This is a genomic window from Streptomyces sp. NPDC001709 (assembly GCF_053596375.1).
This window is the reverse complement of the sequence record NZ_JBSFGB010000011.1, coordinates 1-113,733: the sequence shown is the minus strand read 5'-3', so window position 1 is coordinate 113,733 and position 113,733 is coordinate 1. Positions and strand designations below refer to the sequence as shown.

Annotated in this window: 101 protein-coding genes, 11 tRNA genes, 1 other RNA gene, 2 pseudogenes and 1 riboswitch; of the genes and pseudogenes, 54 read left to right on the top strand and 61 right to left on the bottom strand. The window is 71.5% G+C overall.

Annotated features, from left to right (window positions below; genetic code table 11):
* Position 1: 1 nt before the first annotated feature.
* Positions 2–199, top strand: a complete 198-nt coding sequence (locus tag ACWC0C_RS18500) for a hypothetical protein (protein ID WP_449200065.1) — start codon at positions 2–4, stop codon at positions 197–199.
* A 215-nt stretch (positions 200–414) separates the two neighbouring features.
* Here the strand turns inward: ACWC0C_RS18500 and ACWC0C_RS18495 are convergent, their stop codons facing one another.
* The 9 genes from ACWC0C_RS18495 to ACWC0C_RS18455 all read right to left on the bottom strand — a co-directional run bounded on the left by ACWC0C_RS18495 (position 415) and on the right by ACWC0C_RS18455 (position 6,041).
* Positions 415–1,188, bottom strand: coding sequence for a hypothetical protein (locus ACWC0C_RS18495; RefSeq protein WP_450864867.1), 774 nt, complete (start codon positions 1,186–1,188; stop codon positions 415–417).
* A gap of 38 nt (positions 1,189–1,226) precedes the next feature.
* Positions 1,227–2,165, bottom strand: a complete 939-nt coding sequence (locus ACWC0C_RS18490) for an RNA polymerase sigma factor SigF (protein WP_449200067.1) — start codon at positions 2,163–2,165, stop codon at positions 1,227–1,229.
* A 348-nt stretch (positions 2,166–2,513) separates the two neighbouring features.
* The gene (locus ACWC0C_RS18485; protein WP_449200138.1) at positions 2,514–3,362 is read right to left on the bottom strand and encodes an RNA polymerase sigma factor SigF; all 849 of its coding nucleotides are present in this window, start codon (positions 3,360–3,362) and stop codon (positions 2,514–2,516) included.
* A gap of 217 nt (positions 3,363–3,579) precedes the next feature.
* Positions 3,580–3,873: a Dabb family protein gene (locus ACWC0C_RS18480; protein ID WP_450864866.1), complete on the bottom strand. Its 294-nt coding sequence runs from the start codon at positions 3,871–3,873 to the stop codon at positions 3,580–3,582.
* 10 nt (positions 3,874–3,883) lie between these two features.
* Positions 3,884–4,063 (bottom strand): hypothetical protein, encoded by a 180-nt coding sequence (locus ACWC0C_RS18475; RefSeq protein WP_055708362.1) that lies wholly within the window; start codon positions 4,061–4,063, stop codon positions 3,884–3,886.
* 270 nt (positions 4,064–4,333) lie between these two features.
* A tRNA-Ser gene (locus ACWC0C_RS18470) sits at positions 4,334–4,418 on the bottom strand.
* 44 nt (positions 4,419–4,462) lie between these two features.
* Complete coding sequence (gene tadA, locus ACWC0C_RS18465; protein WP_450864865.1) at positions 4,463–4,948, bottom strand: tRNA adenosine(34) deaminase TadA; 486 nt, start codon at positions 4,946–4,948, stop codon at positions 4,463–4,465.
* Positions 4,949–4,950: 2 nt separating this feature from the next.
* Complete coding sequence (locus tag ACWC0C_RS18460) at positions 4,951–5,484, bottom strand: tRNA adenosine deaminase-associated protein (RefSeq protein WP_450864864.1); 534 nt, start codon at positions 5,482–5,484, stop codon at positions 4,951–4,953.
* A 314-nt stretch (positions 5,485–5,798) separates the two neighbouring features.
* The gene (locus ACWC0C_RS18455; RefSeq protein WP_449200070.1) at positions 5,799–6,041 is read right to left on the bottom strand and encodes a hypothetical protein; all 243 of its coding nucleotides are present in this window, start codon (positions 6,039–6,041) and stop codon (positions 5,799–5,801) included.
* Between the two features lie 106 nt (positions 6,042–6,147).
* On the opposite strand from ACWC0C_RS18455, the gene upp reads away from it, so the two are divergent.
* A complete protein-coding gene (gene upp, locus ACWC0C_RS18450) occupies positions 6,148–6,783 on the top strand; it encodes a uracil phosphoribosyltransferase (protein WP_449200071.1) in 636 nt (211 codons plus the stop codon).
* Positions 6,784–6,808: 25 nt separating this feature from the next.
* On the opposite strand, the gene ACWC0C_RS18445 is transcribed toward upp, so the two are convergent.
* The 6 genes from ACWC0C_RS18445 to ACWC0C_RS18420 form a co-directional block, all read right to left on the bottom strand.
* Complete coding sequence (locus tag ACWC0C_RS18445) at positions 6,809–7,441, bottom strand: LytR C-terminal domain-containing protein (RefSeq protein ID WP_450864863.1); 633 nt, start codon at positions 7,439–7,441, stop codon at positions 6,809–6,811.
* Positions 7,442–7,545: 104 nt separating this feature from the next.
* Positions 7,546–7,842: a type II toxin-antitoxin system VapB family antitoxin gene (locus ACWC0C_RS18440; protein WP_004943146.1), complete on the bottom strand. Its 297-nt coding sequence runs from the start codon at positions 7,840–7,842 to the stop codon at positions 7,546–7,548.
* 304 nt (positions 7,843–8,146) lie between these two features.
* Complete coding sequence (locus tag ACWC0C_RS18435) at positions 8,147–8,275, bottom strand: hypothetical protein (RefSeq protein ID WP_450864862.1); 129 nt, start codon at positions 8,273–8,275, stop codon at positions 8,147–8,149.
* A gap of 62 nt (positions 8,276–8,337) precedes the next feature.
* Positions 8,338–8,667: a hypothetical protein gene (locus ACWC0C_RS18430; RefSeq protein WP_450864861.1), complete on the bottom strand. Its 330-nt coding sequence runs from the start codon at positions 8,665–8,667 to the stop codon at positions 8,338–8,340.
* Positions 8,668–8,764: 97 nt separating this feature from the next.
* Positions 8,765–9,433 (bottom strand): HdeD family acid-resistance protein, encoded by a 669-nt coding sequence (locus ACWC0C_RS18425; RefSeq protein WP_450864860.1) that lies wholly within the window; start codon positions 9,431–9,433, stop codon positions 8,765–8,767.
* A gap of 149 nt (positions 9,434–9,582) precedes the next feature.
* Positions 9,583–10,182 carry an HhH-GPD-type base excision DNA repair protein gene (locus ACWC0C_RS18420; RefSeq protein ID WP_449200076.1) on the bottom strand — a complete coding sequence of 200 codons (600 nt, stop codon included), beginning with the start codon at positions 10,180–10,182 and terminating at the stop codon, positions 9,583–9,585.
* A 126-nt stretch (positions 10,183–10,308) separates the two neighbouring features.
* On the opposite strand from ACWC0C_RS18420, the gene ACWC0C_RS18415 reads away from it, so the two are divergent.
* From ACWC0C_RS18415 to ACWC0C_RS18400, 4 genes are read left to right on the top strand one after another with little or no spacing between them, the layout of a single operon-like run.
* On the top strand, positions 10,309–13,068 hold the full coding sequence (locus ACWC0C_RS18415) for a GNAT family N-acetyltransferase (protein ID WP_450864859.1): 2,760 nt from the start codon (positions 10,309–10,311) through the stop codon (positions 13,066–13,068).
* Positions 13,065–13,580 carry a cupin domain-containing protein gene (locus ACWC0C_RS18410; RefSeq protein WP_449200079.1) on the top strand — a complete coding sequence of 172 codons (516 nt, stop codon included), beginning with the start codon at positions 13,065–13,067 and terminating at the stop codon, positions 13,578–13,580. The genes ACWC0C_RS18415 and ACWC0C_RS18410 overlap by 4 nt, the downstream gene beginning before the upstream one ends.
* On the top strand, positions 13,577–14,353 hold the full coding sequence (locus ACWC0C_RS18405) for an SDR family NAD(P)-dependent oxidoreductase (protein WP_450864858.1): 777 nt from the start codon (positions 13,577–13,579) through the stop codon (positions 14,351–14,353). Before ACWC0C_RS18410 ends, ACWC0C_RS18405 begins: the two co-directional genes overlap by 4 nt.
* 55 nt (positions 14,354–14,408) lie before the next feature.
* The gene (locus tag ACWC0C_RS18400) at positions 14,409–16,316 is read left to right on the top strand and encodes a copper resistance CopC/CopD family protein (RefSeq protein ID WP_450864857.1); all 1,908 of its coding nucleotides are present in this window, start codon (positions 14,409–14,411) and stop codon (positions 16,314–16,316) included.
* 363 nt (positions 16,317–16,679) lie between these two features.
* On the opposite strand, the gene ACWC0C_RS18395 is transcribed toward ACWC0C_RS18400, so the two are convergent.
* Positions 16,680–16,767: transfer RNA gene (locus ACWC0C_RS18395), tRNA-Ser, on the bottom strand.
* 120 nt (positions 16,768–16,887) lie between these two features.
* Here ACWC0C_RS18395 and ffs point away from each other — a divergent pair.
* The 6 genes from ffs (at position 16,888) to ACWC0C_RS18365 (ending at position 26,272) form a co-directional block, all read left to right on the top strand.
* Positions 16,888–16,986: signal recognition particle sRNA small type (gene ffs, locus ACWC0C_RS18390), an RNA gene on the top strand.
* Between the two features lie 103 nt (positions 16,987–17,089).
* Positions 17,090–19,438 carry a DNA polymerase III subunit gamma and tau gene (locus ACWC0C_RS18385; RefSeq protein ID WP_450864856.1) on the top strand — a complete coding sequence of 783 codons (2,349 nt, stop codon included), beginning with the start codon at positions 17,090–17,092 and terminating at the stop codon, positions 19,436–19,438.
* Between the two features lie 738 nt (positions 19,439–20,176).
* On the top strand, positions 20,177–21,445 hold the full coding sequence (gene purD / locus ACWC0C_RS18380; RefSeq protein ID WP_449200086.1) for a phosphoribosylamine--glycine ligase: 1,269 nt from the start codon (positions 20,177–20,179) through the stop codon (positions 21,443–21,445).
* A 263-nt stretch (positions 21,446–21,708) separates the two neighbouring features.
* Entirely contained in the window at positions 21,709–23,532 is a 1,824-nt protein-coding gene (locus ACWC0C_RS18375) for a hypothetical protein (protein WP_450864855.1), read from the top strand.
* Between the two features lie 220 nt (positions 23,533–23,752).
* Positions 23,753–25,252 carry a N,N-dimethylformamidase beta subunit family domain-containing protein gene (locus tag ACWC0C_RS18370; protein ID WP_449200088.1) on the top strand — a complete coding sequence of 500 codons (1,500 nt, stop codon included), beginning with the start codon at positions 23,753–23,755 and terminating at the stop codon, positions 25,250–25,252.
* A gap of 120 nt (positions 25,253–25,372) precedes the next feature.
* Entirely contained in the window at positions 25,373–26,272 is a 900-nt protein-coding gene (locus ACWC0C_RS18365) for a phosphoribosylaminoimidazolesuccinocarboxamide synthase (RefSeq protein ID WP_450864854.1), read from the top strand.
* 33 nt (positions 26,273–26,305) lie between these two features.
* On the opposite strand, the gene ACWC0C_RS18360 is transcribed toward ACWC0C_RS18365, so the two are convergent.
* The 8 genes from ACWC0C_RS18360 to ACWC0C_RS18325 form a co-directional block, all read right to left on the bottom strand.
* Positions 26,306–26,381 (bottom strand) — tRNA-Gly (locus ACWC0C_RS18360).
* Positions 26,382–26,404: 23 nt separating this feature from the next.
* Positions 26,405–27,019 carry a response regulator gene (locus tag ACWC0C_RS18355; RefSeq protein ID WP_449200090.1) on the bottom strand — a complete coding sequence of 205 codons (615 nt, stop codon included), beginning with the start codon at positions 27,017–27,019 and terminating at the stop codon, positions 26,405–26,407.
* Complete coding sequence (locus ACWC0C_RS18350) at positions 27,016–28,272, bottom strand: sensor histidine kinase (protein WP_450864853.1); 1,257 nt, start codon at positions 28,270–28,272, stop codon at positions 27,016–27,018. The genes ACWC0C_RS18355 and ACWC0C_RS18350 overlap by 4 nt, the downstream gene beginning before the upstream one ends.
* A gap of 15 nt (positions 28,273–28,287) precedes the next feature.
* Complete coding sequence (locus ACWC0C_RS18345; protein ID WP_450864852.1) at positions 28,288–29,112, bottom strand: ABC transporter permease; 825 nt, start codon at positions 29,110–29,112, stop codon at positions 28,288–28,290.
* Positions 29,109–30,047 carry an ABC transporter ATP-binding protein gene (locus ACWC0C_RS18340; RefSeq protein ID WP_449200093.1) on the bottom strand — a complete coding sequence of 313 codons (939 nt, stop codon included), beginning with the start codon at positions 30,045–30,047 and terminating at the stop codon, positions 29,109–29,111. Before ACWC0C_RS18340 ends, ACWC0C_RS18345 begins: the two co-directional genes overlap by 4 nt.
* A gap of 130 nt (positions 30,048–30,177) precedes the next feature.
* Positions 30,178–30,250: transfer RNA gene (locus tag ACWC0C_RS18335), tRNA-Gly, on the bottom strand.
* Positions 30,251–30,332: 82 nt separating this feature from the next.
* Positions 30,333–30,404: transfer RNA gene (locus tag ACWC0C_RS18330), tRNA-Gly, on the bottom strand.
* A gap of 166 nt (positions 30,405–30,570) precedes the next feature.
* Complete coding sequence (locus tag ACWC0C_RS18325; RefSeq protein WP_031164632.1) at positions 30,571–30,888, bottom strand: histone-like nucleoid-structuring protein Lsr2; 318 nt, start codon at positions 30,886–30,888, stop codon at positions 30,571–30,573.
* 310 nt (positions 30,889–31,198) lie between these two features.
* On the opposite strand from ACWC0C_RS18325, the gene purS reads away from it, so the two are divergent.
* The 3 genes from purS to purL are packed head-to-tail and all read left to right on the top strand — an operon-like array spanning position 31,199 to position 34,394.
* On the top strand, positions 31,199–31,462 hold the full coding sequence (purS, locus tag ACWC0C_RS18320) for a phosphoribosylformylglycinamidine synthase subunit PurS (protein ID WP_449200094.1): 264 nt from the start codon (positions 31,199–31,201) through the stop codon (positions 31,460–31,462).
* Positions 31,459–32,139, top strand: a complete 681-nt coding sequence (purQ, locus tag ACWC0C_RS18315) for a phosphoribosylformylglycinamidine synthase subunit PurQ (protein WP_450864851.1) — start codon at positions 31,459–31,461, stop codon at positions 32,137–32,139. The genes purS and purQ overlap by 4 nt, the downstream gene beginning before the upstream one ends.
* Positions 32,136–34,394, top strand: coding sequence for a phosphoribosylformylglycinamidine synthase subunit PurL (purL, locus tag ACWC0C_RS18310; RefSeq protein ID WP_450864850.1), 2,259 nt, complete (start codon positions 32,136–32,138; stop codon positions 34,392–34,394). Before purQ ends, purL begins: the two co-directional genes overlap by 4 nt.
* On the opposite strand, the gene ACWC0C_RS18305 is transcribed toward purL, so the two are convergent.
* Positions 34,336–35,991 (bottom strand): MFS transporter, encoded by a 1,656-nt coding sequence (locus ACWC0C_RS18305; RefSeq protein ID WP_449200097.1) that lies wholly within the window; start codon positions 35,989–35,991, stop codon positions 34,336–34,338. The genes purL and ACWC0C_RS18305 overlap by 59 nt on opposite strands.
* Before the next feature lie 96 nt (positions 35,992–36,087).
* Here ACWC0C_RS18305 and ACWC0C_RS18300 point away from each other — a divergent pair, with 96 nt between their 5' ends.
* The 6 genes from ACWC0C_RS18300 (at position 36,088) to purM (ending at position 40,875) form a co-directional block, all read left to right on the top strand.
* Positions 36,088–36,726, top strand: a complete 639-nt coding sequence (locus ACWC0C_RS18300) for a TetR/AcrR family transcriptional regulator (RefSeq protein WP_450864849.1) — start codon at positions 36,088–36,090, stop codon at positions 36,724–36,726.
* Positions 36,727–36,736: 10 nt separating this feature from the next.
* The gene (locus ACWC0C_RS18295; protein WP_450864848.1) at positions 36,737–37,534 is read left to right on the top strand and encodes a sterol carrier family protein; all 798 of its coding nucleotides are present in this window, start codon (positions 36,737–36,739) and stop codon (positions 37,532–37,534) included.
* A gap of 52 nt (positions 37,535–37,586) precedes the next feature.
* Entirely contained in the window at positions 37,587–38,042 is a 456-nt protein-coding gene (locus ACWC0C_RS18290) for an META domain-containing protein (protein ID WP_450864847.1), read from the top strand.
* Positions 38,039–38,182 carry a hypothetical protein gene (locus tag ACWC0C_RS18285; RefSeq protein ID WP_449200101.1) on the top strand — a complete coding sequence of 48 codons (144 nt, stop codon included), beginning with the start codon at positions 38,039–38,041 and terminating at the stop codon, positions 38,180–38,182. The genes ACWC0C_RS18290 and ACWC0C_RS18285 overlap by 4 nt, the downstream gene beginning before the upstream one ends.
* Positions 38,183–38,243: 61 nt before the next feature.
* Positions 38,244–39,773 carry an amidophosphoribosyltransferase gene (gene purF / locus ACWC0C_RS18280; RefSeq protein WP_449200102.1) on the top strand — a complete coding sequence of 510 codons (1,530 nt, stop codon included), beginning with the start codon at positions 38,244–38,246 and terminating at the stop codon, positions 39,771–39,773.
* Positions 39,774–39,807: 34 nt separating this feature from the next.
* Positions 39,808–40,875 (top strand): phosphoribosylformylglycinamidine cyclo-ligase, encoded by a 1,068-nt coding sequence (gene purM / locus ACWC0C_RS18275; protein ID WP_449200103.1) that lies wholly within the window; start codon positions 39,808–39,810, stop codon positions 40,873–40,875.
* A 66-nt stretch (positions 40,876–40,941) separates the two neighbouring features.
* Here the strand turns inward: purM and ACWC0C_RS18270 are convergent, their stop codons facing one another.
* A complete protein-coding gene (locus tag ACWC0C_RS18270) occupies positions 40,942–41,193 on the bottom strand; it encodes a DUF3073 domain-containing protein (protein WP_069780012.1) in 252 nt (83 codons plus the stop codon).
* A 290-nt stretch (positions 41,194–41,483) separates the two neighbouring features.
* Positions 41,484–42,590, bottom strand: coding sequence for a Leu/Phe/Val dehydrogenase (locus ACWC0C_RS18265; protein WP_450864846.1), 1,107 nt, complete (start codon positions 42,588–42,590; stop codon positions 41,484–41,486).
* Positions 42,591–42,787: 197 nt separating this feature from the next.
* On the opposite strand from ACWC0C_RS18265, the gene ACWC0C_RS18260 reads away from it, so the two are divergent.
* Entirely contained in the window at positions 42,788–43,630 is an 843-nt protein-coding gene (locus ACWC0C_RS18260; protein ID WP_450864845.1) for a hypothetical protein, read from the top strand.
* Between the two features lie 539 nt (positions 43,631–44,169).
* On the top strand, positions 44,170–44,376 hold the full coding sequence (bldC, locus tag ACWC0C_RS18255) for a developmental transcriptional regulator BldC (RefSeq protein WP_003949541.1): 207 nt from the start codon (positions 44,170–44,172) through the stop codon (positions 44,374–44,376).
* A 460-nt stretch (positions 44,377–44,836) separates the two neighbouring features.
* Here the strand turns inward: bldC and ACWC0C_RS18250 are convergent, their stop codons facing one another.
* The 9 genes from ACWC0C_RS18250 to ACWC0C_RS18210 form a co-directional block, all read right to left on the bottom strand.
* Positions 44,837–45,028: a DUF6274 family protein gene (locus ACWC0C_RS18250; protein ID WP_449200106.1), complete on the bottom strand. Its 192-nt coding sequence runs from the start codon at positions 45,026–45,028 to the stop codon at positions 44,837–44,839.
* A 503-nt stretch (positions 45,029–45,531) separates the two neighbouring features.
* Positions 45,532–45,606 (bottom strand) — tRNA-Asp (locus ACWC0C_RS18245).
* A gap of 97 nt (positions 45,607–45,703) precedes the next feature.
* On the bottom strand, positions 45,704–49,657 hold the full coding sequence (hrpA, locus tag ACWC0C_RS18240; protein ID WP_450864844.1) for an ATP-dependent RNA helicase HrpA: 3,954 nt from the start codon (positions 49,655–49,657) through the stop codon (positions 45,704–45,706).
* Between the two features lie 56 nt (positions 49,658–49,713).
* Positions 49,714–50,058 (bottom strand): hypothetical protein, encoded by a 345-nt coding sequence (locus ACWC0C_RS18235; protein ID WP_450864843.1) that lies wholly within the window; start codon positions 50,056–50,058, stop codon positions 49,714–49,716.
* Entirely contained in the window at positions 50,055–50,246 is a 192-nt protein-coding gene (locus ACWC0C_RS18230; protein WP_450864842.1) for a DivIVA domain-containing protein, read from the bottom strand. The genes ACWC0C_RS18235 and ACWC0C_RS18230 overlap by 4 nt, the downstream gene beginning before the upstream one ends.
* A 77-nt stretch (positions 50,247–50,323) precedes the next feature.
* Positions 50,324–50,397 (bottom strand) — tRNA-Phe (locus ACWC0C_RS18225).
* A 24-nt stretch (positions 50,398–50,421) separates the two neighbouring features.
* Positions 50,422–50,496: transfer RNA gene (locus ACWC0C_RS18220), tRNA-Asp, on the bottom strand.
* A 36-nt stretch (positions 50,497–50,532) separates the two neighbouring features.
* Positions 50,533–50,605 (bottom strand) — tRNA-Glu (locus tag ACWC0C_RS18215).
* An 80-nt stretch (positions 50,606–50,685) separates the two neighbouring features.
* On the bottom strand, positions 50,686–52,221 hold the full coding sequence (locus ACWC0C_RS18210; RefSeq protein WP_450864930.1) for a metallophosphoesterase family protein: 1,536 nt from the start codon (positions 52,219–52,221) through the stop codon (positions 50,686–50,688).
* Positions 52,222–52,379: 158 nt separating this feature from the next.
* Between ACWC0C_RS18210 and ACWC0C_RS18205 the strand changes: the two genes are divergently transcribed.
* From ACWC0C_RS18205 to ACWC0C_RS18170, 8 genes are all read left to right on the top strand, one after another.
* A complete protein-coding gene (locus ACWC0C_RS18205; RefSeq protein ID WP_449200110.1) occupies positions 52,380–52,730 on the top strand; it encodes a metallopeptidase family protein in 351 nt (116 codons plus the stop codon).
* Positions 52,731–53,165: 435 nt separating this feature from the next.
* Positions 53,166–53,690 (top strand): hypothetical protein, encoded by a 525-nt coding sequence (locus tag ACWC0C_RS18200; protein ID WP_449200111.1) that lies wholly within the window; start codon positions 53,166–53,168, stop codon positions 53,688–53,690.
* A 249-nt stretch (positions 53,691–53,939) separates the two neighbouring features.
* The gene (locus ACWC0C_RS18195; protein WP_450864841.1) at positions 53,940–56,159 is read left to right on the top strand and encodes a DEAD/DEAH box helicase; all 2,220 of its coding nucleotides are present in this window, start codon (positions 53,940–53,942) and stop codon (positions 56,157–56,159) included.
* A gap of 112 nt (positions 56,160–56,271) precedes the next feature.
* Positions 56,272–57,777 carry an amino acid permease gene (locus ACWC0C_RS18190; RefSeq protein ID WP_450864840.1) on the top strand — a complete coding sequence of 502 codons (1,506 nt, stop codon included), beginning with the start codon at positions 56,272–56,274 and terminating at the stop codon, positions 57,775–57,777.
* Between the two features lie 100 nt (positions 57,778–57,877).
* Positions 57,878–57,950, top strand: a tRNA-Lys gene (locus tag ACWC0C_RS18185).
* Between the two features lie 491 nt (positions 57,951–58,441).
* Entirely contained in the window at positions 58,442–59,383 is a 942-nt protein-coding gene (locus ACWC0C_RS18180) for an STAS domain-containing protein (protein WP_450864839.1), read from the top strand.
* A 163-nt stretch (positions 59,384–59,546) separates the two neighbouring features.
* Complete coding sequence (locus ACWC0C_RS18175) at positions 59,547–59,987, top strand: DUF5994 family protein (protein ID WP_450864838.1); 441 nt, start codon at positions 59,547–59,549, stop codon at positions 59,985–59,987.
* A gap of 77 nt (positions 59,988–60,064) precedes the next feature.
* A complete protein-coding gene (locus tag ACWC0C_RS18170; protein ID WP_450864929.1) occupies positions 60,065–61,258 on the top strand; it encodes a PP2C family protein-serine/threonine phosphatase in 1,194 nt (397 codons plus the stop codon).
* 24 nt (positions 61,259–61,282) lie between these two features.
* Here the strand turns inward: ACWC0C_RS18170 and ACWC0C_RS18165 are convergent, their stop codons facing one another.
* The gene (locus ACWC0C_RS18165) at positions 61,283–61,765 is read right to left on the bottom strand and encodes a DUF5994 family protein (RefSeq protein ID WP_150944920.1); all 483 of its coding nucleotides are present in this window, start codon (positions 61,763–61,765) and stop codon (positions 61,283–61,285) included.
* A 244-nt stretch (positions 61,766–62,009) separates the two neighbouring features.
* On the opposite strand from ACWC0C_RS18165, the gene ACWC0C_RS18160 reads away from it, so the two are divergent.
* Positions 62,010–62,294 carry a hypothetical protein gene (locus ACWC0C_RS18160; protein ID WP_450864837.1) on the top strand — a complete coding sequence of 95 codons (285 nt, stop codon included), beginning with the start codon at positions 62,010–62,012 and terminating at the stop codon, positions 62,292–62,294.
* Between the two features lie 40 nt (positions 62,295–62,334).
* Here the strand turns inward: ACWC0C_RS18160 and ACWC0C_RS18155 are convergent.
* Together ACWC0C_RS18155 and ACWC0C_RS18150 are read right to left on the bottom strand one after the other, a co-directional pair.
* Positions 62,335–63,919, bottom strand: a pseudogene (locus tag ACWC0C_RS18155) (site-specific integrase).
* Positions 63,916–64,602 (bottom strand): helix-turn-helix domain-containing protein, encoded by a 687-nt coding sequence (locus tag ACWC0C_RS18150; RefSeq protein ID WP_450864836.1) that lies wholly within the window; start codon positions 64,600–64,602, stop codon positions 63,916–63,918. The pseudogene ACWC0C_RS18155 and the gene ACWC0C_RS18150 overlap by 4 nt, the downstream one beginning before the upstream one ends.
* 96 nt (positions 64,603–64,698) lie before the next feature.
* Here ACWC0C_RS18150 and ACWC0C_RS18145 point away from each other — a divergent pair, with 96 nt between their 5' ends.
* The 5 genes from ACWC0C_RS18145 to ACWC0C_RS18125 all read left to right on the top strand — a co-directional run bounded on the left by ACWC0C_RS18145 (position 64,699) and on the right by ACWC0C_RS18125 (position 70,367).
* Entirely contained in the window at positions 64,699–64,938 is a 240-nt protein-coding gene (locus ACWC0C_RS18145) for a hypothetical protein (RefSeq protein ID WP_450864835.1), read from the top strand.
* Between the two features lie 263 nt (positions 64,939–65,201).
* Entirely contained in the window at positions 65,202–66,464 is a 1,263-nt protein-coding gene (locus ACWC0C_RS18140) for a DUF3631 domain-containing protein (RefSeq protein WP_450864834.1), read from the top strand.
* A 487-nt stretch (positions 66,465–66,951) separates the two neighbouring features.
* Positions 66,952–67,749: a DUF2637 domain-containing protein gene (locus ACWC0C_RS18135; RefSeq protein ID WP_450864833.1), complete on the top strand. Its 798-nt coding sequence runs from the start codon at positions 66,952–66,954 to the stop codon at positions 67,747–67,749.
* Positions 67,750–68,094: 345 nt separating this feature from the next.
* Positions 68,095–68,655, top strand: coding sequence for a MobC family plasmid mobilization relaxosome protein (locus ACWC0C_RS18130; protein WP_450864832.1), 561 nt, complete (start codon positions 68,095–68,097; stop codon positions 68,653–68,655).
* Positions 68,652–70,367 carry a relaxase/mobilization nuclease domain-containing protein gene (locus ACWC0C_RS18125; protein ID WP_450864831.1) on the top strand — a complete coding sequence of 572 codons (1,716 nt, stop codon included), beginning with the start codon at positions 68,652–68,654 and terminating at the stop codon, positions 70,365–70,367. The genes ACWC0C_RS18130 and ACWC0C_RS18125 overlap by 4 nt, the downstream gene beginning before the upstream one ends.
* Positions 70,368–70,467: 100 nt before the next feature.
* On the opposite strand, the gene ACWC0C_RS18120 is transcribed toward ACWC0C_RS18125, so the two are convergent.
* From ACWC0C_RS18120 to ACWC0C_RS18105, 4 genes are all read right to left on the bottom strand, one after another.
* A complete protein-coding gene (locus ACWC0C_RS18120; protein WP_450864830.1) occupies positions 70,468–71,049 on the bottom strand; it encodes an HAD domain-containing protein in 582 nt (193 codons plus the stop codon).
* A gap of 30 nt (positions 71,050–71,079) precedes the next feature.
* Entirely contained in the window at positions 71,080–71,772 is a 693-nt protein-coding gene (locus ACWC0C_RS18115; RefSeq protein ID WP_450864928.1) for a class I SAM-dependent methyltransferase, read from the bottom strand.
* Between the two features lies 1 nt (position 71,773).
* On the bottom strand, positions 71,774–72,685 hold the full coding sequence (locus ACWC0C_RS18110; protein WP_450864829.1) for a phosphotransferase family protein: 912 nt from the start codon (positions 72,683–72,685) through the stop codon (positions 71,774–71,776).
* An 82-nt stretch (positions 72,686–72,767) separates the two neighbouring features.
* A complete protein-coding gene (locus ACWC0C_RS18105) occupies positions 72,768–73,517 on the bottom strand; it encodes a hypothetical protein (protein ID WP_450864828.1) in 750 nt (249 codons plus the stop codon).
* Positions 73,518–73,741: 224 nt separating this feature from the next.
* Between ACWC0C_RS18105 and ACWC0C_RS18100 the strand changes: the two genes are divergently transcribed.
* Positions 73,742–75,094: a tetratricopeptide repeat protein gene (locus ACWC0C_RS18100; RefSeq protein WP_450864827.1), complete on the top strand. Its 1,353-nt coding sequence runs from the start codon at positions 73,742–73,744 to the stop codon at positions 75,092–75,094.
* 36 nt (positions 75,095–75,130) lie between these two features.
* Positions 75,131–75,631, top strand: coding sequence for an NUDIX domain-containing protein (locus ACWC0C_RS18095; protein ID WP_450864826.1), 501 nt, complete (start codon positions 75,131–75,133; stop codon positions 75,629–75,631).
* 227 nt (positions 75,632–75,858) lie between these two features.
* Here ACWC0C_RS18095 and ACWC0C_RS18090 read toward each other — a convergent pair whose 3' ends face one another.
* Positions 75,859–76,695, bottom strand: coding sequence for a COG4705 family protein (locus ACWC0C_RS18090; RefSeq protein ID WP_450864825.1), 837 nt, complete (start codon positions 76,693–76,695; stop codon positions 75,859–75,861).
* 168 nt (positions 76,696–76,863) lie between these two features.
* Between ACWC0C_RS18090 and ACWC0C_RS18085 the strand changes: the two genes are divergently transcribed.
* The 5 genes from ACWC0C_RS18085 to ACWC0C_RS18065 all read left to right on the top strand — a co-directional run bounded on the left by ACWC0C_RS18085 (position 76,864) and on the right by ACWC0C_RS18065 (position 81,885).
* Positions 76,864–77,940, top strand: coding sequence for a sodium-dependent transporter (locus ACWC0C_RS18085; RefSeq protein ID WP_450864824.1), 1,077 nt, complete (start codon positions 76,864–76,866; stop codon positions 77,938–77,940).
* 159 nt (positions 77,941–78,099) lie between these two features.
* Entirely contained in the window at positions 78,100–78,318 is a 219-nt protein-coding gene (locus ACWC0C_RS18080; protein WP_361114704.1) for a DUF5133 domain-containing protein, read from the top strand.
* Positions 78,319–78,662: 344 nt separating this feature from the next.
* A complete protein-coding gene (locus ACWC0C_RS18075; RefSeq protein ID WP_450864823.1) occupies positions 78,663–79,316 on the top strand; it encodes a response regulator transcription factor in 654 nt (217 codons plus the stop codon).
* A complete protein-coding gene (locus ACWC0C_RS18070; RefSeq protein WP_450864822.1) occupies positions 79,307–80,575 on the top strand; it encodes a sensor histidine kinase in 1,269 nt (422 codons plus the stop codon). The genes ACWC0C_RS18075 and ACWC0C_RS18070 overlap by 10 nt, the downstream gene beginning before the upstream one ends.
* Before the next feature lie 38 nt (positions 80,576–80,613).
* Positions 80,614–81,885: a COG4705 family protein gene (locus ACWC0C_RS18065; protein ID WP_450864821.1), complete on the top strand. Its 1,272-nt coding sequence runs from the start codon at positions 80,614–80,616 to the stop codon at positions 81,883–81,885.
* A gap of 115 nt (positions 81,886–82,000) precedes the next feature.
* On the opposite strand, the gene ACWC0C_RS18060 is transcribed toward ACWC0C_RS18065, so the two are convergent.
* Genes ACWC0C_RS18060 through ACWC0C_RS18040 form a run of 5 tightly spaced genes read right to left on the bottom strand, consistent with a single transcriptional unit; the run spans position 82,001 to position 87,452 of the window.
* On the bottom strand, positions 82,001–82,735 hold the full coding sequence (locus ACWC0C_RS18060) for a response regulator transcription factor (RefSeq protein ID WP_450864820.1): 735 nt from the start codon (positions 82,733–82,735) through the stop codon (positions 82,001–82,003).
* A 38-nt stretch (positions 82,736–82,773) separates the two neighbouring features.
* Positions 82,774–85,422: an FtsX-like permease family protein gene (locus tag ACWC0C_RS18055; RefSeq protein WP_450864819.1), complete on the bottom strand. Its 2,649-nt coding sequence runs from the start codon at positions 85,420–85,422 to the stop codon at positions 82,774–82,776.
* Entirely contained in the window at positions 85,419–86,081 is a 663-nt protein-coding gene (locus ACWC0C_RS18050) for an ABC transporter ATP-binding protein (RefSeq protein WP_450864818.1), read from the bottom strand. Before ACWC0C_RS18050 ends, ACWC0C_RS18055 begins: the two co-directional genes overlap by 4 nt.
* Positions 86,068–86,790: an ABC transporter ATP-binding protein gene (locus tag ACWC0C_RS18045; protein ID WP_450864817.1), complete on the bottom strand. Its 723-nt coding sequence runs from the start codon at positions 86,788–86,790 to the stop codon at positions 86,068–86,070. The genes ACWC0C_RS18050 and ACWC0C_RS18045 overlap by 14 nt, the downstream gene beginning before the upstream one ends.
* Positions 86,791–86,795: 5 nt before the next feature.
* Positions 86,796–87,452 (bottom strand): hypothetical protein, encoded by a 657-nt coding sequence (locus ACWC0C_RS18040; RefSeq protein ID WP_450864816.1) that lies wholly within the window; start codon positions 87,450–87,452, stop codon positions 86,796–86,798.
* Positions 87,453–87,605: 153 nt separating this feature from the next.
* Between ACWC0C_RS18040 and ACWC0C_RS18035 the strand changes: the two genes are divergently transcribed.
* Positions 87,606–88,931, top strand: a complete 1,326-nt coding sequence (locus ACWC0C_RS18035; protein WP_450864815.1) for a sensor histidine kinase — start codon at positions 87,606–87,608, stop codon at positions 88,929–88,931.
* Positions 88,932–89,637: 706 nt separating this feature from the next.
* On the opposite strand, the gene ACWC0C_RS18030 is transcribed toward ACWC0C_RS18035, so the two are convergent.
* The 3 genes from ACWC0C_RS18030 to ACWC0C_RS18020 all read right to left on the bottom strand — a co-directional run bounded on the left by ACWC0C_RS18030 (position 89,638) and on the right by ACWC0C_RS18020 (position 91,680).
* Complete coding sequence (locus tag ACWC0C_RS18030; protein ID WP_450864814.1) at positions 89,638–89,874, bottom strand: hypothetical protein; 237 nt, start codon at positions 89,872–89,874, stop codon at positions 89,638–89,640.
* Between the two features lie 92 nt (positions 89,875–89,966).
* Positions 89,967–91,241: a glycosyltransferase 87 family protein gene (locus tag ACWC0C_RS18025; RefSeq protein ID WP_450864813.1), complete on the bottom strand. Its 1,275-nt coding sequence runs from the start codon at positions 91,239–91,241 to the stop codon at positions 89,967–89,969.
* 313 nt (positions 91,242–91,554) lie between these two features.
* On the bottom strand, positions 91,555–91,680 hold the full coding sequence (locus tag ACWC0C_RS18020; protein WP_449200116.1) for a hypothetical protein: 126 nt from the start codon (positions 91,678–91,680) through the stop codon (positions 91,555–91,557).
* Between the two features lie 407 nt (positions 91,681–92,087).
* On the opposite strand from ACWC0C_RS18020, the gene ACWC0C_RS18015 reads away from it, so the two are divergent.
* Both ACWC0C_RS18015 and ACWC0C_RS18010 read left to right on the top strand, forming a co-directional pair.
* Positions 92,088–92,753 carry a TetR/AcrR family transcriptional regulator gene (locus ACWC0C_RS18015; RefSeq protein WP_450864812.1) on the top strand — a complete coding sequence of 222 codons (666 nt, stop codon included), beginning with the start codon at positions 92,088–92,090 and terminating at the stop codon, positions 92,751–92,753.
* Positions 92,750–93,124 carry a hypothetical protein gene (locus tag ACWC0C_RS18010; protein WP_450864811.1) on the top strand — a complete coding sequence of 125 codons (375 nt, stop codon included), beginning with the start codon at positions 92,750–92,752 and terminating at the stop codon, positions 93,122–93,124. Before ACWC0C_RS18015 ends, ACWC0C_RS18010 begins: the two co-directional genes overlap by 4 nt.
* Here ACWC0C_RS18010 and ACWC0C_RS18005 read toward each other — a convergent pair.
* Positions 93,108–93,815 carry a TetR/AcrR family transcriptional regulator gene (locus ACWC0C_RS18005; RefSeq protein WP_450864810.1) on the bottom strand — a complete coding sequence of 236 codons (708 nt, stop codon included), beginning with the start codon at positions 93,813–93,815 and terminating at the stop codon, positions 93,108–93,110. The two genes, ACWC0C_RS18010 and ACWC0C_RS18005, sit on opposite strands and share 17 nt — an antisense overlap.
* 218 nt (positions 93,816–94,033) lie before the next feature.
* Here ACWC0C_RS18005 and ACWC0C_RS18000 point away from each other — a divergent pair, with 218 nt between their 5' ends.
* Positions 94,034–94,612: an NADPH-dependent FMN reductase gene (locus ACWC0C_RS18000; protein ID WP_450864927.1), complete on the top strand. Its 579-nt coding sequence runs from the start codon at positions 94,034–94,036 to the stop codon at positions 94,610–94,612.
* A 16-nt stretch (positions 94,613–94,628) separates the two neighbouring features.
* Complete coding sequence (locus ACWC0C_RS17995; protein WP_450864809.1) at positions 94,629–96,113, top strand: DHA2 family efflux MFS transporter permease subunit; 1,485 nt, start codon at positions 94,629–94,631, stop codon at positions 96,111–96,113.
* A gap of 48 nt (positions 96,114–96,161) precedes the next feature.
* On the opposite strand, the gene ACWC0C_RS17990 is transcribed toward ACWC0C_RS17995, so the two are convergent.
* Both ACWC0C_RS17990 and ACWC0C_RS17985 read right to left on the bottom strand, forming a co-directional pair.
* Complete coding sequence (locus tag ACWC0C_RS17990) at positions 96,162–96,794, bottom strand: GTP cyclohydrolase II (RefSeq protein WP_450864808.1); 633 nt, start codon at positions 96,792–96,794, stop codon at positions 96,162–96,164.
* Positions 96,795–96,878: 84 nt separating this feature from the next.
* Complete coding sequence (locus ACWC0C_RS17985; RefSeq protein WP_449200123.1) at positions 96,879–97,424, bottom strand: MarR family winged helix-turn-helix transcriptional regulator; 546 nt, start codon at positions 97,422–97,424, stop codon at positions 96,879–96,881.
* 57 nt (positions 97,425–97,481) lie between these two features.
* On the opposite strand from ACWC0C_RS17985, the gene ACWC0C_RS17980 reads away from it, so the two are divergent.
* Positions 97,482–98,615 carry a dihydrofolate reductase family protein gene (locus ACWC0C_RS17980; RefSeq protein WP_450864807.1) on the top strand — a complete coding sequence of 378 codons (1,134 nt, stop codon included), beginning with the start codon at positions 97,482–97,484 and terminating at the stop codon, positions 98,613–98,615.
* An 82-nt stretch (positions 98,616–98,697) separates the two neighbouring features.
* Here ACWC0C_RS17980 and ACWC0C_RS17975 read toward each other — a convergent pair.
* A tRNA-Met gene (locus ACWC0C_RS17975) sits at positions 98,698–98,771 on the bottom strand.
* Between the two features lie 288 nt (positions 98,772–99,059).
* Positions 99,060–99,217: riboswitch (cyclic di-AMP (ydaO/yuaA leader) on the top strand.
* 9 nt (positions 99,218–99,226) lie between these two features.
* Between ACWC0C_RS17975 and ACWC0C_RS17970 the strand changes: the two genes are divergently transcribed.
* Complete coding sequence (locus ACWC0C_RS17970; protein WP_449200125.1) at positions 99,227–100,252, top strand: M23 family metallopeptidase; 1,026 nt, start codon at positions 99,227–99,229, stop codon at positions 100,250–100,252.
* Between the two features lie 70 nt (positions 100,253–100,322).
* Positions 100,323–101,267, top strand: coding sequence for an aldo/keto reductase (locus ACWC0C_RS17965; RefSeq protein ID WP_450864806.1), 945 nt, complete (start codon positions 100,323–100,325; stop codon positions 101,265–101,267).
* A 76-nt stretch (positions 101,268–101,343) separates the two neighbouring features.
* Here the strand turns inward: ACWC0C_RS17965 and ACWC0C_RS17960 are convergent, their stop codons facing one another.
* The 4 genes from ACWC0C_RS17960 to ACWC0C_RS17945 all read right to left on the bottom strand — a co-directional run bounded on the left by ACWC0C_RS17960 (position 101,344) and on the right by ACWC0C_RS17945 (position 106,303).
* Entirely contained in the window at positions 101,344–102,660 is a 1,317-nt protein-coding gene (locus ACWC0C_RS17960) for a PrsW family intramembrane metalloprotease (RefSeq protein ID WP_450864805.1), read from the bottom strand.
* 42 nt (positions 102,661–102,702) lie between these two features.
* Positions 102,703–103,551: a tRNA (guanosine(46)-N7)-methyltransferase TrmB gene (gene trmB / locus ACWC0C_RS17955; RefSeq protein ID WP_450864804.1), complete on the bottom strand. Its 849-nt coding sequence runs from the start codon at positions 103,549–103,551 to the stop codon at positions 102,703–102,705.
* 46 nt (positions 103,552–103,597) lie between these two features.
* A complete protein-coding gene (lhgO, locus tag ACWC0C_RS17950) occupies positions 103,598–104,815 on the bottom strand; it encodes an L-2-hydroxyglutarate oxidase (RefSeq protein ID WP_449200129.1) in 1,218 nt (405 codons plus the stop codon).
* Between the two features lie 63 nt (positions 104,816–104,878).
* Positions 104,879–106,303 (bottom strand): MFS transporter, encoded by a 1,425-nt coding sequence (locus tag ACWC0C_RS17945; RefSeq protein ID WP_388622368.1) that lies wholly within the window; start codon positions 106,301–106,303, stop codon positions 104,879–104,881.
* A gap of 722 nt (positions 106,304–107,025) precedes the next feature.
* Between ACWC0C_RS17945 and ACWC0C_RS17940 the strand changes: the two genes are divergently transcribed.
* Together ACWC0C_RS17940 and ACWC0C_RS17935 are read left to right on the top strand one after the other, a co-directional pair.
* On the top strand, positions 107,026–109,101 hold the full coding sequence (locus ACWC0C_RS17940) for an asparagine synthase-related protein (RefSeq protein WP_449200131.1): 2,076 nt from the start codon (positions 107,026–107,028) through the stop codon (positions 109,099–109,101).
* A gap of 309 nt (positions 109,102–109,410) precedes the next feature.
* Entirely contained in the window at positions 109,411–112,767 is a 3,357-nt protein-coding gene (locus tag ACWC0C_RS17935) for a BTAD domain-containing putative transcriptional regulator (protein WP_450864803.1), read from the top strand.
* Positions 112,768–112,818: 51 nt separating this feature from the next.
* Here ACWC0C_RS17935 and ACWC0C_RS17930 read toward each other — a convergent pair.
* A pseudogene (locus ACWC0C_RS17930) lies at positions 112,819–113,661 on the bottom strand (NPCBM/NEW2 domain-containing protein); the annotation flags it as partial.
* Positions 113,662–113,733: the final 72 nt, after the last annotated feature.

The window sequence follows — 113,733 nt, the reverse complement described above, 5'->3', positions numbered from 1 at the left end:
CATGGCTAACACCCAGGGCCCCCAGGGCAATTACGACCCCGCCGGCAGCACCCAGATGTTCCGCGCGTTCGTCGACGAGGCCCCGCAGGGGCGCCAGCAGCAGCCGGCCGCCTCCTCCGGCCCCCGCATCGGCCTGATCATCGGCGTCGTCGTGGCCATCGCCGTGGTGGCCGGCGTCGCCTGGCTGGCGATGAAGTAACCACACACCGGGCAAGCGCGAGCCCCGACCGGAGACCGGCCGGGGCGATGTCGCGCTGAGCGCGTCCAGGTGCGAGGTGCCTACCGGCGGTGCGGCGGGAGGGCTCGTGACGCCCGGTGTGCCGGGTGCGCCCCGTGCACCTTCGGTGGGTCGAGGGCTTCCAGCCGCTGGGCATGGGGCGGAGACCCCGCCCAAATCGGCTGAGGACGGCCAGGTCACCCCCACCGCACGGACACGTCCCGCGTCTCGATGTGCATGCCGAGCGGTACGCGCCAGGCGTCGACGCACACCGTCCAGGTGGGGTCCTCGTGCGCGCCGGGTGCGATCGGCACCGGGAGGTCCGCCGTCGACGTGACCGTCCCCCAGTCGATGCCGAGCGCGCCGATGATGTGCGTCCCGAACGTCACCGAGCCCGAGCGCACCGCCGTACCACCGGAGTTGAGGAAGCCGACGGTCACCTTCTGGCACCAGCGCCGGTCCGTCGCCTCGGTCGACGGCCTTCCCCAGGAGAGGTCGGCGGGCGCGGGTGCCGTGCTGCGGCTGGGAGCCGGGGTGGGTGAGGCGGGCGAGGGTGTCGTGCGACCGGGTGTGCTGCCGGGGTCGCCGCCCGTGCTGCCGGAAGGGCTCGGGGTGCCCGGCGATGGCGTGGGCCGCTCCGGGCTGCCGGGGGCGGTTGATCCGCTGCTCGGTCGGGGTGAACCGGGCGCTCCCGTCGGCGAGTTGCCGGCCGTCGTGTCCCCGCTGCCGTCCAGCGGGACCAGCGACACCGCGCCCGTCGGGGTGGCCGCCGCCGTGCTCCCCCTGTCCGGGCCGCCCGCCGAGCCGACCGCGACGTACCCGCCGCCCGGCCCGTGGCCCCCGCACGCGGCCACCACCGCGCCCAGGACGACGACGGCCGCCGACGCTGCCGTAACGGCGCCTCGGCGGCCATGCGTCCATGTCGCACGTGTCGTTCGCGCGGTGTCGTCCGGCCCTGTCGCTCGCAGCATCGGGCCAGTGTCACTGACGAACCGTCAGAACTGAACCCTCAGTCCGAGATCAGCCCCTCCCGCAGCTGAGCCAGGGTCCGGGTGAGGAGGCGGGAGACGTGCATCTGGGAGATGCCGACCTCGTCGCCGATCTGGGACTGGGTCATGTTGGCGAAGAAGCGCAGCATGATGATCCGGCGCTCCCGGGGCGGGAGTTTCGCCAGCAGGGGCTTGAGCGACTCGCGGTACTCCACGCCCTCCAGGGCCGTGTCCTCGTAGCCGAGCCGGTCGGCGAGCGAGCCCTCGCCGCCGTCGTCCTCGGGGGCCGGGGAGTCGAGGGAGGAGGCGGTGTAGGCGTTGCCGACGGCGAGCCCGTCGACCACGTCCTCCTCGGAGACGCCGAGCACCGCGGCCAGCTCCGTGACCGTCGGGGAGCGGTCCAGCTTCTGGGAGAGCTCGTCGCTGGCCTTGGTGAGGGCCAGGCGGAGTTCCTGGAGGCGGCGCGGGACGCGCACCGACCAGGACGTGTCCCGGAAGAAGCGCTTGATCTCGCCGACCACCGTCGGCATCGCGAACGTGGGGAATTCCACGCCCCGTTCGCAGTCGAAGCGGTCGATCGCCTTGATCAGGCCGATCGTGCCGACCTGGACGATGTCCTCCATCGGCTCGTTGCGGGAGCGGAAGCGCGCGGCCGCGTAGCGGACCAGCGGCAGGTTGAGCTCGATCAGGGTGTCCCGGACGTAGGCCCGCTCGGGGCTGTCCTCGTCGAGTGCGGCGAGCCGCAGGAAGAGGGAGCGGGACAGGGTGCGGGTGTCGATGTCCCCCGAGGCCGGCGGAGCCGGGATGTCGGCGGCCGCCGGGGCGGGCGGGGCCGGCACGGCGTCGAGGGCCGTGACGCCCTCGATGCCGTCGAGGACGTCGAGAGCGTCGAGCTCCTTGGGCGCTGCCTCGCTCTTCGCGGGCGTCAGCACCTTCGAGCTGCCCTGGTCTGCGGACATGCCACCCCCTTTGGGTCGCGGGACGGTCGTGGCGGCGTCGCCTTTCGAGCAACGCAGCCTTCACCTGAATACCGGAGCCGAAGGCCCGGCAAACGCGTCTCCGGCAGAATGTCACATGTCGGCAACACGCTGTAGTGACATGTCGACATGCGAGATGCGAATCCGCCCTGGAAACAACGGGTCTGACGCTATTTCGGAACCCGACTGTCGGCATCTGCCCTGGTGAGCGAATCGCTCGCGGTGGTGAGGGATCGATCGGGTTTGCGATGCAGGGTGTGTTCGCGGTTGTGCTCCCGTGCGCCCGCTATGCACCGGGCGAACGCCCGCTGTGCACCGGGTCGGGAGTCGCTATGCGTCGATGCGATTCGCCGAACGCAGCCGCTGGAAGCTGCGGGCGAGGAGCCGGGAGACGTGCATCTGGGAGACGCCGAGTTCCGCGCTGATCTGTGACTGGGTGAGATTGCTGTAGTAGCGCAGGAGAAGGATTCTCTGTTCGCGCTCGGGGAGTTGGACGAGCAGGTGCCGGATCAGGTCGCGGTGTTCCACGCCGTCCAGGGCCGGGTCCTCGTAGCCGATGCGGTCCAGCAGGCCGGGCAGCCCGTCGCCCTCCTGCGCGGCCTCCAGTGAGGTGGCGTGGTACGACCGGCCCGCCTCGATGCAGCTCAGCACCTCTTCCTCGCTGATCCGCAGCCGCTCGGCGATCTCGGTGGTGGACGGGGAGCGGCCGTAGAGCGTGGTGAGGTCCTCGGTCGCGCTGTTGACCTGCACCCACAGCTCGTGCAGCCGGCGCGGTACGTGGACCGTGCGGACGTTGTCCCGGAAGTACCGCTTGATCTCGCCGACCACGGTGGGCATCGCGAAGGTCGGGAACTGCACGCCCCGGTCCGGGTCGAACCGGTCGATGGCGTTGATCAGGCCGATGGTGCCGACCTGGACCACGTCCTCCATCGGCTCGTTGCGGGAGCGGAAGCGGGCGGCCGCGTAGCGCACGAGCGGGAGGTTCGCCTCGATCAGCGCTCCCCGCACCCGGTTGTGCTCCGGCGTGCCCGGCGTCAGCTGCTGCAGTTCGCCGAAGAGCACCTGGGTGAGGGCTCGGGTGTCGGCGCCGCGCCGCTTCTCGGGGGGCGCGGGAGCGGGGGCGGGAGCGGGGGCGGCCGCCTCGTCCTGGGGCGGCGCAGTACTGGCCGACACGGTCAACGCCACCTCTTCATCGGTCAATCATCCGTCAAAAGCGGTCATAGCATCACAAGAGATGTGCACTATGTGCAAGCACCCCATAACGCCGTGTTGTGTTCAAATTCTGACAAGTTGGGGCGACGAGTTGGGGTATAAGACGCACGAAAGCCCTCCGCCGTTCCAGCGGAGGGCTGTATCCCGAAAACCGGGAAAAGGGTGAAAAGGGTGAAGCGGGGGCTCAGAACTCGTAGTCGGCGATCACCCATGTGGCGAACTCGCGCCACAGCGTGACACCCGCCTGATGCGCCGGGTGCTCCAGATAGCGCTTGAGCGCGTCGGTGTCCTCGACGGCCGAGTTGATCGCGAAGTCGTAGGCGATCGGCCGGTCGCTGATGTTCCAGGCGCACTCCCAGAAGCGCAGCTCCTCGATCTGGCCGCCGAGGGCCCTGAAGGCCTCCACGCCCGCCACGACCCGCGGATCGTCGCGCTCGACGCCCTCGTTGAGCTTGAAGAGGACCAGGTGGCGGATCATGGGATGTACCTCAGCTCTTTCCTCCGTTGGCGACCCACGTCATGAAGTCGCCCACGGCCTTGGCCGCGTCCGATATGCCCTCGAAGACTATCTGGACGTAGTGGGCGGCCTTGGGCGGGTCCGTGATGATCACGTACAGCGCGAAGACCACGAGCACGTATACGGCGATCTTCTTGGCATTCACCGCCACCGCGGCCTCCCCTGTCCGTATGCCCTCGTGCGGAATGCCTTCGGGCGCCCCTGTTGCCGGCGGCGAGTGTAACCTTCACGCCCCTTTTGGGGACCAACGGCCCGCCGCCCGAGGACTTTTGCCGGGCCGGACCCCGACTGCGGGGTGCGGGCCACGGCATCCCGCCGAAGGCGGCGCGCACTTGAGGGCCCGGTCGAGGGTCCGGTCCGTATGCGTCCCATTCTCAGGACGCACGAAGGGCCCTGTCTTTCGACGGGGCCCTTCTCAGAGCGGTAGCGGAGGGATTTGAACCCTCGGTGACTTGCGCCACACTCGCTTTCGAGGCGAGCTCCTTCGGCCGCTCGGACACGCTACCGAGGGAGACCTTACAGCAAGGTGGGGCAAGGTTTGAAATCGGATTCACCGGTGCCGGAAAAACTCGGTGAGAAGCGCCGCGCACTCCGCCGCGAGAACGCCCTCGACGACCTCCGGACGGTGATTGAGCCGGCGGTCCCTGATCACGTCCCACAGCGAGCCCGCCGCGCCCGCCTTGTCGTCCCGGGCGCCGTAGACGACCCGGTCGAGGCGGGACTGGACGATCGCACCCGCGCACATCGTGCAGGGCTCCAGGGTGACCACGAGCGTGCAGCCGGTCAGCCGCCACTCCCCGAGCAGGGCGGCGGCCCGCCGGATCGCGAGGACCTCCGCGTGGGCCGTGGGATCACCGGTGGCCTCCCGCTCGTTGTGGCCGGTGGCGAGCACCGTCGTACCGTCCGGGGACAGCACGACGGCTCCGACGGGGACGTCCCCGCCGGGGACGGCCCGTTCGGCCTCGGCCAGGGCGAGCCGTATCGCGGCCCGCCAGCGGTCGCGTACCGGGTCCGGTGCGGCTGCCGGGTTCTCCACGGTCAGCGGACGGTCTCCAGCACCTCCGAGGCACCCAGGGCCTCGGCGATCGAGCTCAGCGCCTCGTCGGCGTCCAGGGCGCGCAGCTCCTTCTCGCTGATGCCCAGGTCGTCGAGGATCTGGCTGTCACCGACCGGGCTGTGCGGAACCGAGTCGGCGGAGCCCTCCTCGTCGTCCTCGTCGGACCCGGACTCGCCGTCCTCGGTGCCGTCGAGGTCCAGGGAGTCCAGGTCGTCGACATCGTCGGCGCCCGGCTCCCGGCCGAGCAGCTCGTCGGTGAGCAGCAGCTCGCCGTAGGCGCTGCGCTGGGCGGCGGCCGCGTCCGAGACGTAGATGCGAGGGTCCTCCTCGCCGTCCACGCGGACGACACCGAACCAGGATTCCTCCTGTTCGATCAGCACGAGCACCGTGTCATCGTCGGGAGAGGCTTCCCGGGCCAGGTCGGCCAGATCCGACAGGGTCTCCACATCGTCGAGCTCTGTGTCGCTCGCTTCCCACCCGTCTTCGGTGCGCGCGAGCAGTGCGGCGAAGTACACCGTGACTCTCCCACTGGTCAGAGGCGTGCCGGTTGGGGGTCCCCCCGGCGGAGGTACGTGGGCGGGAAGAGCTTGGGCTCCGAGCCCCACCCACTCGGAATCGTGGCAGAAACATGGCTGTCAGGGGACGTCTTCGGCTCCCTGTGTCTTACGCGTTCGTTGCCGCCACCTGCGGATCGTACGCGGCTTTGCCAGGCACTCACGCACGCCCACCTCGCAAACGCCGGTGCGGGCGTGGATCTTCCTAGCCCAGAGCCTTCTCGCAGAACTTTCTTACCGGGCCTTGCTCAAGAGGGTTTCCCCCTTCGGACGGCCTACCAGCGGAACGTCCGCATGCGCATCTCGTGGCGCAATCGGGCGGCCTTGGCGCGCCGCGGCTGGACCCGGGCGCGCAGCTCCCGGGCCTCGGCGAGGTCACGCAGGAACTGGGCGCGGCGCCGCCTGCGCTCCGCGGCCGTCTCGGGTGCGCCGGCACCGCGTATCGCGGGCTCGCCGGTGTCCGCGCGGTCCTCGGCGTCCCCGGGCGCGTTCTCAGGAGGGTCAGGCAGGTCAGGCACGTCACACCACCCCAGTCCGTCCCTCCCACTTTCCCTCGGACGGCCGCTTCGACGCCAGCACCCGCGGGGTCTCGGCCGCGGTGACGCCGCAGGTACCGTTATGGGCATGCGTCTCCACGTCGTCGACCACCCCCTGGTCGCCCACAAGCTCACCACGCTGCGCGACCAGCGCACCGACTCCGCGACCTTCCGCCGGCTCGCCGACGAACTGGTCACCCTGCTCGCCTACGAGGCCACGCGGGACGTGCGCACCGAGGCCGTCGACATCCAGACCCCGGTCGAGCGGACCACCGGCGTCAAGCTCGCCCGGCCGCGCCCGCTGGTCGTGCCGATCCTGCGCGCGGGCCTCGGCATGCTGGACGGCATGGTCCGGCTGCTGCCGACCGCCGAGGTGGGCTTCCTGGGCATGATCCGCAACGAGGAGACGCTGCAGGCGTCCACGTACGCCTCGCGCATGCCGGAGGATCTCTCCGGGCGCCAGGTGTACGTCCTGGACCCGATGCTGGCGACGGGCGGGACGCTGGTCGCGGCCATCCAGGAACTGATCAAGCGGGGCGCGGACGACGTCACCGCCGTGGTCCTTCTCGCCGCTCCCGAGGGTGTCGCGGTGATGGAGCGGGAGCTGGCGGGGACGCCGGTGACCGTGGTGACGGCGGCCGTGGACGACCACCTCAATGAGCACGGGTACATCGTGCCGGGGCTGGGGGACGCGGGCGATCGCCTCTACGGGGCGGCCGAGTAGTCCTTCGGGGCGCTTGTCAGCAGCTTCAGCAGCTCTTTTTCGTAGGTGCCGGCGGTGCGGGCGCGGTCAGTTCGGACAGCGCCTGATCCGCTGCCGCCTGGTTGGCCAGGCCCTTGAAGGCGTCCCCGATGATCAGGTCGAGGTCGGTGCCCTTGCGGGTGTCCGTGCGGCGTTCGGCGGCGGCCAGTTGGGTGGCCAGCACCGGCAGCGAGGAGTTCTGTGCCGAGGCGGGCCCGAGGAGTATCCCCGCGCTCTTGACCTTCTTGTCGAACTGCCCGCTCGCGTTGCCGACGTTGCCGATCTTGAAGCCGCGCTTCTTGAGCGCGTCCGCGGTGTCCTTGGCGAGCCCGGTGCGCGCGGTGGCGTTGTAGACGTTGACGGTGATCTCGCCGGGCTTGGGCAGCGTGCTGACCTGGGCCGCGGGCGAGGCCTTGGTGCGGCACCCGGCCTTGGTGCCGGTCGCCGTGGTCTTCTTTGCGCCGCCGGTGAAGACGTCGATGAGCTGCAGGGTGCCCCAGCCGATGAGGCCGAGCGCGCAGACGGAAGCCACCACGGCGGCCGCGAGCCTGGCGCGTCGGCGCGGCGGACGCATCCGAGGGTACTTGTCCCCCGTGATCCGGTACTGGCCGCCCATGCCCGGGGGAGTCAGCATGCTCATGGGCGCAGCGTAGTGCGCCCGAGCGGCGCTGCCTATTAGATGATCAGTCGATGCCGCTCAGCGAAACCCGAAAGGGTCAAGGGCCAAAAGCCGTGTCGCGCCGGTCAGTCGAGTTCGAGCACGCGCGCGTGCAGCACCTGGCGCTGCTGGAGGGCGGCGCGGACCGCGCGGTGCAGCCCGTCCTCGAGATAGAGGTCGCCCTGCCACTTCACGACGTGTGCGAAGAGGTCGCCGTAGAACGTCGAGTCCTCCGCCAGCAGGGTCTCGAGGTCGAGCTGCTGCTTGGTGGTCACGAGCTGATCGAGGCGGACCGGGCGCGGCGCGACGTCCGCCCACTGCCGGGTGCTTTCCCGGCCGTGGTCGGGGTACGGCCGGCCGTTTCCGATGCGCTTGAAGATCACACGGAAAGCCTACCGGTCAAGACGTTCCGGGCGCAGCCATGGCGGCGGAGTGCGGCGCTGGAAAAGATGCCGCAAAGGGTGCATTTATACCGCTAACGGGAGTAGAGGGCCGAGACGAGGGACGGCGAGACCGCGCCGGAGTGATCCGCGTTCCCTGACGGCCTTCGAGGCACGGGGCACCGGCGGGCTCCTTCGGCGAGCCGGAGTCCGACACGCCGGATTTCCTCCGTTCGGCGGAGGGCCGCCCGGTGGAGGACGGCCCGGCGGAGGCGGTGGCCCGCCCCCGCCGGTACCGGTTCAGCGGTCAGCGTTGCTCGGGCCGCCGCTGCGGTTCTCCCTTCTGGTCCGGCTTCTGCTCCGGCCTGGGTGCCGTCGCACGTCTGGCCTCCGCGCGCACCAGGGCGCGCAGGACGGCATAGTGATCCATGGGCATGACGGTGCTGCTCCTTGCGTCTGACTGACCTGTGACCGACCGTTCGCGGGAACGCGGGTCTGTCAGCAGCGCAGGACCACCGTGCGCAGCAGGGACGGGGCGTACGGCGCCCACGGCGGGGCGTGGCACGGGCGGGCCGCCGGTGGGGCGGGCGCCGGGCCGGGGAGGGGTGCGGGACGCTCGGGTACGTCGGCCCGGTGGATGGTGCGGGAGGACGGTCGTACGAGGGTGTCGAGGACGTCCAGGACGTCGTGCTCGAAGGTCTCGGCGGACGCGCCCAGTGCGGGGGCCGCCTGGGCCTGCAGATGGGCGCCGGGCACCCACAGGGCGAGGAGCAGCACGAGCACCCGCAGCCGGATACGGCTGCGGGGGAGGCTCGCGGTCCTGCTCACGGCTGGTGTATCCCCAGGGCGGGCCGGGTGTGCAGCACGCCGGGGGCGAGATCCGCTCGCGCGGCGTACGAGCGGGGCGTGCGGTTGACGCCGGTATTCACAGCGACCTCGGGACCGCCTTGGCCCGGCTCCTGATGCTGAACGCGGTGACGATCTCGGTGATCCCCACGACGACCAGCCAGATGCCTGCGACGAGGGTCAGCACCGCGACCGAGTCGAACGGCGAGTCGATGAGCACGATCCCGGCGATGAAGGTGAGGACCCCGAGGAAGATCTGCCAGCCCCGGCCGGGCATCCGGGAGTCGTGCAGGGCGGCCAGGGACTGGGTGATCCCGCGGATCAGCCAGCCGATGCCGATCCACAGGGCGAGCAGCAGGATCGACTGCATGGGCCCGCGGAAGCAGAACAGGCCGAGCAGGATCGACAGGGCGCCGCTGATGAAGGCCAGCACACGCAGCGAGGTCGTCATGTGCGTGCCGAAGGCGGAGGCCAGCTGGAAGATGCCGCTGATCACGAGGTAGAGGCCGAAGAGGACGCCGGCGGCGAGCAGGGAGGCGCCGGGCCACACCAGCACCAGCACCCCGAGGATCAGCGAGGCGATCCCGGTGACCAGGACCACCTGCCAGGCGGCTCTGGACAGCGCGTGCAGGGGACCCTCGAACGGCGGCTCGGGCTCGTGCCGGCCGCCCGGCGGAGGTGTCGCATGAACGTTCCGGTCGTCGTACTCACGGTCCCGGCCGGGACCACCGCTCGTTGCCTCGGTCATGGTTCATGCTGAGATCGGCGCGGCGGGGTCTGCCATTCGGGCGGGGCCGGTCGGGTGAAGCGCCCCAAGGGGCGCGGGGCCGCCTCTACTTGCTGCGGCCCCTGCTTGCTGCGGCCCTTGCTTGCTGCGGCCCTTGCTTGCTGCCGCCCCTACTTGCCGGAGGCCTTCGCCTTGGCCGCCGCCTTCATCTCCTGCTTGTGGGCGCGGACCTTCGCCAGCGACTCCGGCCCCGTGATGTCGGCCACCGACCGGAAGGACTCCCGCTCGCCGTACGCCCCCGCGGCCTCCCGCCACCCCGTGGGCGCGACCCCGAGCTGCTTGCCGAGCAGCGCGAGGAAGATCTGTGCCTTCTGCTTGCCGAAACCGGGCAGGTCCTCGAGCCGTTTCAGCAGCTCGGCACCGGTCTGCACACCCCGCCAGACCGCCTCCGCGTCCCCGTCGTAGTGCTCGACGAGGTACTGGCACAGCTGCTGGATGCGCTTGGCCATCGAGCCCGGGTAGCGGTGCACGGCCGGCTTCTCGGCGAGCAGCGCGGCGAAGGCCTCCGGGTCCATCGCGGCGATGTCGTGCGCGTCGAGGTCTCCGGCGGCCCCGACGCCGAGCCGGTCGGCGATGGTCCGGGGCCCCTTGAACGCCCACTCCATCGGGACCTGCTGGTCGAGCAGCATCCCGGTGAGGGCGGCGAGCGGGGACCGCCCGAGCAGCGCGTCGGCGTCGCGGTCCTGGGCGAGGTGCAGGGTGACGTCCATGCGTCGATGATCGCCCGCCGGTGCGCCCGCCGCAGCCGGGGGAATGCCGGTCGCCGTAGGTCGCGTACGATTCCCTCACCAGCAAGCAATTTAGGCAAGGCTAACCTAAGGTAAAGGGGCTGCCGGGTGACCATCGAGACGTACCGCGACGCCTGGGGCATCCCCCACCTACGGGCCTCCAGCGCCCTCGAACTGGCCCGCGCCCAGGGCCGGGTGACCGCCCTGGACCGCGCCTGGCAGCTGGAGGTCGAACGCCACCGCTCCCAGGGCACCTCGGCCTCCTTCCTCGGCGCCGGCGCCCTCTCCTGGGACGTCCTCGCCCGCCGGGCCCGCCTCGACGACACGGCCCGCCGCTGCTTCGCCGAGCTGGAACGCCGGGACGCCGAAACGGCCGACTGGGTCCGCGCGTACGTCGACGGCGTCAACGAGGGCCTGCCGGCCGGTGCCCGCCGGGCGCCCGAGTTCGCCCGCACCGCTCTCACCCCCGCCCCCTGGCAGCCCTGGACCCCGCTCGGCATCTGGCTCGCCGCGCACATCCTGTTCGCCGGCTTCCCGGCCAAGCTCTGGCGCGAGCAGGCGATACGGCACCTGGGCGCCGAGGCGGTCGGCCTGTTCGCCGCCGACGGTCCCGGCACGGCGGGCAGCAACGGCTGGCTGGTCTCCGGCGCCCGTACGGCCACCGGCCAGGCCCTGATCGCCGGTGACCCGCACCGCTTCATCGAGGACCCCGGCGTCTACCAGCAGGTCCGCCTCTTCTGCCCCGAGTTCGACGTCGTCGGCCTCGCCGTGCCCGGCGTCCCCGGCATCGCCCACTTCGGGCACACCGGCACGGTCGCCTGGGCCATCACCAACGCCATGGCCGACTACCAGGACCTCTACCGCGAACGCCTGCGGCGCACCGGAGCGGGCGTCGAGGCCCTCGGCCCGGACGGGGTCTGGCACCGCGCGACACGGCACACGGAGACGGTGGAGATCGCGGGTGAGCCCCCGGCCGGGATCGAGGTGATCGAGACGGCGAGGGGGCCGGTGATCGCGGGCGGGCCGGAGGGGCTGGAAGCGGGGGTCTTCGGACGGGAAAGGGGCCCGGCGCCGGAAGCCGAGTCCGCCCACGACCCGCAAACCGCCGAAGGCGAAGCCGAGGCGCTTGCCCTGCGCTACCCACCCCGCGTCACAGCGGACCTCGGCTTCAGCGCCCTCCTCCCCCTCCTGAGGGCCCGCACGGTCCAGGACGTCGACCGTGCCCTGGACGCCTGGGCCGAGCCCGTCAACGTCGTACAGGCCGCGGACACCCGGGGCGGCACCCTCCACCGCGTCGCCGGCCGCGTCCCCCTGCGCGCGGAGGCCAACCGCCGCCACCCGGTCCCCGCCTGGCGGCCCGGCCACGACTGGCACGGCTGGCACACGATGCCGTACGCCTCCCTGGCGGACGGCATCGCGGTGATGGCCAACCAGCGCGGCCTCGCCACCCCCCTCGGCGTCGAGTTCGCCCCACCGCACCGCGCCGACCGCATCCGCGCCCTCCTCGACGCGCGCCCCGCCTGGACCGCCGAGGGCATGCCCGCGATCCACACCGACACCCACCTCGCCTCGGCCGCCCCGCTTCTCGACCGCCTCGCCGCCCTCGACGGCCTCACCCCCGAGGCGGCCCGGCTGCGCGACCGCCTGCTCGCCTGGAACCGCCGTATGGACGCCGACAGCGGCGACGCGGCCGCCTACGCGGCGGTGCGCGGCGCGGTCGTACGCCGTCTCGCCGCCCACCCGGTGTTCGCCCCGCTCACCGAGCCCCCGGCCTACCCGGAGGTCCTGCAGCCCTGGCTGGCGCTCGTCCCGCGCATCGGCCACGCCCTCGAACACCTGCTGCGTGCCGAGGAGTTGTACGGCGTCGACCGCCCGGCCACCGTACGCGCGGCCCTGGAGGAGGTGGCCGCCGGACCCCCGGCCGGCACCTGGTCCGACACCCACCGCCTCGCCCCCTGGCGCGCACTGCCGGGGCCGGAGGGGGACCAGGAACCCGGCCTCGCCGGGGACCACGACTGCGTGCTGTGCACCTCCGCCGTCCCCGGCCTCACCGACCGTGCGGCCCGCGGCCCGGCCGCCCGCTACGTCTGGGATCTGGCCGACCGGGAGGGCAGCCGCTGGGTGGTCCCCCTCGGCGCCGACGGCGTCCCCGGCACCCCGCACCACCGCGACCAACTCCCCTTGTGGCTCAAGGGAGAACTGGCCCCGATCGTCACCGACTGGACCCTGCTGACCCGCGAGCACCCCGAGCACCCCGAGCACCCCCGAGGGAACCCCGTGACCGCTGACCGCTACGAACAGCACATCGCCGGATTCGGCACCGTCCGCATCCGCCCCCTCGACCCGGCGTCCGACGCCGACGTCGTCCACGGGTGGGTGAGCGAGGAACGCGCCGTCTTCTGGGGCATGAACGGCCTCACCCGGGACCAGGTCGCCGAGATCTACACCCACATGGCCGGCCTCGACACCCACCACGCCCACCTCGTCACCAAGGACGGCACACCGGCCGCCCTGCTCCAGACGTACGAACCGGCCGCGGACCGGGTCGGCGAGTGCTACGACGTCCTCCCCGGCGACCTCGGCGTCCACGTCCTGCTCGGCCCGGCCGGCCCCGACGGCCCGCGCCCCGGCTGGACTTCGGCGCTGCTGAGGGCGATGACGACGTACGCGCTGCGGGCCCTGGACCGGCGCCGGCTCGTGGTCGACCCGGACGTACGCAACGCCAGGGCGATCGCCCGCTTCGAACGCCAGGGCTTCGTGCGCGGCCCGGCCGTCGTCCTGCCCGAGGTGGACATCCCGGACGTGTACCTGCCTCGGAAGCACGCCCAACTCGCCTTCCTGGAGCGCGCGGTAGCCTTCCCCGGGTGACGACGACGCCGGACGATCTGATCGCCCTCCCCCACGCTCGGCTTCGCTCGCGCGGGGGGACCCCCATCGGCCTCGAACCCATCCCCCGCGAGGGTGGCCTGTTCCGGCCTACCTGGGAGGGGCCGCAGCAGGCCGACGGCCGGCCGGCGGGCTCCGCCATCGTCGCCCTGCTCACCGCGGACGACTTCTCGGCCCTGCACCGCCTGCCCACCGACGAGATCTGGCACTTCTACCTCGGCGACCCGCTCCAGCTCCTGCTGCTCGCCCCCGACGGCACCACCCGCACCGCCGTCCTCGGCCCCGCCCCGCTGACCGGCCAGCACCTCCAGCTGACCGTGCCCGCCCGCACCTGGATGGGCGCGCGGGTGGCACCGGGCGGCGCGTGGACGTTCTTCGGCTGCACCATGGCACCCGGATTCACCTACGCGGACTACGAACACGGGAACGCGGCCGACCTCACGGCGCGTTACCCGTCCGAGGCCGCCCGCATCACGGAACTGTGCCGCCCATGAACAGGAGCCCGCTGAACCTGCTCGACGGCCAGACCGCCCTCGTGACCGGCGCGGGCGGCGGCATCGGCCGCGCCATCGCCCTGCGGTTCGCCGCGCAGGGCGCGGCGGTTGCCGTGCACTGCCGTACGGCGGTGGAGGCGGCGGCCGACGTGGCGGCCCGGATCCGGGAGTCGGGCGGCGAGGCCGTCGTACTCCAGGCGGACCTGACGGACGAGGACGCCTGCCACCGCCTGGTCCGGGAGGTGACGGAGTGGTCCGGCGGCCGGCTCACCGCCCTCGTCAACAACGCGGCCGTCCAGCCCGTCCTGCCCCTGCCCGGCATGACGGCGGCCGAGTGGCGCACGGTCGTCGACACCGACCTCACCAGCGTCTTCGCCTGTACCCAGGCCGCCGCCGCCCATATGCGGGCGCACGGCGGCGGCACCGTCACCCACATCGCCTCCATCGAGGCCGCCCACCCCGCACCCGGCCACGCCCACTACAGCGCGGCCAAGGCGGCGGTGGTCATGCACGCCCGTGCGGCGGCCCTGGAGTACGGGCCGGACGGCATCCGCGTCAACACCGTCTCGCCCGGCCTGATCGACCGGGAAGGCCTGGCGGAGGCCTGGCCGGACGGCGTACGCCGCTGGCTGGCCGCCGCCCCCACCGGCCGCCTCGGCCGCCCCGAGGACGTGGCCGGCGCCTGCGTGTTCCTCGCCTCGCCGCTCGCGAGCTGGATCACCGGCCACGACCTGACCGTGGACGGCGGCATCTCGGCCCGCCCGACCTGGTGAGCAACGCGGCCGATCTCTGCGTACGTAAGGGGACGAGGGCAAGGGAGGGGACCAGGTGCTGCGCGACCGACACCGATGGCCACGGCGGCTGACCGCGCTCTGCGCGGGCCTCTTCCTCCTTCTGCTCGGCACGGCGGCCCCCGCCTCGGCCCACGCGGCCCTGCGCACGACCGACCCGCCCGACGCGGCCGTACTCCGCACGGCCCCGCGGCAGGTGACCCTGACCTTCACCGAATCGGTCGGCCTGCTCACCGACTCCTTCCGCGTCTACGACCCCCGCAACCACCGCCTGCGCACCGGCCCCGCCGACCACGCCCCGGGCCGCTCCGACACGGCCCGCGTCGCCCTCCCCACGGGGCTCGCCACCGGCACCTACACGGTCGCCTGGCGGGTGGTGTCGGCGGACAGCCACCCGGTGTCCGGCGCCCTCACGTTCTCGGTCGGAAAGCGCACGGCGACTACCGCGGCCCCCATCCCCGACAGCACGGAGAACCCCGTCACGGCGGCCCTGTACAACATCGCCCGCTACCTCGCCTACCTCTCCCTGGCCCTCCTGCTCGGCACGGCGGCGTTCGTGGCGTACTGCCGCCCGCCGACGGCGGCCCCGCTGCGCACCCCCGCCCTGGCCGCCGCCTGGACCCTCCTCGCCACGACCACCGCCCTGTACCTCCTGCGCACCCCCTACGAGGAGGGCACCTCACCCGCGATCTCCCTCGGCTCCCTCACCCACCCGGCCACCACCCGCCCCGGCGCGCTCCTCCTCGCCCGCCTGGCGCTGCTGGTGCTGTCCGGCGCCTGCGTGGCGCTCCTGCGGGCCCGCCGGAAGAGGCTCCCGCGCCGTGAGACCCTCACCGTGGTCGCGGCCCTCTCCCTCCCCATCGCCCTGACCTGGACGGCGGCCGAACACGCCTCCGCGGGCATCCAGGTCCCCCTGGCCGTCACCGCCGCCACCCTCCACCTGCTGGCCATGGCGGCCTGGCTGGGCGGCCTGGCCGCCCTCCTGCGCACACTCCGGCGCACCTCCCTCACCACCGTCGCCCGCTTCTCCCGCCTGGCCTTCGCCTCGGTCACGGTCCTGGTGCTGACCGGCGTCTACCAGTCCTGGCGGGGTCTCGGCTCCTGGCAGGCGCTCACGGACACGACGTACGGCCGCACCCTGCTGGCCAAACTGGCGGCGGTCACCGCGCTCCTACTGGCGGCGGCCTGCTCCCGCACCTGGACGACCCGCCTGACCGCACGGCCCCGGTCCGCCGTGGTTCACGTCCCCGAAGGAGCGCGCGTCTCCGAGGGCGTCCGTGTCCCCGAGGGCGTCCGTGTCCCCGAGGGTGCCCGTGTCTCCGAGGGTGCCCGTGTCTCCGAGGGCGTCCGCGTCTCCGAGGGTGCCCGTGTCCCCGAAGGCGCCCGTGTCCCCGAACCGGCCGGAGGCCCCCCGCTGCCGCCGCCCCCGGAACCCCCCGCCCCGCCCCCACAGGCGCCCTTCCACCTCCTGCGCCGCTCGGTGCTGGCGGAGACGGCCGTCGCCGCGGTGGTCCTGGCCCTGACGACCCTGCTGACCGGCACGGTGCCCGGCCGCACGGCCACCGAGGCGGCGTCGGCCGAGGTGCCGGCGGCCGGCATCCCGACGGCCTCCGTCACCACGATCCCCTTCGACATCGGCGCCCCCGGCGCCCAAGGCAAGGTCCAGATCACCCTGGACCCGGGCCGCGTGGGCCGCACCTCCGTCCAGGCGGTGGTCTACGGCCCCGACGGCGGCCTGTCCACGGTCCCCGAACTGCACGTCACCCTGACCCTGGGAGCCCGGAAGATCGGCCCCCTGGACACCAGGCTCACCGACCGCGGCGGCTACTGGGGCAACGACTCCTTCGACCTCCCCCTCCCGGGGACCTGGACGATGAAGGTGACGGTCCGGGTGTCGGAACTGGACCAGACGACTGTGTCGGCGCCGGTGCGGGTGACGCGGTAGGGCTTCACCGGGTCCCCGCACCCGGTGCGCCCGTGATCACCAGTACCTGGCGTTGCGGCGCCTGGGGCGGAGTGGGGCGCAGGGTCATACCTTTTTGAGAGCACGGCATCGATCGCGTACTTGTGGCCGTGCAGCTTGGCGTCAGCCAGGAGGCGACGGGCCTGTCGGGCCTCGCCCTTTCCGATATCGGCGGCCCTCCGCCCACGGGGGTCGCCGTCCCAGCGTGCGGGTGGTCAAGTGATCGGGAGCTGGCGCGGGTGGCGACTTTCCTCTGCATGCGCCGAGACGGAAATTGGGAGGGACAACGTCGAAGGGCCCCACTGCGAACAGTGGGGCCCTTCGACATCGTGCCCGGTGAGGCACTGGCGGAGGATACGAGATTCGAACTCGTGAGGGGTTGCCCCCAACACGCTTTCCAAGCGTGCGCCCTAGGCCTCTAGGCGAATCCTCCGCCGGAAACATTACATGACCGAGGGGAGTGCTCGCGAACTCGTTCCCGCAGGCCCGGATCGGGTGCGGCCGCGGCCGCTGATCGGGTACTGACCGGGGGCCGCGATCGGGTACTGTGGGGCACAGCCCCTCACGCGGCGCTATCTGACTGAACTCCCCCAGGGCCGGAAGGCAGCAAGGGTAGGTCGGCTCTGGCGGGTGCGTGGGGGGCGCTTGCGTTCCCGGGGACGGGGCGGCTGGGAGCCAGGGGTCAGGGGCCAGGAGCCGGGGCCGGGGTCTGCGGGCGGAGCCTGTTGTCAGTGGGCCCCATTAACCTCGTATGCGTGTCGTCTCTCGCGCTGTACCGCCGCTATCGCCCGGAGACCTTTGCCGAGGTCATCGGGCAGGAGCATGTCACCGACCCGCTGCAGCAGGCGCTGCGGAACAACCGGGTCAATCACGCGTACCTGTTCAGCGGTCCGCGCGGCTGCGGCAAGACGACCAGCGCGCGCATCCTCGCCCGCTGTCTGAACTGTGAGCAAGGTCCCACTCCGACCCCGTGTGGTGAGTGCCAGTCCTGCCGTGATCTCGCGCGGAACGGCCCAGGGTCCATCGACGTCATCGAGATCGACGCGGCTTCGCACGGTGGTGTGGACGACGCCCGTGAGCTGCGCGAGAAGGCCTTCTTCGGCCCCGCCGGCAGCCGGTACAAGATCTACATCATCGACGAGGCCCACATGGTCACGTCGGCCGGCTTCAACGCGCTGCTGAAGGTCGTCGAGGAGCCGCCGGAGCATCTGAAGTTCATCTTCGCCACGACCGAGCCCGAGAAGGTCATCGGGACGATCCGGTCCCGGACCCATCACTACCCCTTCCGCCTCGTGCCGCCCGGCACCCTGCGGGAGTACCTCGCCGAGGTGTGCCAGAAGGAGGACATCCCGGTCGAGGACGGCGTGCTCCCGCTCGTCGTGCGCGCCGGCGCCGGCTCCGTGCGTGACTCCATGTCCGTCATGGACCAGCTCCTCGCCGGTGCCGGAGCGGAGGGTGTGACGTATGCCATGGCCACCTCCCTGCTCGGCTACACCGACGGCTCTCTTCTCGACTCCGTCGTCGAGTCCTTCGCCACCGGCGACGGCGCCGCCGCCTTCGAGGTCGTGGACCGCATCATCGAGGGCGGCAACGACCCGCGCCGCTTCGTCGCCGACCTGCTGGAGCGGCTGCGGGACCTGGTGATCCTCGCCGCCGTGCCGGACGCCGTGGACAAGGGGCTCATCGACGCCCCGGCCGACGTCCTGGAACGCATGCAGGCCCAGGCCTCCACCTTCGGCGCCGCCGAGCTGAGCCGCGCCGCCGACCTCGTCAACGAGGGTCTGACGGAGATGCGCGGCGCCACCTCGCCCCGCCTCCAGCTGGAACTGATCTGCGCGCGCGTGCTGCTCCCCGCCGCCTACGGCGACGAGCGGTCGGTGATGGCCCGCCTCGACCGCCTCGAGCGCGGCGTCAACTTCTCGGCCGGCGGCGGCGCACCCGCCATGGGGTACGTCCCCGGCCCCGAGGCCCATGGCGCCCCCATGCCGCCTGCCGCCACCTCCGTACCGCCCGGCGGCGGCCCGGCGGCGGCCCGCGCGGCTGTACGGGCGTCCAACGGCCCGGGCGTGGGCGGCCCCGGTGCGAGTGCGGACGGTGCCGGTGCAGCTGGTCCCGGCGCTGGTGGTTCCGGTGCGGGTGGAGCTGGTGCCGGCGTCGGTGGTGCCGGCGTCGGCGGTCCGGCTCCGGCCGTCCCCGCCCCCACGACTCCACCGGCACCCGCAGCAGCTCCGGCCCCGCACGCCCCGGCCACGCCGGCGGCCTCCGCCCCCGCCGCCCAGGCAGCCGCCCCGGCGCCGCCTGCCGCGCCCCCCGCCGGTCCCTCCACCTCTGCCCCGGCTTCCGCCGCTCCCGGTGCCTGGCCCACCGCCGCTGCCGCCGGAAGCGGGCGGCGTCCCGGTGGCTGGCCCACGTCCGCCGCACCGGCGGGCGACGCACCGCAGGGCCAGGCTCCGGGCGGCCGCCCCCCGGCCACCCAGCAGCAGCCCCCGGCATCCCCGTCGGCCGCGGTAACCCCCGCGGCCCCGGTACCGCCCGCGGCCGCCCCGTCCGGCGGACTCGACCCCCGCATGCTCTGGCCGAACATCCTGGAGGCCGTCAAGAACCGCCGCCGTTTCACCTGGATCCTGCTCAGCCAGAACGCCCAGGTGGCGGGCTTCGACGGCACCACCCTCCAGCTCGGCTTCGTCAACGCCGGCGCCCGCGACAACTTCGCCGGCAGTGGTAGCGAGGACGTCCTGCGGGCGGCGCTGGCCGAGCAGTTCAACGTGCAGTGGAAGATCGAGGCGGTCGTCGACCCGTCCGGCGGCGGTTCCACACCCCCGCCCGCCGGAGGCGGTTACGGCGCCCCCGCCGCACCCCGCCCCGCGGCACCCCAGCCAACCGCGCACGCACCCGCAACCCCGCAGCCCGGCCCTACGACCGCCCCTGCGGCACCCACCCCTGCCCCCCGGCCGACCCCCGCGCCCGAGCCACCCCCCGTCGCCCCCGAGGACGACATCCCGGAGGACGACGACCCGGACCTGGACGAGTCGGCCCTCTCCGGCCACGAGCTGATCGTGCGTGAGCTGGGGGCGACGGTGGTGGAGGAGTTCTCGAACGAGTAACCCACCCGACCCACTCTCCCCACCCAACCCGCCCCCTACACAGCGCTGGACGCCCCACCCCGACGGCAGCCTCCCGGCCAACCGAGCCGGGCAGTCGGGTGGGTGATCCCGCCCCGCACGGCTCCGGACGCCCCACCCCACCCCCCCCGATGGCACCCGGTCGGCCAACCGAGTCGGGCAGCCGGGTGGGTGGGCAGTCCCGCACCACACGGCGCCGGACCGTTCACTCCACCCCCGACGGCACCTCCCGGCTAACTGAGTCGTGCAGGCGCGTGGGCAATCCCACACAGCAGGGCTCCGGACACCCCACCCCACCCCCCGACGGCATCGGGTCGGCTAACCGAGTCGTGGAGGTGCGTAGTCGATCCCGCACAGCACGGCTCCGGACGTCCCACCCCACCCCCCGACGGCATCGGGTCGGCAACCGAGTCGTGCAGTCAGGCGGCGGATCCCGCCCCGCATGGGTCCGGACGCCCCACCCCGACAGCACCCAGTCAACCAACCGAGTCGTGCAGTCAGGCGGGTGGGCAACCCCGCCCCGCATGGCGCCGGACCACTCACCCCACCCCCGACGGCGCCCTCCCAGCCAACCGAGTCGGGAGGGTGGGTGGGCGAAGGTTCGGGGGCTGGGGGCGGAGCCCCCAGGGGTGCGGTTGCACCAGTTACCGGCACCCTTGGAGGAAAGCCCAACAAACCCGGCCCCCGACCTTCGGCAACCTTGCCATTAGGCTGACCCCCGTGAAGGTCCTCGTCATCGGCAGCGGCGCCCGCGAACACGCCCTGTGCCGCTCCCTGTCCCTCGACCCCGACGTCACCGCGCTGCACTGCGCCCCCGGCAACGCCGGCATCGCCGAGGTCGCCGAGCTGCACCCGGTCGACGCGCTCGACGGCAAGGCGGTCGCCGAGCTGGCCGCCGGCCTGGGTGCCGACCTGGTCGTCGTCGGCCCGGAGGCCCCGCTGGTCGCCGGTGTGGCCGACGCCGTCCGCGCCGCGGGCATCCCGGTGTTCGGCCCGTCGCGGGAAGCCGCGCAGCTGGAGGGCTCCAAGGCCTTCGCCAAGGACGTCATGGCGGCGGCCGGGGTGCCCACCGCCCGCTCCTACGTGTGCACCACGGCCGAGGAGGTCGCCGAGGCCCTGGACGCCTTCGGTGCCCCCTATGTCGTCAAGGACGACGGCCTCGCCGCCGGCAAGGGTGTGGTCGTCACCACCGACCTCGCGGCCGCCAAGGCGCACGCCGCCGAATGCGAGCGGGTCGTCATCGAGGAGTTCCTCGACGGCCCCGAGGTGTCCCTCTTCGCGATCACCGACGGGGAGACGGTCGTACCGCTCCAGCCCGCCCAGGACTTCAAGCGCGCGCTGGACGGCGACGAGGGTCCGAACACGGGCGGCATGGGCGCGTACTCGCCGCTGCCGTGGGCCGAGCCGAAGCTGGTCGACGAGGTGCTGGAGACGGTCCTGCAGCCGACCGTCGACGAACTGCACCGCCGCGGCACCCCGTTCTCCGGTCTGCTCTACGCGGGCCTGGCGATCACCAGCCGCGGGGTCCGGGTGATCGAGTTCAACGCCCGCTTCGGCGACCCCGAGACCCAGGTCGTGCTGGCCCGGATGAAGACCCCGCTGGCCGCAGTCCTGTTCGCCGCCGCGAACGGCGCCCTCGCCGATCTGCCGCCCCTGCGCTGGAGCGAGGACGCGGCCGTCACCGTCGTCGTCGCCTCGCACAACTACCCCGGCACCCCCCGCACCGGCGACCCGATCACCGGCCTGGACGAGGTGGCCGCCGAGGACGCCCCGCACGCGTACGTCCTGCACGCCGGGACCAGGCGGGACGGCGACCGCGTCGTCAGTGCGGGCGGACGCGTGCTGTCCGTCACCGCCACCGGCAAGGACCTGACCGAGGCGCGCGAGCGGGCGTACCGGGCGGTGGGCCGGATCCGCCTGGACGGCTCCCAGCACCGCACCGACATCGCCGCGAAGGCGGCCCAGGACGCGCAGGCGGCAACCGCCTGACCTGCCCCCTCCCGATCCAGGCCCCGGACCCACAATCCGGGGCCTGATCTTTGCTTTCTGTCACGCACCTCTGACCAAAGCCATTCCATCGAGTGACCAATCGTCCATACGGCTGACGGGGGCCGGGGCCCCAACTAGGGTGCCGCGCATGCGTTCCGGCACTTGGCCCACCGGCATTGCGATGTCAGTGGCGGGTGCCACAGTGGGGGAGTGACCACCACCAGGACAGCACGGCATCGGCGGCGAGGGGGTGAGGGCGGGACGTGACCGGAATCGGTGCGGAGGTGGGCGCGCAGGCCGCGCGCTCCCGGGCCCTCGCGGTACTGCGGGTCCGGGGCCGGGCGCTGGCCGTGGCCCTGTTGCCCGCGGCTGCCGCGGTGATCCTGCTGACCGGCGGTTCCACCGGCCACTTCGTCGGCCGGGGCTGGGACGCCGCCCGCTGGACCGTGGGCCTGCTCGCCGTGCTGGTGCTGCTGGCCACCGCCGGTATCGCCCTGGTCGTGGCCCGGGCCCGCCCGGCCGTCAGCCCGACGGTGCCGATCCCCGAGGAGTCCGCCCCGGATCTGTACCGGATGGTGCGTGACCTCGCCGACCGGCTGGAGGTGCCGGCCCCCTCGGCCATCGCGCTCACCCCGGACTGCGACAGCTGGCTGGAGGACCGCACGCACACGGCCCACGGCCCGCCCCCGCGCCCCGCGCCCGACGAGATAGCGGGCCCGGGCCGCCGCCGCGCCCCGGTCGCCCCGGTGCTCGTCATCGGCTCCCCGTTCCTGTGGTGGATGCGGGTCGGCGAGCTGCGCGCGGTCCTCGCCCCGGTCATCGCCGGTACGGGCCCTTCGGCGCACCCGGACATAGCCGCCGCCCGGCGCTTCGTGCGCGGCCTGGACGCGGCGGTGGCGGTGGCCTCGACACCGGGCCGCTGTCCGCTGACCCGCGGAGCCTGTGCGGCCCTCGGCTGGGTGGCCCGGCTGCTGCTGCGCGGCTGCCGGGAGCATGCCACGCAGATGGAGCGGGGAGTCGCGGCAGCGGCGGCCGAGCGGGCCCAGGCGGTGGACTACGGCCTGCGGATCGTCGCCCAGGAACAGGTCGGCCTCGCCTACGCCGGCTGGGACCGGCTGTTGACCCGGGTCGCGCTGCCCGCCTGGCGCATGGGCCGCTGGCCCTCCCGGCTGGACGCGGGCGTGGTGGCGGCGCTCACCGAGCTGTCCCGGCGCGACCGCCTGGCCGAGGGCTTCACCTCCCGGCTCGGCGAGCGCCCCGCGTGCGACCTGCTGGAGGAGCCGGGCACCGTGGACGAGGCCGCGTCCCTCCTCGCCGCCCGCCTCTTCCACGGCGGCCCGGCGGAGCCCGGTCCCGACTGGGCACCGGTGGACTGGCAGGCGTATCCGGAGGAGGTCGTGGACCGCACCTGGCGCGCCGACGCGGCCCGCCTGCACCGCGTCCTGGACTCCCTGGGCGTCCGCCCCTCCGCCGATCCCGAGGTCCCCCACCCCGGCGGCCCCACCCTGGCCCGCGTCCTGGACCACCTGCAGGCCGCCGACGGCGAGAACGCCCCACAGGGGCCACCCGCACCCGACGCCGACGGAAGCGTTACGGGTGTTATGGGTGGTATAGGTGGTGCGGGTGGGAGCCGAATGCCCGTCGAAGGCGAAGCCGAGGCGGAACCGGCCGACGACTACCCCCGCACCGAGCGCAGCGCCACCCTCGCCGCCGGCCTGACCGCCGAGCTGGCCCGCGAGGAGGCCGGCACGCCGAGGAGCGGTGCCACCGCCGCCGGTCAGAGCCCCGGCAGCGCCCTGTGGGACGACGGCGGGCTGCCACTCTTCCCGCTGCAGCCCCCGCGCACCGCCCGCGACCTCCTCACCGAGCACGTCACGGCGATGGTGTGCTGCGCCGCCGTCGACACCGCCGGCGCGGTCCCCGCCCTGGACTGGCTGGACGGCCCCTCCCTGCTGCTGGGCGGCGAACGCGCCGCCGACCTCGCGCCCAAGGTGCTCAGCCTGATCGAGGAGGGAGACCCGGGCCCGCTGCGCGACTGGCTGGCCGCGTCCGGGATACGCGCCGAGAAACCGGTACGGCTGGTTTGAGCTCGGTTTAAGCGGGAGCTCGTCTTCGACTTCAGGTCAATTCGCAACGACTAGTGACCGAGCCCGTGCGTTATGTGATGTGCTGGGAGCGAACACGCACCTGGCAAGGGCGTGCGACATACGACAGCACGGCCGAGCCCGGTGGGCACCGCGAGCACTACCGAGCACCGCGAGCACCACCGAGAAGGACGACACGGGGGCATGAGGGAGGGGAGCGACCATGGCCTCGGACCACATCCGCCGCTGGGAGTCCGGAGCGCTCGCGCACGCCGTCACGGACCCCTTCGGTCAGGGCCCGGTGCCCTGGCTGCGCGGCAGTGAGACCTACTTCGACGACACCGGTCATGTCGTGCCCTGGTACGTCGACCCGAGCCCGCAGCCGCTCGCCGACGCCGACAGGCGCCGGGTGCCCGCGCCGCGTTCGGCCGGGTCGGGGCCCCGCGCGGCCGACGACGTGCACCGCCAGATCAAGGGCTTCACCGCCACCGGCGCCGTCACGCCCGGCGAGGCGATCGACTTCCACATCACGGTCGACCCGCCCCAGGAGTTCAGCGTCGACATCTACCGGATCGGCCACTACGGCGGCGACGGCGCCGCCAAGATCACCACCAGCCCGCGCCTGTCCGGCATCGTCCAGCCCCCGCCGCTGGCCGCCGACCGCACGGTCTCCTGCCACCACTGGTGGCTCTCCTGGCGCCTCCAGGTGCCCGTCCACTGGCAGATCGGCGCCTATGTGGCCGTCCTGACCACCGCCGACGGCTTCCGCTCCCACGTGCCGTTCACGGTCCGCGACGACCACCCCGCCGACCTGCTCCTGCTGCTGCCGGACATCACCTGGCAGGCGTACAACCTGTATCCGGAGGACGGCCGCACCGGCGCCAGCCTCTACCACGCCTGGGACGAGAAGGGCCGGCTGCTCGGCGAGGCCGACGCGGCGACCACGGTCTCCTTCGACCGCCCCTACGCGGGCGCCGGCCTCCCCCTGCATGTCGGCCACGCCTACGACTTCATCCGCTGGGCCGAGCGCTACGGCTACGACCTCGCCTACGCCGACGCCCGCGACCTGCACGCCGGCCGTATCGACCCCACCCGGTACCGGGGCCTGGTCTTCCCCGGCCACGACGAGTACTGGTCGGTGTCGATGCGCCGGGCCGTCGAGGACGCCCGCGACCGTGGCACCTCGCTGGTCTTCCTCTCCGCCAACACCATGTACTGGCAGGTGGAGTTGGGGCCGTCCCCGTCCGGCGTCCCGGACCGGCTGCTGACCTGCCGCAAGCGCAAGGGGCCGGGCAAACCGGTGCTGTGGCGCGAGATCGACCGGCCCGAGCAGCAACTGGTCGGCATCCAGTACGCGGGCCGCGTGCCCGAGCCGCACCCGCTGGTCGTCCGCAACGCCGGCCACTGGCTGTGGGAGGCGACCGGGGCGCACGAGGGCGACGAGATCGAGGGCCTGGTCGCCGGAGAGGCCGACCGGTACTTCCCGCGCACCCCGCTGCCCGCGCACGAGGAGCGCATCCTGCTCGCCCACTCCCCCTACACCGACAGTGAGGGCGCCCTGCGCCACCAGGAGACCTCGCTCTACCGCGCCCCCTCCGGTGCCTGGGTCTTCGCCGCCGGCACCTTCGCCTGGTCCCCGGCTCTGGACCGCCCCGGCCATGTGGACCCCCGCATCCAGCGCGCCACGGCGAACCTGCTGGACCGCATCTGCAAAAGCGACTGAGCCCCAGACCCCGCCGAGCCCCCCAGACCCCCCTCGCAAACGTCACCGCCCCCCTGGCCGAAACCCATCACCCGCATAAGGGAGAATCGAGGCACTTGGACAGAGCCACGGGGAGGAACCGTGTCCGGATTCGTAGAAAAGCCCGAACCGATTCAGGTTCCGGGCCTGGTGCACCTGCACACCGGAAAGGTGCGCGAGCTGTACCAGAACGAGGCGGGCGACCTCGTGATGGTCGCCAGTGACCGTATGTCCGCCTACGACTGGGTGCTGCCCACGGAGATCCCCGACAAGGGCCGTGTCCTCACCCAGCTCTCCCTGTGGTGGTTCGACCAGCTGCGCGACCTGGCCCCCAACCACGTGATCAGCACCGAGGTGCCCGAGGGCGCCCCGGCCGACTGGGCGGGCCGCACGCTGGTCTGCAAGTCCCTGCGGATGGTCCCGGTCGAGTGCGTGGCCCGCGGCTACCTCACCGGCTCCGGCCTGCTGGAGTACAAGGAGTCCCGCACGGTCTGCGGCCTCGCCCTCCCCGAGGGCCTCGTCGACGGCTCGGAGCTGCCCGCCCCGATCTTCACCCCGGCCACCAAGGCCGAGGTCGGCGAGCACGACGAGAACGTCTCCTACGAGGAGGTCGCCCGCCAGGTCGGCGCCGAGACCGCCGCCCAGCTGCGCCAGGCCACCCTCGCCGTGTACTCGCGGGCCCGGGACATCGCCCGCGACCGGGGGGTCATCCTGGCGGACACCAAGTTCGAGTTCGGCTTCGAGGGGGACACGCTCGTCCTCGCCGACGAGGTCCTCACCCCGGACTCCTCCCGCTTCTGGCCGGCCGACCGGTGGCAGCCGGGCCGCGCCCAGCCGTCGTACGACAAGCAGTTCGTCCGGGACTGGCTGACCTCCGCCGCCTCCGGCTGGGACAGGAAGAGCGAGCAGCCCCCGCCGCCGCTGCCCGAGGAGGTCGTAGCGGCGACCCGGGCGAAGTACGTGGAGGCGTACGAGCGCCTGACGGGCATGAGCTGGGGGTAATGCAAAAGGCCCCCGGGGAACCGGGGGCCTTGCTGGAGCGGACGACGAGGCTCGAACTCGCGACCTCAACCTTGGCAAGGTTGCGCTCTACCAACTGAGCTACGTCCGCGTTGCGCCGTGGCGCGAGAGCAACTATACCCAACCTCGCTCGCGTGCGAGACGCACCGCGGCATGACGGTTCTCGGCGCCGAGTTTCGTGACGGCCGAGGAGAGGTAGTTCCGCACGGTTCCCGGCGACAGCGCGGCCCGCTCGGCGATCTCCGCGACCGGCGCCCCGTCGGCCGCCAGCTCCAGCACCTCGGCCTCCCGCGCGGTCAGCGGCGAGTCCCCGGCGGAGATCGCGTCGGCGGCCAACTCCGGGTCGATGTAACGGTTTCCGGCGTGCACGGTGCGGATGATCTCGGCGAGCCGCTGGGCGCTGACCGTCTTCGGGACGAATCCGCGCACACCGGCCGCGAGCGCCCGTTTCAGGTGGCCGGGCCGCCCGTGCCCGGTGACGATCAGCACCTGGCAGCCGGGCAGTTCGGCGCGCAGGGATGTGGCGACCCTCACACCGTCGGCGCCCGGCATCTGGAGATCGAGCACGGCCACATCGGGTCGGTGTGCCCGTGCCATGGCCAGCGCCTCGGGCCCGCTCGCCGCCTCCGCGACGACCAGCAGGTCGTCCTCCAGCGACAGCAGGGCGGCCAGCGCGCCCCGGATCAGGTGTTCGTCGTCGGCGAGCAACAGCCGTACCGGACTGCTCATGAGATGACTTCACTCACTTCCTGCCCGAGAGGCATCAGCGGCACCTCGGCCACCACCCGGAACCGGCCCCCGTCGACCACCCCGGCCGCCAAGGTCCCGCCGACGGCCGCCAGCCGCTCCCGCAGCCCGGCGAGCCCGGAACCCCCACCCCCGTGGGGGGTTCCGCCCACTCCGTCGTTCTCCACCGTCAGCACCACACACCCCTCCCGTACCCGCAGCCCCACCTCGCAGCGGCCGGCGTCCCCGTGCCGCAGCACGTTGGTCGTCGCCTCGCGCACCACCCAGCCCAGCGCGGACTGCACCTCGGCCGGCAGCCCCGTCGTCTCCGCACTGACCTCGCAGTCGATCCCGGCGGCCGCCAACACGCCCTGTGCGCCCGCGAGTTCGGCCCCGAGGTCGGCCTCCCGGTAGCCGCGTACGACGGCCCGTACCTCGCGCTGGGACTCCTGCGCGATGCGCTGCACCTCGATCATCTGTTCCACGGCCTCCGGCCGGCCGCGCCGGGCCAGTTGGACGGCCAGCTCGCTCTTGAGCGAGATCACCGACAGGTTCCGCCCCAGCACGTCGTGCAGATCCCGCCCGAACCGCAGCCGTTCCTCGGCGACGGCGAGCCGGGCCTCCGCCTCGCGGGCCCGCTCCGCCTCCCACATCACGGCCAGGGTCCAGGCGCCGCAGCGGCCGGCGAGCAGCGCGAAGAGGGCCTGGAAGACGGACATCAGGGCGGTCGCCACCAGCCCGAGGCCGTCGTGGTCGGCGAGCCCGACGGCCGCGGTGAGCAGGACCGTGAACACCGCCGAGCGGCGCAGGAACACCCCGACCGGGACCGTGAGCCCGTAGACCAGTCCGAACGGTAGGACCAGGCCACCGATCGCGAACCGGATCGCCGCCGGGGTGGCCACGTCCAGCCCGGCGAGCGCCACGAGCAGGGCCACTCCCAGCCCCAGCAGGACGATCGGTGCGAGGTGCGCGCGGGCCGGCAGCTCGGCGCGCCCGAGGTAGTGGTCGAGCGCGGGCCGGGTGAGCCGGTTCGAGACGGCGCACTGCAGGAGCCCCACGAGGATGAGGAGGGCCCCGAGGACGATCGCCACGGGCCGGTGGGCGAGGCCGCCGCCCAACAGCGGCAACAGCAGCCAGCAGAACTCGATGAACCAGGTCGTGCAGTACCAGGTGACGAGGCTGAACAGCTCGACCCGTTCGGTCTTGCTGCGGTCCCCCCAGTGCCGCTTCTGCCACCGCCGTATCCGGCCCACCATGTGCTCCCCCGTACCTCAGCGCCGCGGTTCCCAGCGGAACCACCGTCGTACAGCAAACACGGCGAGGATCGTCCAGGCCAACGCGGTCGCCAGGGCGCCCAGTGCCTCGTACGCGCTCATCTGGCCGGTCCAGCCGGCGCGGACGAGCCGGATCGCCGGGGACAGCGGAAGCAGCTCGCAGACCGAGCGGAGCGTGTCGGGCAGGACCTCGGTCGGGAACACGATCCCGGAGCCGATCATCGACACGAACATCAGCGGCAGCGCGGTGACCTGACCGCTCTCCACGGTCCTGGTGAAGGACGCGGTGAGCGCGGCCAGCCCGGCGCTGACCACGAGCCCGGCCAGCAGACCCGGCAGGAGCAGGTACGGCGCCCGGGGCGCCCCCGTGTGCAGCAGTGCCGCGCACCCGGCGCACAGCAGCAGTGCCTGGGCGAGTCCGATGCCGACCGCGGGCAGCCCGGTGCCGGTGAGGATCTCGGCGTCGGAGAGTTCGCCGGTGCGCAGCCGTTTGAGGACGAGTTCCTCGCGGCGGGCGACGTAGGCGTTCACGAGGGAGGTGTACACGGCGAAGAGGAAGGAGTAGCCGATCGCGCCCGTCACCACGGTCGTGCCGAGGGTCAGCCCCTGCTTCCTCAGATCGACGTGGTCGAGCGCCGGCCGCAGGGTGAACGGCATCACCAGAGGTACCACCAGCGCGGTGAACACGACACCCCGGTTGCGGCCGAGCAGGGCCAGCTCGGCCCGCCCCAGCGCCCGCAGCCGCCGTACGGCCGCCGCCGGGGCGATCCTGCCGCTCATACCGACGCGTCCCGCCGTTGCCTGCGATGCGACCCCGCTCATGCCGCCACCTCCTGTGCCTGGTCCCGGGCGATTCCCAGGAACGCCTCCTCCAGCGAGGCCGACCGCACATCCAGCCCGCGCAGTTCCACCCCGGTCCGCTCGGCCCAGGTCAGCACCCCGGTCGCGGTCCGCTGCAGCTGCGTCGTGCGCAGCCGTACGACGCTGCCGTCGCTCTCGTGGCCGCAGACGCCCAGGTCGGCCAGGGGTGGCAGATCGCCGAGGAAATAGCCCTCGGGAAGTTCGAAGGACATCCGGGAGGGCCGGCCCGCGGTGACCTCGGCCGGGGTTCCGGAGACCGCGATGCGGCCCTCGTGCAGGATGGCGAGCCGGTCGGCGAGGCCCTCGGCCTCCTCCAGGTAGTGCGTGGTGAGCAGCACGGTCGTGCCCGCGTCGCGCAGGGCACGCACCAACTCCCAGGTGTCCCGGCGGCCTTCCGCGTCGAGCCCGGCCGTCGGCTCGTCGAGGAAGAGCACCTCGGGATCGCCGAGCAGGGCGAGGGCGAGGTCCAGCCGTCGCCGCTCACCGCCGGACAGCTGCTTGACCCGCACCCCGTGCTTGTCCGCCAACCCCACCAGCCCCAGCACGTCACCCTCCGGCCGCGCCCCGCTCGTGCACCCCGCCCACATCCGGGCGGTCTCGGCGACGGTCAGCTCGGGCGGGAAACCGCCCTCCTGGAGCATCACCCCGGTGCGGGGCCGTACGGCGGCCCGCTCGCGGTAGGGGTCGTGGCCGAGGATCCGGATCCGGCCGCCGGCGGGTGCGGCGAGCCCCTCCAGCAGTTCGACCGTCGACGTCTTGCCCGCACCGTTGGTGCCGAGCAGGGCGAAGATCTCCCCGCGCGCCACGGAGAAGGTGATTCCGCGTACGGCCTCGAACCCGCCCCCGTAGACACGCCTGAGATCGCTGACCTCAATCACGTGTTCGTCGGTAACCATGCAGCCAGCGTCCCGGCGGCCGGGCCCGCTCGTCAGTGCGCGGTGTCATCGCTCGCCATGACAAATGTCAGCAGGGCGGCGGGCGGACAACGAAAAGACCCCGGTCCAGTGGACCGGGGTCTCTTACCCGAGCGGACGACGAGGCTCGAACTCGCGACCTCAACCTTGGCAAGGTTGCGCTCTACCAACTGAGCTACGTCCGCACTGCTCCCGACCGGCTCCCACCGATCGGTGCGAGCACCAGCCTACCTGATCCACAAGAGTGGTCGTGTCGACCGGTGCCAGAGCGGGTGACAGGAATCGCACACTGCGCCTTCCCCCTGGAAGGGGGATGTTCTGCTACTGAACTACACCCGCACGGTCCTCGGGGTTTTCGCCTTCCGGCCTCGCCCCTCGGCGTGTCTCAGACATTAGCTGATCAACAGGGGGGTCGCGCAAGTCGGCTGTCCCTGGTGCCCGGTATGCCCAAGTGCACAGCCCTCAGGGTCCGCTGACGGACCCTGAGGGCTGCCCCTTCGCGGGCTCACTGCGCGGCGCTGAACGCCTCGTAGACCTTCTTGGGGATCCGGCCACGGGCCGGGACGTCCATCTTGTTGGCCTGGGCCCAGGCGCGGACGGCCGCCGGGTCGGGAGCGACCTCCGTCTGCTTGTACGCCTTGCCGGACCGCGACCGCTTGCGGCCGGCCTCGACGTAGGGCGCGAGCGCCTTGCGCAGTTTCTTGGCGTTGGTTTCGTTCAGGTCGATCTCGTACGACTTGCCGTCGAGTCCGAAGGCGATCGTTTCCGCCGCTTCCGAGCCGTCGATGTCGTCAAAGAGAGTGACCACGACCTTTTGCGCCACGAATATCGGTCCCTTCGTGCGGCACGTCGATACAGCTCATCGGCGATGACGTGCCGAGTATCGGCTATTGCCAATTCATTTGTACAGTGCCCGGCAATGCAAAGTGAAGCCCGACTAAATCCGCCCGCGTGTCCGAAGACAATAGGCGAGCGGGACGGACCGTCGAACTTTCCCAGAATTTTTCATGGCGGCACGGCTTCGACACCCGATCGTGATCCGTCTCACGTAGTTTCCTACAACTCTACTCGCGTAGAAATTTTGTGCGGGTAGTCTGAAGGAACCTGCTCAGCACCACACATCGGGAGTGCCAGTGGCACGCGTCGTAGTCGACGTCATGCTCAAGCCGGAGATCCTCGACCCCCAGGGCCAGGCGGTCCAGCGTGCGCTGCCGCGCCTGGGTTTCGCGGGGATCTCGGACGTCCGTCAGGGAAAGCGTTTCGAACTGGAAGTTGACGGGCCGGTCGACGAGGCCGCGCTCGCCCGCATCCACGATCTTGCGGAATCCTTCCTCGCCAACACCGTGATCGAGGACTTCACCGTCAAGGTGGAGGAAGTCGCGGAGGCCGCGAAGTGACCGCTCGTATTGGCGTCGTCACTTTCCCCGGCAGCCTCGATGACCGGGACACACAGCGCGCCATCCGCCTCGCGGGCGCCGAGCCGGTCGCCCTGTGGCACAAGGACAAGGACCTCCACCAGGTGGACGCGGTCGTCCTCCCCGGCGGTTTCTCCTACGGCGACTATCTGCGGGCCGGCGCCATCTCCCGCTTCTCGCCGGTTATGGAGACGGTCATCGAGCAGGCGAAGGCCGGACTCCCGGTCCTCGGCATCTGCAACGGCTTCCAGATCCTCACCGAGGCCCACCTCCTCCCGGGCGGGATGCTCGGCAACGACCACCTCCACTTCATCTGCCGCGACCAGAAGCTGCGGGTGGAGAACGCGGAGACGGCCTGGACCAGCGACTACCGCGCGGGCCAGGAGATCCACATCCCGCTGAAGAACATGGACGGCCGGTACGTCGCCGACGAGTACACGCTCGACAAGCTGGAGGCGGAGGGCCGGGTCGTCTTCCGGTACGTCGACTTCAACCCGAACGGCTCGCTGCGGGACATCGCCGGCATCACCAACGAGGCGGGCAATGTCGTCGGCCTGATGCCGCACCCCGAGCACGCCGTCGAGCCCCTGGTCGGTACGGGCCGTACCGACGGCCTCCCCTTCTTCACCTCGATCCTCAAGAAGCTGGTCAACGCATGAGCCGGACGCCTCTGGACACGGTCGAGCACGCGGCCGCGACCCCCGACGTCGAGCTGCCCTGGGCCGAACTCGGCCTGAAGAAGGACGAGTACGAGCGGGTGGTGGAGATCCTCGGCCGCCGCCCGACCGGCGCCGAACTCGCCATGTACTCGGTCATGTGGTCCGAGCACTGCTCGTACAAGTCCTCCAAGGTCCACCTGCGCCAGTTCGGCGAGAAGGCGCCGCAGAGCGACGCGCTGCTCGTCGGCATCGGCGAGAACGCCGGCGTGGTGGACGTCGGCCAGGGCTACGCGGTCACCTTCAAGGTCGAGTCGCACAACCACCCGTCGTACGTCGAGCCCTACCAGGGCGCGGCCACGGGTGTCGGCGGCATCGTCCGCGACATCATCGCGATGGGCGCCCGCCCGGTCGCGGTGGTCGACCCCCTGCGCTTCGGCGCCGCGGACCACCCCGACACCAAGCGCGTCCTCCCGGGTGTCGTCGCCGGCATCGGTGGCTACGGCAACTGCCTGGGCCTGCCCAACATCGGCGGCGAGGTCGTCTTCGACGCCTGCTACCAGGGCAACCCGCTGGTCAACGCCGGTGCCATCGGTGTGATGCGGCACGAGGACATCCACCTGGCGAAGGCCTCGGGTGCGGGCAACAAGGTCATCCTGTACGGCGCCCGGACCGGCGGCGACGGCATCGGCGGCGCGTCGATCCTCGCGTCCGAGACCTTCGACGACGCCAAGCCGAGCAAGCGCCCCGCGGTCCAGGTCGGCGACCCCTTCCAGGAGAAGCTCCTCATCGAGTGCACCCTGGAGGCGTTCCGGGAGAAGCTGGTCGTCGGTATCCAGGACCTGGGTGCGGCGGGCCTGTCGTGCGCGACGAGCGAGCTGGCGTCGAACGGCTCCGGCGGCATGCGGGTGACTCTGGACGACGTACCCCTGCGTGACTCGACTCTATCTCCCGAGGAGATCCTCATGAGCGAGTCGCAGGAACGCATGTGCGCGGTGGTCGAGCCGGCGAAGGTCGACCGCTTCCTGGAGATCTGCGCCAAGTGGGACGTCATCGCCACGGTCATCGGCGAGGTGACCGACGGCGACCGCCTGGAGATCTACTGGCACGGCGGCAAGATCGTCGACGTCGACCCGCGCACCGTGGCCCACGAGGGCCCGGTCTACGAGCGCCCGTACGCCCGCCCGGACTGGCAGGACGCCCTCCAGGCCGACGACGCGAACAAGCTTCCCCGGCCGGCTTCCAGCGAGGAGCTGAAGGCCCAGGTCATGAGGCTGGTCGGCTCCCCCAACCAGGCCTCCAAGAAGTGGATCACCCAGCAGTACGACCACTTCGTACAGGGCAACACCGTCCTCGCCCAGCCGGAGGACTCCGGCATGATCCGCGTGGACGAGGAGACCGGTCTCGGCGTCGCGATCGCCACGGACGGCAACGGCCGCTACGCCAAGCTGGACCCGTACGCGGGCGCCCAGCTGGCGCTGGCCGAGGCGTACCGGAACGTGGCGACGACGGGTGCCAAGCCGCTCGCGGTGTCCGACTGCCTGAACTTCGGCTCGCCCGAGGACCCGGCGGTGATGTGGCAGTTCGCGGAGGCGGTGCGCGGTCTCGCCGACGCCTGCCAGCAGCTGGGCACGCCGGTGACCGGCGGCAACGTCTCGCTCTACAACCAGACGGGCGAGGCGGCGATCCACCCGACCCCGGTGGTCGCCGTCCTGGGCGTGATCGACGACGTCGCGCGCCGCACGCCGGTCGCCTTCCAGGAGGAGGGCCAGCTGATCTACCTCCTCGGCGACACGCGTGAGGAGTTCGGCGGCTCGGCCTGGTCCCAGGTCGTCCACGACCACTTGGGCGGTCTCCCGCCGCGGGTGGACCTGGAGCGCGAGCGCCTGCTGGCCGAGATCCTCATCTCCGCCTCCCGCGACGGCATGATCGACTCCGCGCACGACCTGTCCGACGGCGGTCTGATCCAGGCCGTGGTCGAGTCCGCGCTGCTGGGCGGCAAGGGCGCCCGTCTGGTCGTCCCGGACGGCCTGGACGCCTTCACCCTCCTGTTCTCCGAGTCGGCCGGCCGCGCGATCGTCGCGGTGCCGCGCTCGGAGGAGGTCCGTTTCAACGACATGTGCGGTGCGCGCGGCCTTCCGGCGGTTCGCCTCGGTGTCGTGGACGGTGACTCGGTGGAGATCCAGGGCGAGTTCGCGCTCACCCTTCAGGAGCTGCGGAAGGCGCACGAGGAGACCATTCCGGCGCTGCTGGCGTAGTCCCTCGTACGACCGTACGACGGTGAAGGCTCCGCCCGGAGGATCGGCTTCCGGGCGGGGCCTTCTCGGCTGGGCGGCTCAACGGACGTAGTTCTTGAGGATCTCCGTGTCCAGTCCGATGTCCCTCGGGCCGGGGGCGCGGAGCTGAGGAACCCTCGGGGCCGGATTTCGGCAGCCGCAGGGCCATCAGCACGGACAGGGCCATCACCGCGGCGCCGCACCAGAACACCACGCTCGTCGCATCGACGTAGGCGTGTACGCCGGCCGTGCGCGCGGCGCCGGTCAGACGGGCGAGGGCACTGACGTCGCCGCCGGGGCCGTCGGCCGTGTACAGGCGGGTCAGGACGGTGCCGAAGAGCGCGGTGCCGAGGGCGTTGCCGAGGGACTGGAAGTAGCGGATGGACGTGGTGGCGACGCCGAGCTGGGAGCGCGGGGCCGCCTCCTGCACGAGAAGGATCAGCTGGCCCACGAGCTGTCCGAACCCCGCGCCCGCCAGCAGGAGTTCGGCGCGGACGAGCCAGAGCGAGGTGCCGGGTGCGATGGTCGTCGCGAGCAGGACGAACGCCAGGGCGGTGGTGGCGGTGCCGCTGATCGTGAAGGTCCGTGCCGTCCAGCCACATGCGGTGAGCGGACCGGAGAGCAGGCCGGTCGCCGAGAGGCCGACGGCCAGGGGGATGAGGTAGAGGCCGGCGGAGGAGCTGCTGATGCCCCGGACGAGCTGCAGGTAGATCAGCACGTAGTAGATGGCGCCCATCATCGCGGCGCCCATGAGCGCCTGGATGGCGAAGCCCAGGCGCAGGACGCGGACGCGGAACAGGCTGAGCGGGAGGATCGGTTCCGCCGTCCGGAGCTGGCGCCACAGGAACAGGGCGAGTGTGACGCAGGCCGCCGCGATCAGTGCGAGGACGGCCGGGGACGACCAGGTGTACTTCTTGCCGCCCCAGTCGGTGACCAGCAGCAGCGAGCTGGAGAACGCGGCCGCGAGCGCGGCGCCGGCGTAGTCGAGGGGGCGGCGTGTGTGGTGGGCGGGGAGCTTCAGAGCCAGGGCGGAGGCGGCGAGGACCGCGAGGCCGACCGGCAGGTTGACGTAGAAGATCCAGCGCCAGCTCGCGTGATCGGCGAGCAGGCCGCCGATCCACGGGCCGACCGCCATGGCGCCGCCCGCGACGAGCCCGCCGATGTTGCCGCCCTTGCCGGCGCCCTTCTCCTGCGGGCCCTTGAGGTGGGCGATCACCACCATCGTCACGCTCATCAGCCCGCCGCCGCCCAGGCCCTGGACCGCCCGGGCCGCGATGAGCTGGGTCATCGACTGGGCGGCCCCGCACAGCGCCGAGCCCAGCAGGAACACCGCGATCGCGCCGGTGAAGACGCGCTTGGGACCGAGGACGTCGCAGAGCTTGCCGTACAGCGGCAGCATCGCGGCCGATGCCAGTGCGTACGCGCTGATCAGCCAGGGGATCTTGTCGATGCCGTGGCGGGGGTCGAGGTCCTTGACGATCGGGACGGTCGCCGCGGACACGATCTGCAGGTCCAGGATGGCCAGGACGATCGTGACGAGACAGACGAGGAAGCCGATTTTGCGCTGGGTCTCGGTCATGGGCATCACCATGCCCAGCATCCATATACCGAGTCAATGTTTTATCTGGGATTAGGTTTAGTCTGAGGCTAAAATTCGCCTTGGTAAGGTGCTTGCATGGCCGAAGCGATGGGACTGCGGGAGCGCAAGAAGCGCGACACCAAGTGGCGGATCTATCGCACCGCCATGGACCTCTTCGCCGAGCGTGGCTTCGACAAGGTGTCGGTGCAGGAGATCGCCGACGCCTCCGAGGTGTCGAAGATGACCGTCTTCAACTACTTCGGTTCCAAAGAGGACCTGGTCTTCGCCCCCATGGAAGAGCACTTCGGTGACGCGGCCCGCGCCGTGCGCGACCGACGCCCGGGAGAGTCCGCGGTGCACGCCGTACGCCGGCAGTTCCTGGAGATGGTCGAGGCCCGGGACCCCTCCGTCGGCCTGCACAGCGAGACGATCTTCGTCAAGGTGCGCAAGGTCGTCGAGGGGACGCCCGTGCTCATGGAACGCGCCTTCCTGGCCGCCCAGCGCGGCACCCGGGACATGGCCGGTCTCCTCACGGAGGAGACCGGCGACCCGCTGCTCGCCCTGATCGCCGCCGCCTCCCTCAGCGCCGCGCGCAACGCCCTCATCGAGGAGCACCACCGCCGGCTCGCCGCCGGTGAGAGCCCCGAGGCCGTCGCGGCCGACGCCGTCGAGCGCGCTCACCGCGCCTTCGGCCTGGTGGAAAACGGCCTGAAGGGCTACGCCGTGAAGGCATAGGCTCACCGCCATGCCCCCGGCCAAGAAGCGCGCCCGCAGCTACGACCCCGCCAGGACCCGTGCCGCGGTCCTCGCCCAGTTCGGACATGTCCGGGAGGCCGTTCGCGGCCTCGGCCAGGAGCAGCTCGCGCTGCCCACCCGGCTCGGCGAGTGGACCGTACGCGACCTGGTCGCGCACATCGGCATGGCGCTCACCGCGATCCCCCGGGCGCTCACCCTGCCCGAGCCGCCGAAGGCGGATGCCGTGCTGCTGGACTGGCCCTTCGCCACCGCGGCCAACGCCGCCGCCATCGACGAGTTCACCCGGAACATCGCCGCCGAACACCCCGACCCCGACACCTACCTTGCGGACGTCGAGCAGTCCCTGCGCGCCCGGCTCGCGGAGCACTCCGGCACCCGGATCCTGCGGACCAGCGTCGGCGCCATGCCCCTGGACGACTACCTGGTCACCCGGACCGCCGAGCTCGTCGTCCACACCGACGACCTCGTGGCCGCCGTACCGGGGCTGGAGATCCCGTACGACCGCCAGTGCCTGGCCGCCGCCACCCGGCTGCTCGCCGACGCGCTCGCCGTGAAGGCGCCCGGCGGCTCCACCGAGGTGCGCGTGCCGCCGTACGCCGTCGTGCAGTGCGTCGAGGGGCCCCGGCACACCCGCGGCACCCCGCCCAACGTCGTGGAGACCGACCCGCTGACCTGGATCCGGCTCGCCACCGGCCGCCTGAGCTGGAAGGACGCCGTCGAGGAGGCCAAGGTGAGCGCCAGTGGGGAGCGGGCGGACCTTGGGGGGCTGCTGCCGCTCATGTCGTAGTCGCAGGGAACTCGTAGCGGAACCGACAGGACCGGTCTACCGTCGAACCGCCATGAACCGGTACAAGCAACGCATGATCCCGACGCTGGCCGCAGCGCTCACCGCACTCACGGTGGCGTGCGGCAGCGGTAGGGCGGACAGTGGTGCGGTGACCGTCCAGCAGCCCGTGACCGGCGTCGACTGGCGGGTCGACAGCCTGACCGTCGGCGACACGACCCGGCAGGCGCCCGCCTCCGCCCGCCTGCGCATCGACGAGGACGGCAAGGCGGCCGGCAATCTCGGCTGCAACCAGTTCAGCGCCCGGGCCACGGTCCACGGCGACCGGATCACCTTCGGTGACCTGCGCACGACCCGGATGGCCTGCGCCCCGGACCGCATGGACTTCGAGCGCGCCCTCTCCCGCGCCCTCACCACCGGAACCCTCGTCGCCAAGACCGACGACGCGAAGCTGACGCTCACGGACGGCGACGGCGACCGCATCCATCTCTCCCGCGGTGCGCCCGAATGATGTGCGACACCTCACTCACCGGGCAGACGAAGAGACCCGCGATCGCCGCCCGCAGCGCCGCCGACGGCTTTCAGGGCGCCGGTAGCACCACGCTGACCTGCGCAAACAAGGAAACCGACAAGGTGATCGGCAAGCTCTGATCCGTCAAGGAGCCGTATCCCCAATTCGGACCAGTGGTCGACCTCGCCTACACTCGGAGCCGTGCCACGTGGTGACGGTCGACTCAATCACGATCTGCTTCCCGGCGAGAAAGGCCCCCAGGACGCTTGCGGCGTCTTCGGTGTCTGGGCTCCGGGTGAAGAGGTCGCAAAGCTCACGTACTTCGGGCTCTACGCCCTCCAGCACCGGGGTCAGGAATCCGCGGGAATCGCGGTCAGCAACGGCTCCCAGATCCTCGTCTTCAAGGACATGGGCCTGGTCTCCCAGGTCTTCGACGAGACCTCGCTCGGTTCGCTCCAGGGTCATATCGCGGTCGGACACGCCCGCTACTCGACCACCGGTGCCTCCGTGTGGGAGAACGCCCAGCCGACGTTCCGCGCCACCGCGCACGGCTCGATCGCGCTCGGCCACAACGGCAACCTGGTCAACACGGCCCAGCTCGCCGAGATGGTCGCCGAGCTGCCGAACGAGAACAACAGCCGCTCCACCCGGGTCGCGGCCACCAACGACACCGACCTGCTGACGGCCCTGCTCGCCGCCCAGGTCGACGCGGACGGCAAGCCGCTGACCATCGAGGAGGCCGCCCACACGGTCCTCCCGAAGGTGCGGGGCGCCTTCTCCCTCGTCTTCATGGACGAGCACACCCTGTACGCCGCCCGCGACCCGCAGGGCATCCGCCCGCTGGTCCTCGGGCGCCTGGAGCGCGGCTGGGTGGTCGCCTCCGAGTCCGCCGCCCTGGACATCTGCGGCGCCAGCTTCGTCCGCGAGATCGAGCCGGGCGAGTTCATCGCCGTCGACGAGAACGGCCTGCGCAGCTCCCGATTCGCAGAAGCGAAGCCCAAGGGCTGTGTCTTCGAGTATGTGTACCTGGCCCGCCCGGACACCGACATCGCCGGCCGGAACGTGTACCTCTCCCGGGTGGAGATGGGCCGCCGGCTCGCCAAGGAAGCCCCCGTCGAGGCCGACCTCGTCATAGCGACCCCGGAGTCCGGCACCCCGGCCGCCATCGGCTACGCGGAGGCCTCCGGCATCCCCTTCGGCGCGGGTCTCGTGAAGAACGCCTACGTCGGCCGGACCTTCATCCAGCCCTCGCAGACGATCCGCCAGCTCGGCATCCGCCTGAAGCTGAACCCGCTGAAGGAAGTCATCAAGGGCAAGCGCCTGGTCGTCGTCGACGACTCGATCGTGCGCGGCAACACCCAGCGGGCCCTGGTCCGCATGCTCCGCGAGGCGGGCGCCGCCGAGGTCCACATCCGGATCTCCTCCCCGCCCGTGAAGTGGCCCTGCTTCTTCGGCATCGACTTCGCCACGCGCGCGGAGCTGATCGCCAACGGCATGACCATCGAGGAGATCGGCACCAGCCTCGGCGCCGACTCGCTCGCCTACATCTCCATCGACGGCATGATCGAGGCGACCACGATCGCCAAGCCGAACCTGTGCCGCGCCTGCTTCGACGGCGAATACCCGATGGAGCTGCCGGACCCGGAGCTGCTCGGCAAGCAGCTCCTGGAGACCGAGCTGGCGGCCGGTCCCGCCGCCACGGCCGCGGCCGACGCGATCCGTCGCCCGTAACACCCTGCAGTACGACACGAAAGCTCTCACAGTCATGTCTGAGACAACTGGTGCCAGCTACGCAGCGGCGGGCGTCGACATCGAGGCGGGCGACCGCGCGGTCGAGCTGATGAAGGAGTGGGTGAAGAAGACCCAGCGCCCCGAGGTCCTCGGCGGCCTCGGCGGTTTCGCCGGCCTCTTCGACGCCTCCGCCCTCAAGCGCTACGAGCGTCCCCTGCTGGCCTCCGCCACGGACGGCGTCGGCACGAAGGTCGACATCGCGCGCCGCATGGGCGTCTACGACACCATCGGCCACGACCTGGTCGCCATGGTCATGGACGACATCGTGGTGTGCGGTGCCGAGCCGCTGTTCATGACGGACTACATCTGCGTCGGCAAGGTCCACCCCGAGCGCGTCGCGGCCATCGTGAAGGGCATCGCGGAGGGCTGTGTGCTCGCCGGGTGCGCCCTGGTGGGCGGCGAGACGGCCGAGCACCCGGGTCTGCTGGGCGAGGACGACTTCGACGTCGCCGGCGCCGGTACGGGCGTCGTGGAGGCCGACCGGCTGCTCGGCGCGGATCGCATCCGTACGGGTGACGCGGTGATCGCCATGGCGTCCTCCGGGCTTCACTCGAACGGGTACTCCCTGGTCCGGCACGTCCTGCTGGACCGCGCGGGCCTGGCCCTGGACGCGGAGATCGCGGAGCTCGGCCGCACCCTCGGCGAGGAGCTGCTGGAGCCCACGAAGATCTACTCGCTGGACTGCCTGGCGCTGCTGCGCACCACGGATGTGCACGCGTTCTCGCACATCACCGGCGGCGGTCTCGCGGCCAACCTGGCCCGCGTGATCCCCGACGAGCTGCACGCCGTGGTCGACCGGTCCACCTGGACCCCGGGCGCGATCTTCGATCTGGTCGGCAAGACCGGGAACGTCGAGCGCCTGGAGCTGGAGAAGACCCTCAACATGGGCGTCGGCATGATGGCGATCGTCCCTGCGGAATCCACCGAGGTGGCCCTCGCGACCCTGGCCGACCGCGGCGTCGACGCCTGGGTGGCCGGCGAGATCACCGAGCGGGGCGAGAAGGAGACCGGCGCCGAAATGGTCGGAGACTACGCCGGCTGAACCTGCGGGTAGCACAGAAGCCGGTCGGTGGCAGTGCCACCGACCGGACAAGTGCTCAGTGCAAGGTCAAGCGCCGCGACGATGTTGTGAGGGACCGTCGTCCTCATCCTCGTCGTCGTCCTCATAGAGGTCGGCGTAACGAGAGTAAAGATCGTCCTCTTCATTCTCATCGTCCTCGAACGGCTCGCTGTTCGGCGGCTGGCTCGAAGTCGATGCGCCCAGTTCACTGGCCAGCCGTGACAGGTCAGTCCCACCGCTGTTGTACTTCAGCTGGCGGGCGACCTTCGTCTGCTTGGCCTTGGCCCGGCCGCGCCCCATGGCTCGACCCCCTCGGTGACGGGGCTTGATGGCCCCAGAGTCTGACACGCGTTCATGATCTGGAACGGACCCTCCGCAGAGAGGCCGGTCCGTAGGGCTTCCACGGTACCTGAGCCCGCGCCCATACGGTACGTCGCCCGCAGCACGCGCGTGTGCCCAGGACCTTCGAGGCGCCCCGTCCTCGCTGGTCAGTGGCGATTTTAACCACTTATCGGGGAACGACCCGCCGATGGAAGTGAGAGTTCTCTCCAAGTCCCCACCGGCGGGTACCGCTCACGTGTGCAACCGGGTCAGTGTGCAGTGTGTCCCGCGCGGGCCTCGGCCATCCGCTGCTCGGCGATCCGGTCGGCCGCCGCGGCCGGCGGAATCCCGTCTTCCTTCGCACGTGCGAATATGGCCAGCGTGGTGTCGAAGATCTTCGCCGCCTTCGCCTTGCACCGGTCGAAGTCGAACCCGTGCAGCTCGTCGGCCACCTGGATGACACCGCCGGCGTTCACCACGTAGTCCGGCGCGTAGAGGATCCCGCGGTCGGCGAGGTCCTTCTCCACCCCCGGGTGCGCGAGCTGGTTGTTGGCCGCGCCGCACACCACCTTGGCGGTGAGCACCGGCACGCTGGCGTCGTTCAGGGCGCCGCCGAGCGCGCAGGGGGCGTAGATGTCCAGGCCCTCGACGCGGATCAGCGCCTCGGTGTCGGCGACCGCGGTCACGCCCACGGGGTACTGCTCGAGGATCCGCTGCACGGCGTCCGTGCGCACGTCCGTGACGACGACCTCGGCGCCCTCGTCGCGCAGGTGCTTCACCAGGTGGTGGCCGACCTTGCCGACACCGGCGATGCCGACCTTGCGGCCGCGCAGCGAGGGGTCGCCCCACAGGTGCTGGGCGGAGGCGCGCATGCCCTGGTAGACGCCGAAGGCGGTGAGCACGGAGGAGTCGCCGGCGCCGCCGTTCTCGGGGGAGCGGCCGGTGGTCCAGCGGCACTCGCGGGCCACGACGTCCATGTCGGCGACGTAGGTGCCGACGTCGCAGGCGGTCACGTAGCGCCCGCCGAGCGAGGCGACCATACGGCCGTAGGCGAGGAGCAGTTCCTCGGTCTTGTCGCGCTCCGGGTCGCCGATGATCACGGCCTTGCCGCCGCCGTGGTCGAGCCCGGCCATGGCGTTCTTGTACGACATCCCGCGCGCGAGGTTGAGGGCGTCGGCAACGGCCTCGGCCTCGGTCGCGTACGGGTAGAAGCGCGTGCCGCCGAGGGCGGGGCCCAGGGCGGTGGAGTGGATGGCGATCACGGCCTTGAGGCCGCTGGCGCGGTCCTGGCAGAGCACGACCTGTTCATGGCCTCCCTGGTCCGAGTGGAACAGGGTGTGCAGGACATCAGCAGGTGCGCCGGTTACGTCGGTCACTGTGGTGACTCCTGTGTAAAGAGCGGCGAGTGGGGTTGAACCCCGTACGGGTGGCGGGGTCGTGGCATGAGCGTAGAGCCTTGCCGCGACCACCATCCGTGCAGTGTTCAGGATCACCCTTGCGGGGCGTTCGCGCACGCATGACCGTGGCACGATTTGCAGTGTTTCGAGCCGGGCCCGATGGGGAGGGAGCAGGCGTGCCGAAGGTGTCCTCCGTGGTCGTCCCCTATGCCGCGTACCTGCGCGTGTACGAGCCGCTGGGTGCCTTCCCGGAGCCGGAGCGCAGCCACTGGGCGCGCTACGCCCGCCGCCCCGACCGCCCCTCGTACCAGGACGAACTGCGCCGCTCTCTCGCCGACTTGCTGCCCACCCCGCCGATCGCGGTGCCGGTGCACGAGAGCGGCGACGCCTTCGTGCTGGAGGTCGACGGCGTGGTCTGCGTGTGCCCCTGGCGGACCCGGCTGCGCGGCTGGCAGGCGCTCACCGAGCTCGCCGAGGAGCTCCCGGCGGCGGTCCTGGACGCGGTGCTGCCCGAGGTCGTACGGCGCCAGGCCGCCCAGGACTACGAGCGCTGGCTGGCCCGCAACCCCGACGCCCGCCCGTGGATCCGCACGGCGACCTGGCAGGTGCCGCTGAACTGGTTCGTGCTGGTCTCCGACGAGGAGCGACGCTACGACAAGGGCACCGCGGAGGTGCCGCCGCTGCTGCGCTACCGCACGCCCATGGTGCAGGCCCGGCGGCGGGTGGCGCGGGGCCTGCGCGCGCTGAAGGACGCCGTCGAGGAGGGCCCGCTGATCGACGGCCTGATGGACGTCGGCCGCTGGCTGGAGGAGTTCCACCCGCGCTCGCTGGTGGAGCTGGACTACGGCGGCCTGGTGCATGTGCTGCCGGCCGGCGAGCTGGAGGGCGATCACTCGGCGGCGGACGTGGCCGACGGGATCGAGGCGCTGCGCCGGGGCGACGGGGCGGCGGCCGGAGAGGCCTATGTGCGGCTCGTGGAGCGGTGGCGGGCGGTACGGGACCGGCGCTCGGCGAACTGAAGTTCCACAGACGCCGGAAGAGTGACGTACGTCACGGCCCGAAACGCGCCGAACGACGTACGGTCTAGGCCACTTGACCCTGTGCCGGGACGTTGGTCCCGATCTGGACTTTTGCCTCAAGGGTGATGGACGGCACTTACGCGGCCCTTGCGCCTCTTGCCGCCCCTCATGCCAAAATAGGACAAGGAGTCCGGGGAGGACTCCTTCCGTCCAACTATGCTCCACTGCGGGCGGAATCTCGGCATTGCGCGCTTTGGGGGGTCTCGTGGCTCCTGATCGTCCTGTGACTGATCGTCACAGTGGCGTGACTGTCCGCTATGGCATGGTCCATCGGCTTCCGTCGCTGATGAACACCTGGGAGGGCAATTCCATCGGTTTGGCCGACGTGGCTGGACAGATGGTGTAGTTGTAGTGCCGAGGACAAGCCGTTCGTCCTATAACCGACTCGGCCCGCGTCCGCCATTTCGGGCAACGTGGGTCAAGGTGCAGAATTTAGAGGAAAGAACCGAGAAGGTTCGGTTCTCCCGAGGAGGCCGCTCATGACCGCTCGCACCCCTGATGCCGAGCCGCTGCTGACCCCGGCTGAGGTCGCCACGATGTTCCGCGTGGACCCGAAGACGGTCACGCGGTGGGCGAAGGCCGGCAAGCTCACGTCCATTCGCACGCTCGGCGGGCACCGCCGCTACCGCGAGGCTGAGGTCCGCGCCCTGCTGGCGGGCATCCCGCAGCAGCGCAGCGAGGCCTGAACAACTGCATAACCGGGCAAAACGGCTGGTCCCCCAACCCGCCGAGGCGCCCGAACCCTAGCTCCAAGCGACGCGGGACCTGCCCCAACAGGGCCCACGCCCAAGCCGAAGAGAACGTTGTAGGCAGCGACACAGGGTGCGTCGTAGATCGCGCTGGACTCCGCCGGGTCCAGCGCGATCTTTTTTGTGCGCTGGTCGGAGCGGGGGTGCCCCACTTGTGAGCGGCCTTGTCGGAGTCTGGGCAGGGCTGTCGGAACGGCTGTGCATGCCCCCTGACCGAGGTGCAATTGCACATATTAAATTGACCAGTTGTAGGGCAGGGGTAAGATCCCCACTTTCAAAAACTCATGCGGTGACTCCCGTCACACGCCCCGGCGGTTGTTGACGACGGCATGTGTGCGCTAGTGGAGGGACCTGTTCCAGCGTCCCACGCCTGGTGGGCTGTTGGGGCCGGCGTTGGTCACGCGCTGCGGGGACTTTCGTCCTCGGCTTCCTCGTCGCTCGCTTCGGGGACCCCCGGACCGGCGTCCATCGCCAGCCGGAGGAGGTGGTGGCAGACGGGGCAGTGGCGGGTGAGATGCCGGTAGGACGAGGCGGCCGCCAGATGGGCCCGGAGCAGCGCTCGCGTCTCGTGCCTGGCCGATGCCGCCATACGCCACCTCCGCGGACCGCACAGGGGGGAACGGGCCCTGTCTTCTGGGTACCGATGGAATGTGACGTCGTCAAGGGCGCGGGGGGCTCCGCCGGTTCAGCCGGGTTCGTCGGGCGCCCGTACCGAGCCGCTGAGGTCGGCTGGGGCCACCCCTGGGGGCTGCCGCCCCCAGATCCCCCGCTACGGCCCTGAAGGGGCCTTGTCCTCAAACGCCGGACGGGCTGAATGTGCGAGCCGGCGCGGAGAGCCTGACGGGATGTGGCCGGGCGATCGTTGGTGTGATGGCGTGTGGTGGCATGCGGAAAGGCCCCGCTCCGTTGCCGGATGCGGGGCCCTTCTTTGCTGCGGTCCTGACGGGATTTGCTGTGTCTGATTGCGGCTCCGCCGCGGGCGCGGCCTCTGGCCTGCTTGGCGGGGTGGCCGGGTGATGGTTGGTGTGATGGCGTGTGGTGGCATGCGGAAAGGCCCCGCTCCGTTGCCGGATGCGGGGCCTTTCTTCACTGCGGTCCTGACGGGATTTGAACCCGCGGCCTCCACCTTGACAGGGTGGCGAGCACTCCAAACTGCTCCACAGGACCAGGTTTCGCGGCGCTTGGCTTGCTGCGTTGCGCTGCGAGAAGAGACTGTACAGGAGGTGGGGCCGCCTGGTCGAACTCACCCCCTGTACACGGTCGGTTACGGGACGGCCGCGTCGATCGCCTTCACGATCCGCTTGTCGGAGACGGGGTACGCGGTGCCGAGGGCGTGGGCGAAATAGCTGACCCTCAGCTCCTCGATCATCCAGCGGATGTCCAGGACGGAGGAGGGCACCGGGCGGCCCTTCGGGAGCTGCTCCAGGAGCCAGGCGTACTCGTCCTGCATCTCGTGGACCTTCTCCATGCGCGTGGTGTCCCGCTGGACGTTCGTCGGCATCTGCTGCAGGCGCCGGTCCGCGGCCACCAGGTAGCGCATCAGGTCGGGCAGGCGGCGTATGCCCGCCCAGGTCACGAAGCCGGGCTTCACGAGGGCGTCCAGCTGCTTGCGCACGTCCGTCAGGTTCGCCAGCAGCGTGGGGCTGCCCACGGCCTTCAGCCGGCGCTCACAGGCCTGCCAGGCCGCGAGGACCTGCTGGACCTGGGTGACCGTGCGGACCGTCGTGTCGACGATCTCCGCGCGCACCTTGTCGTACAGCTTCCGGTACGACTCCTCGTCCCACACCGGCCCGCCGAAGTCCGCGATCAGCTTGTCCGCCGCCGCCATCGCGCAGTCGTCGAACAGGGCCTGGATCGAGCCGTGCGGGTTGGCGGAGAGGGCGAGCTTCTGGGCGTTCGTCAGCTTCTCGGACGCGAACTTCGCCGGGTTCACCGGGATGTTGCGCAGGATCAGCCGCCGGGTGCCCTTCCACATGGCCTCCGCCTGCTCGGCCTCCGTGTCGAAGAGGCGGACCGAGACCGTGTCGCCGTCGTCCACCAGCGCGGGGTACGCCTTGACCGGCTGGCCGGCCCGGCGGGTCTCGAAGACACGGGTCAGCGTGCCGATCGTCCAGTCGGTCAGGCCCTTGCGCTCCAGGGACTCGCCGCCCTCGCGGGAGGCGGTCGCCGCGGCCGCCTGGGACAGGGCCTTGCGCGCCTTCGGCTTCAGCTGGAGCTTCAGTGCCTCCAGGTCCTTGTCCTCGGCCAGCTTCCGGCGCCGCTCGTCGACGATGCGGAAGGTGATCTTGAGGTGGTCGGGGATCTTGGACCAGTCGAAGTCGTCGGCCTCGAAGGGCACGCCGACCGCGCGCTTGAGCTCGCGGGCCATCGTCACCGTCAGCGGCTCCTGCAGCGGGACCGCCTTCTCCAGGAAGGCCTTCGCGTAGTTCGGCGCCGGTACGTAGTGACGGCGGATGGGCTTGGGGAGTGAGCGGATCAGCTCCGTCACGACCTCCTCGCGCAGGCCCGGGATCTGCCAGTCGAAGCCCTCGTCCGTGACCTGGTTGAGGACCTGGAGCGGGATGTGGACCGTGACGCCGTCGGCGTCCGCGCCCGGCTCGAACTGGTACGTCACCCGGAACTTCAGCTGGCCCTGCCGCCAGGAGTCCGGATAGTCGGCCTTGGTGACCGCCTCCGCCGACTCCCGGATGAGCATCTCCCGCTCGAAGTCCAGGAAGTCCGGCTGCTCCTGCCGCTTCCGCTTCCACCAGGAGTCGAAGTGGGCGCCCGACACGATGTGTTCGGGCACCCGCTGGTCGTAGAAGTCGAAGAGCGTCTCGTCGTCGACGACGATGTCCCGGCGCCGGGCGCGGTGCTCGAGTTCCTCGACCTCGCTCAGCAGCTTGCGGTTGTCGGCGAAGAACTTGTGGTGCGTGCGCCAGTCGCCCTCGACCAAGGCGTTGCGGATGAAAAGTTCGCGGCTCGTCTCCGGGTCGATCCGGCCGTAGTTCACCTTGCGCTGGGCGACGATCGGGACGCCGTACAGCGTGACCTTCTCGTACGCCATCACGGCCGCCTGGTCCTTCTCCCAGTGCGGTTCGCTGTACGTCCGCTTCAGGAGGTGTCCGGCGAGCGGTTCCACCCAGTCCGGCTCGATCTTCGCGTTGACCCGGGCCCAGAGCCTGGAGGTTTCCACCAGCTCGGCCGACATCATGAACTTCGGCTGCTTCTTGAACAGCGCCGAGCCCGGGAAGATCGCGAACTTGGCGCTGCGGGCGCCCAGGTACTCGTTCTTGTTGCCGTCCTTCACGTCCTTCATCCCGATGTGGGAGAGCAGGCCGGCGAGGAGCGAGATGTGGACGCGGTCGTCGGCCGCGTCCTCCTCGTTGAGGTGGATGCCCATCTGCTTGGCGACCGTGCGCAGCTGGATGTAGATGTCCTGCCATTCGCGGATGCGCAGGAAGTTCAGGTACTCCTGCTTGCACATCCGGCGGAAGGAGCTGGAGCCCCGCTCCTTCTGCTGCTCGCGGATGTACCGCCACAGGTTGAGGTAGGCGAGGAAGTCGCTGGTCTCGTCCTTGAAGCGGGCGTGCTGCTGGTCGGCCTGGGCCTGCTTGTCGGCCGGGCGCTCGCGCGGGTCCTGGATGGACAGCGCGGCGGCGATGACCATGACCTCGCGGACACAGCCGTTCCGCTCGGCCTCCAGGACCATCCGGGCCAGGCGCGGGTCGACCGGCAGCTGGGCCAGCTTGCGGCCGGTGTCGGTGAGCCGCTTGCGCGGGTCCTTCTGGGCGGGGTCCAGCGCGTGCAGCTCCTGGAGCAGCTGGACGCCGTCGCGGATGTTGCGGTGGTCCGGCGGGTCGATGAAGGGGAACTTCTCGATGTCGCCGAGGCCGGCGGCGGTCATCTGGAGGATGACGGAGGCCAGGTTCGTGCGCAGGATCTCGGCGTCCGTGAACTCCGGCCGCGTGACGAAGTCGTCCTCGCTGTACAGCCGGATGCAGATGCCGTCGCTCGTCCGACCGCAGCGGCCCTTGCGCTGGTTGGCGCTGGCCTGGGAGATCGGCTCGATGGGCAGCCGCTGGACCTTGGTGCGGTGGCTGTAGCGGCTGATCCGGGCGAAGCCGGGGTCGATGACGTACTTGATCCCGGGGACGGTGAGGGACGTCTCGGCGACGTTGGTGGCCAGAACGATCCTGCGCCCGGTGTGCGGCTGGAAGACCCGGTGCTGCTCGGCGTGCGAGAGCCGGGCGTAGAGGGGCAGAACCTCGGTGAATCTGTACTTCTTCTTCTCCAGCGCGTCCGCCGTGTCCCGGATCTCCCGCTCGCCGGAGAGGAAGACGAGGATGTCGCCCGGACCCTCCTTCTGGAGTTCCTCGACGGCGTCGATGATGGCGGTGATCTGGTCCCGGTCGGCGTCCGCAGCGTCCTCGGTGTACTCCTCCAGCAGCGGCCGGTAGCGGACCTCGACGGGGTACGTCCGCCCGCTGACCTCGATGATCGGGGCGTCGCCGAAGTGCCGGGAGAACCGCTCGGGGTCGATGGTCGCGGAGGTGATGACGACCTTGAGGTCCGGCCGCTTCGGCAGCAGCTGGGCGAGGTAACCGAGCAGGAAGTCGATGTTCAGGGACCGCTCGTGGGCCTCGTCGATGATGATCGTGTCGTAGGCGCGCAGCTCGCGGTCGGTCTGGATCTCGGCGAGCAGGATGCCGTCCGTCATCAGCTTGATGAACGTGGCGTCCGGGTTCACCTGGTCGGTGAAGCGGACCTTCCAGCCGACGGATTCACCGAGCGGCGTCCTCAGCTCCTCCGCCACCCGCTCCGCGACGGTCCGGGCGGCGATGCGCCGGGGCTGTGTGTGCCCGATCATGCCGCGCACGCCGCGCCCCAGCTCCAGACAGATCTTCGGGATCTGCGTGGTCTTGCCGGAACCGGTCTCACCGGCGACGATGACGACCTGGTGATCGCGGATGGCCGCCGCGATCACGTCCTTCTTCTGGCTGACCGGCAGCTGCTCGGGGTACGTGACGGCGGGCACGAGGGCACGCCGCTCACCGATCCGTGCCTCGGCCTTGCCGATCTCGCCCTCGATCTCGGCGAGGACGGCGGCGCGGGCCTCCGGCTTACGGATCTTGCGCGCGCCCTCGAGCCGCCGACCGATCCGGTGCGCGTCGCGCAGCGACAGCTCGGTCAGACGGGGGGCGAGGGGGCCGAGGGCGGGGGCGGGATGCGTAGACATACGCGATCCAGGATCTCACCCCGCCCGAAAAACACGCGAACGATTTGACCGGCGACCTAGGGAGTGCGCTGCGCGGGCGCGGGCGCGGGCGCGGCCGGGGCCGGTGTGGCCGGTGTGGTGTCGTGCTGTCGGGGCTGGGCGCCTTTGCCGAGGGCGATCGACCGGGCGGTGTTGGAGACGGCCTTGATGCCCAGATAGGCGGTCGTCATGCCGCTGACCGCGGTGAACGCGGCGGTGAGGATGCCGACGATCACCGCCTTGTCCCCGTTGAGCTGCCAGACGCCGAAGATCGCGACGCTGGCGATCGCGATATTGCTGATGATGACCGCGAGCAGCCCGTACCGGGCCCAGTCCTTCTCGAGCTCGGTGTCGTGCGTCACTCTGGCCTCGCCCTGGCTCATCGTCCCCCACCTCGCAGCTCGACGATCCGCGCATCCACCTGCGTGCGGTCGTACCCGCGCCGGACGATGTCGAATTCGGGCGGCGTGTCGGCTGCCGAACCCACGCCCAGGCCGGCCAGATAGGCGTCCACCTGGGCGCGGTCGTAACCACGCCGAGCGATGTCGAATCCCCGGAAGTCGTCTGCCACGGATGCCCCCTACAGACCGGCGCGGACCAGTTCCCGTACGACGAAGGCCCCGTTCGCTGAACGGGGCCTTCTGGCTGTGGCTGGGGCCGGGGTCGAACCGGCGACCTTCCGCTTTTCAGGCGGACGCTCGTACCAACTGAGCTACCCAGCCACGAGGTTTCACGTGAAACCTCAGCGGTCCTGACGGGATTTGAACCCGCGGCCTCCACCTTGACAGGGTGGCGAGCACTCCAAACTGCTCCACAGGACCAAGCGTGCGTGCAACAGTGTCGCACACGGTATTGCGTGCCCCCAACGGGATTCGAACCCGTGCTACCGCCTTGAAAGGGCGGCGTCCTAGGCCGCTAGACGATGAGGGCTATCGGCCCGCCTGGGCGCTTCTCAGCGCGTCGGGGACGTGAGAAGCATATGGGATGGCGGGGAGTATCGCCAAAACGGTTTACGGCGAGGGGGCCGAAGGGGTGTGGGAGGGGGTGGACGAGGTGCCGGGGGAAGGCGTCCTCTTCGACCGGTTCTCGTCCGCCAGATGGCGGCTGACCTCGGCTGTCGTCTCGCCCAGCCCGCCCAGTTTGATCGCGTCCCAGGCCTGGAGGCGGTGGCTGCCGCGGTCGAAGTAGAGGATCGACGCCTCGATCGGGGCGGGGTACTGCCGCTCCACCGCCCGCAGCCCGCTTCCGCCCGTGGAGCCCTCCATGCGCAGCCGGGTGCCGTACGGCAGCTTCTCGTCCCCTTCGTGGTGCAGGTGGCCGCACAGCACCAGCGGCACCTCGCCGTCCGTCTCGCGGGCCGCGACCGGCTCGTGGGCGACCGCGACGTCGACCGGCGTGCGGGCCGTCCGCTGGTCCCGCAGGGCGCTGGCCAGCCGGTCGCCCGCCAGCCGCTCGGCCGCGTCTCCGCCGGGCGCCACCGAGCGGTCGGGGGTGAACTGCGGGTCGCCGATGCCCGCGAAGCGCAGGCCCGCGATCGTCTGCGCCCGGCCGTCGTCCAGGACGTGCACGTTCTTCATGCGCTCCAGATAGCGCTGGGTGGCCCGGGAGTCGTGGTTGCCGCGCACCCAGACGTACGGCGCTCCCAGGTCCCGGATCGGGTCCAGGAAGCCGTTCTCCGCGGACGTGCCGTGGTCCATGGTGTCGCCGGAGTCGACGATCACGTTCACCTTGTACTGCTCCACCAGCGAGGCGATGATCTTCCAGCTCGCCGGGTTGAGGTGGATGTCCGACACGTGCAGGACCCGGATGGTGGAGGGGTCCGGCTGGTAGGCCGGGAGCGTGGAGGTGACGTCGTAGAGCTTCGTCACATTGGTCACCAGACGGGCCAGCTCCTTCTGGTAGACGTCGAAGTCGGTGACGATGCTGCGCGCGTTGCCGACCACCGCCGGCGCGGAGCTGAGCAGGCCGGAGAACTTCGGCTCCAGGACCGACCTCGGGTTCCAGGTGGCGTACGCGCTCGCCCCGGACGCCGCCAGCAGTGCGAGGGCGAGGCCGCCGGCGGCCAGGGCCCGGCGGGGGCGGCGGTAGACGGCGAGGCCGAGGGTGGTGGCTCCGGCGACCACGGCGACACAGGAGCGCACGGCCAGGTCCAGCGTGCCGTGCTCGACGTCCCTGGCGACCTCGTCCTGGAGGCCGGAGATCCGCTCGGGGTGGTCGACCAGGGCCTGGGAGCGGAGCGGGTCGAGCTGGTCGACGTTCACGTCCAGGCGGACGGGGGCCACATGGCTGTCCAGGGTGAGCGCGCCCAGCGGCGAGATGTTGATCTTCGTGCCGCCGGTGAGGGACGGGCGCAGCGCCATCGTCGTGTTCATGGGCCCGACCGGGGCCCGTACGTTTCCGACGATCAGCAGGCCCAGCCAGGCGCCGACCAGGACGACGGCCGTGAGACCGAGGGCACGCAGCCAGGGGCGGGGCCGGGCGGCGAGTTCCGGGGTGGTCGTTTCGGGGGCGGGCAACGGGCGGATGCCTCGGCGGGCGGCGCGCATGCGGTTCGGCGTGGTGCCGGGGCGCTTCGTCAAGCGGCGGAGGGCTGCGACGGGGACGCGGACCATTGGTGCCGTATGCCCGTGCAGTGGGGCGGATATGCGGTGCCGCGCCGCTCTCGTCCGCTCTTGTACGGGCCCGCGTGCCGGACAATGGCCGTGTGCTGGAGATGACGCGCGAGGAGTTCGAGGAGCTGGTCGCCGAGGCGCTCGACCGGATCCCGCCGGAGCTGACGCGGCTCATGGACAACGTGGCGGTGTTCGTGGAGGACGAACCACCCGCCGACGACCCCGAGCTGCTGGGCCTGTACGAGGGCATGCCGCTGACCGACCGGGGCGAGTGGTACGCGGGAGTGCTGCCGGACCGGATCACCATCTACCGCGGGCCGACGCTGCGGATGTGCGACAACCGTGAGGACGTCGTCGCGGAGACCGAGGTGACCGTGGTGCACGAAATCGCCCACCACTTCGGCATCGACGACGCGCGGTTGCACGGACTCGGGTATGGGTGAGCGGGGGGCGAGGGGGCGACGAGCGTCTAGCGGCGAGCGCTGATGCGGGTGGATGGGTGGGGGTGCCCGGGCGGCCGGTCCGGGGGTGCTCGTGTGGCTGAGTGGCGGGTGCGTATGGCTGGGCGGAGCCCGTGCGTGCGGCTCGATGGCGATGCGGTGTCGGCTGGGCGGGGCTCGTGTGTGCCGCGGAATGGCGATGCGGGGCCGATGGGCCGTGTGCGGGTGTTGGTTGGGCGGGCCCGTGCGTGCGGCTGGGCCGGGATGTGGGGGCGGCTGGGCGGCGATCGGGGCGGGGCTGAGCGTGGGCGTATGTGGTCGGGCGGGGGCCGTGCCTGCGGCGGGGGTGGGCGGTGATGGTGGTGGGGCGCGTGTCTTCTTGTGGGCGGCGGGAGTTGGGGAGGTTGACTTCTTTCCTTGCCTCCGGAGGTGGCCGCCGTGCGCCCCTTGTCCGTACCCGTCCGGCTCACCGTCACGGTGCTGGCCCTCGCCGCTGCCGCCGGCTGTGTGAACGTGGGTGACGACGCGGGCCCGGCCAGGCCCTCGCACTCGGCGGGGCAGCGCGGCGGCGAGGCGCCCGACGGCGGCCCGTTCCGCGGCGCCGGAGGCCTCGGCGGGCACGACGGCAGGGCGGACGGCGGCAAGCGCGAGCACGGCCGCAAGGCGAAGCCGGGAGAGGAGTCGCCCTCCGCGTCGGCCACCCCGTCCGGCGAGGACAGCGCGCCCGCGGCCCCGGCGAAGCCCGGCAAGCCCGGCAGGACCGTCAAGCCCGGGGACCCGGCGCCGACCGAGCCCCCGCCGACCCCGCCGGTCACCTCCGCCCCGCCCGAGCCACCGGCCTCCACCCCGCCCCCGGCGACCTCCGAACCCCCGTCGGCCGAGCCGTCCTCCTCGGCGCACGAGGAGACGGGACCGCAGCTCGTCCAGCGCGAGCCGGCGCCGACGGCCGGGATGCCGGCCTGATCTGCCGGGCCGGAGCTGACCTGCGGTGATGAGGTGCGATGTGCCTGCCGCGAGGGCTCGGTTTGCCTTCAGGGGTGGTGAGTGCGTATGGTGGTAGATCGTTTGATCCCATTTGCCCGGCGCCACCGCAGAGCGCGCCGTGTGGCGCGTACTCTCCTTTGCCGTGGCGGACCGCATTGAGGCGGTCGTGAGCGAATCACGGAGTTGACGGGCGCGTGCCGAAGAGACTCCGGAAGGTTTCGCATTCGCATGTCCGTGTCCAGCACTGACCAGTTCGTCGTGTCCGAAAACGAGTTCAACGATCTCAACGAGATCGACCGGCTCGACAAGGAACTCGCCGACGTGACGACTGAGGCCCCCGAGGCCGCTGACACCACCCCCCAGTCCCCCCAGATCACCTTCGCCGACCTCGGCCTCCCCGAGGGCATCGTGCGCAAGCTCGCACAGAACGGCGTGACGACCCCCTTCCCGATCCAGGCCGCGACCATCCCGGACGCCCTGGCCGGCAAGGACATCCTCGGCCGTGGCCGCACCGGCTCCGGCAAGACCCTCTCCTTCGGTCTGCCGACCCTGGCCCAGCTGGCCGGCGGCCGCACGCAGAAGCACAAGCCCCGCGCCGTCATCCTCACCCCGACCCGCGAGCTGGCCATGCAGGTCGCCGACGCCCTCCAGCCGTACGGCGACGTCCTCGGCCTGAAGATGAAGGTCGTCTGCGGCGGTACCTCCATGGGCAACCAGATCTACGCCCTGGAGCGCGGCGTCGACATCCTCGTCGCCACGCCCGGCCGCCTGCGCGACATCATCAACCGCGGCGCCTGCTCCCTGGAGGACGTGCAGATCGCCGTCCTGGACGAGGCCGACCAGATGTCCGACCTGGGCTTCCTGCCCGAGGTCACCGAGCTGCTCGACCAGGTCCCGGCGGGCGGCCAGCGCATGCTGTTCTCCGCCACGATGGAGAACGAGATCCAGACCCTCGTCGACCGGTACCTGAACAGCCCCGTCTCCCACGAGGTGGACGCGGCCCAGGGCGCCGTCACGACGATGTCCCACCACATCCTCATCGTGAAGCCCAAGGACAAGGCGCCGGTCACCGCCGCGATCGCCTCCCGCAAGGGCCGCACGATCATCTTCGTCCGCACCCAGCTGGGCGCCGACCGCGTCGCCGAGCAGCTGCGCGAGTCCGGCGTGAAGGCCGACGCGCTGCACGGCGGCATGACCCAGGGCGCCCGCACCCGCACGCTGGCCGACTTCAAGGACGGTTACGTCAACGTCCTGGTCGCGACCGACGTCGCCGCCCGCGGTATCCACGTCGACGGCATCGACCTGGTCCTGAACGTGGACCCGGCCGGCGACCACAAGGACTACCTGCACCGCGCGGGCCGCACCGCTCGCGCGGGCCGCACGGGCACGGTCGTGTCCCTGTCCCTCCCGCACCAGCGGCGCCAGATCTTCCGCCTGATGGAGGACGCCGGCGTCGACGCGGCCCGCCACATCATCCAGGGCGGCGCCGCCTTCGACCCGGAGGTCGCCGAGATCACCGGCGCCCGCTCCATGACCGAGGTCCAGGCCGAGTCCGCCGGCAACGCCGCCCAGCAGGCCGAGCGGGAGGTCGCCCAGCTCACCAAGCAGCTGGAGCGCGCCCAGCGCCGCGCGACCGAGCTGCGCGAGGAGGCCGACCGGCTGGTCGCCCGGGTCGCCCGCGAGCGCGGCGAGGACCCGGAGGCCGCGGTGGCCGAGGCGCAGGCGACGGCGTCGGAGGAACTCGCGACCGCTGCCGAGGAGTCGGTGGAGCGGGAGACCGAGCGCGAGGAGCGCCCGACGGCTCCGGCTCCGTACGAGCGCCGGGAGCGGCGCGGCTTCGACCGTGACCGTGGCGAGCGTGGTTTCGACCGTGACCGTGGCGAGCGCGGCTTCGAGCGCCGTGACGACCGCGGCGGCCGTGGTTTCGAGCGCCGTGACGACCGTGGTGCCCGTGGCTTCGACCGCCGTGAGGAGCGGGGTGGCTTCGAGCGCCGCGACGACCGCGGTGGCCGTGGCTTCGAGCGCCGTGACGACCGCCGTGACGACCGCCGTCCGTTCGACCGTGACCGCAACGACCGTGGTGGCCGTGGTTTCGAGCGCCGTGACGACCGTGGTGCCCGTGGTTTCGAGCGCCGTGACGACCGCCGTGACGACCGCCGTCCGTTCGACCGTGACCGCAACGAGCGCAACGAGCGCAACGACCGCAACGACCGCGGCGACCGTGGTGGCCGTGGCTTCGAGCGCCGTGACGACCGCGGCGGCTTCCGCCGGGACGAGCGCGGCGGCCACCGGGGCAGCGACCGTCCCTTCAACCGCGACCGCCGCGACGACCGCCCGGGCTTCCGCGCGGGTGGCCACGAGCGTCCCTACGGCCGCCGTGACGACCACCGCGGCAACGGCTCCTTCGGCCGCCGCGAGGACAAGCCGCGCTGGAAGCGCAACGGCTGACGCCGAGCGCTCCTGACAAGGGCCCGTACGAAATCTTCGTACGGGCCCTTGCGCTGTTTTTTGGCCACCTTGTGACGCATGTCACGACCCCGGCGAGGGAATTGCTGGGGGCATGACAGATGACGCGAGAGTCAGTGGGCTGTCGGACGAGGAACGGCTGGCCCAGCTCGGTTACACCCAGGTCCTGGCCCGCCGGATGTCGGCGTTCTCGAACTACGCCGTCTCCTTCACGATCATCTCGGTGCTGTCCGGCTGCCTCACCCTGTACCTCTTCGGCATGATCACCGGCGGCCCCGCGGTGATCACCTGGGGCTGGGTGGCGGTGGGCCTGATGACGCTGTTCGTCGGCCTGTCGATGGCCGAGATCTGCTCGGCCTACCCCACCTCCGCGGGCCTGTACTTCTGGGCGCACCGCCTCGCACCGGCCCGCTCGGCGGCGGCCTGGGCCTGGTTCACCGGCTGGTTCAACGTACTGGGCCAGGTCGCGGTGACCGCCGGCATCGACTTCGGCGCGGCCTCCTTCCTGGGCGCGTACCTGAACCTCCAGTTCGGCTTCGAGGTGACGCCCGGCCGCACGGTGGCGCTGTTCGCGGCGATCCTGATCCTCCACGGCCTGCTGAACACCTTCGGCGTCCGGATCGTCGCGTTCCTGAACAGCGTGAGCGTGTGGTGGCACGTCCTGGGCGTGGCGGTGATCGTCGGCGCGCTCGCCCTCGTCCCCGACCACCACCAGTCGGCGACGTTCGTGTTCACGAAGTTCGTGAACGGGACGGGCTGGGGCAGCGGCCCGTACGTGGTCCTCCTCGGCCTCCTGATGGCCCAGTACACCTTCACCGGCTACGACGCCTCCGCCCACATGACGGAGGAGACCCACGACGCGTCCACGGCGGGCCCGAAGGGCATCGTGCGCTCGATCTGGACGTCCTGGATCGCCGGCTTCGTGCTCCTGCTCGGCTTCACCTTCGCGATCCAGTCGTACGACAAGGAACTCGCGTCCCCGACGGGCGCGCCCCCGGCGCAGATCCTCCTGGACGCGCTGGGAGCGACCACCGGCAAGCTGCTGTTGCTGGTGGTGATCGGCGCGCAGCTCTTCTGCGGCATGGCGTCGGTGACGGCCAACAGCCGCATGATCTACGCCTTTTCACGCGACGGCGCGCTGCCCTTCTCCCGCGTCTGGCACACGGTCAGCCCGCGCACCCGCACCCCCGTGGCGGCGGTCTGGCTGGCCGCCCTGAGCGCCCTCGTGCTCGGCCTGCCCTACCTGATCAACTCGACCGCGTACGCGGCGGTGACCTCGATCGCCGTCATCGGCCTCTACATCGCATACGTCATCCCGACCCTCCTGCGGGTCCGCAGGGGCACCGCCTTCGAACGCGGGCCGTGGCACCTGGGCCGCTGGTCGGTCCCGATCGGCGTCGTCTCGGTGGCCTGGGTGGTCGTGATCACGATCCTCTTCATGCTCCCGCAGGTCTCCCCGGTGACCTGGAAGACCTTCAACTACGCCCCCGTCGCCGTCCTGGTCGTCCTCGGCTTCGCGGCGACCTGGTGGCTGGCCTCGGCCCGCCACTGGTTCCTCACCGGGGAGCGGACTTCGACCCCCAACCTGGTCGAAAAGTGACCATCCGGAGCCTCATCCCCCCTCCCGACGCGGCCGGGTCACCAATACCCGATCGGAGACACGGCCTCGTCCGGCTATGCTCGGACAGGCAACATCGCCTGGGCCCTTAGCTCAATTGGCAGAGCAGTGGACTTTTAATCCATTGGTTGTGGGTTCGAGTCCCACAGGGCCTACGGCTGGTAGGCGGGGGATATGGGCCCCTGACCTGCTACGCAGCGTCCGGGTCGGCGTCAGCTGGCTCGGACGCTGCTTCGTTTCCGGGCTCCCGCGTGAGCGATGCGTGAGCGGGAAGCGCGGCCACCTGCGGCGGTTCTGTGTGAGACCGCCCTCAGCGGATACCCGGCGGGCGTGAGGTACGGCAGTGTGCCCCACGAGTGGGCCGTCTGCCCCGGATGTCTCCATGAACCTCGGCAGGCGGTGCGCTCCTTACGGGCCTTACGGGTGAGCCCGTCCGGTGCTGCGGGTCGAGTCGGCCGGCGGCGTACGGTGGAGATACCGAGGGCATCACGCACTCCGGCCGTCCTGCCGGGTCGTCCTCGGCGAGAGACGAACCCCGGGCCGTCCGAGCGGCGGTGCGGAGACGGGTCGGCATCATGCCCGCCGCGATCACAACAACTCCGCGCCCTTGCCTGGTCGTTGCGTCTCGCTGCCGAAGGGCGGGGTGATGGCCGTGCAGCGCCTGGACATCCACCGGCGTGACCGGGGGGAGCGGGCCCTCGTCACGCTCGTCGGCGACATCTGGCCGGCCTCGGCGCCCCTGCTGCGGGCCGCGCTGGAGCAGTGCCTGCGCGACGGCATGACCGCCATCGACGTCGATCTCACCACGGTCGGCTCCTGTGACGCCAAGGGCCTGGACGTCTTCCTGACGGCGTCACGGCATGCCGGCCGCGTGCACGCCTCCCTGCACCTGCACCATCCGTGCGCGCAGATCACCCGGCTCCTCGCCTTCACCGGCTCCGCGCCCCTGCTCCGCGATCTGCTGGACACGTCCGCGGCGGGTCCGTCGGCCGGCGGGACGCAGACGTCCGGCGACCGCGCCGGTGCGCCGGTCGTCAAGGACGGGATCCGCCTGCGCAGGCTGACTCGCCGGCAGGTGGAGGGGATGAGCGAGGACATCGCCGACCTGGCCGTGGCCGGCCCCTTCATGCGGGACGACTTCCTGCGGCGGCTTGCCGTCAGCGCCCGACGGCCTGGCTTCGCGCTGCTGGTGGCCGAGACGACGGTGTTGGTGGGGTGCGTCTTCGGGTTTCCGGTGAGTCCCGTCAGCCGGTCCGAGCAGGGGTTGCAGGAGAGCGTCCAACGGCTCACCGGCTGTGCCCGGTTCCTGCTCCTCACTCAGGTCGTGGCGCACCAGCACCCACAGCGCCGCGACATCGGCCGCCGTCTGCAACAGCGTCTGCTGGCCGATGAGCGCACCGAGCTCGGAGTGGCCTTGCTGATTCCTGCCGACCGGGCCGGACAAGCCGCCTACGACTCGTGGGGCTGGCGGAACCACGGGGAGATGGTCGGGCTGCTCGGTCGGGGCGCTCCTTGCGTGCTGACCCTGTTCCGGGAGAGCGGATCTTCGCTGCCTGCGCCTCGGGCCGCCGTTCCAAGCCGGGCGTAGCCTTGAAGACACCGAGAGCATGTCGGGCGCATGATCAGGACAGCGCCGTTCCCGGCGAGTGGCGAACGAGGGCAGCTCCAGGCCGCCCGGACGGGATCGCACGATGGACTCCCCCACACCGCCCGCAGGAGACCGGCCGCCGAGTGACGCGCACACGTACAGGATGCCGCTTGCCCGGCTGAGGCTCACGCCGGAGGCCAGCCACGGCCCGCTGGACGGAGCGTGGTGGCCGCGTTGCGACGCCCTGGAACTGGAGCTGCCCGCGCTCGTGGGCTCGCTCGACCCCGGCCTTGGCACGGTCACCCGCGTCACGGTCGGCGCTGCGGCCTGGCCTGACGCGCCACTGACCGTGTCGGCGCCGGACCACGTGATCGAGGTCGTCCTGAGCGACGCCACCGCCGAGGAGCATGCCATCACCCTGGACTGCGGCACCCTGGGGCGCTGGGAGCTGCTGGTCGTCCCGCCCGACGAGCCGGCCGGAACCGCCGAACGCCTGTTGACCGCCGCCGCCGATCCGTGGAATCCGCTGTCGGCTCAGCGCACCTTGGCACATGTCGAGGACAGCTTCGGCCGGGAGGGCGCAGGGGAACAGCACGGCCCATGATGGAGTGATGGGACGGGTAGTCCTTTCGCCGGTCGACCCCGCCGCCGGTGTCCGTGTGGATCACGGTGGGTGAGCTGATGACGGCCGAACCGGGCACGGACCGCTCCGAGAGCTTCGGGGAAGCGCTTCTGGGGGCGGTTCTCGACCGGGCGCACGAGCTCCCGCCCCACCTCATCGGACCGCTGGTCGCCGACGTGGTGGAGCGGCTCGGCGGCCGCCATCCGCAGGTGCTGCTCCAGGACTACGGCCAGTTGCTGCTCGTACCTCTGCGCGGTGAGGGCCTCACGGGCGGGGATCCGCAGGACATCGACGCTTCCGTCGCGGGCTGGTGCTTTCTCGATGCCCAGCCCGTCGAGGTGCCCGAGGCCGACGGCGTACGGGTCCACCTGCCGCTGCTGGACGGCGGCGACCAGGTGGGCGTCATGGCCGTGACGCTGGACCGGGTCGATGACGACGACCGGCGGCTGCTGGCCAGGCTCTCCGGCCTGGTTGCCGACCTGCTGGTGACCAAGCACGGCTACTCCGACCTGTTCTCCTCCACCCGCCGCGGTGAGCCGATGAGCGTCGCCGCCGAGATCCAGTGGTCCCTGCTGCCGCCCCTGGCCATGATCATGCCGCAGGTCGCCGTGGCCGGGATCCTGGAGCCCGCCTATGACGTGGCGGGGGACAGCTTCGACTACGCGCTCAACGGTGACATCCTCCACGTGGCCATGATCGACGCGATGGGGCACGGCCTGGGAGCGGCCACTATGGCCACCGTGGCCATCGGCGCCTACCGTCACGCCCGCCGCCTCGGCACCGGCCTGTCGGAGATCTACGCCGCCATGGACGCAGCCGTGGCACACCAGTTCGGCCCGGACCATTTCGTCACCGCCCAGATGATGCGGCTGGACACGACCACGGGGCGGGTGCACTTGGTCAATGCGGGACACCCGCCACCGATACTCGTGCGCGATCACCGCGTCGCGCGTCGGCTGGTTGCCCCCACGACCCTCCCGGTCGGCATGGGCGGGCCGGCGCCGGAGGTCACCGAGCTGGGCTTGGAGCGCGGAGACCGCGTCCTCTGCTTCACCGACGGGCTGATCGAGGAGCACGCGGTTGGTGAAGAGCAGTTTGGGGAGGACCAGCTGATCGACTGGGTGAACCGGCTGGAGAGAACCGGCCGCGGAGTCCGGGCGGTCGCTCGCTCCCTGTCGCACACCCTCAAGCGGGCGCGGGGCGGACACACGACGGACGACGCGACGCTGCTCCTCGTGGAGTGGCGCGGCTGACCGCACCACCGGCTACGACAGGGGTCAGCCGGACGGCCTCTGCCCGCTTCCCGTGTCGATGAGGATCTGCTCCGCCTCGCTGACGTTGCCGGCCAGGACGGCCTGTGCCATCGCCGCGCGGGCGGCCTCGGGCGGCGTGTCCGGTGGGACCACCAGCAGCGAGAAGAGGTCCCGGTCGCCCCGGGTGATCAGGACCGTGTCGTCACCCACCGGGAAGGAGTCCACGTGTACTACGTGGTCGCCGACGACGATCCGGGTCGGCAGCCCCTCCCAGGCCGTGGCATCCAGCCCGACGCGGGTCAGGGGGCCCAGGTGCTCGGTGAGGGCGCTCAGCAGCGCGGGCAGCTCGGCACCGATGTCGCGCGACCGCGGCCACCACGCCCCGTCGAGGACGCCTTCGCGCGATGCCGTCGTCTCCAGCCGGAGCAGTGCACTCCCCGGCCGCACGGCATGGTGCACACCGCTCGGCAGGTGCCTGGAACCAGGGGATGTGTCGGAGCCGGTCATGGAGGACCACCTGTCCGGGATCCGGTGCGAACACGGGATCCGCCTCGCTTCTGACCACGCTACTCCCCATCACCGCGAGCATCGGCGTCGCCGGGAATCGCCGGGACGCCCGCATACAGCGAGGGGAAGCCGCATGAGGGGCTGCGCGGCGGGGCACCCGGGCGGCGGAGGCTGTGAGCGAGGCCGCAAGGCCGACTGCCTGTCGGCATCAGCAGCCTCGGATACCAGCCTGAGAGCGCCAGCCATGACGACACTCCGTGAACGCAAGACCTACCGCAAGGCCGTCCTCCGGCAACTCTACGGAGCCATGGAACGCAACCGACCTGAGGTCAGCGGGGCGGCACTGCGCGAGGCGCTCCGGCTGCCCGACAACGACCTGTCCGCAGCCTGCGCCTACCTGGCCGACGAGGGCCTGATCACCGTCGAGTGGACGTCGCACAAGACGCCCGCCACCGTCTCACTGTCCCATGAGGGCATCCGTTACATGGAGGAGGAAGAGGAGTGGGGTGATCCCAGGCCGAGTGAGTGACGCGGCTCCACGCCCGGTCGCTGCTTTTCGGGCCGGGACTTCAATCCCCGTGTGATGCCTGGGCGGATGTGCCGGTGGCCTGCGGATCGAACGCTGCCGGGGCGGACGGTTCGGCGGCTGCCGGACGAGACCGCGGGATCAGCTTCGCTGCCTTCTCAGCGATTTCGCGGTCGAGCTCCGGGAGCAGGCTCGTGTACGTGTCCGAGGTCAGCGTGATGGTGGAATGCCGGAGGGTCTCCTTCACCGTGTGGATGTCGCCGCCGCCTCCATGCGTGAGCGTCGCGGCCACGTGGCGCAGGTCCCGCAGGGTGATGGGGGGGCAGGTCGGTCGTGGCGAGGATACGGCGGAAGGTCTCCGACACCGTCTCGGGGTGGAGCCAGGAGCCGTCCTCCTTCGTGAAGACCTTGCCCGTGTCCTGCCAGGCGCCGCCCCAGTCCGCACGCTCCTTGTCCTGGCGGGCCTTGTGGTCGCGCAGCACGGCGATGTTCATGCTGTCGAGCGCGATCGTGTTCGCGCTGCCGTCTGTCTTCGGCTCGGACTCGTAGAGGTCCCAGCCGTCCACCACGATCTCCTTGGCCGGAGTGATGAGGCCGGCGCCGAGATCGATCTCGTGCCAGTCCTGGCCGACCGCCTCGCCGCGACGGAGGCCGCGGGTGCCCATCAGGTGGAAGATCGCGTACAGCCGGTCACCCTCGGCGGCGTCCAGGAAGGCGCCGAACTGCTGCGGGGTCCAGACCATGACCGCGCCGGGGATCTCGCCCGTCTCGCGCCAGCGTCGGACCCGCTCCTCGGTCCAGAGGAGGGGCTTGGGGCGCCTGCCGGACTCCAGCTCGACGTAGGAGGCCGGGTTGAAGATGATCAGCTGTTGGGCGATCGCGGAATTCAGCGCCGCGCGCAGGGTGCGGCGGATCGCCTGCCGGGTGGCCGGGCCGGTGATCTTTCGGAACGGCTTCATCTCCGCCAGCTTGGCCCGCTCGGCCGCGAGCAGCTTTCGCTCGGCCCCTACGGGTCGCCCGGGTTTGCTCGGCTTGCAGCGGGCGATCTGCTCGCGGCGGGCCTCGTTCTCGGCCGCGATCACCTCGTTCTCGTCGGCGATCGCGTCGAACATCTCCACCAGGTGGCCGACGTTGAGCCGGCCGAGGCGCACGTGGCCGATGCGCGGCTTCAGGTGGACGCGGATGTGGGAGGCGTAACCGTTCAGCGTGGTCTTGCGGCGCTTCTTCGCGGCGAACCACTGGTCGAGCCACTCGCCGACGGTGAGGCTGCCACGGAGGGCCAGGCCCGCACGCAGACGGCGTTGGGTCTCCTCGATGGCCGGCAGTGGGGCCTTCTCGGCCGCGACCTCCGCCAGCATGGCGGCGAGGCGCTGGAGGCTGTCGGGGTCGTCCTTGTCCGCGAGGGCCAGCAGGGAGCGGACGTGGTCGAGTTCCGACTGGGCGTCCTTGAGGGACTCGTAGCCGGCGCGGCTGAAGGAGCGACGGGTGCCGTCCTCGCGGGGCGGCAGCTCCTGGCGTATGGAGTAGTAACCGTGCTTGCGGCTCCTGCGCTTCGGGCAGGAGGAGCCGAGTTCCTTGCCGGTCTTCGGGTCGCGGCAGGAGCAGCGGCGGTAGGTGGAGCCCTTCAAAGGCGTTCCTCCGGGGTGGCCTCGGTATCGGGTTCGGGCGGATCGACATCGCCCAGTGCTGGTGGCAGATGGGGTGGGGTGGCCCCCTCCTCGCGGAGGTCGCGGCGGAGGTATCGAAGCCTGTACTTGGCCGAGACGGCCTGATCGGCGTACTTGGCCTGCTGGCGCTCGGCTTCTTCCTTCTCGGCGCGGCTGGTGGCCGTCTTGGCCGCGAACCGGGCCTGTTCTTCCTCTTCGAGCGCGGCGAGAGCGGTACGGACGAGGCTGGCGTGAAGTTCGAAGTCGGGGACCAGGCCCGCGTCGTAGCCGGGCACCTCCTCCTCACCGGTGAAGCGGCGCAGGGCGTCCCAGGTGGGCACGAGGTGCTGGAAGGGGAGTTCCTGGGTCTTTTCGACGTAGCCGACCGGGAAGATCAGGCAGACCGGGTACGTCTCCAGGGCGGCGGCCAGGACCATCACGTCCACGAGGGGAAGGTTGGCCCGGCGGCCGGACTCCATGTTGGCGATCACGTTGCGCGGGATGGGGTGCCCGAGCTGTTCGCACCGGTCCGCCAGGTCCTGTGCGCTCCACCCCATTTCCTTCCTTCTGCGCCGGACTTCGCCGGCGACGTTGGCCTTGATCCGGTCCGCCCACTCAGGGACGTCGTCCTCGTCACTTCCATCATCAAAACCGCCTTGTGTCATGAAGACACATTAGCTTGGCCATCCTGGTTCGTAGACGCCTGGAGCCGGATGTGATGACCACGTTCGCCGAGGGCTGCATGGAAAGGGGCGCTCTGCATGCGCAACGACGCGATGGCCGGAGGCTCGAAGGGCTCGAAGGGGATGAGCCGGGAGGAGGTACTCGCCCTTCCCGTGGCGGTTGACCTGGACACGAGCAATCGAGCGCTGGGGCTCGGCCGGAGCAAGGGCTATGAGTTGGCGAAGCGGGGCGCCTACCCGTGCAAGGTGCTGCGCCTGGGCAACGCCTACCGGGTGGTGACCGCGGATCTGCTGGAGTTGCTGGGTCTGGCGGCGTGAAGGGGTGGCAGCGTAGCAGGCGGTTCTGCGCTGGGCTGACACAGAAACGCTGGACTGTTGCAGGGGGTGGACGTACTGTCCGTGTTCCCTCGGGGAACCGAGCGAGTGTCCCGACTCGGGACACAGTGCGTGTTCAGTCTCTGAACGCAGCGAGCCTCCGGCGCGGCAACGCCGGAGGCTCGGGAATCCCCGTCGCCCGAATCCAACGAACGATCCGCGCCGCTGGGCCTGCATGCCCGGCGGCACAGAAGAGGAGCCACCTGGTGCAACCTGAGAACCCCGCGCCCTATTCCGCCCCCGTACCTGCTGCTTGGCCGTCGGTCGGGGTGCCAGGCAAGCCCGACCCCGTCGAATCCGTGCCCACTGCGCTGGTCGAGGCGTCCGAGGCTCCGGCTCCGGCTCCGGCGCCGGAGCCGACAGTCGGCTCGGCGCTGCTGGACGAACTGCGTGAGCAGATAGCGAAGTTCGTGATCCTGCCCTCGCCGGAGGCGCTGGATGCGGTGACGCTGTGGGTGGCGGCGACGCATCTGCAGTCGGCCTGGCAGCACGCGCCGCGTCTGGCGGTGGTGGGGCCGGCGAAGCGGTGCGGTAAGTCGCGGCTGCTGGACGTGCTTACCGAGACGGTCCACGAGCCGATGCTCACCATCAACACCACACCGGCTGCGGTGTTCCGGTCGATCACCGAGGAGCCGCCCACGCTCCTGGTGGACGAGGCGGACACCATCTTCGGCACGCCGAAGATGGCGGAGAAGAACGAGGAGATGCGTGGTCTGCTCAACGCCGGCCATCAACGCAACCGCTACGTCACGCGAGTGGTCGGCAACGACCACACCCCGCACCGGTTTGCTACCTTCGCCATGGCCGCCCTCGCCGGGATCGGTGACCTGCCCGACACGATCATGGACCGGTCGGTGGTCATCCGTATGCGCCGCCGGGCGGAGGGCGAGCGCGTCAAGCCCTTTCGCTCCCGCCGCGACACTCCGGCTCTGCACGACGTACGCGACCGGATCGCCGCCTGGGCCCGCCCGCTGCTGGACGAGGCGGCGGACCTGGAGCCGGAGATGCCGGTGGAGGACCGGGCCGCCGACACCTGGGAGCCACTGGTCATCGTCGCCGACCTCGCCGCCGGGCCTTGGCCCCGTCGCGCCCGCGAGGCGTGCGCGCGGATGGTCACCTCCGAGGTCGAAGTCGAGGAGGAGCAGCCCGGTGGAGCACGGATCCTCGCCGACATCCGCCGGATCTTCTTCGCCCAACGGGAGGTCGACAGCCTCTCCACGGAGGAGCTGCTGCACCATCTGCTGCAGAACACCGAGAGCCCGTGGGCGGAATGGGGGCGCCACGGGCTGACGTCCCGCAATCTGTCGGACATGCTGCGGCCGTTCGACATCAGGCCAGGCAACGTCCGCCTCGCCGACGGAACCCAGCGCAAGGGCTACATGCGCAACAAGTTCCTCGACGCCTGGCGGCGCTACTGCCCCACTGTCCACCCAGTGGACAGCGAGCCTGTCGCCCCCGCCGCAGACTGAGCCCCGCCCCCCGGTGGGCGTCCCTGCCGTCCCTGCCGTGATCCCGCAGGTCAAACGGCATGCAGGCAAGACGGCAACCGGGGACAAGACGGCAGCTCGATCATCGTGATCGCTGCCGCGGGGAGACGCCGCCCGGATCCGTCTTGTGCCGTCCCACGCGTCCTCGCCGTATCACCGCAGGTCGCAGCGCCGCCGGTCGGGACGGCACAACGTAGCAGTGCCGTCCCGACCGGCAGGGGACACGTCGAGACGCCGTCGGCCGGCTGCCCGCGGCCAGGCCGCGCCCGCGCACGCCGGAAGAGCCCGAACGCCGCCGGTACGGCACCTCAACGCCCTTGCCGTACCGGCCCTGACCTGCGCTTGCAACGGCCAAGACGGCAAGACGGATCACACCGCTAAACCCCAGGAGCACTTCGCTTGACCCTCCCCACTCTCACAACGACGCCCACTCGTCGGGGGCACCGCCCCGACACAAGGACGGCTGTCGATGACCAATCAGGACATCGAGCGGTACACGCTCGGTGCGGCCGGAGTCGTCATCGTCGCCCTCACCATCAGCGGATTCTGGCTGTCGTACGCGCACCTCGCCGAGGTCGCCGGACAGCACGGGCTGCGCAGTTCTCCCGCCCGCCGCTGGGCCTGGCCGGCGACCTTGGATGCGTTCATCGTCGCGGGCGAACTGCTTATGCTCCGCGCGGGCCTGCGCAGGGTGACCGACAGGTGGGCGATCGCCCTGACGGCCGCCGGATCGGTCGGCTCCATCGCGCTCAACGTGGCCGGAGTCAACGGCACCGGCAGCGCGGGCACCGTGCCGCTGCTCGACTACGTGGTCGCCGCGGTCCCCCCGACCGCCGCTCTGCTGGCCTTCGGTGTCCTGATGCGGCAGATCCACCAACTCGTCGACCAGCCTGCGGGCCGTCCGGAACCCGCGCCGGTCCAGGCGCCGGGACCACCGGTCACCGCACTCGTCACGCTCGCCGAAGCACCGGCCGAGCCCGCCCAGTCCGTGCCGCCGACCGCCGTGCCCGTACAGCCGACGGAACCGCCTTCCGAGGTTGCGGAGAGCAGGCCGCGCGGTGGCCGTCCACCCGGCGCCACGCTTGAAGAACTCGTGGAGATCGGCCGGAGCGCCCTCGCCGAACACGGCACGCTCACCCGATCACTACTCCGAAAGGCCGTCAAGGCCAACGGGCTGACGATCAGCAGCGAGCGGCAGACCGACGTGATGACCACCCTCCGGTCCGAAATCGAAGCCGCCGCCGAGACCGGTCCGGACAGCGGCTGACCGGAACTCCTGCGGGGTGACCGGAACCCTCTCCGGTCACCCCGGCCAGTCGGTCGCCGCCTCACTCGCCGCCCGCTTATCCACATCTGTGGACGACGCGGTGACAGCCCCCACTCCGCCGCCCCCTCCTGCGGACTGCCCGCCTTCCCCGCTTCTCCTGGAGCACCGCCCGTGACGCACGACCCGCACCGCCCCACAGACACTCACGACGTGCCGACGCCGCTGACGAAGTCCCCTACGCTGATGAACCGTCTCCGGCGTGCGTTCGGACGGGTGGCCCCCGGCGGAGCCAGTAGTACCCCGAGTCCGACTCAAGGCCGGTCTTCGGGGGTCTCCGCCCCGGGGGTGGCGGAGACGGCCCAGCGCCAGGGGGCGCAGGACCAGGAGGGTGGGGCCGAAGGCAGCCCCGACCCGGACACGCTCCATGCCGCCCAGCGCGAAGTCCTTCGCCCCGTCCGTGCCGCCGAGACCACAGTCGGCGAGCCCGCCGTGCAGAAAGTGCAGCCCACGATCCGCCGCTTCACCGGCACCAAGCGCGTCGTCCGAGTCGGCCCCCTGCGCTTCACCGACGACGAGCACACCCAGCTTCAGGAGGCAGCGACCCAGCACGGCTACAAGGGCGAGTCCGGTTTCGCCGCCGACATCGTCCTCGCCTTCGTCACCGGCCGGTTCACTGCCAATCTGCCCCTGTCCGAGGGCCGCCGCCGCACCCACGTCTTCCGCGCTCAGGTCCTGCGCCAGCTCAACCGGATCGGCGTCAACGTCAACCAGATCGCCCGTGCCCTCAACAGCGACCAGACCCCGTCCGACATTCGCCAGCGCCTGACCGAGCTCCACGACCTGCTGGAGCTGATCGCCGAGGCCCTGCGTCAGCCCGCCGATCCGGAGACGGAGGCAGCCGCGTGATCGCCGCCATCAAACCGGCCGGGTCCAACACTCGCGGCCTGCTCGCCTACCTCTACGGCCCCGGCCGCCACGACGAACACCTCGACCCGCACATCGTGGCCGGATTCGCCATGCTCGGCATGCCCGACCCCGGCCGCGACGAGAACGCCACCCTCACCGAACTCGCCAGCCACCTCGACGCGCCCGTGCGCCTGCGCAACAGCGAGTTCGGCAAGAAGGTCACCGACCACGTCTGGCACTGCCCCGTCCGCGCCGCTCCCGAGGACCGCTACCTCTCCGACGCCGAGTGGGCCGAGATCGCCCAGCGCATCGTCCAGGCCGCCGGCATCGCCCCCGCCGGCGACGACCTGGCCTGCCGCTGGATCGCCGTACGCCACGCCGACGACCACATTCACATCCTCGCCACCACCGTCCGCGAAGACGGCCGCCGCCCCAAACTCCACGACAGCGGCCTGCGCGTCGGCGACGCCTGCCGTGAGATCGAGAAGGACTACGGGCTGCGCCGCCTGAAGAGGGGCGACCGCACCGGTGCCCGCCGGCCCACCCAGGCCGAGATGCACAAGGCCGAACGCCTCGGCTGGGAACAGACCAGTCCCGAATGGCTCCAGGACCGCATCCGCGCCGCCATCCCCCACGTGACAGGCGCCGAGGAATTCATCGCCTACCTCGAAGCCGACGGCATCGAGGTCAAAGCCCGCCGCGGCCCGTCAGGAGACCTCCTCGGCTACGCCCTCGGCCGCCCCGGCGACCTCAACGAGAACGGCGAGCAGATCTTCCACCCCGGAGGCAAGATCGCCCCCGACCTCTCCCTGCCCAAGATCAAGGCCCGCCTCGAATCCAGCGGGCCCGAAGAGCACCCCACCGCCCGCCGCAACCGCCCCAACGCCCCCTGGCACCAAGCCCTCGATGCCCTCGACACCCTCCACACCGACCTCACCGACGACACACAGGCCCAAGCCCAGGTAACAGCCCTCGGCGAGCTACTCGAAGCCACCGCCCAGAAGGCACCTGGCAACCTGCGCGCCGAACTCCAGGCCGCGTCCAAGGCGTTCACCCGAGCCCAGCGCTCCCAGATCCGGGCCGAAGACAGCGCCGCCCGCGCCCTGCGCCTCGCGGCCCGCGACATTGTCCACACCGCCACCGGCCCAGACGGCAGCGCGCTCGCCGCCCTACTCGCAGCCCTCGTATGGGCGACCATCGTCGCTGGGCGCTGGCACGAAGCGAAGGACCACGCCCACCAGGCCGACGCCGCCCGACAAGCCGTCCAGCACCTCCGGACAGCCGTAGACCGTTCCCTCGCCCCGACGCTCGCCGAACTCGCAGCCCGGCCGCCCACGGACCAAGCCCGTCGCGTTCTCGCGAACGACGTACGGGCAGCAGTCCCCGACGACGCCGAACGGATCCTGGCCGACCCGGCCTGGCCCGCGCTCGCCACCGTCCTCGCCGACGCAGAAGCCCGCGGCCATCAACCCCACCAGCTCCTCAAGGAGGCCGCTGCTCAGCGTGAGCTGGCCACCGCCCGTCAGCCCGCCCGCGTCCTGATCACCCGCATCCAGCACACCGGCCGAAACCCGGCTCCCAACCGCCGCGCCGAAGCCGCCCGTCGGCGCTCGACTATCGCGGGCTCGATCGGAACTGCCCAGAGCCGTGGGCACCAGACCACCGCTGCGGCATCGACACCCACCGAACAGCAGCACCGGCAGCGTCGGTAAGGGCCAACACTGCCTGCGCCCTGCCGACATAGCCATCAGTCTGATGCCCTCGTTCCTTCCTGGTGACGAGGGCATCAGCGATTCCTGCGGTTTTGCCGCGCTAGGCGACCTTCGCTTCACATGGGACGCCTCGGGTATCAGCCTGCGTGATGGGCAACAGGGCGGCGGCCCACGCCAGAACCTCGACCAGGTGCTCGGCCAGCAGCCCGACCTGGGAGTCAGGCTGAACCAGGGCGGTCGCCTGGCCGCGGGCTGCGCGCTCCATGGCCCACTCGTGGTCGAGGTCGGTGAAGTCGTCGTCGATCCAGATGGCGGGCGCGTCGCCGAGCCAGGCGGCGACGTAGTCGCGTTTCCACAGGTAGCCGTTGGGGTGGCTGGTCGCGATCTGCGGACGCGGCAGCTCGACGTGTGGCAGGGGCGGGAGGCCGATGAGCGGGCTGATGAGCGTGGTGGCGTCCTGACGCCAGCTGGTGCACCAGACGGGGGTGACCAGGCCGGTTCGGATCACGTGCATGAGCAGGGGGCCGTGGGCTGGGTTGAGCCAGATGGTGACCGGGTTGTCGGCCGTCCGGCCGGTGGGAACGACGTCGTGGCGCGTGTGGGTCTCGGGGCCGGATCCTTCCGCGTCCGGGAAGGGGATGAGGACGCCGTCGATGTCGAGAAGCAGGTAGGGCGGGCGCATCGGGTTCTCCCAGGGGGGCAGGGGCTGAGGTCAGAGCCTGCGCGCGGTGATCAGCAGGGTGGTGGGCCAGAGGCCGTGGCGGGCGTCGTGGAATTCCTGGGCCGAGGCGAGCCAGAGGCCCGCTCGTCCGAGGTGCTTCTCCCAGCGTTCGGCGTCGAACTCCCAGCGTGCGATGGGCAGGCGCGTGCGGTCGGGGAGGGTGACGTAGTCGCGGCCGGGCCGGTCGTCAGTGGAAGGGCGTCTGCCGCCGCGCTGGGGGTGGGGGACGGAGAAGGCGAGGGTGCATCCGGGTTTGAGGTGCTGGGCGATGGCCGGGAGCAGAAGCTCAGGGGCGACGAGGCCGATCGCTCCGAAGACGGAGTAGATCGCGTCGAAGTGCTCGGTGGGGGCTTGCAGGTAGTGCAGGGCGTGGCTGGCGACGAAGGTGAGGTTGTTCAGCCGTCCGTAGTGGGAGCGGGCTCGGCGGATCTGCAGTCCGACGAGGTCGACGCCGGTGACGTGGGCGCCGTAGCGGGTGGCGAGGTGGGCGGCGTTGTGGCCGGGGCCGCAGCCAAGTTCCAGCAGTCGCTTGCGGCGCAGATCTGGTCCGAGGATTTCGGCGCCGGGGCCGCCTCCGGGCCGCGTGGTCCATTCCATCCGCGCGGGGACGGTCAGCGGCTCGGCGGGGCTGGCGGTGGTGCGCTGGAGGGCGTGGACGTACCAGGGGGATGCCTGGGCGAGCACGTCAGACCTCCAGGAGGTGGAGGACATCGGTGAGGTGTCGGCGTACGGCCTTGATGTAGGCGGGGTCGGTGGCCGGGTCGTTGATCCAGCGGATGGACTGCTCCATGAACCACTCGACGGCCCAGACGCGGTGCCAGCCCAGCGCCCACTTCTCCGCCGGAAGCCCGCCACGCTCGGCGAGGGCGTCAGGGGTGCCGCCCTCGGTGACGTACGTCTCCAGGAAGACGCGCAGACGTACGGGGTCGGGGTCGTCGAGGGTGCCGTGCCAGCTGGCGAGGTCGAGCAGGCCGGGGCCGGTGAAGGCGCGGGCGAAGTCCAGCAGGCGCCAGCCGCGCCGGCCGATGTGGAGGCTGGTGGGGTGGAACTCGGAGTGCACCCAGCCGAACGGGCCGACCGTGGCGCCGGCCGAGCGCGCTTCGGCGGCTTGGGCGATGCGGTCGAGAGCGTCCTCGATGTCGTGGGCTTCCTCCCACCGGTCCGCCTTCCTTAGGTGGCCGAGGTGTTCCAAGGCTCGCACCGGGAGGCCGCGCAAACCTTCCTGATCGAGGACCGGCAGGGCCGCGGCCGTGCGGGTGCGGTGCAGGACCACGGCTGCAGCGGCGCCATCCAGGTCGTCGGCTTCGCGGATGGGAGCGCCGAGGTCTTCCAGCAGCATCCCGAGCCAGCCGTCCAGGACTGCGGAGGCGTGAACGGAAGGGACGGGGACGCCGAGCGTTTTTGCCAACCGGAGTGCCTGGTCCTCCCTGTCGAAGGGCCTTCTGGCGTACTTGAAGATGGCGGTGCTGCCGTCGGTGAAGGTCAGGCGCTCGACGCCGGACATGGACCAGACGCGCACCTGTTCACGCGATGCGCAGGTGCGGTTGGCGAGGGTCAGCAGGTTGTCCAGGAGTTCGGCGTTGAGGGTCGCGTCCATAAGGGCTCTCCAGTGCGGTGGGGGCATCCGGGGCGGGCGAGAGGTGCCTGCCCGCCCCGGAGCCTGGTGTGCGGTGCTGGTGCTACGCGGCAGGGCTGACGCGGTGGGCGTAGACCTGCTCGATCCAGCCGGCCTTGAAAGCCGCGAGGTCGTCCCGGAAGGCGGTCATCGACGCACCGTAGGGCGCGACGACGCCGCCGGCCTGGTCCGGCACGGACTGGCAGCCGTGCACGAGCCGGCCGCCAAGGGCGGCGTGGGCCTTGATGGACTCGATGCGGCGGTGCTCGTTGAACCAGCCGCCGTGGTAGACCTCATCCAGCATCCCGCCCATCTCGTCCTCCAGGTCGAAGACGACCGAGGTGGCGGCCGGGAAGAACCAGCACGGGCCGACGTTGGAGATGTGCCCGTCCAGCTCGACCTTGTTCAGTGCCATCAGCGTGGCCGCCTCGCGCAGCATCCGAAGGTGATCGGCGGTGATCTGCGGCAGGCCGAGGCCGGCGAGGTGCTCGTCGCGGAACAGGTAGGCGTACACCTCGTAGGCGGTGGACAGCACGCGGGCGGCGTCCGAGGTGGACTCACTGTGAGCCTTGATGAAGTCCAGCGCGAGCTGCTCGACCGCGCTCTCGGTGGTCTCCTCTACGTCCAGGAGCTGGGACTTGACCAGCTCCCAGTCGGCGACGAGCCAGGTGTTGGACTCGAAGCGGAAGAAGTACTCGGCCGGGTTGATCGTGATGCGCCGGCCGTCGACCTGGATGCCCGGCAGGCGGTTCCAGCGTTCGTCGAACGCCTGGGGCAGCTCGACCGTGATGGCCGTGGTGTCGATGGTGGTCACCGTGTCTCCGTCTCTGATCGGCCGGGTTCGGGCGCACGCATGGCTGAACCCGGAGCGGCGTTACGGAACTTCGGGGAGCCGCCCGGCCGAAGGGGGGGCCTGGTCGCGGTGTCGGACCGTGCCGGGCGGCTGATATTCAGTGAACACGCCGTCACACACAGTGGGTACGGTGAGAGGCAGTTGAAGCGGTATACGCGGTTTACAGCTCCGGAGCGGAGGCGATCGTGGCAGCGCAGAGAGAACCCAACTCCCGCCTGCGCGAGACCATCGAGGCGACGGGCTGCACCTACGAGGCTCTGGCGAAGGACATCCGACGCATCGCTGCCGAGAACGGCGAGACCCTCCAGACCAACAAGTCGGCTGTCTCCCATTGGGTGAACGGCAACCGACAGCCGACCGGCCGGACCGCCCGGTATCTCGCCGAGGCACTGTCCCGGCGAGCAGGCCGCACGGTCACTGAGACGGAGATCGGTCTCCGCGGGGGCGAGGCACCGACGGAGCAGTCCGATCCCGTCCTCGCCGCGACCGACCTGGGTCGTGCCGACGTCGAACGCCGACGCTTCCTGGCCGTGGCCGCCTTCACCGCAGCCGGCGTCGCCATGCCCCTTGCCTATGACCACGAAGCCACGGCCCGCATGCTCCGCGCCCGCACCGGTAGCTCCCTCGTTGGTGCGGAGGACGTGGATGTCGTACGCCAGATCACTGCAGCTTTCAGTGCCGCCGACGAGCGTCTCGGCGGCGGCCATGGACTCACCACCGTCACCGCGTATCTCGCCGACACCGCCGCCCCCATGCTCCGCGGACGGTTCCCGAACGAAGCCTTACGCCAGACAGCGTTCGGAGCGGTCGCAGAACTCGCCTACCTCGCAGGGTGGAAGCACCACGACCTCGGCCAGGAAGGTGCCGCCCAGCGCTACTACCAGGTCGGCTACCAACTCGCCTGCGAAGCCGACCCGCACGGCCACGCCGCCTGGATGATGCGCGCCCTCGCCCACCAGGCTCTCAGCCTCAAGCAACCCCACCACTGCGTCGACCTCGTCGAGGGCGCACTGACCCGCGGCCTGGGCCGCGTCGACGGCCAGACCGAAGCGCTTCTCCACATCACCCATGCCCGCGCGTACGCCGCTGCGGGCGAGAAGCCCGCAGCGGCCCGCGCCCTACTCGCCGCCGAAGATGCCCTCCTACGCGACGACGGCCCACAACCGAGCTACTCCCGCGTCAGCGGCCCGGCAGCCGGCACCGTGGCCAGCCACACCGCCCGCACACTGACCGACCTCGCCGACCACGTAGGCACCGAGCAACAACACCGCGATGCCCTGGTGCGCTGGGATCCCGAGAAGTACAAACGGGTCCACGCGCTCACCTACGCCGACCTCGGCGACAGCCTCGCCGCCCAGGCCCGCGCGGACGAGGCCGTCGCCGCCTGGGCCCAGGCCCTGTCCCTCATGGAGGGCATGACCTCGGAGCGCACCCGCAAAGCGATCACCTCACTCCGGTCGACGCTGGCCGTCTACCAGCGGCGCAAAGTGCCCGGAGCCGTCGAACTCGCCCGCCGGGCACGCGAAGCGCTGGCCTAAGCTGCCCACCAACCGGCCGACGAAGGGACACCGATCGTGGCTCAGCCGAACACCGACGACCAGCCCAAAGCCCTGCCGCCCGCCCTCGAATCCATGACCCTGCTGGTCGCCGCCGTCATCGTCCATGACAGGGCCACCAACCGCGTCGTCCTCCTCCAGCGCAGCCAAAACGCCAAGTTCGCCCAGGGCATGTGGGACCTGCCTGTCGGTAAGAGCGAGCCCGGTGAGCCGATCACCGAGACCGCGGTGCGCGAGCTGTATGAGGAGACCGGCTTGATCGTGAAGCCTGAAGCCCTGCAGGTCGCCCACATCATCCATGGCGCCTGGGGTGTCGAGGCTCCCAACGGTTTCCTCACCGTGGTCTTCACCGCGCACGACTGGACCGGCGAACCGGAGAACCGCGAACCTCGCAAGCACGCTCAGGTCTGCTGGGTCGACGCCGATGCCATCCCAGGCGAGTTCGTGGACACCACTGCGAGCGCCCTCCGCCGCTATCTCACTGGTGGCCCTCAGGTATCGCTGGATGGGTGGAAGTAGGGATCAGCACGGCGTCAGCGTGGCCCTGGCGCGACCTGGAGCAGGGGCCAGGACGTCGGCGTAGGCGTCAATGTGGTCGTGGGGGACGCCGTTCCTGCGGCGCCGGGTACTGCCGTGTATGGCAGGGGCTGTTCGCCCTCGTCAGCGTGGGTTCCGGCTCCTCGAATTCGTCCGGATCGGGCCAGGGCACCGGCAGGGTTGCCTGGTGCGGTCTTGGTTGTGGTGGCTCAGGCCACGGGTGCTCCTGTCTGCTCCGGTGCGGTGATGTCTTTGCGGGTGACCGAGAGGTACACGACCAGGCCGAGGATGACCGCCAGGAACAGTACGCTGGTGACGACGGTACCCAGGCCCAAGCCGCCGTCGCCGGTGGGCTGGGAGAGGTAGTTGCCTACCGAGGCACCGAGGGGCCGGGTGAGGATGTAGGCGATCCAGAAGCTCCAGACTGCGTTCAGGTCGAGGGAGCACCAGGCGAGGGCGATCGCGGCGAGGGCCGCGGCGAAGACCACGGCCGACACCCAGTAGCCGAGGTTTATCTCCTCGGCGATCAGGTCGCCGGCGCAGGTGCCGAGCGCGAAGGTGAACAGGACGGCGAGCCAGTAGAACGCCTCGCGGCGGGTGGTGTCGATGTGGTGGATCGACAGGGTGCGCTCGGTGCCGTACCAGAGGGCGAAGACGATCACCAGGGCGATCACGAAGACCGTGGTGGTGGTCTCCAGCGCGACGCCCATGGTGTCGGTGAGATTGTCGCTGACCAGGGTTCCGACGACGCTGATCAAGGCGACGGCGGGCCAGTACACGCCCGGGCGGTAGCCCTTTGTGCGGAACTGCACCACCAGGGCGACGGTGAGCAGCGCGCTCATCAGCAGCGAGACTCCGGCCAGCCCGAGGCCGGCCCTCTCGTTCAGGAGGCCGGCGGCGGTCTCGCCGACCGTGGTGCACAGCACCTTGATCACCCAGAAGCTGACGGTGACCTCGGGCGCCTTGTTCCAGCGCAGCCGTTGACGGGAAGGGGCTGCCTGGCCGACCTCCTCAAGCACCGGATTCTCAGATGCCTCGTATGCCATGTTGCCCAACCGTGGCACCGGGCGCCTGAACACATCCTGACTGTCGCCGTGGATCACCCGCCCCGCCGGTCCCGTGCGCGCACCATGGCTCCATGCACACGCACGCATATGGTCTCCACATAGCGGTCTTCCGGCCCGCCCCTGCCCCCGCGACGGAAGAAGACCGCCATGCACGCACCCGCTCCCACCGCCGGCCCGGCGCCCACTGACCGCGCGAGCGCCTGGCTGCGGCGCCGTCTGGGCCGGGCCGTCGTCCTGTCCTACGCCGCAGCCCTGCTCGTGCCGGGCCCCGGCCTGTGGCTACGCCACTCCCACGCACTGCCGCTCGGACCGCTGATCCGACTGCCGGTGTCCACCGCACCATGCCTGCTGTGGCTGGTGCTGTTCTCATCCGGACTCCAGGTCCCCGTCCGTGAGCTGGTCCGAGTCCTGCGGCGCCCGAGTGCACTGCTCGCCGGGCTTGCGCTGCACCTGGCGATCCCGTTGCTGGTCATCCCGCTCGTCGCGGTCCTGCTGCACGCCTCGCCCGACTCCGACGGCGGCAGCGGGCTGGTCACCGCGATGATCCTGATCGTGGCGATGCCCGTGGCGGCCGGCGCCACGGTGTGGACCGGCAAGGGCGACGGCGACCAGCCGACCATGGTCGGCCTGGTCCTCGCCTCCACCCTCATCAGCCCACTCACCACACCGCTCGTGATCGAGCTGCTGTCTCCGCTGCTCAGTGGCGGCTATGCCGGCTCGCTCGCCGCGAGTGTCCACACTGCGGGCGGCGGCTTCACCTTCGTCGGCGTGGTGCTGCCCTGCGCGGCGGGCATCCTGGTCCGGCTCGCCCTGCCCGCGTCGTTGCGCGGCCGGGTGCTGGGCGCAGTCGTGCCTGCAGCCCTGGCCGGCTCGCTGGTCCTGACGTACGTCAATGCCAGCGGCGCCCTCGGCTCCTTCGTCGCTCGGCCACGCCCGCTGCTGCTGGGCGCCGCGCTGGTCGTGGCGGCACTGGTCTGCCAGCTGTCGTTCGTGCTCGGCCGCTGCGCGGCGCGGCTGCTGCGGCTGGATCCGCCCGCCGCTTCATCGCTCACCCTCGCCTGCGGAATGAACAACAGCAGCGCCAGCGCCGTACTGATCACCGCCGTGCTCCCCGACAAACCACACCTACTGCTCCCGGTCCTCGCCTACGGCCTGCTCCAGAAGACAGCCGCCAACCGAGTCGTACGGGTCCGGCCTTCCACGGCGTTGCGTTCTATTGCCTAGAACATCGCGGACCTCGGCCCAACGCCGGGAACCGGCAGGACACCGGTGCGCGCTAGCTGTCGCAGCCTGTTCCCAGGATGCGACAGGCGTCGATGGCTGCGACCGTATGGGCGAAGAGCGATCGATGCGGGCGGGTCCGCATGGGAGGTGGTCTTGGCCATGGCGTATCCTCCGCACTTGCGAGAGCTGGTCGAACGATGCGAAACGCTGAGGCGTCGCCTGGCGGTCGACCACAGCGCCGAGACCGCCCGACGGCTTGAAGATGCGACCCACACACTGTGCCTGCTCACTGGCACCCGCCGACTGGATACGGCGCTGTACGTCGCCCGTCAGCAGATGGCCGAGGCGATGAGACGCAGGCAGCCCAACCAGCACTGAAACGCTCAGCCGTAAGTGTCCAGGTCAGATAGGACACGCTGGCTGCGGTCCGAAGACGGTCAATACGGTCCCAGATCCTCGCCACCACGGATCTGGGACCGCCATCATGCGCGCTAGGAACAACGTACTGCGAACAGCCCGTTCCGAGACCGATGAGTGATCGATCAACAAAACCGGGTTCGCGGCCTGTCGTCTTCACGCCACCCCAGCCCGCGACCTCTCGCGCCCGACTTCGCGGCTTCATGACAGGACAGGGCCGTGCGGCACCGGCGGTCTGCTACCGAACGTCAGGCGGCTGACCAGGGAAGATAGAGAACTGGGACGGGAGTATCTAGGGTCAGCACGTGGCTTTCATCATGGTGTGTGAAGACGACGCGGCGGTCCGCGGCGTCCTCAAGCGCGCCCTGGAGCACGACGGCCACACCGTCTCCGTCGCCGCCACGGCCGACAGCCTGCTGCGGCAGCTCGCACCGGCGCCCCATCTGGTCGTCCTGGATCTCGGGCTCCCGGACGCCGACGGCCGCGACGTCTGCCTGGCCCTGCGGGCTCGCGGCGTCGACGCGCCGGTGTTGATGCTCACCGCCTTGGACGGCCTGCACCACAAGGTGGGCGGCTTCGAGGCCGGTGCCGACGACTACATGACCAAACCCTTCGACATCCCGGAACTGCTGGTCCGCGTCCGGGCGCTGCTGCGCCGGGCCACCGTGGCGCCCGCACCGCGCGAGGTCGTCCTCGATCCGGCGAAGCACGTGGTGACCTACGATTCGGTGAGCATGAGCCTGACCCCGACCGAGTTCCGGCTGCTGGGCCGCCTGATCGCCTCGCAGGGCGACGCGGTACGCCGCCACGCCCTCGTCGCTGCCGGCTGGCCGCACGGGGCGCAGGTCAGCGACAACACCCTCGACTCCTATGTGCGCCGGCTGCGGGCCAAGCTGGGTGTGCTGGGTGTGGCCGAGCGTCTGGCGACCGTCCGCGGCGTGGGCTACCGATGGCAGTGACGGGATTCCGTAAGCGGGTCGTCGCACTCACTGTGCTGATCGCCACCGCCGTGGTCGCGGTCCTGGTCGTGGTCTCGCACGTGCTGCTGAGCCGGGTGACGGACGCCGACGCGCACGATCTGGCACGTACGCGCGCCGAGGCGGTCGCGGCGAACGTCACCGCCAAGCGCGGCCGTGTCGTACTGACGGAGAACAGCAGCGAGGCGCTGGACGAGGTCGCCTGGGTGTATGCCGACGGCCGCCTGCTCGACGGGAACGTGCCGCCGAGCCTGGTCGACCGCGTCGAGGAGCTGGCGGACTCGGGGCGATCGCAGACGGCGTCGGTCGGCGACTACCTCCTGTACGCGCGGCAGGTCCCGATCGACGGCCACCACGTCATGGTGATCGTCCGGGTGGACCTCACGCCCTACGAGACATCCGAACAGCGCAGCCTGACCTTGTCCCTGATACTGGGCGGCCTCACGATCCTCCTCGCTGGCGGTGTCGCACACCTCGTGGTGCGCCGCGCGCTGCGGGTCGTGCACGAGATGGCCGCCCTCGCCGACGACTGGGGCCAGCACGAACCCGGACGCCGCTTCAACCTCGGGGTCCCCCGCGACGAGTTCGGGGAACTGGGGCGGACCCTGGACCACCTCCTGGAGCGCGTCGACAACGCGCTGGCGGACGAGCGCCGGCTCACCGACGAGATCGCCCACGAGCTGCGGACACCGCTCACGGTCCTGCGGGCCGAGGCGCAGCTGGCGCAGCTGTCCGGCGAGCCGGTGCCGACGGAGGCCGTGCTGAGCGAGGTCGACCGCCTCGATACGGCGATCACGACGCTTCTGCGCGCCGCACGCGCACGGACGGACAAGGGGACCCGGTGCGACCTGCGCTCCGCCGCACGGCAGGCGATCGCGGGCCGCGCGGTCGAGGTCGCCTTCCCCGCGAAGGTCGAGGTCGCCGTGGCGGCCGACGTCGCCGTGTCGCTGCTGTCGCCCCTGCTGGAGAACGGCCTGCGGCATGCGCGGTCGCGTGTGTGGATCACCGCGCGCAACCAGGGCGAGGCCATCGTGGTCGATGTCCTGGACGACGGCCCCGGATTCGATCCCGCGGACCTCGACCGGGTCTTCGAAGCGGGGGTGACCGGCGGCGGCGGGTACGGGCTGGGGCTGCCGGTGGTCCGGCGCATCGCCGCCTCGGCCGGTGCGGCCGTCCGCGCGATCGCGGACGGCCGCGGTCACGTCGAGGTGACACTCCCGGCCGCCCGTGCAACCGCGTAGTCAGGTTACGTGCAGATTCCCCGCGTAAACCTCCCCGCATGACAACGACAACGGAAGCACGCACGCGCAGCGGGCGGCTCATGCTCAACAAGGTCCCCGAGGTCACCGTCTGGTTCTGGGTGATCAAGGTCCTGTGCACGACCGTCGGTGAGAGCTTCGCCGACTGGATCAACATGAAGCTGGGCGTCGGCCTGGTGAACACGGCCTGGATCTTCACCGCGGTGTTCGTGGCGGTCCTGGCCGTCCAGCTGCGGCTGAAGCGGTACGTTCCGTTCCCCTACTGGCTGACCGTGGTCGTTGTCAGCGTCACGGGCACCTTGTACACCGACATCCTGACCGACCAGCTGAACGTATCCCTGTGGATCAGTTCCGCGGTCTTCTCGGTGCTGCTCGCGGTGGTCTTCGGCGTGTGGTGGGCGCGTGAGCGCACGCTGTCGATCCACTCGGTCACGACGCTGCCGCGGGAGTCGTTCTACTGGCTCGCCGTTCTCGTCACCTTCGCGCTCGGCACCGCGACCGGCGACTGGACTCTGGAGCTGACCGGCTGGAGCCCGGGCGTCTCCGTGTTGCTGCCGCTCGGCCTCATCGCGGCGATCACGCTGCTGTGGAAGTTCGGCGCGAACCCGGTGCTGTCCTTCTGGCTCGCCTACATCCTGACCCGCCCGCTGGGCGCGAACATCGGCGACTGGCTCGCCTCCCCCAAGGTCGCTCAGCCGGGCGAGCCGACCGGTCTCGACCTGGGCACCTTCACCACCAGCCTGATCTTCCTCGGCCTGATCCTGGCGACCGTGGTCTACCTGACGGTGACGCGCTCGGACGTGACCGAGACCCACGAGGCGACCCACGCCGCACCGGCCACCAGCAACCCGCGCAGGGAGCGCACCGCGCTGGCCGGCTTCGGACTGCTCGCCGTCGCCACCGCGGCCCTGCTGGTCTGGGCCCACGGCCAGCCGCACATCGGCCCGGCGGCGGAGGAAGACAACACCTCCGCCGTCCAGATGGCTCCCGGCCAGGCGGTGAAGAAGTTCCCGCCCGCCAAGGTCGCCGCGCTGAAGGCCCTCGCCTCCACCTCGCTCAAGGACGCACGCTCGGGGAACGCTACCGGGGCCCACGCGGCCGCCCAGAAACTGCGTGACCTGTGGGATGCCGACCAGACCTCGCTGCAGCCGCTGGACCAGACCGGCTGGGACTCCATCGACGCGCAGATGGACAAGATGCTCAAGACGTTCGGCATCGATCACTCGAACCCGCCGATGTCGCCCGCGCAGCAGGAGAAGGAACTGAACGCCCTCCTGACGGACATGGGCTGACAGACCGCACAGCGCCCGGCCGGCCCACCCGGCCGGGCGGGCTCAGTGTGCCGCAGAATCCCATGGGACTGGCGCTGACCAGGGGCCAGTCAACTCTTCGTCCCGGCCCACCGCTCTAGCCGCAGCACTCAAGTCGGTAACCATGTCCCCTGAGCGTGGTGATGTGAGGCAACCGGCAAGGGCGGGCGGACTCTTCGGCGGCCTGGGTGAGACGTCGGCGCAGGCCGGCCATGGTGACGTCCAGGGTCTTGGTGGGGCCGAACCAGTTCTCGTCCCACACCTGTGCCATCAGCTTTTCTCGCGAGACGGCGGTGCCGGGGTTCTGAGCGAGCAGGGCGAGGAGGTCGAATTCCTTCGGCCGCAGGGAGATCTCCGTGTCGTGGAGGGTGCAGCGGCGTGCGGTGGTGTCGATGACCAGGTCGCCGAGCCGTAGTGGGGGCTGCGGCTGCGACGTGCTGGTCTGTCGGCGCAGGTGGGCGCGGAGGCGGGCCAGCAGGACGGTGAGGCTGAAGGGTTTGAGCAGGTAGTCGTCGGCGCCTGCGTCCAGGCCGGCGATGACGTCGATGTCGTCGGTACGGGCGGTGAGGATCACGATCAGCAGGTCGGGGAAGCGGGCGCGCAGGGTGCGGGCGAGGTCCAGTCCGTCGAGGTCGGGCAGGCCGAGGTCCAGGAGAACGGCGTCGTAGGCGGTGTGGTCCGTCTCTGTCAGGGCCGAGGCGCCGGTGCGGCTCCAGGTGGGGGCGTAGCCGTTGACGCGGAGGCCGGTTTCCAGGTGGCGTCCGATGGTGTCGTCGTCCTCGACGACCAGGATGTGCAGGCGGCTGCGGTCCGGTGCGGCAGGCGTGCCCATGGCAACAGAGTAGACAGGTCGCTCCCCTGCAGGCGGGCTCACAGGTCGCGGAGTTCCTCCACCGCGGGGCGCTGGGCACCGCGGATGCCGTTCAGGGCTGCGGCCAGTACAGCGATCAGGGCGGCCAGTCCGGTCAGGGTCAGGTAGACGCCGGGCACCGCCAGGGCGGCGGGCGGCGGGTCGAACACGCCGGTGAGTACCTTGACCAGCATCTCCGACAGCGCCCATCCGATGACGGCACCCCCGGCCAGGCCGCCTGCGGCCAGCAGGAGGGCCTCGGTGAGGACCATGCCGCGCAGCTGGCGTGTGCGTGCGCCGAGGACGGTTGCGATGGCGAAGGTCCGGCGGCGTTCGGCGAGCCCGAGGGCGAGGACCAGTCCCCCGGCTCCGGCGGCCAGCAGGACCGCGAAGGCAAGCTCGATGCGGGTGAGTCCGGCCAGGTCGACGGAGGTCAGGCTGGTGCCGACGGTGCCGCGGGTCTGGGTGAGGTCGCTGACGGTGGCGCTGGTGCCGAGCCGCGACCGCAGGCGCGTGGCGATCTGCTTCTGGTGGGTGCCGCCGGTGTCGAGGAGGAAGGCGCCGACCGCGTCGCTGCCGGTCGCCTTGGCGATGTAGGAGGCGTTGGCGACGAAGAAGCTGTCCTTGGGGGCGGTGGGGAACTCCTTGGCGATGCCGGCGTAGTGGAAGGGGACGGTGCGCAAGGTCTTGGTGCAGGCGTCCTGGATGCGCAGGTTGACGGTGTCGCCGGGGGAGAGCTGGAAGTCGTTGACGGTCTCGACGCTGACCAGCAGGTTGTCCGGGCGCTGGGCCAGCTTGCGCATGAGCTGGTGGGCGGTGCCTCCGGCGAAGTAGGCGTCCTGGAGTGAGGTGGCCTGGGCGATGGTTTCGGGGCGGACGCCGTAGAGGTCCTGGAGGTCGGAGCCGACGTAGGCGAAGCGGTGCTGGAGGGGTTCGACGTGCCGTACGCCGGAGACTTTCAGCGAGCCGGCTGCGCTGGGTGAGACTCGGGCGCCGGGTGGTTCGGTGACGGTGACGTCGGCGCCGTTGGTCAGGCGGGCGTCGACCTCGGCCTGCTGGCGGTATGTGGCGTTGAAGACGGCGGTGGAGAGCGCGAAGGACACGGCGAGGGCGAGCAGCACCACCGAGCGGGCCAGGGGGCGGCGGCGCCGGGACAGGGTGGCGGCGGTGGTGCCGGCGAGGGTTGCGGTCAGCGGGCGGGCCAGCCGGGCCAGGGCGGGGCGGCCGTGGGTGAGGGCGAGGAGGGTGAGCCGCCACAGCAGCAGGGCGGCGCCGATCCACAGCAGGGCGGGGCCCAGGAAGGCCCAGTACGACACGGAGATGCTGGGCACGCCTTCCGGGGCGAGGACGAGGGCGTACTGGTTGCCAGAAGAGGCACGGAAGACGAGCCAGGAGCCGGTCAGGAGGGCGAGGTCCACGCCGTACCGCATCCACCACGGGTTCCTGGTGCTGCGGGCACCGGACTCCTTGCGGGTCTCGGCGACGGTCACCGTACGCAGGTCGCGCAAGGCAGGGACGAGGACGGCTCCGGCAGCTACGGCGGCACCCAGCACGAATGCGGTGCCGTACCAGGCCCAGGTGCCCGCGCCGGCTCCGAAGGAGGCGGCACCGAAGGCGAGGCGGCCGGTCAGTGCGGCGACGCCCAGTCCGGCCAGCCCGCCGGCCAGACCGATCAGCGCCGCTTCCAGCCCAGCGAGGGCGGTGATCTGGCGGGGGCGCAGGCCGCGCAGCCGTAGCAGGCCCTGCTCCTGGCGGCGTCGTTCGCTGCCGGCGGAGGCGACCGCGGCGGTCAGGGCGGCGGCCAGGACCGCGCCGGGGACGCCGAGGAAGAGGAAGAGGATCTGGGCGTACAGGGCGTCCTGGCGGGCGGAGTCGAGGGCGGCGCCGATGTTGTTGCCGACCAGTGTGGCGCCCGCGGCGCGGGCTTCCAGGTTGTGAGCGGCGCCGGTGACTGCGGTGAAGGCGGCAGCCGGATCGGAGGGCAGGCGGGCGTCGTCGCGCGCCACGTGGATCTGGGTGGTGACCGCAGAGGCGCCTCGAGTCAGCGTGGCGAACTTGGCGGCGGGCAGCAGGACGACGTTGTCCGGCGGTGCGGTCGGCTGGGACTGGCTGGGTGCGCCGACGGTCTGGAAGAGCGAATCGGCCTGGGGCAGGTCGACCACGCCGTCCACCTTCACCTGTCGCACTCCGATGCCGGGGAACTGGACGCCGATGGTGTCGCCGGGAGCGGCGTGCAGGTTCGAGGCGGTCTGCTGGGCCAGCAGGACGCCCGTCGGGGAGCCGGAGAGGGTACGGATGGCGTCGGGGAAGAGGGCGCGGTAGCCGTCAGGCAGGCCGAGGGCCATACCGGGACCTGTGGTCTGGGTGCTGCCCTGGACGCGCGCGGTGAAGCCGGTGGTGTGGGCGAAACCGACGGGCAGGGCGGCGCGGGTTCCCGGCGCCTTGCGGACCAGGGACATCACCGCACCGGGGTCGGCGCCTGGCTGTACCTGGACCTGCCAGTCGACGGCGACCGAGCGCACGGCACGCTGGGTCATGGTCGCCTTCGACGCGGTGAGGAAGGAGCCCAGCGCGGCGACGAGGGCGACCGCGAGGGCGATGCCGGCCAGTGCGGCCAGCAGACGTCCGCTGCGGTGGCGGGCCAGGCCGGCCGTCCATGAGCCGATCATGGCACCTCCTCGGGTGCGAGCAGCCTGCCGTCGCGCATGGCGCGGCGGGTGGTGAGGCGGGCGGCGACGGCGGGATCGTGGGTGGTGACGACGAGGGCTGCGCCCGTGTGGTCGGCGGCGGTGAGGAGGGCGTCGAGGACACGGCCGCCGGTGGCGTGGTCGAGGCGGCCGGTGGGCTCGTCGGCGAGGATCAGGCGCGGGGACTGGGCCAGGACCCGGGCCACGGCGACCCGCTGGGCCTGACCACCGGAGATCTCCTCGGGCAGCCGGTCTGCCAGGTCGGCGGCGTCGACCAGCGCGAGCGCCGCGAGGGCCGCCTGCCGGGCCTCGCCTTCCGGGCGGTCGGCGAGGACCAGGGGCAGGGCCGTGTTCTCGACCACGTTCAGGGCCGGGATCAGGCTGTCGCCCTGGAAGACCAAGCCGATGTCGTGTGGCCCGAGGGCGCCGGCACGGGTCACCGTTCCGCTGGTGGGCTGTTCCAGCCCGGCCAGCAGGTGCAGCAACGAGCTCTTCCCCGACCCGGAGGGGCCGACGACTGCGAGCCGATCGCCAGCCCCGATCTCCAGGTTGGCACCGTGCACGGCCACGACGGCCTGCGTGCCCCGACCGAAGGTGAGAGCCGCGTCGGTGCAGGTCACGAGTGCCTCATCCGGTGACATCGGGGACCCCCTGCGGCGCGGGACGGGCGGTCTGGGCCGAGGCGTCGGTTGCCCTGCCGTCCTCCAGTGCGATCACCCGGTCCGCGCTCCTGACGACGTCGGTGCTGTGCGTCACGATCAGCACCGCGCATCCCTGCGCTGCCCGCTCCCGCAGCATCGCGAGGACCATCTGCTCGGTCTCCCCGTCCAATTCGCCGGTCGGCTCGTCCGCCAGGAGGACAGCGGGGGAGTTGGCCAGCGCGACGGCCAGCCCTGCCCGCGCCAGCTCCCCTCCGGACAGCTGCCGGGGCAGCGCGTGCATCCGTTCACCGAGACCCACCTGGGTCAGCAGTTCTCTGGCCGAGGCGGCCGGCTTACGGCCCGCGGCGCGCTGCGGCAGGCGGACGTTATCCCGCACGCTCAGATGGGGCAGCAGATTGCGCGTCTGTAGCAGCACGCCGATGTGCCGGGCGCGCAGCCGTGCCCGCTCGGTCTCGGGCCGGTGGCTGATGCGCACGCCGTCCACGCGGACCTCCCCGCCGGAGGGCTCGTCAAGCCCGGCCAGACACGCCAGCAGAGTCGACTTACCGGATCCCGAGGGACCCACGACCGCCACCGTCTCACCCCGCCCGACCCGCAGCGACACCCCGCGCAGCGCAAGTGTCTCCTCCTCGCCGGCCCGGTAGAAGCGGTACAGCTCACGGGCAGCCAGCACCGGCTCGGACGCCATGGTGCTCACCGCCAGGCGAAGGAGTCGCTGATGATCCGCCACGGGTCGACGTTGTCGGCGTTGACCGGGCCGGACAAGGTCAGATCCACCTCGTGGCCCGACTTGTAGAAGGCATACCGCTCGAACCCGTCGCGCACCACCTTGCCCGTGACCGGGTCCTTCGCCGAGTCACCTTGATAGGTCAGCCGGACGACACGGCCCGCGTGCCCGGACACCTCCGACACCTTCGGTGCGGCGAACTTCGGCACCTGGGAGCGCAGCTTGGGGACAACCGTCTTGGTGACCGAGTCGACCGTGGGCGCGGTGGACGCGGAGACCGCCGTGATCCTCACGGTGTTCAACTTGTCGGTGAACACCGTGCTGCCGCCCTGCTCGGTACGGGCCCAGCCCTCAGGCACCTTCACCGTGAAACCGGTGAAGGACCCGCCTGTCGGCCGGTAGGCGACGTACACCTGGTTGTCCGGGATGTCACCGGGCGGATTGGACTCGGTGGGAGCGGGTGTCGGTTTGTTCTGCCCGTTTCCGACGCGCTCCGAGGAGGCCGGCGGCGTTGATGTCGTCGAACCGGAACCGGAGTGCGAGCCGGAACCGGAACAGCCCGCGGCAACCGCCGCGACGAGTACCAGCCCGACTGCCGCGGACGTCCGTGCATGTGCTGCCATCACCACTGCCCTCCAAGGAATCCCCCGGACCGGACGGTCATGGCCCCCACGCTAGGAAGCGGCCGGTTAGCGCCCTGCTCGCCGAGGGTTAGACGACGGCAAAAGCGTGAGCCCAGCCCCGCCCGTCCCGCCGAACCGCCGCATGATGAGGGCATGAGACAGCGCGTGGTGCGAGTCGCCCTCACCGCCGCGTTGGTCGCCGTGGTCCTGCTCGCCGTCCCCTTGGCCCTGGCCATCAGGTCCTCCCTGTACGCCGGACAGCGCGACACCCTGGAACGCGCGGCCCTCGCCGCGGCCGTACGGGTGAGCCCGGACTATGCGACCGGTGACCCTGTGGAACTGCCCAGGGCGCCGGCAGGGGGGCATCTGGGCCTGTACGACCCACAGCAGGCCAAGCGGGCGGGCAGCGGCCCTGGGACGGCGGACGCGCCGGTCCGCCGCGCCTTTGGCGGAGAGGTGGTCCGGGGGCAGTCGGGCGGCGATCTGGTCGCCGCCGTACCGGTCTCCCACGCCGAGCAGGTGATCGGCGTGGTCCGCGCGTCCTCCCCCGCCGGCGCCGTACGCGACCGGGTCCTGGCCGCGTGGGGCGTACTACTCGGCGTGACCGTAGTCGCGCTGACTATCGCGGTACTGGTCGCCCGCCGGCAGGCTCGGGCGCTGGCCGCCCCGCTGGAGGCCCTCTCCCGCCACTGCCGGGCCGTCGCCGAAGGGGACCTGAACGCGCGGGCGACCCCCAGCAGCATCGCCGAGATCGATCAGGTGGCCCGCACCCACAACGCGATGCTTCGCAGCCTGTCCGAACTTCTACGCCGCGAACGCGACTTCGCCACCAACGCCTCCCACCAGCTGCGCACCCCGCTCACCGGCCTGCAACTCACTCTGGAGGCGGGCCTCGCCCAGGACGACGACACCCGACTACGCCCCGTGCTGACCGAGGCACTGGACACCACCCATCGCCTCCACCACACCGTGGAGGAAGTGCTCCGCCTGTCCCGCTCCCCGGACCGGCCCCGCCCGGCCGCCGGGGACATTGCGGTGGCACACCTCCTTCAGGAGACGCAGGAGCACTGGCACGGCCTGTTCGCCGCCGACGGCAGACGCCTGGAGTGCGGCACACATGACGCACCCGCGGATGTCCTGGTCCCCCGCGGTCCCGTTACGGAGGTGCTCGGCGTCCTGCTGGACAATGCACGGGTGCACGGACGCGGAACCGCGCGACTGGTGGTGCGGGACCTGAACGACGCCCTCGCCTTCGACGTGAGCGACGAGGGAGCCGCGGAGGGCGAGCCAGCGCAGCTGTTCGACCGGGGACACACCGGCGGCGGCCACGGGACAGGCATCGGACTCGCCCTCGCTTCCGAACTGGCCCAATCCATCGGCGGCCGACTCTCCCTCACCAGAAGGGCTCCGGCCACGTTCACCCTCCTCGTCCCGGTCCGCGGGGCCAGCTCCGAAGGCAACGCACCAGCCTGCAGATGAATGCCCCTCGCCGACATGCCCGACTCCGGGGTGTGGCTTGTTCGCCTGCCCCGGTGTCGCGCCCGTCCGATGGGCCCGGATCCACGACGGCCACCGCACAGACGGGGGACCTGCGATACCGCCGGGCGTGGCAGTCCCGCAGCCGTGCCCTTGCCGGAGCGGGCTTCCCGACGGGAGGCCCGCTCCGGCATTGCAGACCGATGCCGACGTGCTTGCGCGATGCGTGAGCGGACTGTCCGGCACAGGCCACCATGAGCCGGATGAAGCACCCAGCCGCGTGACGCTGACCAGGCGAGACAGCATCACGCGGCAGCGCCACGCACGACCCGGCAAGGATTCGATCCCACTCCTTAAGGCGGGTGTCGCAGGTTCGAATCCTGCCGCAGGTATCCGGCGCCCGGCGGAGGGGTCCACTCGAAGGGGGAAGCGTGCGGATGCGTGCGAAATCTGTGAGGCAGCACCAGGAGTGAACGCGCTGGTCAGCAGCATCTTCTGCGTGAGCGATGCGTGAGCGGACGGTGCGGCACAACCCGTCACGCGACGGATCGGCACTCACGGCGCACCTGTTCTGACCAGGTGGTTCCGGACACGGAAGCAGCGTCCGGAACCACCCGGCAAGCCTTGGCCAGGACTTTTAATCCATTGGTTGTGGGTTCGAGTCCCACAGGGCCTACGGCTGCGGGGCAGGGGTTACCCCTCTGACCTGCTACGCAGCGTCCGGGTCGGCTTCGGTCGGCTCGGGCGCTGTCTCGTTTTCGGGACCGTGCGTGAGCGTCGCGCCCGCGTGGCGCGGGTCCGGCAGGGTGATGGGCGCCGGGGGCCACACCGTGATCGGGCCGGACGGCGTGGACAGGGCGACGACCGCGATCGCCGCGCCCGTGAGCGCGGCGACGGGCGCTATGGTGTTCCGCGTCCGTCTTGCGGGCCGAGTGTGCTCCGTCATCACTGTCTCCTCCCGATGTGCAGCGCGATGACGGGGGTGGGGCCGCAGCCTTGCCCCGCTGCGGCCCCAACCATGGTGTCCCGCCATCGACGTCAGACCCGCTGGTCGGCCGCCCGGTCCGTCCCCTGAGGCTGCCTGCCGGGCTCGCCCGCCGACAGGGCGGCGGCGAAGCGGGGCCAAGTCACCAGGACGATGGGGTAGATGGCGTAGCCGATGCGGGTCGCCGGGGAGAGCACTATCGCCAGGGTCAGACCGAGCGCCAGTCGGTCGGCACCGGCCGCGGCGCTCTGCGGCGGGCGGACCAGGAGCGAGAGGCCCACACCCGCGGCGCTCAGCACGATGAGTGCCATCGTGACCGTCTCGCCGTGCGGGACCAGCACAGCGATCAGGTGCCCCAACAAGGGGCTCTGCGCGGACGATGCCGTGGGGCCGAGACCGAACGGGTAGAGGACGACGTTGCGGTAGAAGGCGCCGCTGTCCACCAGGGCCGCGGGCAGGACGGCGAGCAGGGCGATCCCCACGGCTCCCGCCGCGCACTTGAGCGCGGCACGCCGTCCGCCGCGCACCGCCAGCACGGCGACGAGCACCGGGATGGCCGGCCAGGCGGTCCACTTCAGCGCCGCTGCCGCGCCCATGGCCAGCCCGGCCCGTCCGGCATCGCCCCGCTGCGTGAACGCCAGGGCCAGGCACATCAACCCGATGACCGGCGGGTCCACACCGCCGATGGTGAGCGGCAGCGCGACGACGGGACAGGCGATCAGCCACAACACGCCCGTCCTGCCGGTGACCCCGCTCGGGGTGCGGGCCCGACCGGCGTCCGCGTCCCGGCCCTTGGTCAGCACCCGTATCGCGCCCGCCACGGCCGCGAGGAAACCGACGAGGAACCACAACCGGGCGCTGGTGCAGGGGATGTCGCCGAACAGCATGTGCGGTATGCCGAAGCACGCCATGCCGGGGAGGTAGGGATTGAAGTCCCGCACCGCGTGCGGTGCGGGGTGGTACGGGCTGCCGGAGGCGAACAGCAGGTCGGCCGCCCGTTCCACGACGCCGACCTCCATCTGCTCCTTGCTGATCACCGTCAGGTACAGCAGGGGTACGACGACCGCGCCGACGACCGCGACCACGGCGGGGGTCGGTGCCCACGGTGTGGACGACCTCGCCGCGACCAGTGCGGCACAGCCGTAACCCAGTGCTGCGGCCAGACCCCATGCTTCCTGCGAGGTGTCGGCGGGTGACAGCAGGCCCACGACGAGTGCGGACACGGCGCAGACCAGCAGCAGTGGCCAGTCCCAGCGCCGCCCGGCGCGCGGCGACTTGCCGGTGGTGGCGGCGGTGCCCGACTCCTCTGCGTGAACGGCAGTCGACATCAGGCGCTGGCCCTTCGCCGGGTGTGGGCGCCGAGTGAAGTGAGGGGGGTGGTCATGGCGCAACTGTACATTTGATGTGTACACGCCATGACCGATTGGTGTAGACCCGGTCGCTCGCCTCTGCCTAGGTGGATGTCACCGGGGCGAACGAGGTTGCTTCTTCACCACGGGGCGTTCACACATGAGACGGCGCCGGGGTCGGCCTCGGCCGACCCCGGCGCCGTCTCATACGTGAACGGTGTTGTGGGGCAGTGACTTGGGTGGGCAGGCCGCGAACGCCACGTCCAGCGGCCTGGCCCCGTTTAAGAAGAGGTCACCAGCACAGCGAGCTGATCGTGTGGGTGTCGCACACGAAGCCGGGGCCTTCGCCGGCGGAAGCGGCCGGGGCCGCAAAGGCCGTGAGCATCGCGGCGATGAAGAGAGCGGAGATGTAGCGCATGGCGAACAGTCCTTTCTGGGTCCTCCCCCCCAAGACACGTGTCCTGGGGGAACGCACCCCAGGCTTGCGTAGGCCCGCACGCTGCGCATGTCGAACGTACACAGTCCGTAATCGAGTTGGGCGGCCGAACCCCTCTTTCAGCTCGTTTGACCGGTGAAACGGGCTGGTCACGCGGGGGAGGCGAGGCGAGGCCGAGTGTCGCGCCCGCGTGCGGCAGAAAGGTGGAACGCCCGGGTCATTGGCATTCCATTGGCCGGGGGTTCGAGTCCCACGGGGCTGCTCGGGACGCGGGGCCCGGGGGCAGGTGGACGCTTCCGGTACCTCGGCGCACCTTGACCCTCGGCCCCTCCAAACAATACGTACGACCGATCGCATGTATTCGGCCATGGTGTGGCACGATGACGACGATGGACAGCGAACGACAGGGTGCGGAGCACGGCCCGGGACGGGGTGTCCTGGGCGCGGAGGGCCCCGAGGTGACCGATCTGCGGCTGGTGCGCGGCGCCCGCGCCCGGCAGCGGGTGGCCCGGCACGCGGTCGACATCGCCTCCCTGGACGGGCTCGACGGGCTCAGCATCGGCCGCCTGGCCACCGACCTCGGGCTGAGCAAGAGCGGTGTGCAGACACTGTTCCGGACCAAGGAGAACCTGCAGCTGGCCGCCGCCGAGAGCGCGCGCCGGGAATTCGAGCGGGCGGTCGTACGGCCCGCGCGCTCCGTCCCGGCGGGCTCCGCCCGGCTGCGGGCGCTGATCGAGCACTGGATCGCCTACGCGCAGACCCCCCTGTTCGCCGGCGGCTGCTTCTGGGCCGCCAACCTTCCCGCCTACGACAGCCGCCCCGGCGCCGTGCGCGACGCCCTGTTCGCCCACCGCGAGGCATGGCTGAAGCTGATCGCCGAACAGCTGAGGCGGGCCGTCGGCGCGGATGCCGACGCCTTGCTGGACGTGGAGCTGGCCGCGTTCCAGATCGACGCCGTGTGCAACGCGGCCAACAGCGACATGCGCCTCGGGGACGACAGTGCCGCCGGCAAGGTGCGCCGGGTGGTGGAGGGGTTCCTCCGGGGAGCACGGTGATCCGCGCCGAGCGCGGGGGGAGGGCGAAGGCCGGGACCGGGGGTGGGGTTCGGGTCCTAGGAGTCGGCCTCCGGGCCTCCTTCGACGCGGTGGGCATCGCCGGTACGGCAGTCCTGGCCCACCGCCATCTGCCGGTCGTCGCCTTCAGTGGTGCCGAACTCCAACCCGGCTCCCCCATAAGGGAGTTCATGGCTCCGCCGTCCTGGGCGGTGCCGTTCGCCGATGCGGGACTCCGGCTGCTGGACCCCGTGGAACCGGGCTCGCCCATCGACCGGGTCGATCTGGGCGCGCTGGCGCCGGCCGAGCTGAAGCAGATCCGCCACTGGCAGCCGCAGACGCTGGGCGAGCTGATGTTCAACTGGTGGGACTGAGGTCCCGCCCCACCCCATAGGCCCGCAGGAACGCCGCCACCCCACCCCTGATCAGCCGGTCCGTCTGTGTCGGTGGGAGGGGGAGGACGCCGTAGTGGGTGGACTGGACGATCGTGTGGCTGGTCAGGGCCATGAAGTGGGTGGCGGCCAGGGTGGCGTCGCCGTGCGGGTCGAGCAGGCCGGCGTCCGCGAGGTGTGTCATCGCCTCGGCGAGGGCCCGGCCGACCGGTTCCGGACCCGCCTCGTGCCAGGCCTGCAGGACCTCCGGCGGTACATGGTCGGCCTCGGCGTGGATGTGGCGGACGAGGGCGAAGTGGTTCGGGTAGTCGGCCATGAGTCCGACGAACGCCCGCGCCAGGGCGACCAGATCGCGCTCCAGGTCCTCCGTGCGCGGCGGCCGCTCGGGGTCCAACACGGCTCGCAGTCGCGCCAGTTGGGCGTCGCGGACCTCGCTGGACGTCCAGGTCACCACGGTCTGGAAGAGCTGCGCCTTGCCGCCGGGGAAGTGGTTGTACAGCGTGCGTGTGGAGACGCCGGCCTCGGCGGCCAGTGCGTCGACCGAGGCGCGCGCATAGCCCTCGCGGCCGAAGAGCGTGCAGGACGCGCTCGCGATCGCCATCTGCTTCTCCAGCTTGCGCGGTGACACCTCGCGCCGCGCCTGTGCCAGCCGGGACTCGTTCGTTTCGCCCACATCCGCCTCCTCGTGACCGGTCACTCTACCCGACTTACAACGAGCGTTGCACTTTCTACAACGACCGTTGTACCTTGCTCTCCGGGAGGCCGCAACGGGCGGCCGACCGCCAGCAGCAAAGGGGGACACCCGTGTCTGTCGCCGGCAATGAAGCCGTATCCGAAGCCGTATCCGCACCCGAAGCCGAAGCCGAGTCCGCAGCCGCCCACGAAGCACCGCTGCGCGTCGCCGTCGTCGTAGGCAGCGTCCGGGAAGGCCGGCAGGGCCGGGCCGTCACCGACTGGTTCCTCGGCACCGCCGCCGGTGACGCCGGCCTCGACCTCGATGTCATCGACCTCGGTGAGATCGACCTGCCGCTGGTGCTGCCCGACTGGGGCGGCACGCCGAGCCCGGAGGCCGTCGCCGCGCTGCGGGACGTCTCGCAGCGGCTCGCCGCGGCCGACGCGTTCGTCGTCGTCACGCCCGAGTACAACCACAGCTTCCCCGCGTCCCTGAAGAACTTCATCGACTGGCACTACACCCAGTGGCGGGCCAAGCCGGTCGGCTTCGTGTCGTACGGCGGCCTCGGCGGCGGGCTGCGCGCGGTCGAGCAGCTCCGGCTGGTCTTCGCCGAACTGCACGCGACGACCGTGCGCGACTCGGTCAGCCTGCACGGCCCCTGGTCCGGCCTCGGTGAGGACGGCACCCCGCGCGACGCGGCCGTGTGCGCGGGCGCCGCCAAGGGCATGCTCGGCCAACTCTCCTGGTGGGGGCGGGCGTTGCGGGTCGCGCGGGCCGAGCGCCCGTACGCGGGCTGAGGGCGGGGTGGGGGAGATGCGCAGGACCGAGCCCGCCGCGAAACCGGCCCACCCGGGACCGGACCCGGCGAACCCACTGAACCCGTCGCACTCGTCGAAGTCGGCGAACCCGTCGCACCCGTCGCACCCGTCGGCGACCCTGAACCGCGCCCTGAACCGCACCTTGGCCGTCACCGTCACCGGCTCGGTGATGGCGGTGCTCGACATGACGATCGTCAATGTCGCACTGCGCCGGCTCTCGCAGTCCTTCGGCGCCTCGCTGGAGACCATCCAGTGGACCGCCACCGCCTACACGCTCGCGCTCGCCGCGGTCATCCCGACCGCCGCCTGGGCCATGGCCCGGATCGGCACCCGGCGCACCTATCTGACCGCGCTCACCCTCTTCACCCTCGGTTCACTGCTCGCCGCGTGCGCCTGGGACGCGGGCAGTCTCATCGCCTTCCGGGCCGTGCAGGGGCTGGGCGGCGGGCTGCTGCAGCCGGTCGGCATGGCGATGGTGATGGGCGCCGCCGACCGCAGCCGGCTCGGCCGCGCGATGGCCGTGGGCGGGCTGCCCATCCTGGTGGGGCCGGTCGCCGGACCCGTGCTCGGTGGCTGGCTGGTGGACGCCGCCTCCTGGCACTGGATCTTCCTGGTCAACCTGCCCGTGGGCGCCCTCGCCCTGGCCCTCGCGCTACGACTGCTGCCGGCGGACGCGCCGAAGACCGGGACCCCCGCGCGTCTGGACCTCCCCGGCCTACTGATGCTCTCGCCCGGCCTCGCCCTGCTCCTGTACGGCCTGGCCCGCGGCGGTGAGCGTGGCGACTTCACCGCGCCCGGTGCCCTCGTGCCGGCACTCGCGGGCGCGGCACTCGCGGCGGCCTTCGTACGCCGGGCCCTCACCGCGTCCGCGCCGCTGCTGGACCTGCGGCTGCTGCGCGACCGCACCTTCGCCGCCGGCGCCGGCACGCTCGCCCTGTTCACCTGCGGCTACTTCGGCTCGATGCTGCTCGGCCCGCTGTACTGGCAGCAGGAGCGGGGCCTGAGCGCCACGTCGGCCGGGTTGCTGGGGGCGCCGGTCGGTCTCGTGGTCGGTACGACGATGCAGATCGCGGCGCGGCGGATCGACAAGGTGGCGCCGCGCCGGCTGATCCCGGCCGGGATCGCGGTGGCCGCCCTCGGGATGGCGCTGATGGCCTGGCAGACCGGGGTGCCCCAGGTCGCGCCCTGGCGGATGGTCGCATCGGCCATGGTGATGGGCGTCGGCACCGGGATGGTGCTGATGCCGACGATGACCACCGCGAGCCGGGACCTGCCCGCGGACCGGCTGGCCGCGGCGAGTACCGCGCTGAGCATCAACTCCCAGCTGGGCGCGTCCGCGGGCACCGCCGTACTGTCGCTGGTCCTGGCCTCGGCGGGCATGCACCCGACCGGCTTCCGCACCGCGTACACCCTCGCGGCGCTCCTGCTGGCCCTGTCGGCCCTCCCGGCCCTCCGCCTCCCCGGCCGTCGGCAGGGGTGATCGGCAGCCCCGGCTGCCTGCCCCGCTCAGCCCCCGCTCAGGCCGCGCTCAGCCCACGCTCAGTTCGGCCAGGGGGAGGGTGTGGCTGGTCTGGAGGACCTTCGCGCGCAGGTAGCGGACGTTGTGGGCGGTGGTGAAGACGCCGGTCGGCACCCGGTCCCGTACGACGACGCCCAGCGCGCGCAACTGCTCGGCCTTGTCGGGGTTGTTGGACAGCAGGTCCAGCTCGTCGATGCCGAGGGCGGCGAGCATCTGCGCGGCGGCCGTGTAGTCGCGGGCGTCCTCCGGCAGGCCGAGCGCGGCGTTCGCCTCGTAGGTGTCGAGACCCTGGTCCTGGAGGGCGTACGCGTCGAGCTTGTTGTAGAGGCCGATGCCACGGCCCTCCTGGCGGAGGTAGAGCAGGACGCCGCCGCGGTCGGCGATGCGCTCGACCGCCTCGCGCAGCTGGGGTCCGCAGTCGCAGCGGGCGGAGCCGAAGACGTCGCCGGTCAGGCACTCGGAGTGCAGCCGCACCAGCGGGACGGAGTCCGGAGCCGGGTCGCCGAGGACTACGGCGATGTGCTCCTGGCCGTCGGCCAGGCCGTGGAAGGTGACGAGTTCGGCGTCCACGCTGTAGCCGTCGTGGAAGCGCAGCGGAACCCGGACGCGGGCGCGCGGCGTGGCGGCGGGGGTGTCGAGCATGCGGGTCCCTCCGAAGGCGGGCTTTGCTTCAGATTTGAAGCAGCGGTACGGGGGACCCTACCTCATGTTTCAAAGTTAAAGCAATCACTTTTCGGGAGCCGTGGGCGACGGGGACGCGGAACCCGAACAGGACGATCGGCGCCGCCAGGGGACGTCCTCCGTCCCGGACTCGGTGCCCTCACCCTGCAACCCGTGGGCGATCCCTGTGCAGATCTCCTCCAGCTGCGCCACCTGCTCCGGCCTGAGCCGGTCGAACAGGGTGGCCCGCACGGTCTCCACGTGCCCGGGCGCCGTACGCTCCAGTACGGCCATCCCCTCGTCCGTCAGCACGGCGATACTGCTGCGCTTGTCCCAGCGGCAGTCCTCCCGGCGCACCAGCCCGTCCCGCTCCAGCCGGGTCACCGCGTACGTCAGCCTGCTGCGCGTGATCTTCAGCGTCTCGGCGAGGTCGGTCATGCGCAGCCGCCGGTCGGGCGCCTCGGAGAGATTGGCCAGCACGGAGTAGAACAGGTGCGGCATGCCGGCTTCCTGCTGGAGGTTCCGGTCGATCGCGTCCTCCAGGAGGTGCGTCGCGGCGAGATACGCGCGCCAGGCGCGCTGCTCCTCGGGGCTGAGCCAGCGGGTCGTCATGCCGCCAGTGTAGGTTTGTTTCAAACTTGAACCAAGACTTGCAGGGAGACCGCGCCGATGTCGTACCCGTACGTGCTGCTGTCCGCCGCCGTCTCCCTCGACGGCTTCCTGGACGACACCGGCCCCGACCGGCTGCTGCTGTCCAGCCCGGCCGACTTCGACCGGGTCGACGCGGTACGGGCCTCCGTCGACGCCATCCTGATCGGCGCGGGCACGATCCGCGCCGACAACCCGCGGCTGCTGGTCAACTCCGCCGAGCGCCGCGCGGCCCGGCTCCGGGAGGGCAGGCCGGAGTACCCGCTGAAGGTGACCGTCACCGCGACCGGTGACCTCGACCCCGACGCCCACTTCTGGCACACCGGTGGCGACAAGCTCGTCTACACGACCGACAAGGGCGCCGAGCAGGCCGCCCGCCGCGTCGGCGGCACCGCCGACGTCGTCCCGCTCGGCCCCGACCTCGACTGGCGGGCCCTGCTGTCCCATCTGCACGACGAGCGGGGCGTACGACGGCTGATGGTCGAGGGCGGTGGCACGGTCCACACCCAACTCCTTCAGCAGGGCCTCGCCGACGAGCTCCAGCTGGTCCTCGCCCCGCTGTTCGTCGGCGACCCGGGCGCCCCTCGCCTGTTCGGCCCCGGCGTCTACCAGGCCGGCCGGCTGCGCCTGACCGAGACCCGCCGTATCGAGGACGTGGTCCTCATGCGCTACGAGCCCACGGCCCCCGGCACCGGCTCGCTCCCCACCGCCGCCGACCGCCACTGGCTGCGCACCGCCTGCGAACTCGCCGCGCTGTGCCCGCCCTCGGAGACGGCGTTCAGCGTCGGCGCGGTGGTGGTCGCCGCCGACGGTACGGAGCTCGCGCGAGGACACTCGCGCGAGGGGGGCGACCCCGTGGTCCATGCGGAGGAGGCGGCGCTCGCGAAGGTGGATCCGGCGGATCCGCGGTTGGCCGCCGCCACCGTGTACAGCAGCCTCGAGCCCTGTGCCCGGCGGGCCTCGCGGCCCGCGCCCTGTGCCGAGCTGATTCTGCGGGCGGGGGTGCGCAGGGTGGTCACGGCCTGGCGGGAGCCGGACACGTTCGTCGCCGGAGCCGACGGGACGGGGGTGCTGGTCGCCGGGGGTGGGCAGGTCGTCGTACTGCCGGAGCTGGCGGAGATCGCCAAGGCGCCGAACGCCCACCTGCTGGGGTGAGCCGTCCGTCCGCCGCGTCCTGCCGGCTTCGGAAAACACTCAGGGCCCGGAAACCATTGGTTTCCGGGCCCTGAGCCTTCAGTAGCGGGGACAGGATTTGAACCTGCGACCTCTGGGTTATGAGCCCAGCGAGCTACCGAGCTGCTCCACCCCGCGTCGTTGTGACTCCAGAGTACCCCATGTGCGGGGTGCAACGCACACCGCTTCGATCACCGTCACCGACGGTGATCGGACGGAAGCCCTCCGCATAACATCTGAGTCACCATCAAAAACGCCGAGACTCCTGAATGGCGGCCAACTCGCCCGTTTTGCAGTGGTCGTAGCCGGTAAGTCCACGCCCGAAATCGTTAATGATCAAGCCGAACGGGCTTGGAAACTGCCTGGCGGGTCTATTAACGTTCGATAACGCAGCGCGGTCGTCCCAGCCGTCACAAGAGGCGGCTCCGTGCGCACGCGCCGAATCCCGCGAGGGAACCGGGGAACCACCACCTTGGGGTGAATCACGCGGATACCGCCGTGCAGCCATGGCCGGTATACGCGCGTAGGAGACCTTCCTGCTCCGAACCCGTCAGCTAACCCGGTAGGCGGAGGAAGGAAAGGAGTGCGCCCTAGTGGCGTCCAACCGGCCTGCCCCAGAAGCCCCGTTCGTTCCCGAGGGGGCCGAGCCCGAGACCTTCGGCTACGGCGCCTACCGCGCCGAGGAGGGCCCCTGGGAGGAGTGGAACCCCACCGAGGACTCCCTCGCCCAGGTCCGCGGCCGGCACCGCGTCGCCAAGCAGCGCGGCGGCTTCGCGCGCAGCTCCACCGTCCTCGGCGTCGGCGTGATCGCCGCGGTCGGCGCGGGCGGCATGGCCAGCGCCAACACCGGCAAGCCGCCGGTCTCCATATCCCTGCCCGACCTGGACTCCGTCAGCCACTTCTTCGGCGACGACTCCGGTGCCAAGCCCCAGCCCGCCACCGCGCTCAGCAAGGTCGGCGTGACCTCCGACAGCGCGGACAGCGGCAACGCCGGCGAGGCCCTGCGCAACCGGATCATGGCCCAGGCCGAGCAGCAGCAGAGCAAGGCCGACAGCAAGGCCACCGCCACCGCGCTCGCCGCCGCCGACAAGCAGACCGCCGACGCGGCCGCCAAGGCGGAGAAGGACGCCGCCGCAAAGGCCGCCGCCGCCAAGCAGAAGGCGGAGGCCGACGCCAAGAAGGCCGCCGAGGCCAAGCGCCTGGCCGAGCTGGCCAAGCAGTACACGCTGCCCGTCGTCTCGTACACGATCACCGGCACCTTCGGCCAGCCCGGCGCCATGTGGTCCTCCGGCTACCACACCGGCCTCGACTTCGCCGCCCCCACCGGCACCCTCATCAAGGCCGTCCACGGCGGCACGGTCACCCAGGCCGGCTGGGCCGGCGCCTACGGCTACCGCACCGTCCTCACCCTGGACGACGGCACCGAGCTGTGGTTCTGCCACCAGTCCTCGATCAACGTCTCGGTCGGCCAGAAGGTCTCCACCGGCGACGTCATCGGCCGGGTCGGCGCCACCGGCAACGTCACCGGCCCGCACCTGCACCTGGAGGTCCACCCGAACGGCCAGGCCGGCGCCATCGACCCGGCGCCGTGGCTGCGCGACAAGGGCCTCACCCCCTGATTCCTCCCTTGGCGGGATCCTGGCGCCGGCGACGGAATGAGATCATCCGTCGTCGGCGTTGGTGTAAAGCATGACTTCTCTGCGCAAACTCGGCTCCTCCGACCTCGAGGTCTTCCCGCTGTCCCTGGGCGGCAACGTCTTCGGCTGGACCGCCGACGAAGAGACTTCCTTCGCCGTCCTGGACGCCTACGCGGCCGCCGGCGGCAACTTCATCGACACCGCCGACTCCTACTCCGCCTGGATCGAGGGCAACGAGGGCGGCGAGTCCGAGACGATCATCGGCAAGTGGGTCAAGGCCCGCGGCAACCGCGCCGACGTCGTCATCGCCACCAAGGTCAGCCAGCACCCCGAGTACCAGGGACTGTCCGCCGCCAACATCAAGGCCGCCGCCGACGCCTCCCTGCGCCGCCTGGACACCGACTACATCGACCTCTACTACACCCACTTCGACAAGCCCGAGATCCCGGTCGACGAGATCATCGGCGCGCTGGACGAGCTGGTGAAGGCGGGCAAGGTCCGCCAGATCGGCGCCTCCAACATCAGCGCCGAGCGCCTCAAGGCCTCCCTCGACTTCTCCGACCGCGAGGGCCTGGCCCGCTACGTCGCCCTCCAGCCCCACTACAACCTGGTCTCCCGCGACACCTACGAGGGCCCGCTGCAGGACCTGGCCGCCAGGGAAGGCCTGTCCGCGGTGCCGTACTTCTCCCTCGCCGCGGGTTTCCTGACCGGCAAGTACCGCCCCGGCACCAAGGTCGACAGCGCCCGCGCGGGCCGGGCCCAGGAGTACGCCGACTCCGAGCGCGGCCAGAAGGTCCTGGCGGCCCTGGACGAGATCGCCGCCGCCCATGACGCCCCCGTCGCCACGGTCGCCCTCGCCTGGCTGGCCGCCCAGCCGACGATCACGGCCCCGATCGCCTCCGCCCGCACGGTGGAGCAGCTCCCGGCACTGCTGGGGGTGGCGGACCTGAGCCTGACGGAGGCCGAGGTGGCGAGCCTGACGGCGGCGTCGGCCTGAGTAATCCCTCCCGCCGAACGGCGCTCAGCCACGACGGCGGATTCCGGCGGTGCCGAACTCCCGGCAGCCCGACCGGCTACGACCGATACGGGTTGTACGCGGGATACGGCACCGCCGGGTACCCGTAACCCGGCCCGAACGCCGTAGGCACCGGCGCCGGGTACATCGGCCGAGCCGGCGCAGTCGCACGCGCCGCGTACTCCAACGCCGGCCGGGCCGCATCCCTGCGCCGCCACAGCTCGTCCAGCAGCTCCCGCTCCCGTACGACGAAGTCGCTCCCCGCCTTCCCCTTGCGCCCCCGGGCCCTCAGGAACGCGAGCGACGTGGCGTACGCCTCGTACCGCGCCACCGCCCGGGCCGTGGGCCGGCCGCCGTGGTGCCGGGCGTAGTCACGGGCGGTCCGCCGCGCACGCATCGACCCCAGTGCGAACGGCTCGGCGAGCCCCAGCCAGCCGGCCAGCACATATGCCGGCAGCTCCTCCCGCACGGTCCGCAGCTCCCGCTGCCGCGTCCAGATCGCGAGCCAGGTCAGCAGCCCGAACACGGGCACCATGAATCCGCCGTAGACGGCGAAGAACCCGAACTCGCCGAAGGTGGAGGAGCCGTTCCAGAAGGCGTGCATGCTCATCGCGAGCAGCAGACCGCACACCGGCAGCAGCACCCGCCGGACGTGCTGGCGCTCGGCGGACAGCGCCGAGATGCCGAAGCCGATGCCGGTGAGGGTGGTGAACAGGGGGTGCGCGAACGGGGACATCACGATGCGCACGAAGAAGGTGGCCGCGGTGACGGAGGCGATGCCTTGACCGCCGCTGACCTGGTCGGCCCCGAAGGCCGTACCGAGATAGAGGATGTTCTCGGTGAACGCGAACCCGGTGGCGGTGATCCCGGCTATCACCACCCCGTCGACGATCCCGGTGAAGTCGCGCCTGCGGAAGAGGAAGACGAGCAGTACGGCGGCGGCCTTGGCGGACTCCTCCACGATCGGCGCTATCACGGTGGCGCCGAGGGTGTTCGCACTGGCCGGATCGGCGGTGGCGGTGGCTATCCACTTGGTCGCGAAGCTGTTGGCGACGATCGCTATCAGCGCCGCCGCGCACGCTCCCCAGGCGAAGGCGAAGATCAGGTTCCGCCAGGGGCCCGGTGCCACCCGGTCCAGCCACCGGAAGGCGGCGATGAGCCACGGCACGGGCAGCACGGCCAGCCCGAGGCCGACGAGAAACCCCTCGGTACCGGTCTGCCGCCGCACCAGCGCGAGAATGACCAGCCCGGACAGCACCAGCAGTGTGATCAGTGCCCCGTACCGCACCCACCTGCGCTGCCACCAGTGCGGATGGCGGAACACGGGCCCCTCGGGGGCCGGGGGATACGTCGGAAACGGAGGACTGGTGGCCACGGCATCGACCCTAACGGTGGTGGGACGAGGGGCTGGAGCTGTTTATCGTTCCTGATCCGGTTCGTGGGCTGGGACCTGGTGCGGTACGCGACGGAACAGCAGGTCGTTCACCACGTGTCCCTTGTCCAGCCCCTGGCCCTCGAAACGGGTCAGCGGCCGGAACCCGGGGCGCGGCGCGAAACCGCCGTCCGCCTGGGTGTTCTCGAAGTCGGGGTGTGCGGTGAGCGCCTCGAGCATCTGCTCGGCGTACGACTCCCAGTCGGTCGCGCAGTGCACGAGCGCGCCGGGCTTCAGCCGGGTCGCGGCGAGCGTCAGGAACTCGGGCTGGATGAGCCGCCGCTTGTGGTGCCGCTTCTTGGGCCAGGGGTCCGGGAAGTACACGCGCAGCCCGTCCAGCGAGTCGGGGGTGAGCATCTCCCTGAGCAGGATGATCGCGTCCCCGTTGGCCACCCGGACGTTGTCCAGCCCGTCCCGGTCGGCGAGACCCAGCAGATTGCCCTGCCCCGGGGTGTGCACGTCCACGGCGAGGATGTTGGTGTCCGGGTCGGCGGCGGCCATCTGCGCGGTGGCCTCGCCCATCCCGAACCCGATCTCCAGCACCACGGGCTTGTCGTTCCCGAACAGCTCGCCCAGGTCGATGACCCGCTGCCCGTCGATGTCGAGCCCCCACAGGGGCCACAGCCGCTGCAACGCGTCCGCCTGCCCGGCGGTCACCCGGCTGCGCCGCGGCTGAAAACTCCGGATCCGCCGCTCGAAGTGCGACCCGGCCGGGTCGGCCTTGGGCCCGTCCGGAAACCGCGGCTCCCCCTTGGCCCGGGTATGCCGGATGGAGACGCCGGGGGTGTGGGGGGCCGGCGCGGGGGCTTCGGGGGCGTTGAGGAAGTCAGACACAGTGCTTCCGATTTTACGGCGCCCTACGAGGGCGCCCTCGCCGGCACTACAGCGCCCCGAGCATGTCCAGCACCCGGCGCCCGACCTCCCGGCCGATCGGCAAAGAAGCGGTGGCAGCCGGAGACGGTGCGTTCAGCACGTGCACTGCCCGGCTCCCCTCCCGGATGAGGAAGTCGTCGACCAGCGTCCCGTCCCGCAACACCGCCTGCGCCCGCACCCCGGCAGGGGCCCGCACCAGGTCGTCCGCCTCCACCCCGGGCAGCAATCTCCGCACCGCTTCCAGAAACGCCCCCTTCGACAGCGAGCGGCGCAGCTCACCCGCCCCGTACCTCCAGTGCTGCCGGGCGATCGCCCACGACCCCGGCCACGCCACCGTCCCGGCCAGCTCCCGGGGGCGTACGACCCCCCAGCCGTACCCCTCCCTGGCCAGCGCCGGCACCGCGTTCGGCCCGATGTGCACACCCCCGTCGATGCCGCGTGTCAGATGCACCCCGAGGAACGGGAAGGCCGGATCCGGCACCGGATACACCAGCCCGCGCACCAGCTCCGGCCGCGCCAGCTCGTAGTACTCGCCGCGGAACGGCACGATCCGCACCTCGGGCTCGTCCCCGGTCAGCCGCGCCACCTCGTCGCAGTACAGCCCGGCACAGTTCACCAGCACGCGCGCGCGTACGACGTCCCCGCCTGCGGTGAGTACGGCCACGCCCCGCTCCGGCCGCCGGTCGACCCGGACGACCCGGGCGCCGTACCTGATCTCGGCCCCCGAGGCCTGCGCGAGCTGCCGGGCGACTCCCACGAAGTCGCACACCCCGGTCGTACCGACGTGTATGGCGGCGAGCCCGCGCACCTCGGGTTCGTACTCCTCGATCTGGGCGGGGCCCAGCTCCCGGACCGGTATCCCGTTCTCCCGCCCGCGCTGCACGAGCGCGTGCAGCCGGGGCAGCTCCTCCCGCTCCGTGGCGACGATCAGCTTGCCGGTGACGGCGTGCGCGATGCCGTACTCGGCGCAGAACTTCACCATCTCGGCGGCGCCCCGCACCGCGTACCGCGCCTTGAGCGAGCCCGGACGGTAGTAGATCCCGCTGTGGATCACTCCGCTGTTGCGCCCCGTCTGGTGCCGGGCCGGCCCCGGCTCCTTCTCCAGCACGGTGACCCGCGTCCCTGGCACGGCGCGCGTGATCGCATACGCCGTGGACAGGCCGACGATCCCCCCACCGACCACGAGCACGTCACAGTCGTACGCCCCGACCGGCACCTGCACCACCTCCCACCTCGATAGTGCACTGCGCCACTGACAACACCTTCAAACGCAGGTGGGGACCGGTTCTCAGGCCGGAGCCATCAACAGCGGCCGGGCCCGCTCCCGCAACTCCACCACCCGCGGCTCGTCCCCGTACGGCTCCAGCCGGTGCAGCAGATCCTTCACATACTCCGTGGTGCGCGCGGAAGAGATCCGTCCGGCCACCTCCACGGCCCGCACCCCCTGCTCGCAGGCGGCGTCCAGATTCCCGGACTCCAGCTCGGCGACCGCCGAGACGACCAGCCGCAGCCCGTGCGACCGTACGAACTCCTCCGTCGGCTTCGACAAGGCCTGCTCGGTGAACCGCCGCACCTGGCGAGGCGCCTTCAGATCCCGGTAGCACTCGGCCGCATCCGCGGCGAACCGGTCATAGCCATAGAAACCAAGCCAAGAAGGATCGTTGTCCCCCTCCCGAGACCGCTCCAGCCACCCCTCCGCGGCCTTCAGCGCCGCACCCGCCGCCTGCGCGTCTCCCGCACGCGCGTGTGCCCGCGCTTCCACCAGCCGGAAGAAACTCATCGTGCGCGCGGTCGCCAGCCCCCGGTTCCGCTCCAGCGCGGCCTGCGCCAGATCGACTCCCTCGTCGCCGAAGCCGCGGTAGGTCGCCTGCAGCGACATGGAGGCCAGTACATAGCCGCCGAGCGGCACGTCCGCCGCCGCGCGCGCGAGCCGCAGCGCCTGGATGTAGTACCGCTGCGCGGCCTCCTGCTGGCCGGTGTCGAAGGCCATCCAGCCGGCGAGCCGGGTGAGTTCCGCGGAGGCCCCGAAGAGCGCGCGGCCCACTTCGTCGGAGTAGGCCCCGAGCAGCAGCGGCGCCGCCTCCACCCGCAGGCATTCCGGGACCATCGACGAACGCCAGTCCCCGCCGCCGTACTTGGAGTCCCACCGCCTGGCGTCCTCGGCGGCCTCCCGCAGCTTCTGCACATCGCTGTGGCCGACTTTGATCGGTGCGCCGGAGCCCTCGGCGGAGCCCGCCTCCCGCGCGACCGAGCTGTCGGCGGGGGTTATCAGCCATCGTGAGGCGGGCGTTGCGTATGCGCTCACTGCGAACGACCCGGCGAGCGACTGCCAGATGCCGCCGGAGCCGGCCCGGCGCCCGGCGAGGTCGAGACGGTACAGCTCCGTCGCCGACTTCACCGCCTGTCCGACGTCTCTGGGGAAGGCGAGGCCCACTTCGGGCGCGGGATCCGCGTCCGCCAGGCCGATCTCGTGGAGCGGCACCGGGCGGCCGAGCTTCTGGCCGATGGCGGCCGCGATGAGGTGCGGCGCCGCGCCCTGCGGCACCATCCCCTTCGACACCCAGCGCGCCACCGAGGTCTTGTCGTAGCGAAGAGTCAACCCGCGTTGGGCGCCAAGGTCGTTGACGCGACGCGCGAGTCCTGCGTTGCTGATTCCCGCGAGGGCGAGAACGGCGCCGAGCTTTTCGTTCGGCCCGCGTTGCTCCCTGGACATGCGCCACCCCTCGACACAGACGGCTGCCGCGCTGGCATAACCACGCGGCATTCGTAAACCCAGCGTAGTTCGCCGCATCCCAAGCGTTAAGGGGCATTGTTCCGGATGGCGGGATTGTGGTCCGTACGGAAGTACGGTCCTGTACGCACCGTGCACGGCCTGTCGCCGCGTGCCCCCACGCGTGTGGCCGTGCGCCCGCCCGTGCGCTCTTCTCCGGCCATCGGGGGAGCGGTTCCATGGCTCTTGCGTGGGTCGGCCCGCTGTACTGGATCCAGTGGGCTGGGGGACACCGCCGCCTTCATCCCCGCGGGTGGCGGACCGGTCCGGGAGGCGCTGCCCGCCTCCCGGACTGTGCGCGTGTCCGCCCCTCCGTGTACTGCGCAGGCCTGTACGGAGCGTGCTCAAATCCCGGGCGCCTCTGCATGATTGGCTGAAAATCGACCCCGCTCACGAGGGCTGATTTCCGCTCCGACCATGCAACTTGAGGGCGCGAAGGGCGTTTTGGGGGAGCGCATAGGGGGCGCATTCGAGTCGCGCCCACCGGGAGCCGCCGAGGTCCGGCCCGCCCCGCACCCGTCGACTCCCCCCTGGCATCCCCGGGTTTCCCTCGCGGTTCCCTCGATCGAAGCCGGTGCCGCCGCCCCTCCACACCGCGCCTTTCATGGCAGCATGAGGATCCGGTTCGTACGGTGCACTGTTGTCCACAGCCTGTGGAGGCGTCGATGCGGTGGTTGGTGGGTTGGAGCAGCACCGCCGCGGGTGTCGCCGGGATCGGTTCCGCGGGCGCCACCGGTTACGACGGCGAGACCCTGCATCCGGTCGGCTCCCAACTCCTGTGGGGCGACCCGGATCCGCTGTGGGCCGTCGGCGACTGGCGCCCGGACGAGGTGCGCGTGGTGCGGGCCGACGCCGACAACCGCATCGCCGTCCTCGGCATCTGCGGCGCCTCCGACGACGAGCTGCGGCGCGGGCTGTTCACCGCGCGCGGGGGCGCACTGCGCCATCTGACGACCTGGCCGGGCAGCTACACCGCCGTCGTGCAGGTCGGCCGCCGCATCACCGTCTGCGGCGATCTCGCCGGCGCCCGCCCGGTGTTCCACACCCCCTGGGCCGGCGGCACCGCCTACGCCACCGCCGCGCTCCCGCTGGCCGACCTCATCGAGGCCAACCTCGACTTCGGCCACCTGGCCGCCCTGCTCGCCGCCCCGGACGTACCGGCCGCGCTGCGCGACACCACCCCGTACGACGGCGTACGGCGCGTTCCGCCGGGGCACGCGCTGGTGCTGCGTGCCGGGGCGCGCGAGATCGCCGGGTACGAGCCGGTCGCCTCCCTCGCCGTGGCGGCGGCCCCCGCCGACCCCGACCGCGCCGTGGACGCCGTACGCGACGCCCTCGTGGAGGCGGTCCGCACCCGGCTGTCGGCGCCCCGGCACGTGCCCGACCTCGACCCCGGGCCGGTGCCCGGCATGGGCCCGGCCGAGCGGCGGGCCCGGCGCGGGATGCCCGTGCCCGGCATCGGCGCCGACCTCTCCGGCGGCCCCGCCTCCGGCACCCTCGCCCTGCTGGCCGCCGGGCTGCCCGGCAGACCCGGCACGCTCCTCGGCCACGGCACGGGCGCGGGCGAGCGGCTCCTCGCCGTCACCTTCAACGACCTGGCCGTGACCGGTCGGGAAGCCGAAGTCGAACGCGCCGGCGCCCTGGCCGCGGGCCCCCGCCTGCACCACGTCGTCGTCACCGGCGCCGAGGAGACCCTGCCCTACGCCGACCTCGACGGCCCCCTCACCGACGAACCGGGCCCCTCGCTGGTCACGGCGGCCCGGCACCGGGCCCGGCTCGCCTCCGGCAGCGCCGACCACTTCACCGGCCACGGCGCCCGCCAGGTCCTGGACGCCCACCCCGCGCGCCTCGCCGACCTCCTCATGGACCGCCGCCGGCGCCATCTTGTCCGCCCGGTCGCCGCGCTCGCCAAGGCCGACGGCTCGGTGATGGTCCCCGCGCGCGTGTACGGCGCCGCCCGCCGGCTCGCCCGCACGCCCTACCGGGCCGGCCTCGAGGCGCTGGCCGAGCGGCTGATGCGGCGTGGCTTCGACGAGCCGAAGGGAGCGGTCGGCGCGTCCCTCGCCGCGCTGACCTGGGCCAGACCCGGGCCGGCCGCCCGCTGGCTGACGGGGGAGGCGCTGGCCGAAGTATCGGTTCTGCTGCAGGCGGAGGCGGACCGCTCGGCAACCGGCGTCCAGCGTCCCGGCGAGTACCGCGCGCGTGCCGCCCTCGCCCGCCACGCCGCCGACCTGCGCGTCCTGGAACAGGCCGCCGAGATCCGCTCCCAGCGCCTGCACGCGCCGTTCCTCGACAACCAGGTCGTCCGCGCCTGCCGCGCCCTCCCGGAGGCCCTGCGCGTCCAGCCAGGCGCTCGTTCCTCGATCCTCCGTACGGTCCTGGAAGGCGCCGGAGTCACTGACCTCCCGCCCGGCTGGGGCGCCCCCTCCCACGCCTCCTCGGCGGCGGCCGCCCGCGCCGGCCTGCGCTTGGCGGCCGCCCCCCTCCAGGACCTCTTCACCACGCCCCTCCTGGCCGACGCGGGCCTGGTGGAGGCCCGCGTGGTCCGCAAGGCGCTGTCCGCGGCCGCCGCCGGCGACCCCCTCCCCCTGGACGGCCTCGCCGACCTCGTCTCCCTCGAACTCTGGCTCCACCGCCTCCTCTCCCGCCGCGGCACCTGCTGGACGGGAACACCGGCACGCGCGCGTGCGGTGCCCTCCGGGATCCAGCCGCGTCGGGGAGCCCTGGCCTCCGGCGCTTGACGGCTCGGGTACTGCCCCAGCCCCATCTGGGGGCTGCCACCCCCAGGCCCCCGCCGGGTGGCTCCCGCCGTCAGCCGCTGCGGGTGCGTTGTGGCTGGTCGCGCAGTTCCCCGCGCCCCTCAGGGAACTGCAGCGCCGCCCGCTTGACAGCGCCGCCGCCGCTGCGGGCAGTCGTGCCGCTGGGGCGATGGGGGTCCCCCCGCTCGAGCGAAGCCGAGAGTGGGGGAGGGTGGGCGCAGCGGCACCCTGCACGCGCCGGCAAGCGACCCAACCCCCGCCCCACCCCCAGCCCCCCGCGACAATGACCAGGTGCGGTACAGAATCCTGGGCGCGGCCCAAGCAGCGGACGACCAGGGCACCCCCGTACCCCTCGGCGGCCGGCGCCTGCGCGCACTGCTCACCGCCCTGGCCCTGCGCCCCTCCCGCACCACCACCCCCGAAACCCTCATCGACGAGGTCTGGGCGGACGACCCACCGGGCGACGCCCCCGCCGCCCTCCAGGCCCTCGTCGGCCGCCTCCGTCGCACCCTGGGCCGCCACGCCATCGCCTCCACCCCCGGCGGTTACCGCCTGGAGGCCGCCGAGGACGACGTCGACCTGTACGTCTTCGAACGCCTCGTGCACACCGGCACCAAGGCCCTCACCGCGGCCGACCCGGCCACCGCCCACCGCGCCCTCACCGAGGCCCTCGCCCTCTGGCACGGCCCCGCCCTCGCCGACCTCCCCGACCGCACCGCCGCCACCCGCCCGGAGGCCCTGCGCCTGGAGGCGACTCGGGCCCGCGCCGCCGCGGCCCTCGACCTGGGCCGCGCCCAGGACGTCGTACCGGAACTGAAGGAACTGACCGCGGCCCATCCCTACGACGAGCCTCTGCACGCCCTCCTCATCCGCGCCCTGCGCGACACCGGCCGCCCGGCCGACGCCCTCGCCGCGTACGAGACCGCCCGCCGCACCCTCGCCGACACCCTCGGCACCGACCCGGGCCGGGAACTCAAAGCCCTGCACACGTCGTTGCTCGAACAGCGGGAACCACAGCCACAACCGCGGACAGAACCACGGCCACCGAAGTCACCGACGCCGCCGGCCCCCGCCCGACCCCCGGAGCGCACCGGCAATCTCCGCCCTCGTCTGACCTCCTTCGTCGGGCGGGAACCAGAACTCGAAGCCATTCGTTCCGACTTGCACAGGGCCCGCCTGGTCACGCTCACCGGACCGGGTGGCTCGGGAAAGACCCGCCTCGCCGAGGAGGCCGCCGCAGGGCTCCCCCAGGCATGGCTGGTCGAGCTGGCCCCGCTCGACCATCCGGAGGCGGTGCCCGGCGCGGTGGTCAGCGCGCTCGGTCTGCGCGAGACCGTGCTGCTGACCAACGACCTGGCGACCCCGCAGGCCGACCCCGTCGCCCTGCTGATCGAGTACTGCGCCCCGCGCAGCCAACTCCTGATCCTTGACAACTGCGAACATGTCATCGACGCGGCCGCCGCCCTCGCCGAGACCCTCCTCACCCGCTGCCCGGGGCTCACGATCCTCGCGACCAGCCGTGAACCCCTCGGCGTCCCCGGTGAGTCGGTGCGCCCGGTCGAGCCCCTCGTCCCGGAGCAGGCGCACCGGCTGTTCGCCGAGCGCGCGAAGGCCGTCCGTCCCGACGCCGGCGCGGTGCTCGCCGACACCGGGGCCGTGGCGGAGATCTGCCGCCGCCTGGACGGGCTGCCGCTGGCCATCGAGCTGGCCGCCGCCCGGCTCAGGCTGCTGACCCCACGGCAGATCGCCGACCGGCTCGACGACCGTTTCCGCCTGCTCACCTCCGGAAGCCGCACGGTCCTGCCCCGCCAGCAGACCCTGCGCGCGGTCGTCGACTGGTCCTGGGACCTGCTGGAGGAGCGGGAGCGTGCGGTGCTGTGCGAGGTGTCGGTGTTCGCCGGCGGCTGGGACCTCGCGGCGGCCGAGGCGGTGTGCACCGGCCCGGCGGCCGACCTGATCGGTGCCCTCGTGGACAAGTCCCTCGTCGTGGCCGCGCCCAGCGGTCCCGACGGCTCCGACGGCATGCGCTACCGCATGCTGGAGACCATCCACGAGTACGCCACGGAGCGCGCGGCCGAGGTCCCCGGGCTGCGCGCCACGGCCGAGCGCCGGCACCGCGCGTGGGTGCGGGCCCTGGTCGAGGAGGCCGAGCCGCGCCTGCGGTCGGCGGACCAACTGCCCTGGATCTCCCGCCTGGAGACCGAACTGGACAACATCCGGGCGGCGCTGGACCGCTCCGTGCGCGCCGGCGACGAACCGGAGGCGGGCGCGATCGTCCTGGCCATCGGCTGGTTCTGGTGGCTGCGCAACCACCGCCAGGAGGCCGTGTCCTGGGTCCGCCTGGTCCTGGGCCTGGGCACCGCCCTGGACACCCTGGCCGCCGCGACGTCCACGGACTCACCGGCGAACCTCGCCTCGGGCGATCTGATGACGCTGGTGGAGTCGGCCGACCCGGTCGGCGCCTTTCTCGCCGTACCCGACGGTGAGACCGGGCATCCGTTGCGGGAGCTGCGGATGGACCTGCGGATGCTCGATCTGTTCCTGACCTCCGAGTCGAGCACCGAGGACCTCGCGGCCGATCCGCGCGCCCCGGAGTACATCGCGCACATCCGCGCCGCCTACGAGCCCGGCGGTCCCCGGGCCGCCCGCCTTCCGGGCATCGTCTGGCCGCTGACCGCCTACTACCTGGGTGGCCCGGTGGACATCGGCCCGAACTTGGCGGCGGCCGTCGCCAACTGCCGTGCGTACGGCGGCGACTGGGAGATCGGTGTCTCCCTGATGTACCGCACCCATGTGAGAGTCGACTCCTCCGGCAACCTGCAAGGCGTGGACGAGGACCTGGCCGAGCTGCGGATGCTCAGCCGACGCGTCGGGGACCGCTGGATGCGGGCCCAGGTGTGCAGCGCGGCCGGGGAGGCGGCCATGGCGCGCGGCAGGTTCGACGAGGCGCGCGGTGAGTACGAGGAAGCACTGCGCCTCGCCTACGACGTGGGGGCTTATGCCGAGTCGCCGTTCCTGATGGCGAGGCTCGCCGAGATCGCCTACCGCTCCGGCGACACGAAGACCGCGCTGGCCGCCCTGGACGACGCGGGCGCGGCCGCCGACCGGTACGCGGTGCCGGAGTCGCGTGCCTTCGTGCTGCTGATGCGCGCCCACATCGCCCTGAACGAGGGGCAGACCGCCCATGCCCGCGAGCTGTACGAGGCGACGTGCGCGACGACGCGCGGCGGCACCCCGCCACCGCAGTTCGTGGCGGCCATACGTAGCGTCGAGGCGCTCCTCGCCGCCGAGGAGTCGGGTCCCGTGCACGGCCTGACGATCGTCGCCGAGGCGCTGCGCGAGGCCGTGGCCCAGCGGTGCGCGGAGTCGATCACGGCGGGGCTCGTGGACATCGCGGCCTGTATGCAGGCCCGGCGCGGCGATCTGGCCGGTGCGGTACGGCTGTTCGCCGCGGCAGATCACTGGCGTGACGGCAATCCTCGTCCCGAGCCGGAGTACGGCAAGGCCCTCCGGGTGCGGGCCGACGCCCGCGAGGCCCTGCCGCCCGAGCGGTACGCGGCCGAGTGCGCCCGGGGCGCGTCCCTCGATGCGGCCGGCGTGCTGCGCGAGCTGGGCGCGGCGCGGGCGACCGCCGAGCGCGGCCGGTGAGGGCGGGTGAGTCCCGCCTGACGTGCCCGCCCTTTCGGCCCCGTTCTCGGTCTACCGGCAGGTCAAGCGGGACTCCGCCCAGTCGGCGAGAGCCGCCCGGTCGAAGCCATTGCTGTGCGGCCGCACGACGAGCCGTACGGTCCTGCGCCCGTTCAGGTCCACATGCACCGGCACGGCCTGGTCGTGTCCCTTGACCATCCCGGACTGCCACAGCCGGACCCCGTCGGCGTAGACGGAGAAGGACACCTTGCCGAGGCCCAGTGTCATGTCGTCGACGCCAGCCAGTGCGTCGTAGGCGGTGCACTGCCGGTTGAGGGCGACGGTGACGGAGGACTCGCCGTGCACGGTCACCCCGCGCGCGTACTGCTTGCCGGCGATCGACATGCCGTAGCGCTGCCACACCCAGCTGCTCTCGCCGAGCTGGATCTCGGGCCGGGTGCCGTCGCCGCCGACGTCGTAGCCGAGGTCGCTCACCTCGTAGACGGTGAGGGGTGGAGTGGGCGTCGGCGTCCGGGTGGGCGTCGGTTTCGGTGGGGGAGGCGGCGTCGGGGTGGGCGTAGGCCTGGGCCTGGGAGCCGGCTTGGGCGTCGGTTTCGCAGTCGGAGTCGGAGTCTTCGCAGTCGGAGTCGGACTCGGAGTCGGCGTCGGGGTGGGCGTCGGCTGGGGAGCGGCGACCACCGGCTGGGGCGAGGGCTTCTTCTTCGACGGGGTCGGCTTCGGCGCCGGGGGCGGCACGACCGGCGCGGACGGCGACGGCTTGGCCGCTTCCTTCACCGGCGGATGACTGTCGTTCGCCAGGGCCAGCGCCACCGCGGCGGCGGCCACCGCGACCACACCGGCCGCGATCCCCGCCTTCACCGGCGCCCCGAGCCCCTCCGCGACGACCCCGCGTGCGTGGCCCTGATGACGGACTTCGTCAAGGACAACCCGGAGCTGTGGAATGAGGACATCGGTGAGTGAGTCGCG

Coding starts and splice junctions, on each gene's coding strand:
- ACWC0C_RS18500 (WP_449200065.1), top strand. CDS start 2: ATGGCTAACACCCAGGGCCCCCAGGGCAATTACGACCCCGCCGGCAGC.
- ACWC0C_RS18495 (WP_450864867.1), bottom strand. CDS start 1,188: ATGCTGCGAGCGACAGGGCCGGACGACACCGCGCGAACGACACGTGCG.
- ACWC0C_RS18490 (WP_449200067.1), bottom strand. CDS start 2,165: ATGTCCGCAGACCAGGGCAGCTCGAAGGTGCTGACGCCCGCGAAGAGC.
- ACWC0C_RS18480 (WP_450864866.1), bottom strand. CDS start 3,873: ATGATCCGCCACCTGGTCCTCTTCAAGCTCAACGAGGGCGTCGAGCGC.
- upp (WP_449200071.1), top strand. CDS start 6,148: ATGCGTCTCCACGTCGTCGACCACCCCCTGGTCGCCCACAAGCTCACC.
- ACWC0C_RS18445 (WP_450864863.1), bottom strand. CDS start 7,441: ATGAGCATGCTGACTCCCCCGGGCATGGGCGGCCAGTACCGGATCACG.
- ACWC0C_RS18435 (WP_450864862.1), bottom strand. CDS start 8,275: ATGCCCATGGATCACTATGCCGTCCTGCGCGCCCTGGTGCGCGCGGAG.
- ACWC0C_RS18425 (WP_450864860.1), bottom strand. CDS start 9,433: ATGACCGAGGCAACGAGCGGTGGTCCCGGCCGGGACCGTGAGTACGAC.
- ACWC0C_RS18420 (WP_449200076.1), bottom strand. CDS start 10,182: ATGGACGTCACCCTGCACCTCGCCCAGGACCGCGACGCCGACGCGCTG.
- ACWC0C_RS18405 (WP_450864858.1), top strand. CDS start 13,577: ATGAACAGGAGCCCGCTGAACCTGCTCGACGGCCAGACCGCCCTCGTG.
- ACWC0C_RS18370 (WP_449200088.1), top strand. CDS start 23,753: ATGGCCTCGGACCACATCCGCCGCTGGGAGTCCGGAGCGCTCGCGCAC.
- ACWC0C_RS18355 (WP_449200090.1), bottom strand. CDS start 27,019: ATGAGCAGTCCGGTACGGCTGTTGCTCGCCGACGACGAACACCTGATC.
- ACWC0C_RS18350 (WP_450864853.1), bottom strand. CDS start 28,272: ATGGTGGGCCGGATACGGCGGTGGCAGAAGCGGCACTGGGGGGACCGC.
- ACWC0C_RS18345 (WP_450864852.1), bottom strand. CDS start 29,112: ATGAGCGGGGTCGCATCGCAGGCAACGGCGGGACGCGTCGGTATGAGC.
- ACWC0C_RS18340 (WP_449200093.1), bottom strand. CDS start 30,047: ATGGTTACCGACGAACACGTGATTGAGGTCAGCGATCTCAGGCGTGTC.
- purL (WP_450864850.1), top strand. CDS start 32,136: ATGAGCCGGACGCCTCTGGACACGGTCGAGCACGCGGCCGCGACCCCC.
- ACWC0C_RS18305 (WP_449200097.1), bottom strand. CDS start 35,991: ATGACCGAGACCCAGCGCAAAATCGGCTTCCTCGTCTGTCTCGTCACG.
- ACWC0C_RS18300 (WP_450864849.1), top strand. CDS start 36,088: ATGGCCGAAGCGATGGGACTGCGGGAGCGCAAGAAGCGCGACACCAAG.
- ACWC0C_RS18295 (WP_450864848.1), top strand. CDS start 36,737: ATGCCCCCGGCCAAGAAGCGCGCCCGCAGCTACGACCCCGCCAGGACC.
- ACWC0C_RS18290 (WP_450864847.1), top strand. CDS start 37,587: ATGAACCGGTACAAGCAACGCATGATCCCGACGCTGGCCGCAGCGCTC.
- ACWC0C_RS18285 (WP_449200101.1), top strand. CDS start 38,039: ATGATGTGCGACACCTCACTCACCGGGCAGACGAAGAGACCCGCGATC.
- purM (WP_449200103.1), top strand. CDS start 39,808: ATGTCTGAGACAACTGGTGCCAGCTACGCAGCGGCGGGCGTCGACATC.
- ACWC0C_RS18270 (WP_069780012.1), bottom strand. CDS start 41,193: ATGGGGCGCGGCCGGGCCAAGGCCAAGCAGACGAAGGTCGCCCGCCAG.
- bldC (WP_003949541.1), top strand. CDS start 44,170: ATGACCGCTCGCACCCCTGATGCCGAGCCGCTGCTGACCCCGGCTGAG.
- ACWC0C_RS18250 (WP_449200106.1), bottom strand. CDS start 45,028: ATGGCGGCATCGGCCAGGCACGAGACGCGAGCGCTGCTCCGGGCCCAT.
- hrpA (WP_450864844.1), bottom strand. CDS start 49,657: ATGTCTACGCATCCCGCCCCCGCCCTCGGCCCCCTCGCCCCCCGTCTG.
- ACWC0C_RS18235 (WP_450864843.1), bottom strand. CDS start 50,058: ATGAGCCAGGGCGAGGCCAGAGTGACGCACGACACCGAGCTCGAGAAG.
- ACWC0C_RS18210 (WP_450864930.1), bottom strand. CDS start 52,221: ATGCGCGCCGCCCGCCGAGGCATCCGCCCGTTGCCCGCCCCCGAAACG.
- ACWC0C_RS18195 (WP_450864841.1), top strand. CDS start 53,940: ATGTCCGTGTCCAGCACTGACCAGTTCGTCGTGTCCGAAAACGAGTTC.
- ACWC0C_RS18190 (WP_450864840.1), top strand. CDS start 56,272: ATGACAGATGACGCGAGAGTCAGTGGGCTGTCGGACGAGGAACGGCTG.
- ACWC0C_RS18180 (WP_450864839.1), top strand. CDS start 58,442: ATGGCCGTGCAGCGCCTGGACATCCACCGGCGTGACCGGGGGGAGCGG.
- ACWC0C_RS18175 (WP_450864838.1), top strand. CDS start 59,547: ATGCCGCTTGCCCGGCTGAGGCTCACGCCGGAGGCCAGCCACGGCCCG.
- ACWC0C_RS18170 (WP_450864929.1), top strand. CDS start 60,065: ATGACGGCCGAACCGGGCACGGACCGCTCCGAGAGCTTCGGGGAAGCG.
- ACWC0C_RS18165 (WP_150944920.1), bottom strand. CDS start 61,765: ATGACCGGCTCCGACACATCCCCTGGTTCCAGGCACCTGCCGAGCGGT.
- ACWC0C_RS18160 (WP_450864837.1), top strand. CDS start 62,010: ATGACGACACTCCGTGAACGCAAGACCTACCGCAAGGCCGTCCTCCGG.
- ACWC0C_RS18150 (WP_450864836.1), bottom strand. CDS start 64,602: ATGACACAAGGCGGTTTTGATGATGGAAGTGACGAGGACGACGTCCCT.
- ACWC0C_RS18145 (WP_450864835.1), top strand. CDS start 64,699: ATGCGCAACGACGCGATGGCCGGAGGCTCGAAGGGCTCGAAGGGGATG.
- ACWC0C_RS18135 (WP_450864833.1), top strand. CDS start 66,952: ATGACCAATCAGGACATCGAGCGGTACACGCTCGGTGCGGCCGGAGTC.
- ACWC0C_RS18120 (WP_450864830.1), bottom strand. CDS start 71,049: ATGCGCCCGCCCTACCTGCTTCTCGACATCGACGGCGTCCTCATCCCC.
- ACWC0C_RS18110 (WP_450864829.1), bottom strand. CDS start 72,685: ATGGACGCGACCCTCAACGCCGAACTCCTGGACAACCTGCTGACCCTC.
- ACWC0C_RS18090 (WP_450864825.1), bottom strand. CDS start 76,695: ATGGCATACGAGGCATCTGAGAATCCGGTGCTTGAGGAGGTCGGCCAG.
- ACWC0C_RS18085 (WP_450864824.1), top strand. CDS start 76,864: ATGCACGCACCCGCTCCCACCGCCGGCCCGGCGCCCACTGACCGCGCG.
- ACWC0C_RS18080 (WP_361114704.1), top strand. CDS start 78,100: ATGGCGTATCCTCCGCACTTGCGAGAGCTGGTCGAACGATGCGAAACG.
- ACWC0C_RS18070 (WP_450864822.1), top strand. CDS start 79,307: ATGGCAGTGACGGGATTCCGTAAGCGGGTCGTCGCACTCACTGTGCTG.
- ACWC0C_RS18065 (WP_450864821.1), top strand. CDS start 80,614: ATGACAACGACAACGGAAGCACGCACGCGCAGCGGGCGGCTCATGCTC.
- ACWC0C_RS18060 (WP_450864820.1), bottom strand. CDS start 82,735: ATGGGCACGCCTGCCGCACCGGACCGCAGCCGCCTGCACATCCTGGTC.
- ACWC0C_RS18055 (WP_450864819.1), bottom strand. CDS start 85,422: ATGATCGGCTCATGGACGGCCGGCCTGGCCCGCCACCGCAGCGGACGT.
- ACWC0C_RS18050 (WP_450864818.1), bottom strand. CDS start 86,081: ATGTCACCGGATGAGGCACTCGTGACCTGCACCGACGCGGCTCTCACC.
- ACWC0C_RS18045 (WP_450864817.1), bottom strand. CDS start 86,790: ATGGCGTCCGAGCCGGTGCTGGCTGCCCGTGAGCTGTACCGCTTCTAC.
- ACWC0C_RS18040 (WP_450864816.1), bottom strand. CDS start 87,452: ATGGCAGCACATGCACGGACGTCCGCGGCAGTCGGGCTGGTACTCGTC.
- ACWC0C_RS18035 (WP_450864815.1), top strand. CDS start 87,606: ATGAGACAGCGCGTGGTGCGAGTCGCCCTCACCGCCGCGTTGGTCGCC.
- ACWC0C_RS18030 (WP_450864814.1), bottom strand. CDS start 89,874: ATGACGGAGCACACTCGGCCCGCAAGACGGACGCGGAACACCATAGCG.
- ACWC0C_RS18025 (WP_450864813.1), bottom strand. CDS start 91,241: ATGTCGACTGCCGTTCACGCAGAGGAGTCGGGCACCGCCGCCACCACC.
- ACWC0C_RS18020 (WP_449200116.1), bottom strand. CDS start 91,680: ATGCGCTACATCTCCGCTCTCTTCATCGCCGCGATGCTCACGGCCTTT.
- ACWC0C_RS18015 (WP_450864812.1), top strand. CDS start 92,088: ATGGACAGCGAACGACAGGGTGCGGAGCACGGCCCGGGACGGGGTGTC.
- ACWC0C_RS17995 (WP_450864809.1), top strand. CDS start 94,629: ATGCGCAGGACCGAGCCCGCCGCGAAACCGGCCCACCCGGGACCGGAC.
- ACWC0C_RS17990 (WP_450864808.1), bottom strand. CDS start 96,794: ATGCTCGACACCCCCGCCGCCACGCCGCGCGCCCGCGTCCGGGTTCCG.
- ACWC0C_RS17985 (WP_449200123.1), bottom strand. CDS start 97,424: ATGACGACCCGCTGGCTCAGCCCCGAGGAGCAGCGCGCCTGGCGCGCG.
- ACWC0C_RS17980 (WP_450864807.1), top strand. CDS start 97,482: ATGTCGTACCCGTACGTGCTGCTGTCCGCCGCCGTCTCCCTCGACGGC.
- ACWC0C_RS17965 (WP_450864806.1), top strand. CDS start 100,323: ATGACTTCTCTGCGCAAACTCGGCTCCTCCGACCTCGAGGTCTTCCCG.
- ACWC0C_RS17945 (WP_388622368.1), bottom strand. CDS start 106,303: ATGTCCAGGGAGCAACGCGGGCCGAACGAAAAGCTCGGCGCCGTTCTC.
- ACWC0C_RS17940 (WP_449200131.1), top strand. CDS start 107,026: ATGCGGTGGTTGGTGGGTTGGAGCAGCACCGCCGCGGGTGTCGCCGGG.